Here is a 112754-nt window from a genome sequence, read left to right on the forward strand (position 1 = left end):
ATCGACGCGTTGAGTGAATCGGCCTCGGCATTGAAATGGACGCCCTTGCCGACGACGTTCGGGTGAGCACGCAGCGTTGCGGCGGTGTCGGCGGATCCGGTGAATGCCACTGAGTCCTGCCCGCCGAGGTGATCGAGGAGGCCGTGTGCACTACCGGAGAGCAGTTGGACGGAACCCTCCGGGAGCAAGCCTGATTCGATGATGCGCCGGAAGACGAGTTCGGTGAGATATGCCGTGGAACTGGCAGGTTTGACGATGGACGGCACACCCGCGATGAATGCCGGTGCCAGCTTCTCCAGGAACCCCCACACCGGGAAATTGAAGGCGTTGATCTGTACGGCGACGCCGCGGCGTGACGTATAGATGTGTTGCCCGAGGAAAGTTCCGCCCTTGCCCAGAGCTTCGACGTTTCCATCCAGAAAGACTGTGCTGTCGGGCAATTCGCGCCGAGCCTTGCTCGCGTAGCTCAGCAGGGTTCCGAATCCACCGTCGATGTCCACGCCGGAATCTCGCGTCGTCGCGCCGGTGGCAGTGGAGAGTGCGTAGAACTCGGCTTTTCCTGCCATCAACGTGAGGGCGAGAGCCTTGAGCGCGCCGGCACGTTCATGGAAGGTCATCGCAGACAGTGCAGGCCCGCCGACCTCGCGTGCGTACGTAACCATCTCGGCGAGGTCGACGCCGGTTGTGGAGATCCGGGCCACCTCCGATCCGTCCACTGCGCTCGGCAACGGGGTACCTGCGTCCGGTGCGGCGTACCAGCGACCGGCTACATAGCTTTCCAACAGTCTGCTCACGACAACTCCATCTCACCGTACGTTCGGTCGGTAATTACGATCGCCCGGTAACGCCGCGTTGTCAAGGATTCGGCAGAACTGCCTGGAATCAGGCCTTGCGAAGTCCGTCGAAAGTGACGGCGACGACCGCGTCGGCAATGTCGGAGACGGACTCGCCCGTTCGGGGTTTGTACCACTCGATCAGTGAGTTGACGGTGCCGAACATCAGCTTGCTGGCGAGGGCCGGTTCGATGTCCGGGCGCAGGTCTCCCTCCGCTGCGGCGGACGAGACGAGGCCTCCGACAAAGTTGTCGAATTCGCGTCGACGGGCGAGTGCGGCCCGCTCGACCGTCGTGTTGCCGCGGACGCGCAGGAGCAGGGTGACGTACGGAAGCTCTGCGACCAGCACCTCTACGCTGCGCCGGACCAGGTATTCGAGCCGGTCGATGTACGGACCGGTGGTGGCGCCTTCTTCGGTCGTGACCGCAAACAGGGCGTTGAGTGCACGCGAAAGTGCGAGTTCGAGAAGTTCCGACTTGCCGGACACGTGGTGGTAGATCGAGGACTTCGTGATGCCGAGCTTCTTGGCGAGCACCTCCATGCTGGCGCCGTCGTAGCCCTTGTCGTTGAACACCTTTACAGCCACGGCTAAGAGCGAATCGAGGTCGTAGCCGGGACGTCCGGGGAGGCCGGTGCGTCGAGTGGGGCGTGCCGTAGTCATGCCCCCATCTTCTCAGTTCGGGCAAAGCTGTGCACCAACCTCGTTTTCACCCTTGCCAAACGACCGAATGTTCGGTTATTAATGTAAGAGAGCGAGAAGGAGCGAATGTGAACACCCTGCACGTGGACGAGCGCGAGGATCGCGTCGTGGTCACCCTCGACAGGCCCGCGCAACGCAACGCGATCAACGCGGAAATGATCGACGAACTGCATCAGGTTTGTGGACGCCTCGAACGGGATCCGAAGCTGCTCCTGCTTGCCGGGCGCGGAGACCACTTCGCGGGCGGCGCTGACATCGCGGAGCTCCGAGAGCGCGGACGGGAGGAAGCGTTCGCGGGTATCAACCGCACGCTGTTCGACCGAATCGGAAAGCTCCCGCTTCCCACCGTGGCCGCCGTGAGCGGCTACGCGCTCGGCGGTGGGGCAGAGTTGACCTACGCCTGCGACATTCGCATCGCGACAACGACGGCGGTCTTCGGGAATCCGGAGCCCAATCTCGGCATAATGGCAGCCGCCGGCGCCAGCTATCGATTGCCGAAGCTCGTCGGCGTCTCGATCGCGAAGCAGGTGCTCCTCGGTGCCAGAAACCTCGACGCCGAGCAGGCGCTACGAGCGGGCCTGGTTGTCGAGGTAACCGAACCGAACTGCCACGTCGACGCAGCGCATCGGCTGCTCGACCGCATTTCCCGACTGTCCCCGCTGGCACTGCGATTGACCAAGATCATCGTCGATGCGCCGGGATCGCATCCGTTTGCCGACGACATCGCCCAAGCCGTCCTGTTCGAGAGTTCGGACAAGCGCGATCGCATGACGGCCTTCCTGGAGAAGAAATCATGACTGAAGCAGTTGCACCGAAGACCGTCGGAGTCATCGGCGGTGGACGCATGGGTGCGGGTATCGCCCAGGTGTTCGCCAGTCTCGGCGGGGCGGTCACCATCGCGGAGAGTGGCGACACCGCGGCCGCGTTGCAGCGTGTTTCCGCCGGCCTCGACAGAGCTCACGAGCGAGGGAAACTCGACGACCAGGATCCCGCGACGGTGCTGGCGCGCGTGAGCACCGTGGACGCAGTGACCTCGTTGCCACCGTCGCTCGACCTGATCGTCGAGGCGGTCCCGGAAATTGCGGCCCTCAAGGTCGAGGTGCTCGCCGCTGCGGAAACCGTTGCCGGAGAAAGCACCGTGATCGCCAGCAACACCAGTTCCATGTCGATCGCCGAACTCGGCGCAGCGCTGACGGATCCGGGCCGGTTCATCGGTATGCACTTCTTCAATCCAGTCCCGGCGTCGCTGTTGGTCGAGATCGTCCGGGCGCCTCAGACCCGCCCCGAGGTTGTCGACTCGGTACGAGCATGGGTGTCGATGCTCGGCAAAGCCGAGGTGCTCGTCAACGACTCACCTGGTTTTGCAACCAGCCGGCTTGGTGTCGGTCTCGGGCTCGAAGCCATCCGCATGCTCGAAGAGGGTGTGGCGGACGCGGAATCGATCGACCGAGCAATGGAATTGGGGTATCGGCATCCGATGGGCCCGCTGCGTTCGACAGATCTGGTCGGGTTGGATGTGCGCCTGGCGATCGCCGAACACCTCGCGAGCACGCTCGGTGATCGATTTGCACCTCCAGCACTGCTGCGAGAGAAGGTGGCTCGCGGCGAGTTGGGGCGCAAGACGGGACAGGGTTTTCACACATGGAGCTGAACCGAACTGCCTGCGGAAGGAACATCGATGACTGACGTGATTCGCTTGGAGATCGAGCGAGGTTTGGCGACAATCACTCTCGACCGACCCAAGGCCGCCAATGCCGTCAACGGCGAAATGAAGTCTCAGCTGCTCGAAGCGTTGCTGCAGGTCCACGCGGACGCAGAGGTTCGAGCGGTGTTGATTCTCGCCGAAGGCAAGAACTTCTGCGTCGGTCAGGATCTGGGCGAGCACGCCGCAGCGTTGGATGCTGATCCTGCGCACGCGATGGATACCGTCGAGGCGCACTACAACCCCATCGTCACGGCGCTGTCGACGCTCTCTGTCCCGGTGGTGGTGGGTATCGGCGGAGCCTGCGTCGGGGCCGGGTTGGGAATCGCGTTGGCCGGAGACATCCGTGTCGTGGGGGCTCGCGCGAGCTTTGCGACGGCATTCACCGGCATCGGTCTGGCCAGTGACTCCGGGCTCAGTCATGCGCTCGTGCACGCGCTCGGACCTAGCCGCGCCAGTGGCCTGATGTTGCTCGGCGACAAGTTCGACGCGCAGAGCGCGCTGGAGTGGGGCTTGGTTCATCGCGTGGTGGCCGACGAGGACGTCGCCGCTGAGGCTCGGGTACTCGCGCGTCGGCTTGCCGACGGACCCACCGCGGCCTTCGCCCACGTGAAATCGCTGATCCGTGCCGTTGCTCCTGGGCTTTCCCAGACGCTGGCGGCCGAGGCGAACGCACAGGTGGAGCTGGGTTCCACGGCAGATCATCGAGGCGCAGTCACGGCTTTCCTGTCGAAGCAGAAGCCGGTTTTCGAGGGCCGCTGATTTCTGGTGCGGCGAAAGATTCTCTTGTGTGCTGGGACACCTCGGTGCATACTAGTTACCAACCGATCATTCGGTAATAAAAGGTAGGTACGATGACCAACGTGGAAGCTCCACAAGATCTGCAGAACCTGTTCGACGAGACGATCGCGGCAGACCAGCGCATCGAGCCTCGCGACTGGATGCCGGACGGCTACCGCAAGACTCTGATCCGTCAGGTTGCCCAGCATGCGCACTCCGAAATCATCGGAATGCAGCCCGAGGGAAACTGGCTCACCCGTGCGCCTTCGTTGCGACGCAAGGCGATCTTGATGGCGAAGGTCCAGGACGAAGCCGGGCACGGTCTGTATCTCTACTCCGCGGCCGAGACGCTCGGTGCCGATCGTGGCGATCTGACCACCAAACTGATCGAGGGAAAGCAGAAGTACTCCTCGATCTTCAACTATCCGACGCTGACATACGCCGACGTGGGAGTGATCGGCTGGCTGGTCGACGGAGCTGCTATCTGCAATCAGGTTCCGCTGTGCCGCAGCTCCTTCGGGCCGTATGCGCGCGCGATGATCCGTGTGTGCAAGGAGGAATCGTTCCATCAGCGGCAAGGCTTCGAGCTGTTGGCGACAATGATGCGCGGCACGGAAGCTCAACGGGCAATGGTGCAGGAAGCCGTCGACCGATGGTGGTGGCCCGCTCTGATGATGTTCGGACCGCCGGACGACGAATCGCCGAACACCGAGCAGTCGATGAAGTGGCGCATCAAGCGGCACACGAACGACGAACTGCGGCAACGATTCGTGGACATGTCGATACCGCAGGCCGAGATACTCGGTGTGACCTTCCCTGATCCCGACCTGCGCTGGAACCCCGAGCGTGGCGCACACGATTTCGGCGAGCCGGACTGGAGCGAATTCATGGACGTGGTCCGCGGCAACGGAGCGGCGAGCGTCGAGCGGATCACCAATCGGAAAGCCGCACACGACAACGGGGCCTGGGTTCGCGAGGCCGCGTACGCCTTTGCACAGCGCGAGAGACTCGCGCACGATCGCACGACTGGGGAAACATCATGAGCGAGAACGATCAGGTACAGCGCGATCAGGTGCGGGGCGAATGGCCTTTGTACGAGGTATTTCTGAGGGGAAAGCGCGGACTGAACCACGTGCATGTCGGATCCCTGCGCGCGGCAGACGATCAGATGGCCCTACGCCACGCGCGCGACGTCTACACCAGACGTAACGAAGGCGTGAGCATCTGGGTCGTGCCGTCAGCGAACATCGTGGCTTCGAGTCCGGCAGAAAAGGATCCGTTCTTCGCGCCGAGCGGCGACAAGGTCTACCGGCACCCGACTTTCTACGACATCCCGGACTCCGTTCCGCACATGTGAGAATCACTTCGACTTCGAGGACCAACAGATGAACGATCACGACAGTGCCTACGACGGCCTGGTCGACGGCGACGGCCACGGTCAGTGGGCGTTCGGAACCAGCTTCGACGACCCCCTCGCCGGAGTCGACACCACGGTGCCGGATGACGTCGATCTCGGTGCGCTGGCGCGCTACTGCCTCATGCTCGGCGACGACGCGCTCGTCAGTTCGCAGCGCCTCGCCGAATGGTCGACGCGGGCACCGGAACTCGAAGAAGAGGTAGCTCTCGCGAATGTCGGTCTGGATCTGATCGGACAGGCCAGGCTGCTGCTGGCTCGCGCGGCAGCAGCCGATTCCACTGTCGTTCCGTTCATCTCGGACACGTCGCCGGTGCCGGCTGAAGATGCGCTTGCCTTCTTTCGTGATCAGTTCGGTTTCCGCAACGTGAGACTGGTGGAGCTCGCCAACGGCGACTTCGCGCACACGGTCGTTCGGCTACTCGTGTTCTCGACCTGGCGGCTGGCGCTGTTCGATCGGCTCCGCACATCGCGGGACCCGGTCCTCGCGGCCGTGGCGAACAAAGGCGTCAAAGAACTGACCTACCACCGCGACTACGCGGCAAGATGGGTCGTCACGTTGGGCGCCGGCACGGCAGAATCCAAGCGTCGGACTGCCGCGGCCCTGCTCGAGATCTTCCCGTTCGTGGACGAACTCTTTGTTCCCACCCAGGACGAACTCGTTTTGGCAGAAGTTGGCGTCGGAGTGGATCCGCGTACTGTTCGGCCGGAGTTCGACGCTGTTCTTGCCCAGGTCCTCCATGCAGCCGAAATGGAAGAGCCCCCTTCGCGTTTCTCCGGTTTCGTCGGCGGCCGCGGCGGGCGTGCCGGACTGCACACCGGGGCACTGGGGCTACTTCTCGCCGAAATGCAGAGCGTCGCTCGGGAGCATCCGGAAGGGGTGTGGTGACCGTGACTGCCGCTACCGTCTCTTCCGCTACTGTCTCTTCGGCGCAGGAGATCGTCGCCTCGGTGATGGATCCGGAGATGCCACTGTTGACCTTGGCCGATCTCGGCGTCATCCGATCGGTCGACGTCGAAGCGAACTTGGTCTATGTGACAATCACTCCCACCTATTCCGGGTGTCCGGCGATGGCGACGATGCGAGACGACATCGAGCACAAGCTGACCGACGCGGGGTACGGCAGCGTCCAGATCAAGACTCAACTGTCGCCGCCTTGGAGTTCGGATTGGATCAGCGAAGAGGGGCTCGCGAAACTTCGGACGGCCGGGTACTCGGTGCCGGGGGCCGCGCCGCGTCGCACCTCCGGCCCGATCGCCTTGACCTTGACGGCCAAGCCGCGCGACATCCTGTGCCCCCAGTGCGGTTCGGCAAACACCAGACTGAGTTCGGAATTCGGTGCGACCCTGTGCAAAGCGCTCTATCGCTGCCTCGACTGCCTCGAGCCGTTCGATCACGTGAAGGAGATCTGAACAGATGAGTACCGCAACGACGAACCGGAACAAACCATTTCACCCGTTGACGGTCGCCGGTGTCGAATCACTGTGCGACGACGCAGTTGCCGTCACCTTCGACGTGCCTGCCGATATTGCCGATCAATTCGACTTCGGCGCCGGGCAGTCACTGACACTGCGGCGGATGATCGACGGCGTCGAACACCGTCGCTCCTACTCGATCTGTGCACCGGTAGGGGCGTCTCCACGGGTGGGGGTTCGCGAGGTGGCAGACGGACTCTTCTCCTCCTGGTTGGTGCGAGACGTCAAGGCCGGGGATCGAATCGACGCCCAGGGCCCATCTGGCAATTTTGTCGCCGATCCGGCATTGGGTGGACGGCATGTTCTGATCGCGGCGGGCTCCGGAATCACGCCCATGTTGTCCATCGCTGCAACACTGCTGGTGAACCCCGAGGCCGATGTCACCCTGCTGTACGGGAACAGGCGCACCCGTTCGGTCATGTTCGCCGAAGAAATCGCCGACCTGAAGGACCGGTACGGTGCACGCCTGGACGTCATTCACGTTCTCTCTCGCGAGCCGAGAGAGGTCGAGTTGTTCTCGGGCCGTCTCGACGCCGACCGGTTGCGTGAGATCTTCACCTCTCTCGTGCCGTGCGACCAAGTCGACGGATTCTGGTTGTGTGGCCCCTTCGGGATGGTCAACGACGCCCAGGAAGTGCTGGCCGGCTTGGGAATTGCCAAGGATCGCATCCATCACGAGCTGTTCTACGTCGACGACGTCGCTCCTCCGGTCGCAGTGCATCGTGAGCGCGGAATTGTCGGACCGAGCAGCGAGGTGACTATTACTCTCGACGGTCGATCGACCACCGCGACGTTGCCACGCGACCAGTCGATTCTCGATGCGGCTGAACAGTACCGCTCGGATCTGCCCTTCGCGTGCAAGGGCGGAGTGTGCGGAACCTGCCGCGCCAAGGTCACCTGCGGTGATGTCGAGATGCGCAGGAACTATGCACTCGAAGACTACGAAGTCGACGCGGGTTTCGTGCTGACCTGCCAGACCTTTCCTGTCGGTGAACAGATAACAGTCGATTTCGACGCCTGACCGCCCGCACAGCGCCCTCACTGAGCCCACCGGAGACAATCATGACCGAACTCGCCACTGCTACTTCGCAAGAAATCGAATTTGCCAGCCGGGACCGCATTTCGACGCTCCAACTCGAGCGGATGCAATGGTCACTGATGCACGCGTACACCAATGTTCCGCACTACCGCAAAGCTTTCGACGACGCCGGCGTCCACCCGAGCGACTTGAAGGATCTGAGCGATCTCGCGAAGTTCCCCTTCACCACCAAAGCGGATCTGCGTGAGAACTATCCGTTCAAGATGTTTGCGGTGCCCCAGGACAAGGTCTCGCGAATTCATGCGTCTTCGGGGACCACCGGTCGCCCGACGGTGGTGGGGTACACGAGCAACGACCTGAACAACTGGGCCGATCTCATCGCGCGCAGTCTCTCGGCCGGAGGCGTGCGGTCTTCGGACAAGGTGCACGTGGCTTACGGGTACGGTCTGTTCACCGGCGGGTTGGGAGCACACTACGGTGCGGAGCGTTTGGGCTGCACGGTCATTCCCATGTCCGGTGGCATGACCGAGCGGCAGATCCAACTGATCGAGGACTTCGAACCCGACGCGATCATGGTGACGCCGTCGTACATGTTGACCATCGTGGATGCGATGATCAAGAAGGGTATTGATCCTTCGAAAACCTCGCTGCGGGTTGGAGTTTTCGGAGCGGAGCCGTGGACCGAACAGATGCGTACCGAGCTGGAACAACAACTCGACATGCACGCCGTCGACATCTACGGGCTCTCCGAGATCATGGGCCCGGGCGTGGCAATGGAATGTGTGGAAACCAAAGACGGACTCCATATCTGGGAAGACCACTTCTACCCGGAGATCATCGATCCGGTCACGGGTGAGGTGCTGCCGGACGGAGAGGAAGGTGAGCTCGTTTTCACCTCGCTCACCAAGGAAGCGCTGCCTATCATTCGCTACCGGACCAGGGACCTGACCCGTCTGTTGCCCGGGACGGCGCGCTCGATGCGACGGATGCAGAAGGTCACCGGCCGGACCGACGACATGATCATCCTGCGTGGAGTCAATCTGTTCCCCACACAGATCGAAGAACTGATCCTGACCGTCCCCGCCCTCGCGCCTCAATTCCAGTGTGTGCTGGAGCGTCCGGGTCGTATGGACACCCTGACAGTGCGCGTCGAGGCTCGCCCCGACGCGGCAATTTCGGACCATGCGGCAGCGTCGTCTGCATTGCAGAAGCTGGTGAAGAACAAGATCGGTGTCACGGTCGAGGTAAACGTTCTCGAACCCGGCGGACTCGAACGCTCGATCGGCAAAGCGCGTCGTCTGATCGACCAACGTCCGAAGGACTGAAACTACTCCAGGGCCATGCGGGTGGCGAAGATTCCGAGAATGCCACCAGCAAGCCACTTCTGCGCCCGCATCCATACCGGACGTGCCACGAGGAAGGTCGACACGGCCGCCGCACAGCACACGATCAACGCGTTGACAGTGACTGCGACCAGGATCTGCACGCCGCCGAGTACGAGTGCCTGTTGCCAGACCGGGCCCGCAGTGGGATCGACGAACTGGGGGATCAGGGCCGCGTACATCAGTGCAATCTTGGGATTGAGCAGATTGGTGGTCAACCCCATCCCGAACAGACGGCGGCTACCGTGGCGGTCGACTTCGCCCACCTCGAAGGCGGACTTCCCACCTGGTCGAAGGGTCGACCAGGCGAGATAGGCCAGATACAGGGCGCCGCCGATTTTCACCGCGGTGAACACCGTGGGTACGGCGAAGAGAACCGCTGTCAGTCCAGCGCACGTGGCGGCGAGGTAGACCAGGAAACCGGTTGCGACTCCGCCGAGCGAGATCAAGCCTGCCCGGCGGCCCTGGCTGATGCTGCGTGACACCAGGTAGATCATGTTGGGGCCCGGTGTCAGAACCATCGCCAGGGCTATCAGCGCGACTCCCGTCATCGACGCTGACGTGATCATGTCGGTCTCCCACTACTCGGTACGTATGTTTCGTCGAGTACACAAGGGATTACCGTGGCGCGCCAAGGTCCAGTTCGCAGGCAGTGGTCCGCTCAGGTGTTGGCCCAGCTGTCGGGCCCGAAGACCTCGTAGTGGATATTCTGCGCCGGGACGTCCCGTTCGAGCAACGATGCGCGCATCGCCAACATGAACGGCATCGGCCCGCAGAGGAAGGCTTGGGTATCGGGCTCCACTGCAATGTCTTGCAAATCCGCCCGTCCTTCGTGAACCGATCCGAACGCCACGTGCGTGCCGAGATCCTCGTACCAACGATGCAAAGTTGCGGCGGGAATCTTGTCGACGAGTGTGCTGAGTTCTGCTCGGTGCGCATGATCGGCGATGGATCGATCCGCATGAATGACAGAGACCGAACGCTCGGCGCCGGTGTCCACGAGATGATTGAGCATCCCGATCATCGGTGTGCAACCGATTCCGGCCGACGCGAGTAGAAGAGGTGAGTTGTCATCCGGCATGGTGAGATCACCGAAAGGCGTGGTGACGGAGAGTTCCTGACCTTCGAATACGTTGTTGTAGAGGAAGTTCGACACTTCGCCATCAGGAGTACCGGAGATTCGCTTGACGCTGATCCGCCAGTCTGCGCTGCTCGGTATCGAACACAGGCTGTATTGGCGGATCTGGCGAGCGCCGTCGGGCAGCGTAACCCCGACCGAAAGATACTGTCCGGGCGCGAAAGTGGGGAGTGCACTGCCGTCTAGCGAAGTGAGCGTCAGTGAGACAGTATCGGCGGACTGAAGAACTCGTTCGCTGATCCTGACCGTGCGCCAGACGTCACCGGCGTCGACGCCGGCGAGTTGGTAGAGGCCACGCTCCATCGTGATGAGGGTTTCCGCCATCAGCCAGTAGACCTCGTCCCAGGCTGCTGCGACGTCGGGAGTGACTGCATCGCCTAGTATTTCGACGATCGCGGCAAAGAGGTGTTCGTGCACGATTGCGTACTGGTCGGGCGTGATTCCCAGCGACGCATGCTTGTGCGCGATACGTGAGAGTATGAGATCGACCTTGGCGCTGTCCGGCTCGAGCTGAAGCGTCGCGAATGCCGCGATGGCGCCGGCGAGAGCCTTCTGCTGTTCGCCCTGTTTCTGATTGCCGCGATTGAACAAATCACGTTCGAGTTCAGGATGTGCGTCGAACATCTTGCGGTAGAACAGGGTTGTGATATCGCCGATGGCGGCGCCGACCACGGGAAGGGTGGCGCGAATGACCTCGGTTGACTGTGGGGAAAGCATGAGCTGCTCCGTTCGGTCGAAATTCGATTGATCAGCCTGCTTCGTCGCTCCGGGTGGTGAGGCGTAGCAGGACAGTTTTGGACGGCTGCCGGATGACGTCTTCGATCGTGACCGCGTCGAGTGAAACGAAAAACGCTTCCTGTGCTTCGCGCAAAGCGCTCCGAAGGAGGCAGCCGCCGCGAAGTGGGCACGGTTTGTCGCCTTCGCAGTCGACGACTTCACCCGGGCCTTCGAGGCGTCTGGCCAGCCAGCCGATGGTGGCGGTGCGGCCGAGTTCGGTGATGGAAAGCCCACCGCCGCGACCACGCCTGGTTGTGACGATGCCAAGCTCACCGAGCCGTGTAACCACCTTGGTGGCATGGGAGTACGACACGTTGAGCTGCTGCGCAACATCCCGGGTACTGGGGGAGGCATCCGCGTCGAGTACGGCCAACCGCATGACGACGCGCAATCCCAGGTCGGTGAACTGCGTCAGTTGCATGATCTGAACCTACATAATTCGCATCTGAGATGACTATTTATGTGAGGGGGATCTCGAGGGTCCCAACCAGGGCGAACGGTACGTTCGGCGCCTCCAGTGCGCTGAACGTGCCGTTCGCTCAGAGTCGGGCGGCCGAACCCCCGGCAACGACGCCGAGAAAATGGGGTGCTCGCCAACCTCGCGCCGCAAAGTCGCGGCTCACCGACGCGATGACCTCCGCATGACTTCCTTCCGGAACCAATGCGATGGCCGAACCTCCGAATCCGCCGCCGGTCATCCGCGCACCGATCGCGCCGCCGCGTCGTGCTGCGGCAACGGCGACGTCGAGTTCTTCACACGAGACCTCGAAGTCGTCGCGCAACGACGCGTGGGAGTTGTCGAAAAGCTCGCCGATGTCGCTGAATCTGTTGCGGCGCAGAAGCTCTGCGGTCTTCCGTGTCCGTTCGATCTCGGTCACGACGTGCCGTGCCCGCGCCCGGAGGATCGGGTCTCGCACTGTCTCGGCTTGGTCTGCAGTAGCCTCTCGCAAGCTGCCGACGCCGATAGCTGCTGCTGCATCGACGCATTGAGAGCGTCGCAACCCGTACTGTCCGTCTGCGAGCGAGTGTTTGACCCGAGTGTCGATGACGATCAGTTCGTACCCCGCACCGTGGAGTTCGAAAGGGATGGGTTCGGTGGATCCGTCCAGGCAGTCCAACAGGAGCGCAGTCGAGGGTCGGGCAAAGAGGGCAATGGTTTGATCCATCCCACCCGTCGGTGCGCCGACGCCGTCGTTCTCCGCCTGGATGCACACCTGTACCAGTTCATCGCGGGTGAATGGTGAATCGTGAAGTTCATTGACGGCCAACGCAACCGAACAGGTGAGGGCAGCGGAACTCGACAGCCCGGCCCCGACCGGTACCGACGAGTCGACTGCCAGATCGATTCCTCCGAGCGGGAGGCCTCGGCGCGCAAGCGACCACAGAACGGCTGTGGGGTAGGCGGCCCATCCTGCTGCGATGTCGCCGAGGGGCCCGGTGTATGTCTCGTCGGACTGCCGGCTGTGCACGCGGACGACCCCGTCGCTGCGCAGTGCGACGGCAACCAGCGTTCGCTGCTCGAGAGCGACCGGTAGGCACAATCCACCGTTGTAGTCCGTGTGTTCACCGATCAGGTTGACTCGACCGGGTGCCGCCCAGGCTCCGGTTGCCGGATAGTCATAGGCGTCGTGAAACTGTTGGAGCACAAATGGTTTCGAGACGGTATCCACTATTTCAACTCCCGTAGGCGGGCCGCGACTGCCTCAGGAATGGTGTCGTTCACCCAGGCGCCCATGGCGGACTCGGACCCGGCGAGGTATTTGAGCTTGCCTGGTGCGCGCAAGATCGAGAACAGCTGAAGATGCAGTCGACCCAGAGGTCGGTCGATGCGGACGGGAGCTTGGTGCCAGGCCGCGATGTACGGTACCCGATCGACGCCCGGATAGAAGCGATCGATACGGCGCAGGAGATCTTGGTAAACGACCGCAAGCTCTTCGCGCTCTTGGTCGTTCAACGAGGGAAGGTCCGGGACGTCTCGGTGCGGTGCCAGGTGAATTTCGATGGGCCATCGAGCGGCGGTCGGGACGTAGGCGCTCCAGTGATCGCCGTCGTAGATCAACCGGGCCCCGTCCTCGCGTTCGAACGCCAGAACATCGGCGAGCAGTGAGCGACCGGTGCGCTCGAAGTGTTTGTCCGCCTGCGTCAACATGGATCGGGTGCGTGACGTGACATACGGGTATGCGTAGATCTGTCCGTGCGGATGGGTGAGTGTCACCCCGATTTCTTCGCCGCGGTTCTCGAAGCAGAACACCTGTTCCACAACCGGATCCGCCGACAACTCTTCGGTCCGAGAAATCCATGCACCCACAATCGTGCGCATGCGTTCGAGTGGAAGCTCGCCGACGGACGCCGTGTGATCGCTCGAGAAACACATCACTTCGCAGTGGCCGACAGCTGGGCGATCGCCCACACCGTCTCCGGGACCGTCAATGGCTTCCTCGGGCGCCGCGGCAAAGCTCGGAAACCGATTCTCGAACACCGCGACGTCGTAGTCTCCGTCGGGTATCTCTGTGGGCGTGCGTGTTTCGTTGGTCGGGCACAACGGGCATTCGGCGGCGGAGGGGAGATGTGTCCGTGTCATGCGATGCGAAGCCATGGTGATCCACTCCCCGATGAGAACGTCGAACCTCATCCGAGACGAGTGGTCGAGAGCCGGCAATTCGCGGGAATCTCGCGCAGAGTGGGCGCGGGTACGGCCGGCATCGTCGAAGTAGAAGATCTGACGCCCGTCGGCGAGGGTGCGACGGGTCGGATCCTGCTTGGGTGTCATGCGTCGACTTCCCATTCCAGAACACCCTTGCTGACAACGGGTTTCCACACTCCGATCGTGGATCCTGTTTCCAAGGCTGCGGCATGGGCGCCCAACATGACCGAGATGGACGCCCAGATCGGACCGCCGTTGTCAGTGGCGTCCGACGCATACTCGGTCACGCAATGATGGAGTGCGCCGTTGCGTGTGTCCACGAAGTAGTGGTACTCGTCCAGCCCGGCAAAGGGAACGAACGAGGGGATGAACATGGTTGCGGCAGTGCCTGCGTCGCGTTGATCGTGTCGATCCATCTCGTCCTCGGCGTAGAGGTCAGGATTCTCGTAGATCGTCTCGTCCCACGTTTCGAGCAGAGTGAGACGAACTTCGGTTGCGACGTCGATGGGGTAGAAGAACTTGTCGGGAAGCACGCTGCCGAGAAAGAGCCCGGTCCGGTCGTCGTGGGTCAGGCTGCCGTTGTGCACCCGATACAGCTCGAGAAGTTCCTGGGGCCACGTGACGCCGGTCGACGCTTCGAATTCCTCGACAACGGCGTCACCGAGCCCTGGCTGAAACGCTGCAGCCGTCACCGGTGCGTGTGTACGGCACCACGCTTCGATTCGGCTCCATTCGTTTGCAACGCTCATGGGCTTTACGATACGTCCGAGTCAGGACCCGTGAATCAGGTACTGCAGTGTGTCCACGAGCTTTCGGTCCGAAGCTTCGGACTTTCGGCCGGTGATTCCCGATCGGAGAATTGCGGAACCCTCGAGCAGGCTCACGATGGTCTGCGCTGCCGCGCCCAGGTCCGCCGCATCCAGATCCGGTTGTGCACACGCAACAGCGCGCTCTACGTGTGCGATGTACTGCGCGTAGAAGTCTCGAACCACGACCGCCACTTCTTGGTCCGCCGCCGCAATGGCCCATACTTCGACGTACAGACGCACCGTGGCCTGGTCGTCCTGTTCTCCGAGCAGGACTCCGATGAAGTGTTCGGATTCCTCACGGGAAAGACTCTGATCCGTATCCGTGACGACGGCAAGGCGATCCAGTGAGCGGGTCAATGCCCGTGACATGACTGCGCGGATGAGATCTGCACGGGTGGGGTAGTAGTGCTGCAGGTGCCCCACCCGCACTCCGGCTGCGGCTGCGAAATCGCGCATCGCCGAGTTGGCATTGCCCTGCGTGGCGAGGACCTGTTCTGCTGCGTCGAGAAGTGCTTCCGCGCGGGCGGCGCCCTTGGAGGGGGTCATGCCCGCAATACTGCCACCCCGAAGCTCTCCAACTCGGAGACGGTGCGGCGCGGGTTCAGAAGCGACTCGGGGAAAGTGACTCCAGGCTGGGCATCGTCCGCCAAAGCTTGTCTGACGGCAAGCGCGCCGCCCACCGCGGTGAGGTGAGCTTGGCCCTGCGGGTCGACGATTGTTGCGCTTGTCGTGCCGCTCGGGCCGGTGACGTCGATGCGTACTTGCGCGCTCCCGCCCTTGCCAGGCGAGTACAGGAGTCCGCGTCGTAGCGGTGTGAAGCGGTCGCCGCGACCCCAACGGAACAGACCCACCTTCTTGGCGGCGAGCAGCGCAGTTGTGGATGCATGCGAACTGAAACCTATTCGAGTGCTGGCAGTTTCGGCGCCCAGGGTCATGGGGAACGTGAATTGTTCCGGAGTGTCGATTCTTCCGACCTTGGTGCGCGATCCGGGGAAGTCGACCCAGCGTGTATCCGTCAACGGGCTGACGGTGATCGGGTTTCCTTGCTGCATCACCTCGAAATCCTGGCCGAGACGATCAATGAAGTCGACGGAGTCGAGTCCGGCAATGTCGTTGACGTCGTAGCGAATCGAGACGTCGATCGTGCTCGCGCCACCCAGTTCCTCGGCCAGCGCTGCGGCGACGATATTGGTGACTCCGCCCATCCATCCAGACGACAGGTACACCGGTGCGCTCGGCGACTTCTGACCCGCCAGAGTGGCGGCGCGAGCGACGCGGGTTGTCCAGCGGGTGATGTCCACGTAGGGAACTCCGGCCTCGACGGCGGCGGACAGAACACGATCGTGGGGATCGTTGACCGTCGACACGACCGCGCGTACGGACGCGTCGAAGGGCGTCGGGTCGAGGAGGTCCCAGCGGCGGACGGAAGCGCCGTGACGACTGGCCAGTTCGTTGCCGCGCTCGGGGGTGCGTCCGGTGAGGAGTAGTGGGAAGTCGGGGGCGAGCAGGGCGGTCAGGGCGCTGCCCACGGTTCCGTATCCGCCTGCCACGAGGATGGGGCCGTCGGCTGAATACTGCAATGAATCGGTCATGCACCCAACTCTAGGTCAAATGACCTAAAACGTCGAATGGAGTCTTTCCAGTGCTCAGTCCCGGTGTCGCACGATGTTGACGACGTTGCCGTCGGGTGCCCGGACGAGGAATCGGCGAACACCCCACTCTTCGGTCGTAATGGGGTGCACGATTTCGTAGCCGAGTCTTCGGGCCTCTTCGTAGGCGCCGTCGACGTCGTCCGTGTGGACGGAGATGACCGAGTCCTCGGCTGCAGTGGCGTCGTGCGTGACGAGTTGTACGTTCGCGCCGGTGTCGGGAGAGGTGTAGCGAGCGACCCACCCCATGTTGAACTCTTCGGTGCTCAGGCCGAGATAGTCGGAGTAGAAACTCTTGGCGGCTCCGACATCGGCGACTTTGAGATTGGCGGTGATGCGTCGTGCACGCATGTGGTTCTCCTACCCTCGGCAACAGATGTGCTCGATGATCGTCCGAAAGCGGAGTCATGTCGACTGCGCCGTCCGAAGATGCGGGCTACCTGGCTGATTCGATTTGTCACTGCGGATCGAACGAGCTCACAGTTCCCAACCGGGAGAAGGGAAGGACGATCAATTGAACCTTGCCGATGACATTGTCGATCGGAACCGTTCCGCTCAGTTCGTCATCGAGATGGAATCGTGAGTCTTTGGAGTCGCCGCGATTGTCACCCATCACCCACAGGTTCCCGTCGGGAACCGTGACCGGCCCGAAATATATTCCCTGACAGGGGATACCGTTACCTGAGATGCGATTGTCGATGTACGGCTCGGTCAGCGGCTTGTCGTTCACTCGAAGCCCCTCTTCCTCGGACAGGCACTGCACGGTTTGCCCACCGACCGCGACTACCCGCTTCACGAGATCGTTCTCGTCCGGCGGGACCAAACCGACCATGGATCCGAGTCCTTGAAGTGCCCGGACCACCGAGTTGTCCGATCGAATGGATTGATACTCGTCGTTCCAGGATTCGGGTCCCTTGAACACGACCACATCCCCAGGCTGTGGATCCCCGAATCTATAGCTGATTCTGTCGACGAAAATCTTGTCTCCGGTGCAGCCAGTGCATCCGTGAAGCGTCGGTTCCATGGACTCCGACGGGATCAGAAATATGCGTCCGACGAAGTTCTGGATGACAACACTCAGGACAAGTGCGACGACAACGAGGATGAGAATCTCACGCCACAGTGGACGTTTTCTCGGGTGATCAGCCGTCGTCGGTTCAGTCGAGTCTTCGTGGGCGTCGGATTCCGTCACATTCCCGACAATAGATGGCGCAACCAGTCGGCGGCCCGATACCGACGTTCTCGATTCGAGGGTCTACTTTGTCGGCCGATTTGCTTCAGAATCGGATCACATCACCCACACGGATCTGGTCGGGATCGGCAATCCACGCATTCATGATCCAAACATTTTGCCAACGAATACCTTTCGCAACAGCAAGGTTGAACAACGTATCGCCCTCGGAGACTGTCACCGTGTCGCCCGCTGAACCTACCGACGATCGAGCCGAGGTTGTCGAATCAGGGGTGGTGCCGCCCCAACCTAGGTAAGCGCCACATACCGGCCACGCGCCGATGCCTTGAGCTGAGGGTTGCTTCCGCGGCCGCGACTTGATCGGCTGTCGACGCCAAGTCGGCGCGAGCCGGTGCACCTGCCGGTTTGTATGCATCCCACGTCGACTGCGTGAATTGAAGTCCGCCGTAGAAGCCGTTGCCGGTGTTGATGTTCCAGTCGCCGGAACTCTCGCACATGGCCACCTGCGACCAGTCGTGCGCACTGGCTACGCCGGTGTTGACGGTTGCACCGCCAATTGTCAGAACGCCTGCTCCTGCGGCTATCGTGACGAATCGTTTGGTGTGTGAACGTTTGTTTTTCCGGTGGTTTCCCATGATATTTTCCTTGATCGGTCTGACGGGACAGGGATCTCGGCTCGGCGTGCGGCTCGAGTGTTCTGCTGCATGTCGCGGTAGACGAAATCGTCAGTGCTGAAATGTGATTGAGGTGGACAGACTGTGAAGGCCTCGTCTCCAGATTGCAGTTCGGAGGCGTGACTAGATTCGCGGTCTCACACGCTTGCCGACAACGGCTCAATTACCCGGTTACATACCTGTTTTGTGGACCGACACAAAACGTCGGTGTACTCGGTGCTGAGCGGAAACAGGTAGTTGAACAGGCCATTCGACCCATGTGCAGACGAGCACCGATTGGCATGCTGAAACAACACCGAAACAGGATCTCTTCGAGATTCAAGCTTGCGGCACGCCGGCGCCTCCTGTTGATCGATTGGCGCACCCTTATGAGGGAGATGTGTCGCGCCCCGGGCCGCTGTCTGCGCCCCGGGATGAGCCCTCCTGCGGAATCCAGAGAATCGGATACCGCAGGAGGGCATTCTCTCGACCTTCGATTGACCGCACGAAAACCGGACGTTTGGGGGACAATGATCTGGGGCGATCACCTGGGGCGAGAAGTCGAGGAGATGTACATGTCCGAGGCCAAATCCGAAAGCACCGAGTCTCTCGCTGGAACGACACCGCCGGCCAAGACACCGCCGGCCAACACACCGCCGGCCAACACACCGCCGACGGAGCCGTCGAAACAATCGGTGCTCAGGCGGTACTACCCGGCTGCGGTGCCCGTCATCCTCGGCTTGATCATCTTTTTCATGCCGGTTCCGGACGGTGTGGACCCCAAGGGCATGCACATGCTCGGAATCTTCGTCGGAACCATCGTGGCGTTGATTTTGCAACCCCTGCCGACGGGTTCGGTGGCGCTGGTGGGCCTGTCGACCGCCATGATCACCCAGACCGAGACGCCGACAGAAGCGTTGTCCGGCTTCAGTAACACCACGATCTGGCTGATCGTCGCGTCGTTCTTCATCGCCGAGGGCTTTCTGGTCACTGGGCTCGGCAAACGGGTTGCACTCATGTTCGTGACCAAACTCGGCAAGTCGAGCCTCGGATTGTCGTACGGAATGGCGTTGACGGACTTGATACTTGCTCCGGCGACACCGTCGAACACCGCCCGCGCCGGTGGCGTCGTCTATCCGATCATCGTCTCACTGAGTAAGTTGGAGGACTCCAATCCCGAGCCCGAGGACTCTCGCAAGAAGCTCGGAGCATATCTGCTGCTCACGTCGCTGCAAGTCAACGTCGTGACCTCCGCGATGTTCATCACCGCCATGGCGGGTAACCCCGTCGCCGTCGATGCGGCTGCCAAGATCGGCATCGACATCTCGTGGGGCAAATGGGCGCTGGCAGCATCGGTTCCGGGAATTGCGAGTCTCATCGCGATCCCGTGGGTGATGTCGAAGATCTTCCCGCCCACGATGTTGAAGACTCCGAAAGCACCCGAGCAAGCCAGGGAGGAACTGCGCAAGGCAGGCCCGATCAGCCGCAACGAGAAGATCATGGCCGCCACCTTCGTTCTGCTGCTGGTGCTCTGGTGCCTGGGCTCGCAGCTCAACGTCAATGCCACTACAACAGCATTTGTCGGAATCGGCATCCTGTTGGTGACCAAGGTGCTGACGTGGAACAACCTGGTGTACGACACCGGGGCGTGGCAGACGCTCGTGTTCTTTGCCGTTCTGGTCGGCATGGCAAGCCATCTCGAAGAACTCGGCGTGATCTCGTGGATCGGAACCCAGGTCTCCTCGAGTGTCGACGGTTTGCCGTGGATCTGGGCTTTTGCGATCCTGACCTTGGTGTACTTCTACGCGCACTATCTGTTTGCGTCGAACACCGCGCAGATCGTCGCGATGTACGCGGTGTTTCTCGGCGCGGCGGTGGCAACCGGTGCACCGCCGCTGTTCTCAGCCCTGGTATTCGGCTTCATCGGCAGCCTGTTCGGCGGTATCTCGCACTACGCGTCCGGTCCGGCCGGAGTGATTTACGGTTCCGGATACATCAAGACCTCGGAATGGTTCCGAATCGGTTTCGTGATGAGCGTCGTGATCATCCTGATCTGGACGATCATCGGCGGCGCGTGGATGAAGCTGATCGGCGCCTGGTGACGATCAGTTGTCCTTGCGCCGCAATCCGAATCGCATCGATTCCTTGTTGACAGCGGCAATCGCGGTCAGCGGTATCTCCGCGGGACACACCTCTGCACATTCACCGTAGGTCGAGCACGGCCCGAAATCGGCCTCCATCTGGTGCGACATCGCTCGGGCCCGCTTGCCACGTTCGTTGCGGCCCTGCGTGACGAGGGACAGGTGGGTCAGTTTGGACCCGGTGAAGAGGTGCGCGGCACCGTTGGGGCAGGCTGCCACGCAAGCGCCGCAGCCGATGCACGCGGCGAAGTCCAGTGCAGCTTCGGCACTTTGATGCGAGAGTGGCTGACTGTCCGCGTCCGGTGCAGTTCCCGCATTGACCGATACATAGCCACCGGCTTCGAGGACCCGGTCGAGAGCCGAACGATCGACCACGAGGTCGCGGACCACCGGAAAAGCGGCGGAGCGGAACGGTTCCAGTTTGATTCGGTCGCCGTCGGAGAAGCTGCGCAGGTGCTGACGGCACGTGGGAGTGTTCGCGACAGGCCCATGGGGAACGTCGTCGACCGTGATGCCACAGGACCCACAGATCCCTTCTCGGCAGTCGGAATCGAAGGCGATGGGTTCGTTGCCGCTCTCCACGAGTTGGTCGTTGAGTCGGTCGAGAAGTTCCAGCAGTGACATCTCCACTGTCGCGTCGTTTACTTGGTAGGTGTCGAATGCACCGGACGAGTCCGGTCCGGATTGGCGCCACACGTCCACGGTGATTTTCATACGTAGTTCCTCGTCTGCAGTGGAACAGCGGTGAAGGACAACGGCTCGTCGTGTCGAATGTGTCTGCCGTCCTTGGCGGTTTCCCACGCGGAGACGAAGCACCAGTCCTTATCGTTTCGCTGTGCTTCGCCGTCGGGAGTTTGATGTTCGGCCCGAAAGTGCGCTCCACAGGACTCGTCACGATCGAGAGCATCGACGCACATCAGTTCGGCGAGTTCGAGGAAATCGGCTACCCTGCCGGCCCTTTCCAGCTCCTGGTTGAACTGGTTTCCGCTGCCGGCGACTCGTAGGTTCGACCAGAAATCGCCTCGTAATGCTCGGATTTCGGAGATGGCCTTGGTCAAGCCTTCGGCCGTTCGGGTGACACCGCAACCCGCATAGAGGATCTCGCCCAGTTGTCGATGAAACCTGTCGGGGCCATGTGTTCCGCCGACCGAGAGCAGCAGGTCCACCCGACCGCTCACGTCACTGAGCGTCGACGTCACTGCGGGATCGGAAAGCTCGAGAGGTGCTGATCCGAGTAGCGGCGCAAGATAATTCGGAATCGCGTACGGGAGGGTGAACCAGCCGTCAACGCATGCCGAGAGCAACGAATTGGCGCCGAGGCGGTTGGCCCCGTGATATCCCCACCCTGCCTCACCGCCGACGAACAAGCCGGGGATGGAAGTCATCTGGTCGTAGTCGTTCCACAGTCCTCCCATGGTGAAGTGGGCTCCGGGGGCGATGCGCATCGGCACCGTATAGGGGTCTTCGCTGGTGGCATCGCGATACATCGAGAACAGATTTCCGTACCGCTCCTCGATGGTCTTGCGGCCGAGCCGTGCCAATGCGTCGCGGAAATCCAGGTACACACTGTTTTTCAGAGGACCGACGCCGTGACCGGAGTCGATCTGCTCGCGGGCGGCCCGTGAAGAGACGTCGCGGGGAGAGAGGTTCCCGAACGCCGGATATTTGCGCTCGAGGTAGTAGTCGCGCTCATTTTCGGGAATGTCGCCTGGTTCGCGATCGTCCCCGGGCTTGGCCGGTACCCAGATCCGGCCGTCGTTGCGTAGTGATTCGCTCATCAGAATGGTTTTCGACTGCCACTCGGAGTTGACGGGAAGTGCCGTCGGATGGAATTGGATGAACGAGGGTGAGGCAATCAGCGCGCCGCGTCGGTGCGCTCGCCATGCGGCGGTGGCGTTGGAGTTCTTCGCAAGTGTGGACTTGTGGAACACGGTGCCGTACCCACCGGAGGCCAGTACGACGGCATGGCCTGTGGTGGCGCCGATCTCACCGGTCACGAGATCGCGTGTGACTATCCCTTGTGCTCGGCCGTCCGAAACGATGAGATCGAGCATCTCGGTTCGGGTGTGGAGGTTGACCGTTCCGGCTGCGATCTGACGTTGCAGTGCCTGCGACGACGCTATCTGCAACTGCTGGCCTGTCTGCCCGCGCGTGTAGTACGTGCGCGACACCTGTACGCCGCCGAAGGATCGGGTAGCGAGAGTGCCGCCGTACTCACGGGCGAACGGTGCTCCGATGGCATTCATGTGATCGATGACGCGTACGGATTCCTCTGCGAGTCGGAAGCAGTCGGCCTCGCGGCCGCGGAAATCGCCGCCCTTGACGGTGTCCTTCACGAAGCGGGCGAGACTGTCGTTGTCCACCTTTCGGGCACGAGCGGCGTTGATGCCGCCCTGCGCGGCGACGCTGTGTGCACGGCGCGGTGCATCGTGGAAGGTGAAGGATTCGACGTGGTAGCCCAGTTCACCAAGTGAGGCGGCGCAGGCCGCGCCGGCGAGTCCGGTACCGACGACGATGACCGTGAACTTGCGCCGGTTGAGCGGGCTGACGAGCTTGTAGTCGAGTTTGCGAGTGGGCCAGGCTGTCTCCGGATCGCCGGCTGGGACCTTACCGTCCACCGGCGTCCCGATGCTGCGCAGATCGTCGAGTTCGAAGCTGTTCACTTATGACGCTCCTGTCTTCGAGATGACGCCGGTCATCACCGCGATGGGGATCGACATGTTTCCGACCATCACGACGAGCGCAAAGATTCCGGAGAGTGCAACGGCAATCTGGCGCAGCCGTTGGCCGGTCACGCCGAGATCGTTGACCGCACTCCAGAGTCCGTGCGCGAGATGCATTGCCAGCAGAGCCATCGCGACGATGTAGAACGACGCCACCAGTGGACGCTCGAAGCTGGCGATCAGGTTGTCGTATGCGTAACTCTGCGTGCGCGTGGCTGCTTCGTACTCGGCGCTGCCGATGGGTCGGGTTCCGGTCGTGAGGTCGAGTATGTGGAAGATGACGAACAGCAGCAGCACTGCTCCGGTGACGGGCATTGTGCGCGCGGTAAAGGACTTGATTCCCAAGCTTTTACGTCGAAACTCCCCTCGAGCGCGGCGGCCACGGACGGTGAGCAACCAGGCGCACCAGACGTGTGCGACCAATGACGCGAGCAAGACGATGCGAAGAATCCACAGAAGTCCCTCGTATGGCAGGAACGGTTCGAAGACTGTGCGAAGCCAGTGTGCGTAGTCGTCGAAGTGATCGGCCCCGGTGTAGACCTTCAGGTTTCCGATCATGTGGACGAGCACGAAAGCGGCGAAGATCAGTCCCGTCACGGCCATCAGAATTTTGCACGTGATATTGGACGGCCGCGGTCGAGCGCGAGGTGAATCGCCGGTAGCTCGCGATACACGGGTCGGAGCACTCACAGACAAACCTCCCACGCCAGACTTGCCGGACAGGTGCCGTCAGCCTAAGCCCGATCGAGGTTTTCGGCCAACGGATCGGTGCCCGACTTGTCTGTTAATGCAGGTGAATGGGAGTGTAGGGGTGCTCATTACCCGAAAGTAAGGAACCTGTGAACGATGTTTGACTCGACGTGGCGACGGTGGTCATGGCGCGCCGGAACGGCATCGGCCCTGGCAGTGGCCTTGTTTGCGGTGGGGTCGCCGGCTGGTGCGCAGGAGACCGTCGACCTGGCCGACGTGTTCAACCCGTTGGTCGTGAAGGCACTTCAAGGCGCTGATATCTCTACCGAATTGACGCCACTCGGGCTCTCGTCCGACGATCCGTGGTTCGACGAGCCCGAAATCGAGCCCGGCACCGCCCCCGGAACTCTTCTCAAAGCGCGTCAGGTCAGTGTTCAGGTCTACCAGGTTCGGCCGGACGTGGTCTCGGCTCACCAACTCATGTACACAACCACTGATCACTTCGGTCGCCAGGTGATCAGTACCGGAATTCTGATGATCCCCGAGGACGGAACTGCGCCAGGCGATCGCAAGATCATCGGATATGCCGAAGCGAACGACAGCCTGGGGGCGAACTGCGCACCAAGTCACCAGTGGACCGGCGGCAATCAGAGCGACCCGGCGATGTTCTCGGCGCTCGGCCCGGTGGCCCAGATGTTCGGTCACGGCTGGGCAGTGATGATGAGCGACGTCGGCAACGACGGCGACACTGCTCCCCATCCGTTCTCGATCGGACAGTTCTCGGGCAAGGCAACGCTCGACGGCGTTCGGGCAGCACTCGCGCTTCCGGACGCCGGCCTCGAATCAGACACCCCTGTCGGCATCTACGGTGTCGCCGGCGGCGGTGTCGCAGCGGGCTTTGCCGCGGAACAGGCGCATGACTACGCGCCGGAACTGAACGTGCAGGCCAGCGCCATCCAGGCGATGATGATCGACCCGGCAACCTTCGAGGAGACGGCGGCCGGTGGGATCGGTTCCGGCTTCGTCTTCTCGAGCATTCTCGGATTCGACGCGGGCTACCCCGACGTTCGGCTCGACGATCATCTCACTCCGATCGGTCACAACGTCGCCGCAGCATTCCGCGCGTCCTGCCAGGCGCTCTACCTCGGACTCCCGTTCGTTCCCTTCGACGTCCTGCTCACCAACCCGGCGCCCCGAACGATCCCGGCACTGGCCGCGGCGTACGCGGACAACACGTTGGGAAAGCAGGCGCCGGCTTCGAAGCTTCTGATTTCTTCCTGTGAGGACGACTTCCTCGTTCCCTTCAGTGAGGCAGAGCAATTGGCGCAGACATATCGAGCAGACGGCGGCGACGTGGACCTGCTCCCGTCGCAGTGCGGGCCGCTCGATTACGTGACCAACCTGTACAAGACGGTGACCGATCAGCTGGGTATGCAGGACATCGCCTGGCTGGCGAAGACGTTCGACGAAGCCGAAGGGAAATGAGTATGCGGAAGTCTTTGACACGCAGGGATTTCGCGCGCACAGTTCTCGTCGCTTCGGCAGGCATCGGCGGTGTGGTCGTACTGGGTGGCCGGGCGTCTGCGGGTACCGGTGAACTCGACAGGTACCTCGACCTGGAAGCGGTGAACGCAAACGCCGAAGCCGCGGGGGGTCTGCATCCTTCACTGCCGTCGGATTCCGCGACGCTGCGGAGTTTGGTCGATACCGCCCGAGCATCGGGAGTGGCTCCGCACCGCTATCAGACACTGCTCAAGCAGTACTGGCTCGCAGTCGGGACGGAGTCGGCAGGTATCGATCTCGCTTCGTGGACTCCCTTCGACGGTGTGCACGCGAATCTCGGAAACCTCACCAACACCTTCCAGTTCTACGAGCGACTGCAGCTCGAGCATCAAGAACTGCAGTGGGCAGGCATGGGCGGAATGGTCGGGCCCGCTTTTGCCGGTGGACTCCTCGACTTGGACTACGGGCGGGTTGTGCTGGAAGTCCAAGCGATCAGCGAAGCGATGGCACTGGTGTGGCGAGAGATCGACCGCATCGGATCGCCGGTCGCAACGTCGATGGGAGCACCCGAGGACGTTGCGGCGCTTCTCCAGGTCGGCCACGACATCCGCCCCGAGGACGTGATGTGGTTCCAGGGGAAAGTGATTGCGATGAGCAAACACATCTTCTCGGATCTGATTCCCATGCACATGGCGTGGGTTCACGACGGTGTCGACGGCATCGCCGAACTCGATCGGGCAGGGCTGCTCGACGAGAACGCCCGTATCGCGTGGGACAACATTGCTTCGGGGACACCGGAGTCGGTCTTCGACGGCAATGTGCGTCTACTGCGCCGTGAGCAGTACCAGTCGGTGGGTGATCAGTGGGACGAGGCGAAGGCCTACCGCGGCAGCGTCGGACGCTCGTTGACCTACCTGACCACCTTCGCCGCATCACCGTCCATGCCTGGCGTCGTACCGCCGCGTGAGTCGAACCCGCTCTCGTTCGCGGTGGGCAATGCCGTTGTGCAAACACCGCTTCCGGACTTCAACTGGGCGGACCGGGACGGTCGTTGGACCTACATCAACGGTCAGCTGCTCCCGGTCTACAACAACCTGATGAACAATCAACCGGAACTGTGGCGAGCGACGCTGGCAGCGCCCGTCTCCGTTCGGATAACCGAGCAGAGAATGATCGCTCGCTTGCCGGACATGTTGCGGTCCATGCTGGCAACTCTGGCGATCACGGTCAACTGAACTCGGCGGTGGCGGGGCCTCGGGGCTCCGCCACCGCCGTGAACTCCTGGGTCAGGCCTGGCTCAGCTCCGCTTGCATACGTGCGGCGTCCTTGCCGACAGTGCGAGTGGCCAGGTAGATGAATACCGCAGTGAGCGCCAACATGATCGGCACGAGATACATGGCCGAGTTCAACCCGTCGCCGGCGTACTGAGCCAACTTCCCGGTACCGGCATCGGCAAGCGCGCGCTTGGCGAACCAGTCCGAAATCGCGCCCACGGCAACTGGTCCCGAGAATCCGCCGAGAAGATACATGGCAGCGAAGAACAACGCCGTCGCAGTGCCTCGGAGCCTGGGAACCACGACGTCGTGAATGGCAGGGTAGACGCTGATGTAGAAGCCGTAGGCCAACAACCACCCGGCCGAGAACAAGAGCGTGAACATCACGACGTTCCCGCCGTGCTGCAACAGTGCCAGTGCCGTCAAAGGTGCTGCCAATGCCGAGGTTCCGACACCGATCATCAACCGTGCGCGCGGTGAGCGTGCGCTTGCCTTGTCAGCGTAGCGAGCGCCGAGAAGCAATCCGATCAGGCCCGTGATTCCGACGATGATGCCGGTGACCGATGCCGCAGCAGTCAGTTTCAGGTGGTACTGGCGCATCAGAAGCGGGACGACAAACGAATTCACTGCGTAGGCGGCGAAGTTGAACGTCAGTCCGGCAAGGATGAGCCAACGAAGCGTGGGAATTGCGAGCAGACGACGGATCGGACGGGTGATCGGTGCCTGTGAAACAGCGGCTGCGCGGGCCTCCGGACTTTCGGAACCTCCACGAACCGGATCTGCCATGCGGTAGAGCACGACTGCCAGCAGGACACCGGGAATCGCCGCGAGGAAGAACGGTGCACGCCAGCTGTCGAATGCCTCGGCGATCTTGCCGACGGTGAAGTAGGCGAGCATGAGGCCAATCGGCAAACCGAGCATGAAGACACCAAGTGCGCGTGAGCGTCGTTCTGCCGGGTAGATATCACCGATCATCGAGTTGGCTGCAGGTGTGAAGGTCGCTTCGCCCACACCGACGCCTAGACGCGCGAGGATGAACAGCACATAGCTGCCGGCGGCACCGGTTGCTGCCGTCAGTCCGCTCCACACCAGGAGTCCGATCCCGATGATCTTGGGACGGTTCTTCGTGTCGGCCAACCGGCCCAGAGGCAGCCCTGCGACTGCGTAGACGAGGGTGAATGCAGAGGTGATCAATCCCAATTGCAAGTCGCTGAGCGAAAACTCGTTCTTGATCGGCTCGGCAACGACCGAGGGGATCGCCCGGTCGAAGAAGTTGAGCATGTTTGCGAGAAACAGTGCGACGAGTGTGCCGCCCAGAAGTTTGTCGCGTGTTCCGACAGGGGCGCCGTCGATGGACGGCAGCGGCGGAGCGTCTCGTTGAATTGACATGATTGTTCCACCCTTTTCGCGAGTGCTGAATGAATTGTGTTGGGGGAGAGGCTCAGGACAGAGCGTCGGCGACGGTTTTGCCGATCGCCTGCATCCCGGCCGCAGTGGGATGCAGTGGAACCGCCGGCTGGGCAGGGACGATTCCGGTGTAGTAAGCAGTGGCAGGGTCAGTGCAGATGTCATGCCCGGCAGTGGCTTCGGTGATGTCGATGTACTCGACGCCGTGACGGGCCGCCCTTGCTGCCATGACCGTGTTGCCGTAGTCGATCACACTCTGGAGATAGTCGGCGTCGCGCGGCCAGAACGGCTGGGTGCCGGGGCAACCGTCGGGGGCGATGTATGTTCCGTATCCGATCACGACGATGCGCGCCGAGGGCGCCCGGTCGCGAACCGATTCGAGCATGGAACTCCAACCTGCGGAGGCATTTTCGACCAACTGTCGCTGTTGGTCGACGCCGCCTGCGGTGAACTTGTCACGGCAGGACGTTCCGGTGGGTTCGGGGAGAGGATTTACGCAGCTCAGAACTGTCGGGAACAACGAGATGTCGTTGGCGCCGATTGTGATGGTGACGAGGTCGGTATCGGGCCCCAATGCTGTTTCCTGCGGCGGTACTTGACCGGAGAACGTCGATTGTGCGGTGTCCGTGACGTTGGCGGATCGCGCCGACGAGCAGGTCACATCCGTGAGGTGAGCGTCGAGTCTTTGCGCCACCACGGAAGGGTAGTTGTCGAGTGATCGTAGGCAGCCCGGCGCCGATGAATCTTGTTCGGCGACCAGCGGGCCGGCCGCCGCGGAATCGCCGAGAGCGACGTATTGGATGGGGCTGGCATGCGTTTCGGCATGTGACACACCGGTCCCGAGTGCCGCGATCGAACCGGCAGCCACGACGCCTGCCAGAATGGCTGCGCTGTGCGTTTTCCACGTCACTCGAGGCTCCTATTTGGTCGAAGGTGGGACTTCCAGGTACGCCGCTGATTGTGAATTCGAGAGTGGCGTGGGTTACATAGTGATAGGAAAAAGGCAGGTCGGCCTTGTGGTGGCAATTCAATTCTGTGGAGGGTTTTGTGTCAGGAAACAAAGATCTGCCGTTCGAACCGATAGTGGTTGGCGGCAGATCTCTAGCCGACCGATTGGCGCAACGCACCCATCCGCTGGTCAATGCGACGGTCGATCTGGTCCACCGCGACGTCACCTTCTACCGGTTGCTTCCGGACGAGGCGTTGCGTAACGACGTGACGACCATCGTGAGGCGAAATTTGGAACTGTTCATTTCGATGCTCCGGACGGGCGCAGATCTGGCGCCCGAGTTGCTCGCCGACATCAGCGAATCGGCTCGTCAACGGGCGCAGGAATTGGTTCCGCTCAGTGAGGTACTGCGCGCATATCACCTGGCAGCAGGGTTGTGGTGGGAGACGATCAGCGAATGGGCGGTCCCGGAAGACGGTGTTGCACTTGCCCGCACCGGACGACTCCTGAATGCATACACCGCGGCCTCCACGTCCGCGGTTCTTGCCGGCTACGGTTCCGACCACGCCACCCAGACGGACGAGGATTCGGCGCGAAGGTCCCTGTTCGTAGCACTTTCGACGGGTGTCGACGTGGATCGCGTCTCCGACGAGGTGGGAATCAGGTTGGCGCGCCTGTACTGGGTGGTGGCTCTGCACGTCGAGCGGAATGACGACGAGTCCTCGACCGAGGTGGACACTGCCGTCGCCGAGCGGAGGAAGGTGCGCCACCTGCAACGAGAGCTCGATCAGGTGGGACGTGACAAAGCCCTCGGGGTGCTCGGGAGCAGCGGCGGAGCCGTACTGATTCCCATTGTGGAATCGGAACCCGCAGAGGGAAACTGGGCGTCGAGTCCGCAGTATTTGTCATTGTGTCGACGTTTGGGTGATCTCGAGAAGGTCATCGGTGCATCGACGGTTGCCGCTGTACACGTCGCGGCGCCCACGGCAATTCCAGCGGCCGTCACGCAGGCGCGCGAGGTGCTGAACGTTGCCCGAAAGTACGGACGCACCAGTGGGGTCGTCCGTCTCGAGGATCTTGCAGTGGAGTATCAACTGACCCGCTTCAGTGCTGCGCTGCCGATACTCGCAGATGTGTTGTTGCCGTTGGAGTCCGATAGCGCGGTACTCGAGACGCTCGAATCTTTCATCGACTCCGGATTCGATCGAGCCGCCACCGCCCGGCAGCTACACGTACATCCGAACACAGTGGTGTACCGCCTGCGAAAGGCGAGTTCCCTGACGGGACTTGACCTGTCGTCTCCGAAGGATCTTGTGCAAGTCACCATGGCGCTGGGAGCGCGTCGCGCAATCGGTATGGAGGCGGACTCTTCCCAAACGTGATGCGTCTGTGGTTCTCGGTGAACGAGCCGGAGGGCTGGCGATCCGGTGGGGAGACATGGCCAGGCGCCGTATGTCGGGCCACCCACACACGGTTCGGGTGGTCCGCCCGTCGACGACCCGGCAGAGCTTGTCGGTTTCGCGAACCCTGAATTGATCTTCGACAACTCGGCCGGGACGGGGCGGGCGGGAACACCTGGATGCAACATCGTGATCTGTGACAACGAATTGTTGCCGTTCCGCGTTGTCAACGTTCTCGGTGACTCTGCTGCTCAGATAGGTAATGCGGCGGGCGCGTCGATACGAGATGCTGGTAGATGACGGTTTCGAACCCGAATTGTTGCCCAATATTTATGTTTAGTCTGTGTGACGGTCAGTGAACAGTAAATTTGAGTCAAATGATGCAACCGTGGCGAAATGTTCGCTACCGTGTGCTGGACAACCGACAATCTGGGGGTTCGGCTACATGGCAAATGTTCGCAGGTCTGTGACGAAGGGATTGATCGCTGCTTCGGTGATCGCCGCAGCTGGCGTGGGCCTTTCGCCGGCGACAGCGAGCGCCGACATCACACCGACCACGGTCGTCAACGGTATCTTGTCGACTGTCGGCGGCTGCCAGACGCCGGTGCGGTCTCTCATCCTTGCGTGCACGAGTGCTGAGACGCTGACGCGCCAGTCGCCCGTGCTGCTCGACCTCAACCCGGTGGGTACCAACATCGTCGTCTTGGGCGCCGGCCTCTTCGACGACGGCACGATGCGTCCGATGCTGGTCGACCGACTTCAGGCGGCGCTGCAGCTGGCTCGTCAGTACCCGCAGTCTCCGATCATCACGAGCGGTGGGGCCCCGAAGGCCGGAGTGACGGAAGCCAGGGCGATGCGCGAGTGGCTCGTCGCCAACGGCGTCGACCCGGGCCGGATCACCGAAGAAGGAACGTCGTGGTCCACGGTGGAGAACGCGCTCAACTCTGCGCGGATTCTCGCCGATCGAGGAGCAACGGGCGTGGTTGTGGTTTCGAGCGCCAATCACGTGGAACGCGCGATGGTGGACTTCCGGGTTGCAGTTCTCGGCCGGATCCCGGTCGCAGGCGTGATCGCTGCGACCTGACTCACCCAGCTGCCCATACAGTTCCGCGTACCGCCGGAATCACCCGGACGGTACGCGGAACTGTTTGTGGGTGCTACTTGCGTCGTTGAAACTCGTCGTCACCTTCGGTCAGAAGCGCAAGTTCGGCATCGATGGTGTCGGAATCGATCTCACCGGGAACGGCGATCTTCGCCAGGAGTTGCTCGTCACCACTTTCCGTCCGAAGCGCCTTCTCCCTGATGAAGGCGATCGCGATCAGACTCAACAGAGCCAGGATTCCGGCGATGAGGAAGACCCGTGCGGTGGCATCGCCGTACGCAGCGCGGACCACATCCTGGATCGCTTCGGGTAGTTCGTTGAGGTTCGACAGCCCTGCGCCGGACCCTCCGGAGGCACTCAGATCGACCCCGATTGCGCTGAGGCCCTTGGTCGTCAGATCTGCAACGTGAGTGGAGAGCACTGCGCCGAGGACGGACACGCCTGCCGCGCCGCCGAGTGAGCGGAAGAACGAGACCGTCGAACTTGCGGTGCCGAGATCGCTAGGCGCGACGGTGTTCTGAACTGCGAGAACAAGATTCTGCATCACCATGCCCATCCCGGCGCCGAGCACGAAGAGGAACAGTCCGACCCAGAACATCGGCGTCGCGTGATCGATGGTCGATAGGAGGAAGAAGCCTGCCGACATTGCGACGGCACCGGCGATCAGGAAGCCCTTCCAGCGCCCGAACTTCGTGATCATTGCCCCGGACAGGCCGGCGGAGAGCATGGAACCGATCACCATGGGCAGTGTCAGAAGACCTGCGGCAGTGGGAGAGTAGCCGCGGGCAATCTGGAAGTACTGACCCAAGAACACTGCTCCGCCGAACATTGCGACGCCGACGGCGATGCTTGCCAGCGTCGCCAGCGTGGTAGTCCGATCTCGGAAGAGGCGGAGCGGAATGATGGGTTCCTTGACCTTGCTTTCCACCCACAGCGCTGCGGCGAGCAGCACCACGCCGAGTCCGACGAGGAAGAACGACATCGCAGAAGCCCACTCGAAGTTCTTACCTGCCAAAGTGACCCAGATCAAAAGGGTGCTGACACCGGCGGCAATGAGGGTTGCACCGACGTAGTCGATGCTGACGTCCTTCTTGACGATCGGGAGGTTCAACGTACGCTGCACGACGATCAATGCGATGACTGCCAGCGGCACGCCGACGAAGAACGTCCAGCGCCAGCCGAGCCAACTAGTGTCCACGATCAGGCCGCCGATCAGCGGGCCGGCGACTGTCGCGACGGACATGACGGCTGCGATCGGTCCCTGGTATCGACCACGCTCACGCGGGCTGAACATCGCCGCGATCACGATGATCACGAGGGCTTGCAATCCGCCGAGGCCCAGTCCCTGAACAGCGCGGAAACCGATCAGCATGCCGACCGATTGCGACATGCCCGCAAGGATCGAGCCGATCGTGAACAGCGTGATGGACAGCTGGACCAACAGCTTCTTACTCACCAGATCCGAGAACTTGCCCCAAATGGGAGTTGTTGCGGTGGAAGCCAACAGCGTTGCCGTCACGACCCAGGTGTACTGATCCTGGGTGCCGTGTAGTTCGGTGATGATGGTGGGGAGTGCATTCGAGACGATCGTCGACGACAGGAATGCGACGAACATGCCGAGTAGGAGCCCGACAAGTGCCTCGATCTTCTGCTTGTGGGTCATCGGCGCATCGGTCGATGACTGAGATGGTGGAACGTCGGTAGACGTGAAAGAACTCATGAATGTCCTTGCATCGGAGAATGATTCGATCTGATCGTGCAGCGTCGGTCAGTGCGCCGCGTGGGACTCTGGGCAGGTCGAGCGTCGTAGTCGATCGAGTGCACATGCGACGTCGACGGCGTCCTCTTCGGCCCATCCGTCGAGATGGTCGATGAGTCGCTGCGCCTGGGCGCGACGATGGAAGATCAGGGTCTGGACGCCGAGTGGAGTCAAGGACAGGAGCGATGCCCGTCCGTCGTCCGGGTCCGGTCGCCGCTGAATGTATCCACAAGATTCGGCGTGTGTGATCTGTCTGCTCAGCGTCGAGACTGTCACTCTCAACTTTTCCGCCAGATCCGTCGATCTCGTGGAATCTGCGGCCGACAACTGCGAGAGGAGGGCGCCCAGTGGGTCCGGCAACATGCCGGGGGACAGTTGGCGTGAGCCGGTCGACGAAACCTCGCGGTGGCGCCGGACTAGGGCGCGAAGGTTGTCGAGGATTGCCTCGGCACTGTCGTGAGTGATCACGGCCACCCCCTCGAATAGTTGATATTTGCAACTATAGATCAAGTTGGTTGCACTGCACAACTACTTTGTTGTCAGTCCTCGGAACTGCCCAGTCGGTGCAGCAAGGCCGTCAGCGTGGTGATGTCGTCAGTTTCCCATTTTGCGAGTCGGGCGCGCCAACGATCGATCTGATGATTACGGATCGTCGTGAGCTTCGTCCGAGCCTCAGGGGTCAGGGTCACCAGCTTCGCGCGAGCGTCGTCGGGGTCGGGGATCCGTTCCACCAGGCCGAGCCGAGCTGCGGCATCAATTTGCCTGGTCAGGGTGGACTTCTCGATATCGAGCGTGGAGATCAGGTCGGACATCCGCACGGCATCGGAACGGTTCAGGATGACAAGAACCGGGTAGAGCGCCGGATCGAGTTTGGGATGAATTGCACGCGCATAGGTGCGCGCCTGGGCGCGTCCTCGTTGCCACATGTCGGCAAGTTCCATCTCCAGGCCCGTGATCGGATCTGAAACCACTGTCGTTCCCCTTTGGTGCGATTCGTTCGGTGTTCATCAAACCAGAAGGGGGGCCGGAGTGATTTGGGTGAAGTCACGCTGAGCGAAAGGTACGTTCGGCGTACTGAAGGCGCTGAACGTACCTTTCGCTCGGAAAGTGGGTGGGTCAAGCCACCGCATACGCCCGCACGCAGGTGTTCAGGTCGCGGGTGAGATCGGCCGCTGTACTGGTCGGAGAACCGAATTTCACGACGGACCCGTCGCTCCCGTGGAACAACAGCGTCGGAAACGAAGTGGCGCCGAGCCTGCGTGCCCGGACGAAATCGGCGCGGGCGGCGTCCTTCGAATCTGTGGTGAACAGGGAAGACACTGCGGCGGATGGGTCGAGCCCGAGCGATTTCGCTATGGCTCGGTAGGTCTCGGGATCGGAGAGGCTGCGACCGTCTCGGTAGAACGCGGTCTGCATGGCCCCCGCGATGTCGAGTGCGCGAGTCGGATCTTGTGTGCGAAGCGCGGCGAGTCCGATCGCAGCATCCGTCGAATCCATGACGAACCGCCCGTCAGACACCAGTTGTGAATATCCGTCACCGAAAACGGCGCCGGTCTGGGCTGCGATGGTGGCGTTGGCCGATTTCAGGTACGGAGCCGAAGACATGGGTGCGACGCGTTCACCGGTGAACAGCCCGCCGCTGACCACGGACAAGTTGATGGAATCGGCATTTTGACGGACGAACTCCGTCAAAGCAGGGCCGAAGCCGAAACACCACCCGCAATAGGCGTCGAAGACGTAGGTGAGTTGCGTCGTGCCTGCTGTTTTCGAGCCTGTCGATTGCACTGTTGATTCCTATCCGAGCGCGAACTGATTGATACTCTGACGGTATGTCGCATTCGGGTATTCGGTCACGGTGAAGATGAGTCCCGAACTAGTGAAAAACAGACAAGTACCCGTCCGGGACGTCGGGTACGCGTCTTCGGTGGCTGACGCGACCGAGATCGAAGTACTCAGCCTGGACACCATTCGCATCAACGGGGGTAGTGCAGAGTTCGTCGGCCCCCAACGCCCGCAGTTTCACTTACTCGCACTGGTGACCGAGGGTTCGGCACTACACACCATCGACTTCGTCAACTACGCGGTGAGCCCGGGGACCGTGTTCTGGGTCAGACCGGGGCAGGTGCAACAGTGGGGGCGAATCCAGGATTTCGAGGCGATGGTTGTTCTGTTCACACCCTCGTCGCTCGATGCCGTCAGCCAGCAGTTGTTGGACGGGAAGGCTCACAGTCGGCAGGCAGCGTGGCAGTTGTCCGGCGAGAACCTCGAGACCATCAGCGCAGGTATGAAACACCTGAACTTGAATTACGGTTGTCCGGATACTTCTGCGCCGGTCGTTCGCGCGGCCATTCTGCGGCACACGTTGACGGCAATTCTGTTGAAACTGACCCACCTCGGTGGACAGGAGCAGAGTTCCGTGCTGGCACACAATGACGTGTTCGAAAGGTTTCATGCCGTTGTCGAACGTGACTTCGCCACGGTCCGTTCGGTTTCGGAGTACGCCAACAAGATCGGGTACTCCGAGAAGACTGTATTGCGGGCTACCCGAGCTGCTGCCGGAATGACGGCAAAGCAGTACATCGATCAGCGTGTGGTGCTCGAAGCGAAACGTCTGCTGTCTTTCGGCACGGACACGGTCACCCAGGTGGCGTCGAAGCTGGGGTTCGACGATTCTGCGAACTTCACAAAATTCTTCGCGACCCGGGTGGGTGTTTCTCCGCTGACCTTCCGTCAGGACGTCATAGCGCGCTGAACGCCGCCCATCGCGCGTCGGCGCTGTCGAGGGTTCCGATGCTGTTCTGCCCCTTGCCATGTGCGATGCCGTCCAGATCCTGGATGATCCAGTAGATGGCAAAAGGATGGCTGCCGAACCAGAGATCGCCGCTGACGTCCAATGCGTGCGCCGGGTCGGGTGTCAGGTTGTCGAACAGTGGAGTGTTTCGCACGACGGATGCGTCGTACTGCTGCCCGGAAAGTACGGCGACGGTCTGCGCCGCATGCTCGGGTAGAAGTTCAGGTGAGACGGGCGAAATCGTGCCGGTGTCTTGATTGTTGGTCGCGTTGACTTCCGATGCAGGCCTGGTGAATCCGGCCTCGGTGACCAGTGTGGAGATGGGAGTGGTCGGTGGCACGGTGAACAGGTTTCCGCTGTAGCCGAGAAGGATCGCAAGGCTCTGGCCGGCAGCCGCGGACTTGACGTCTTCGAGGCCGGATTCCAGCTTTCCGATCATGGCGGTTGCTTCGCTGCCTCGATCGAGCTGTGCCCCAGCTTGTTCGAGCACATCACGCCACGGCGCCGAGTACGGGAGGACCAAGGTTGGCGCCACGGAATTGATCTGCGCGAACAGGCTCGGTAGTGGACCGGCATTGCTCATCAGGATCTCATCGGGTTCGACGGACGCGATCTCTTCGACTGCGGGGTTGGCGAAGAAAGTCGGCTTGTCGAGAACTTCGACGCCCTGCTCCCGCAGAATCGACTTGGCGACGTCCGATCGCAGGGTGCTGTAGACGACGGTGGGCTTCACGCCGAGTGCGAGTGCACTCAGCCCCGCGTACTCGTCGAGCGCGAGAATGCGCTGCGGTGAGGCCGGAACTTCGACGGTGCCGAGTTCGTGTGTGACGGAGCGAGTTGCAGAAGCGGTTTCGGACTCGGCGGAGCTGCTGCACGCGCTTGCGCCGGCAACGGTGAGGAGAAGCGCCGAGACGATGCCGAATGCGGTTCGGGTGGTGAACATCTGAGGTCAACGATCCATTCGTGGGAAGAAGAAGGACAGGAGGGTGCCGGCCAGCAGTAGGCCGGAGCAGACGAAGAGGGCTTGGGAGTATCCGGAAACCAGTGCTTCGGTCGGTGCGCTGTCCGAGTGCGCCGTCGAGGAAGCGGCGACGCTCACGAGAACGGCTAGTCCGAGTGAACCGCCGATCTGACGCGATGTGCTCAGTAGTCCTGATGCCATGCCGACTTCTTCGGGGGGAGCGTCGGCGGTGGCGACGTTACTGAGCGGCATGAACGACAGACCGATGCCGATGCTTGCCAGAAGCGAAGGCACCAGGATGACGGCCCAGAAGGGACTGTCGAGGTTCATGGTCGAAAACATGAAAGTCCCGATTGCGGCGACTGCTGTTCCGACTACGAGCAGCGGTCGAACTCCGTAGCGCGGAAGGAGTTTGGTGGACGCGAGGATGCCGATCACCAGGCCGAAGCAGAAAGGCAGGAAAGCCAGACCGGTGGTGGTCGGTGAATAGCACAGCCCGCGTTGCAGGAAGAGTGAGACGAAGAAGAACGCGCTGAACTGGGCCGCACACACCAGGCACATGATGGCGTTGGCCAGTCCGATTCGGGGTCGAAGCAGGGTGGACAGTCGTACCAGTGGTGTGGCGCAGCGGCTTTCGACTACGACAAAGGCAGTCAGCAGGACGACCGTGAGTGCGAATCCACCCACCACGTAACCCGAAGTCCAGGAATGTGATTCCGTGGCGATCACTGTGCCGACTAGGGCGGTGATTCCGGCCGTCGCCAAGATGGCTCCGGGGAGATCGAGGGAGCCACCTCTGGCGGCTTGGCCGGCCGGCAGGCCACGGGCACCTGCGACCGCGGCGATCAGGGCCACCGGTGCGCCGGCGAACATCACCCATCGCCAACTGAGCCCTTCGGTCAAAATGCCGCTCAGGACGACACCGAGTGCGCCGCCCAGTGCTGACGACATTGCGCCGATGCCGAATGCCTTGGCTCTGGCGCGTCCGGTGGGAAAGGCCTGACTGAGGGCGGCGAGCCCGGCTGGCGCGATCAGTGCAGCGCCGACGCCTTGAAGCGCCCGAGCTCCGACAAGCATTTCGGCGGACACGGAGAAGGTGCCGACGATGCTGACGAGGGCGAACAGCAGAAGCCCGGAAACCAGAACTCGACGAGTGCCCATCACGTCGCACAGACGACCGCCGAGAAGCAGCAGTCCACCGAAGGCGAGGGCGTACGCGTTGACGACCCAGGACAACCCGGCGTCGGAAAAGTTCAGCGATTCCTGGATGTCTGGCAGCGCGACGTTGATGACCGACATGTCGAAGGCCACCAGGAACTGCGCTGCCGCGGCGGCTGTGAGGACCAAAGCCGGTGCGGCTACCGCTCGAGTTGTTGTTGTCATTGCAGGTACCTAATTTGTATACGCGTTCTCATAAGTAGTTAGGTTTACCTTGCTGACGACTGAGATGCAAGGGGTTCCCCGGGCGAGGGCGTCGTAGCAGGGGCGCGCACAATCGACGGATGGCCGAAAAGATGGAACCGAGATCACCGCGGCTCGGACGTCCCCCGACGATCACGTCGGAGCAGATAGTCGACGAGGCGAAACGGCAACTTCAGTCCGGCGGCGCCGACGCGTTGAGCATGCGAGCGTTGGCGAAGTCGCTCGGCACCACGCCGATGGCGCTGTACCGGCACGTGGGCGACAAGGAACAGCTGATCAGCGCGGTTCTCGATGTGTACTCACAAGATCTCGGCGCGCTGGTCCTGCCGCAGGATCAGGTCGAACGGCTTCGCATGATCTTCACCGCGATCTTCGAAACGCTGGCATCGGAGCGCTGGATCATCGAGTTGCTTCAGCGAGGTGGGCGCGGCGGGAGCGGCGCTGTGGTCTTGGTCGATCGGGCGATGGCCGCGTGTGTCGAACTCGGGATGTCGCCGCGCCGCGCACTGTTGGTCTATCGAGCGCTGTGGAACTACACACTCGGTGCACTGCTCAACATCTACGACACCACCACACGACCGGAAGGCAGTGTGTCACCTCTCGCGGTCAAGATCCGAGAAATCGGTCCCGAGAAACTGCCGGTACTCAGTGAGGTGCTCGAGGACTGGCCGGGAGGGACGACGACTGAGAGTTACCTGGAAGGTCTCGAGGTCTTGATCAGTGGATACACAAATTCCGACTGAGAGTGTTTACAACAGCCCGTGCCTCGGTGGGATTGTCCCCGACAGCGTCCAGCGGCCGATGTGTTGGACCTTCCACCTCGTCGGATCGTGCAGAGTATGCGTGCGTGCGTCACGCCAGAATCGCGAGAGGTTCGCTGATTCGCCCGCGCTTCTCGTGCCACCGATCTCGAACAGCGTGCTCGTGGCCGCCAATGACGCCCTGGCACCGACCACTTTGGCAGTTGCAGCGTCGATGGATGCTCGGGCCGTGGAGTCCTCGGTGGGATTACGACGCGCCACGTCGATCGATCGCGCCGCTTCCGCCAAGAGGGATCTGGCAGCGCGAACCTCGATTGCCGCTTCGCCGGCGAGTTGAACGAGCAGTGGATCCTCCACCGCTGTATCGACTTTCGCCTCGAAAAAGGGCCGCGCCTTTGCTGCGAGTTTCACGGATTCACGCAATGCGGCCGACGCTATGCCCGTGTCGATCGCGGCGTGCAGAATCTGGGCCTGTGCCCCGTAGGTGGTCGGGTGAGTGAACAACGATGTGAAGGGTACGACGTTGAACCGCGGCACCGACACGGATTCGAGTGTCACGGTTCCGCTCGCAGTTGTCTTCTGCCCCATGCCGTCCCAGTCGTCGACGATCGACAGTCCGGGAGTACTCCGGGGTAGGTAGACCGCGGATTTCACCTGTGCGCCGGTCTCGGTGAACTGATCCGCATTGGCGGCACGTACCACGATCCAATCTGCGAAAAGTGCTCCTGTGCAATAGAATTTTCGACCTTCGAGCACAAAGTCTTCCCCGTCGGGGGTGAGAGTGGTGCCGTCGATGTCGATGGTCTTGTTGCCGCGCTCGCTCTGGGCGTTGGCGAACTGCTTACCCGACAATGCTTCGGCGTAGAAGAACTGCTTCTGCTCGTTAGACCCCTGGTACCGGAGCGCTTCCAGGAAAGTGAAGTGGCTGTGCGGAATCTGCGCGATACTGGGATCGCCCTCGGCGAGTAGGCGGAAGACCTCGGCCAACGTCTCGGTGCTCGCGTCGATGCCACCGAACTCTTTCGACACCGACAGCCCCAGCAGACCGGACTGCGCCAGGGTGCGAACCTCGTCGCGGGGAAGGAGGCGCTGCGCATCGCGGACGCCGGCACCTGCCGCGAACTCGTCGGACAGCTGTGACGCTACCGAGAGCGCCTCGTCTTCACTGGTGATGCGGTGCGCGATCTCCTGAATGTCCACAGCAGTCATGCTGCCACCGTTTCACAGTCGCAGCACCCACCCAACACTTACAACCTGTGTGATCGCTACCCTGGAAACCCCCGGGAACTGCATGTTTGCTGGATTTCATGTCTACTGAACGTATCGCCGACGAGATCAAGTTCGCCTACTGGGTGCCCAATGTCAGTGGTGGTCTGGTCACCTCCGACATCGAGCAGCGGACCAGCTGGGACTACGAGTACAACAAGAAGTTGGCGCAGACCGCCGAGAACAACGGCTTCGAGTACGCCCTGAGTCAGGTTCGTTACGAGGCGAGCTACGGGGCCGAGTTCCAGCACGAATCCACGAGTTTCAGCCTTGCGCTGCTCCTGGCCACCGAGAAGCTCAAGGTCATCGCCGCCGTGCATCCCGGACTCTGGCAGCCGGCAGTGTTGGCGAAACTGGGCGCTACCGCTGACCACCTGTCGAACGGTCGATTCGCCGTCAACGTCGTCAGTGGTTGGTTCAAGGACGAGTTCACTCATCTGGGCGAGCCGTGGCTCGAGCACGACGAGCGCTATCGGCGTAGCGCCGAGTTCCTTCAGGTTCTTCGGAAGATCTGGACCGAGGACGACGTCGATTTCCGCGGCGACTTCTACCGCATTCACGACTTCACGTTGAAGCCTAAGCCTCTGAACACTCCGGAGCGACCCAATCCCGAACTGTTCCAAGGTGGTAACTCGGCGGCAGCCCGTGTGAACGCCGGTCGCTATTCGGATTGGTACTTCAGTAACGGCAAGGACTACGACGGCGTCACCGAACAGTTGGTCGACGTCCGCCGTGTTGCTCGCGAGAACGATCGTGAGGTCAAGTTCGGGCTCAACGGGTTCATCATCGCCCGCGACACCGAGGCCGAAGCAAAAGACACGCTGCGAGAAATTATCGCCAAGGCGAACCGTCCCGCAGTCGAGGGTTTCAAGAATGCAGTCCAACAGGCCGGCGCGTCGACCTCGTCCAAGGACGGGATGTGGGCAGATTCGACGTTCGAGGACTTGGTTCAGTACAACGACGGCTTCCGCTCACAACTGATCGGCACACCGGAACAGATCGCCCATCGGATCGTCGAATATCGCCGTCGCGGTGTCGATCTGATTCTCGGCGGATTCCTGCACTTCCAGGAAGAGATCGAGTACTTCGGGGCCAAGGTGCTCCCGCTGGTTCGTGAACTCGAAGCAGCCGACAGTGACGAGCAGGTGCTCGTCACCGCCGGCTGATCGCCTGGCCTCTCAGGACTTTGCGTGGCGCTTCGCCAGCATCCAACGAGAGATCTTCATGTCCCGAGCTTTTCGCTCGATGGTCAGCAGGTCCAACGGAGCGCTGAATTTCTGAACGGCCAGTGATTTCACACTGCTGAACTCACGCAGCCCATCGGCTCCGTGGATACGCCCGAACCCGGAATCGCCGACCCCGCCGAACGGCAGGGCGGCGATTCCGGCGAATCCGAGAACCGAATTGACCGTGACGACACCGCATTCGAGCTTCTCGGCAATCGCTCGACCCTTCGACGAACTCTTGGTGAACACCGAGGCGCCCAAGCCGTACTTCGACGCATTGGCACGCTCGATCCCCTCGTTCATGTCGGCGACCTTGTTCACCACGACGCTCGGGCCGAACGTTTCCTCGGTGATCGCCGTGGAATCCTCCGGAACATCCGTCAGGATGATCGGATCGATGAACGGGCCGTTGAACGAATCAAGTCCGCCGAGTACAGCTTTCGCGCCGCGACCGAGAGCGTCTTCGATCTGGCCTCGGACTATCGCAGTCTGCTTTCCCAGCGTCATCGGCCCGTAGGTCGAGCTGTCGGTGGCGCCGGCGTGGGCGTCCTGAAGCGCGGCGGTGAGCTTGGACAAGAAGGCGTCGTACACGGGCGCTGCGACGTAGATTCGTTCGACGCCGGCACAGGTTTGTCCGCCGTTGCCCACTGCCCCGAATGCAGCGAAGCTCACGGCCGCATCGAGGTTGGCGTCGGAGTCCACCAGCATGGCGTCCTTGCCGCCGCATTCGGCGACCAGGGGAGTGAGGGTGTCCGCGCAGGCGGCCATCACGCGCTTTGCGGTAGCCGTCGAGCCGGTGAATGCGATCTTGTCGACACCGGACGAACACAGAAGTGCACCGGTTTGTCCGTCACCGGTAATGGTCTGCAGGACAGGGTGTCCGGGCGCGGCGATGTTCCACAGCCGGGCCAATTCGACGCCGACGCCTGGTGAGAGTTCGCTCGGTTTGAAGACGACAGCGTTGCCGGCGGCCAGTGCGTAGCCGATCGAACCCATCGGTGTGTACAGCGGATAGTTCCAGGGGCCGATCACACCGACGACGCCCATCGGCCGGTAGCCGACGGATGCAGACTGATTGGCGCTGATCAGTCCTGCACCGACGCGTCTGCGGCGCAACACTTTCTGTGCGTTGCGTGCCGCCCAGTCGAGATGTTCGACGGCCAGCATGACTTCGAGAAGGGCGTCGTCGCTGGGTTTTCCGGTCTCGGCGGAAATGATCGCCGCCATCGATTCGGCGTGAGTGGCGATCGCGGCGCGGAAATTGCCGAGCACCTTCCGGCGGCCTTGGAATCCGAGTTGATCCCACCACTTCGACGCCGTGCGTGCTGCGGCGACCGCTTTCTCGATCTCTTGCTGATCTGCAATGAGGTGCTGCGCGACCACGGAATCGTTGCGAGGGTCGAGGCTCGCGAAGGTGTGATCGTTTGATTTCGGATCTGTCGACGTGGACGTGCTCTGGCGGCCGAGCTGTTCTGTCATGTTCTTCAGATCCTCCACATGTCGGTGCATCACATATATGTGATGTGATTTACTGTGCTGGTAGTCACAGTATGCGTCGGACCGAGCTCCGACAAGCCTCCAGCCTCATCTCACTCGGGAGTTTTCGATGTACATGGATTTCACGCAGGAGCAGTCTGATTTCGCCAAGTCGGTAGCGTCGTTCTGCAAGAAGGAAAGTGGTACCCGTGAGCAGCGAGACCTGCTGACCGATCATGGCGCCCATAATCACAACCAGGCGTTCTACGAGAAGATGGCGGAATTGGGATGGCTCGGGCTGACCGTCCCGGAGGAATACGGCGGATCTGCCGGAAGCACGGTCGACCTGTGCATCTTCCTTGAGGAAGCCGCCAAGGGCATGGCGCCGATCGGTGGACTGGGCCCGACCGTCATCACCGGGGCTGCATACGAGAAGTTCGGCAGTCCGGCCCAGAAGGAGGCAGTGCTCGGCGGGATCGTCCGTGGCGCGTCTCAGTCGATCTCGATGTCCGAACCCGAAGCGGGCTCCGACGTGGGAAATTTGAGTTGCCGCGCCGAGAAGGTCGACGGTGGGTGGCTGATCAACGGCCAGAAGACGTGGTGTTCCAACGCGCACTTCGCCGAGAACATCCTTCTGGTGGCTCGCACATCCCGAGGTGAAGGCAAGCATGAGGGTCTGACGATGTTCCATGTCCCGGCCGACATCTCCGGATTGAAGATCAGTGGAATCGACACCATGGGCGGCAAGGAGGTCAACGATCTCTACTTCACCGACACATTCCTGCCCGAGGACGCGGTGGTTGGGGAAGTCGGCAACGGCTGGCGTCAACTCATGGCCGGACTCAACATCGAACGCCTCATCCTCGCGGCGATGATGCTCGGGACCGCGCAGCGCGCTTTCGACGACACCCTCGAATTCGTCACCACGCGTAAGCAGTTCGGCCGTCCGGTCGGATCGTTTCAGGCGCTTCGCCACCGGATCGCGGATCTCGCCACGGAGATCGAATGCGGCCGTCTGCTGGTCTACAGCGTTGCCCGAATGGTCGACGCCAACCCGACCAAGATGTTCCCGCGGGAAGCGTCGATGGCCAAGCTGAAGCTGACCGAGACCGCCAAGAAGGTCGCGCTCGAGGGGATGCAGATGATGGGTGGGTACGGTTACGCGACTGAGTTCGACATGGAGCACCATGTGCGAAAGACTCTTGTGTCCTCCATTTATGGTGGTACCAACGAGATTCAGCGAGACATCATCGGCAAAACGTACGGACTGTGAGGATCGGTTGTGGCAACGTCTGCACGCACTCGGAGGGCGACGTCTGAGCTGAGGAGACGGCCACAGTTGTCGGAGGACGTGGCCAACCACGTTCGTAACCTGATCATGTCCGGCGCTGTGCGTCCGGGCGAGTTCGTCAGATTGGACGAAACCGCAGCCGACCTCGGTGTCAGCGTCACGCCGGTGCGAGAAGCCCTCGTCGCATTGCGCGGCGAGGGAATGGTCGAGTTGGTTCCGCATCGCGGCTATCTCGTCTCGCCCCTCAGTCGCCAAGACATCGAAGACATCTTCTGGTTGCAGGGGCAGATCGCAGTCAAGCTGGCTTTGCGGGCGATGGACACCATCACAGCTGATCAACTGGTGGAACTCACGGAACTCAACGCCGATTTGCGAGCGGCGGTGGACGCCTCGGATGCAGCTGCGATCGAGCAGTGCGAATTCGAATTCCACCGCTTGATCAATCGCGCTGCGGGTGGTGCGAAGCTGGCATGGTTCCTGTTCGGCGCGATTCGGTACACCCCTGCTCGTCTCTACGCGACGGATCCAGGCTGGGGTGAGCTTGCGGTATCGAGCCACGACGCTTTGATCGAGGCGTTCGAGAAGCACGATCGAGAACAGGTGGACGCGCAGATGAGTCTGCAGTTCTCCGACGGCGCTGCTCGACTTCTCGCTCACCTCGACAACATCGGGATCTGGGACTGAATCAGGAGCTCAAGACGGAGGTAGGGCGGGAGCGAGCAGGATCGCTGCACATTCGGCGACCAGTTCTTCTTCCGTCACGTCGATGTATCCGTCCAGCCATGCACTGAGGGTCTGCGCCAGGCCGCCGACCAGGAAGGTTGCCGTCAGCGTCAAGTGGCCGCTGTCGTTCAATCGGTAGAAGGTCTTGGCGTTGGCGGCCAGGAGACCGATGAATATCGTCGTCGACGCTCGTCGTTTCTCGGCCAGGACAGGGCTCGTCAGGGCGCTGGAGAACAGTAGACGTCCGCGACGGGGATCCTGCGCGATCGTGCGGACGATGTTCGCGATTCCGGCGAGCGCCTTGCCTCGTTCGGTCTCGGCGGCGTCCACCGCGGCCTGGGTTGAAACGGCGATGTCCGTGATGACGGTGTCGTAGACGGCCGACATCAGAGCATCACGATCGGTGAAGCTCTCGTAGAAGTACCGCGCCGCGACACCGGCCTTCTTGCACACTCCGCGGACCGTGAGTTCGGGCTCGGCGGAGCCCATGAGTTCCAGACCGGCCTCGATCAGCGTCTCTCGTCGTTGGGCTACGCGGAGCGCGCCGTCGACGCCACCGTACGAACGCGGTTGGTCATTCATGAAGACCATCTTTGCATCCCGAGATTGCTTGACATCTCGGCATTTCGGCGTTTCACTCATCTGAGAACATGCGTTCGCAGATATCGACTCGAAGGGGTTCTGCCATGACGGTGAGTAGGGATTCGATGGACGGGCGCAAGGAAGCGGTGACGGGCGGCATCGGAGCGGTCGGCGTCCAGGCGGTCGACATCGACGGCGAGGTCGAAAAAGCGATGTCCGGGCTCGGACTGTTGGCCGCCGGCGCCAACGTCATCATGCAGTTGGCGCGCCCGGCGGTGGGGTACGGCGTGTACGAGAGCAAGGTCGAGACGGGTCGGTTGGATCGGCATCCGGTGAAGCGAACCCGGACGACGCTGACGTATCTCGCCGTCGCGAGCCTGGCGACGGACGAAGAAAAGAAGCTGTACCGACGCGCAGTCAACGGCTCTCACAAGCACGTTCGCTCCGATGAGAACAGCGCGGTCGAATACAACGCGTTCGATCCCGAGCTGCAGTTGTGGGTAGCCGCCTGCCTGTACCGAGGCTTCGAGGACGTCTACAAAATCTTGTACGGGGATCTCGATCCGGTCACCCAGGATGCGTTCTATCAGCGAAGCGCCACGTTCGGTACAACCCTTCAGATGCGACGCGACATGTGGCCGGCGGACCGGGATGCGTTCGAGGTCTACTGGAACGAGAACCTCGGCAAGGTGGCGATCGACGAGACGATTCGTGAGCATCTCTACGGGATCGCGTCGGCGACCTTCACGCCGAAGCTGTTGCATCCCGTGGTCGGTCCGCTCAACCGATTTGTCACCACCGGGTTCCTGCCCCAGGCCTTTCGTGACGAAATGCGGCTCCCGTGGTCGGTGCGTCAGCAGCGTAACTTCGACCGATCCATGCGCGTCGCCGCGCTGGTCAATCGGTTCAGCCCGAAGATTCTGCGGATGTTCCCCTATAACTTCTATCTCTGGGATCTGCGTCGGCGCATCGCCAAGGGAATCCCGTTGGTCTGAGCCGACTCTGACACTTGAAGTGATTGACACCACAGGCGAATCGGACACATACTCGACATAGTTGAAGTTGACGTCAAGTTTTAACTTTCCTGTGGAGGCTGTCAGTGGCGAACATCGAAGGCGTATGTGACCAGCGATTCTCTGGCTTGAAGGAGGCGCTGGCACACAATCTCGATTCCGGCGAGGACGTCGGGGCAGCGATCGCACTGACGATCGACGGCGAATCCGTCGTCGACATGTGGGGCGGTTGGGTCGACGTCGAGCACACTGCTCCTTGGGCCCGCGACACCGTCACCAACGTCTGGTCCTGCAGTAAGACCGTGACCGCACTGGCCGCGCTCATGCTCGTCGACCGCGGGTTGCTGGATCTCGATGCCCCGGTCGCGCAGTACTGGCCCGAGTTCGCAGCAGCGGGTAAGGACCGTATTCAGGTCCGGCAACTGTTGTCGCACACTTCGGGTGTTTCGGGGTGGGATCAACCGTTCACCTTGGAGAACATTTGCGACGACGCGTACGCCACAGCCCGGTTGGCGACGCAGGCTCCGTGGTGGGAGCCGGGTACCGCATCCGGATATCACGCCCTCAACTACGGCCACCTGATCGGCGAGGTCGTCAGGCGCATCGACGGTCGAACCCTCGGCCGCTTCATCGACGAGGAAATAGCCGGTCCGCTCGATGCTGATTTCCGCCTGGGCTTGCCGAAGTCGGAATACGGGCGAGTCTCGAATGTGATTGCGCCACCGCCTTTGCCGATCGACATCGCGGCACTCGGGATGGACAACATCATGGTGAAGACCTTCACCGCACCGCCGGCCGACGCGACAGGTTCGTGGACCGACGGGTGGCGAGCCGCGGAGATCGGTGCGGCCAACGGTCATTCGAATGCGAGGGCACTCGCAAGGATCCAATCGGTGATCGCCTGCGGTGGCAAGGTCGGTGACGTTCGCCTGCTGTCGGAGGAAACGATCGACAAGATCTTCGAGGAGCAGTCGTACGGGGTCGACCTCGTCCTCGGTGTGCCGGTCCGCTTCGGCGTCGGATTCGGATTGCCGACGCCGGAGTCCGTCCCGTTCATTCCGGAGGGGCGAATCTGCTTCTGGGGAGGTTGGGGTGGCTCGCAGATCATCATCGACACCGAGAAGCGCATGACCTTCTCGTACGTGATGAACAAGATGGGGCCGGGCCTGCTCGGTTCCGAGAGATCGGCGCAGTACGTATCGGCTGCCTACGACGCACTGAGCTGATCGATGTGACTGCGTTTGATCGATATGACAGGGAGGGCGAAGCGCTACTCAAATCCTTGCTGAGTAGTAGCCGAGGGGGCTGGGTGTAGGCCCGATCGCTAATCCGGCGGAACGGTTGGTTTGTCTGCTGCAGCTGACTATGCTGCCGGATATGCCAGTGTGCTCCGGGGGGAAATCAGCTTGTCCGCTACGTCGAAGTGTGCCCGAAAGTTGCAGACCTGCATCGGCTGACCGGCGATGAAGGGTTTCGTCGAAGTTGTCATGCGCTGGTGGCAGTTGCCGGACCAGTTCCATAGTTTCAGCAGGTACCTCGAAGACCGCGGGTTCTTGACTTCCTGCCGGGCGCTGGTCGGCGGAACGGCACTCTGGATGGGGTTGGTGTTGCTGTCGGCGCGATTCAGTGACGTCGGTCCGCAAGGTACGTTCTGGCGAGCGGTCAATCTCATGGTCATAGTCCTGTGCGTCGGCGCGGCCCTGATCTGGTGGTTGTTTCCGCCGACGCCGCTGTGGTCGTACACCTTTGTCGTGGGTTCCGACGTTGCGATTGCGGCGGCCGCCGCAACCGACTCGGAACCGATGGGACGGCTCATCGCGTGCGTCGTGTTTGCGTCGATCGGCGGCTATATTGCGTTCTTCCACAATCCGAAACTCCAAGTCGGTCACTTGGTCTTCGCCTCGATTGTCACGGTGCTTTCGGGGTGGACTTTGTTGTTCGGACCAGCAGCGGACGTCGGCTTGGGGTTGGCGAAAATCGCGGTCGTGATGGCCACCATCATTGTGATTCCCGTGGTGTCCCAAATGGTTCTGGCAGTTCTGGGATCCGACGCCACTACTTCCGACATCGACCCGTTGACCGGTCTGCTCAACCGTCGCGGACTTTCGCGTCGTGTGAAGGATCTGATGGGGCCTCCGGTGACCGAGGCCGACGCGGTTCTCGTGGTGGTGATCGATCTCGACCGATTCAAGACGATCAACGACGTTTACGGCCACGACGTTGGGGACAGCACGATCCTGCGAACGGCGCTGCGTATTCGCCTGTGGACAACCAAAGCTGCACTGACCGCCCGTGTGGGCGGTGACGAGTTCGTCGTGGTCGAGCGGGTGCCGGTCAGCGTGATAGCGAGGCTGGAAGGACAGATCCGCTCGGCAATGGACGGGGCGACCGATGATCCACCGACGAGCGCGAGCATCGGAATGGCGGTCCGCACCGCGCCCCGGCATCCGGGTGAGTCCGTCGACGAAGCCTTTGCCGAACTCTTCCGCGTCGCGGACACGGTGATGTACGAAGCGAAGCGCGAAGGTGGCAACCAGGTTCGGGCGAGCCTGGTCTGATGTGAGAGCTCAGTCGGCGAAGCTCAGGCCGCGCTCGGCGAGTGCTTCACGCAGAATCCTCAGAGCCTTCGGTCCCATCCCGTGCAGAGCGCCGAGTTCCTTCTCGGACACGGACGTCAATTGCGCGAGATGGGTGTAGCCCGCTCCGATCAGCGCGCGCTGTGCGGGAGCTCCCGTTTTCGGGAAGTCGGTTTCCACTGTGCCCGGATCCGGTTCTGTCACTGGCCAACTCCTCCGTGTGGGTTTTCCACAGTTTAGCGAGCGTCGTGAACGATTTCGGGGCTGTCGATATTGTCGGGCGTTCGCGGAAGCGCGCGAGCTGCCACGGCAATGCCGATGAGCGCGATAGCGGCGAAGGTGAAGAGAAGCAATTGCGCAGAACGAAGCGTCGACGGTTCGCCGATGTTCACCAGCACTCCGGCCAGGGCTGCGCCGAAGGCATTTGCGATCAGCTGAACGGTGTTGATGGCAGCGGAGGCACGCGCACCTTCTCCGGGATCGGTGACCGAGGTCATCGCACCGACTGCAAGATGGGGCCAGGCGATGCCGATTCCGACACCGGCGACCAGCAGTCCGATCACCCACGCGACCATCGCACCGGCGCCGGCGTGTTCGGTGAGAAATGCTGCCATGATGCCCAACCCGATCGCGACGAGGATCGGACCGCTGACAACGATTCGTCGCACGATACGAGGGGTAGTCGCCGAGGCGCTCGGGATTTCGCCGAGAGTCCAGCCGAGAGCGAGTGCGGCCCCGAGGAATCCGGCCGCGAGCGGTGCCAGTCCGGCAAGTCGTTGGCCGAAGAGTGGAATGAACGTCTCGACGGTCGACGCAACAGCGAGGACGACGATGGTCAGGTACACCCACTTGAGCGACGACGCGTTGAACGTCGATGGCGGTAGCACGCCGTGGCGCGAGCGACGGTCAGCGGCGACAAAGGCGATCAGTAGCAGCACAGCGACGAGAACCATTGCTGCGGTCACTGCGAGGTTGGACAGAATTCCGGCAACGCTGACCAGCAAAGCTGCCGCAGTCAGCAATGCCAGTGAGAGGACCGGCACCGGGCTACTGGTCGTGCTGCCCGGTTCATGTGCCGGTAGCGCGCTGGGGACGAGGGCTGCGACTGCGATCGTCGCGACAACCAGAACGCCGAAAGCCCATCGCCAGGCTCCGAATTGAGCAAAGACGCCGCCGATTGCGGGGCCGGCGAAGGTGCCGACTCCCCACATTGCCGAAACCAGCGCGGCCCCGCGGGTCCACAGATGTCTGGGGAGCGCGGCATTGATGACGGCGTAACCGAGACCAGCCAGGAGGCCACCTCCCGAACCCTGGATCGTGCGGCCGACCAACAGCAATTCCATGGTCGGGCTGACCGCACAGACGACGGTGCCGAGCGCGAAGATCGCGAGGCCGATCAGGTAGGCCCCGCGCGGTCCCCTGGCGGCGAGGACGTTGGTGACCAACATCGAGGAGATGACGGAAGCGATGAGGAAGACCGTCGCGGTCCAGGCGTAGTACTGCTGACCGCCGATGTCGTCGATGGCAGTCGGAAGCAGGCTGGTCGTCAGGTAGACGTTGGTCGCGTACAGCGCGACGCCGCCTGCGAGGACGGTAGCGGTGCCGAGGTATCGACCGCTCAGGAGCTGCCGCCAGGTTCCGGCGGGAGCATCGGTGGGGGAGTGCATGTTGTCGAAGGTAGAATCTCAAGTGCGCTTCAGGTCAATGTCGCGCAGCCATTGGGAGGCAGAATGATCCGTAAGAGTGACGAACTTCTCTCGATCGGTGAGGTATCGGCGCGCACCGGCGTCGCCGTGTCGGCGGTGCGCTACTACGAAACACTCGGTCTGGTTCCTGCGGAGCGGACGGCAGGAAATATGAGGAAGTTCCCGCGCCACTCGATCCGGCGGGTGTCGCTCATCCAGTTGGCAGTCAGGTTCGGGATACCTCTGGCCGAAGTCGCCGAAGTATTCGGGTCGTTGCCGCAGGGGCGAACGCCGACGAAGAAGGACTGGCGCAAGATTTCGACGGAGTGGAATCAGCGCCTCGAGGATCGCAAGCAGGCCATCAGCCGGATGCAGGACGAACTGACGGGCTGTATCGGCTGTGGGTGTCTGTCACTCAAGACATGCAACCTGCTCAACCCTGGAGACGAACTGGGCCGGGAGGGGCCCGGCGCCAGACGTCTCTGAAACTACTGTCGGTCACACTCTTTCGCGTGGCCGCGACTGAGCATTCCACCGACCACCACGACGCTCGATCTCGATGGGATGCGAGAAGCACTCGCTGATGTTCTGGGTGGTGATCACATTCTCGGCGAGGCCGCTGGCGGTCACGACGCCGTCCTTGATCAGGAGAGCATGTGTGGTGGTGCTCGGAATCTCTTCGATGTGATGCGTCACGAGAATGCTGGCAAGTGAAGGGTTCTGATTGCGGAGATCGTCCAGAGCCGTCAAGAGCTGTTCGCGCGCAGCAAGATCGAGCCCGGTCGCCGGTTCGTCGAGCAGGAGCAGGCGTGGTTCCACCATGAGTGCACGGGCGATCAGGGCTCGCCCCCGTTCGCCCTGGGACAAGTTGGGCCACAGTGCGTCCGAACGCGGACTCATCCCGAGTAGATCGATCAGTGCGTCGGCATGAGCCTCTTGCTCCGGCGTCGGTGACCACCGCGGCATTACCTCGGTGGTGTTGGTGAGGCCGGTGATCACGACGTTGCGGACGGTGATCGGAATTCCGATCGTGTGACGCGGGTTCACGTGCCCGATGTCCATCCGCAGTTCCCTCATGTCGACTCGGCCCAGCTTGTGCCCGAGGACGTAGACGGAACCGCGAGTCGGGTGGGCGGTTGCTCCGAGAAGGCTCAGTAGGGTGCTCTTGCCTGCACCGTTCGCGCCGAGGAGCACCCAGTGTTGCCCGGGTTCGATCGAAATGTTGATGTCTTTCAACAAGTATCGGCCGTCGCGGACGAGATCCACGTGTTCGGTCGACAGAACTGTGCCGTTGGGGTGTTGCACGAGAACTAACCTCTCTTAGGCGTCGAGCACACGCAACCGCCGTAAGACGGTGTCGATATTTGCTCGGGTTGCCGCTACCGCGGCTTCTGGGTCGGCGTCTTGAAGGGCCTCGACCAACTGATCATGGGCATGTGAGGTGTCGGGGACGCCGGCCTCGTGGGCCATCATCTCGACGAGGGATTCACGAAGGAGTGGACGCACCGACGTGAACAGCGAGAGTAGAACCGCGTTTCCGGACAACCGAACGACTTCGGTGTGGAAGTCGAGGTCGACGTCGACGAACTTTTCAACGTCACCCTCGAAATGACTGTGTCGCATGGTCAGTCGCCGCCGCAGGCCGTCGAGGTCCTCGGGTTGTACCCGCTCCGCGGCCAGTCTGGCGGCCTCGATCTCGAGTGCGCGACGGACTTCGAAGACCTCGAGGATCCTCGAGCGTCGAAGTAGCTTGGTGAATTCGTCGACGTGCTCGAGTTCGGACGCGGCAGCCACGAAGGTGCCGACGCCGTGTCGGACTTCGAGTAGTCCGTCGCGAGCGAGGAGGCGGATTGCCTCGCGAATCGAGGAACGCCCGACGCCGAGTTCGACGGCAAGGGCCGCCTCGCTCGGTATGCGCTCGGACGGCGCCCACGTTCCTTGCCTGATTCGCCCGCGAAGCAACTGTTCGAGTTGCGGCACCAGCGGACCACTGCGAAGTGTGAATCCTGTGTGGTCGTCGGACACGGCTCGCCTCTCGTGGGGGGTACCGACAGCGTAACAACTCATCAGACGTCTGAGGACTCGGGTGGGCCGTGTGTCGGAGCAGTGCTCACGCAGTCGATACCGTCAGTTACGGGTGACGCCGAGGAGCAGTGCGATCAGGTCGAGGGCCGTCTCGATCTCCGCCTTTTCCCGCCCGAGTAGAGGGGCGTAGAGGTGTACGTCGCAGATGCGAACGAGAGCTTCGCCCAGCACTTGCGGCGAAAGCGTGATCGTCAGTTGGCCGGCGTCGACCTGGGACTGCAAGATTTCGGCGGTGATGGAGGCGGAGATCGATTCGATGGAGCCGGGCATCATCGCGAGTTTGATGAACACCATCGGTTCGCGTTTGGTCAGCGCTCGCAGTTCGGTCGACGATTCCACCGACCGCATGACGCGTCCGAAGACGTCGAGGATGTACTCCGGACCTTGCCCCGACGCCTGTGACATCGCCTTCCGGTATGTCCGTTCGGTGGCCTCGGCCAGCACTGTTCCGAGCAGTTCGTCGCGATTGCCGACCCAGCGGTAGAGCGTCGCGCGGCCTACTCCGAGACGTTCGGCGAGCAGTGACATGTCGAGTGGTTCCTCCGCGAGGTACATGCTCGCGGCGGTGTCGATCGCGCGTCGGCGTTCGAGGTCGGTAGGCATCGGGACATTCTCTCCGGTTGTCCGGTACTGCACAATTTCGGCGGTCGAACAGAGGTGGGCTTCGGGTGGCTCGAGCCTATTGACGAACCAAGCGACGTGAGACACACTAGCTCATTGTCTCATGTTAGTGATGGCGATCACAGTCAGGGGTTCGATCGATGAGTTCAGTACAAACCGTTCGTGGGCCGGTGGACACAGCCGATCTGGGAAAGGTGTTGATGCACGAGCATGTCTTCGTTCTGGGGGAGGAGATGCGTCAGAACTATCCCGACTACCCGGAGCCTTGGGACGAGGAGGCTCGAGTAGCCGATGCGGTGACCAAGCTGTCCGAACTGAAGTCGCGAGGGATCAGCACGATCGTCGATCCCACGGTCATCGGACTCGGTCGCTACATCCCGCGTATTGCGCGGATCAACGAGCAGGTCGATCTCAACATCATCGTCGCCACCGGCGTCTACACGTACAACGACATTCCGTTCCAATTCCATTACACCGGTCCAGGTTTGCTGTTCGACGTGCGCGAGCCGATGGTTGATCTATTTGTGAAGGACATCAAGGACGGCATTGCCGGCACAGACATCCGCGCGTCATTCCTCAAGTGCGCCATCGAAGAACCTGGTCTGACTCCCGGTGTCGAGCGTGTGATGCGAGCGGTCGGTCAGGCGCAGGTCGAAACCGGGGTACCGATCACGGTTCACACGAACCCGCACACGGAATCGGGCCTCGTTGCGCAGAAGGTTCTGGCCGAGGAAGGTGCAGATCTGAGCAAGGTCGTCATCGGGCACTCGGGTGATTCGACCGACCTGGACTACCTGTGTGCACTTGCCGATGCGGGTTCGCTACTCGGGATGGACCGTTTCGGTCTCGATGTTCTGCTCCCGTTCGAAGAGCGGGTGAACACCGTCGTGGAATTGGCCCGCCGAGGCTATGCCGAGAAAATGGTTCTGGCACATGATGCCTCGTGCTTCATCGACTGGTTCTCGAGTGAGGCCAAGGCAGCCGCAGTGCCGAACTGGAATTTCACCCACATCAGCGATCAGGTCATTCCCACGCTACTCGAACGTGGCGTCACCGAAGATCAGATCAACACCATGCTGGTGGATAATCCGCGTCGGTACTTCGAGAGCTGAGTTATGACCAACGTGTACGAGAGCAAGCCATGGCTCGCCAATTACGACGCCGACACTCCACCGAACGTGGACATCGAGCATGCCAACGCCCTCGCGATGTTCCGTGCGTCGCTGGAGCGCGATCGCACCGCCCCGATCATCAGGTACTTCGACAGGACTGTCAGCTTTGCCGAGCTCGACGAGATGTCGGACGCGCTTGCCGTAGCCCTCGCCGTGGACGGAATCGGGTTCGGCGACAGAGTTTCCTTTGTCCTGCAGAATGTTCCGCAGTTCGTCATCGCGACGGTCGCAGTCTGGAAACTCGGCGCTGTCGTCGTTCCGGTCAATCCGATGTACCGGGACCGTGAGCTGTCCACCGTACTCGCGGACAGCGGCGCGGTAGCAGTCATCTGTCTCGAGTCCTCGGCCGAGACCGTGGCGGCTGCGTCCGAGGGCACCGAAGTGCGATGGGTCATCACCACGTCGGAACAGGATTTTCAGTCGCGCGACGATGAACGGATCTTCGGTTCGGCGTCCAGGATTCGTCATGATGGATTTCCGGACCTATTGGAACTGATCGAGGCTCATCGAGGACAGAAGCCCGAGAAGGTCGATCTGTCCCCGGAAGACCTTGCCTACCTTCCTTATACGTCGGGGACGACCGGCCCGCCGAAGGGGTCGATGAACACGCACGCAAATGTCGTGTTCGCAGCGCAGATCTATCGGGACTGGTTGGGGCTGCGCCCCGGCGGCGCGATGTTCGCGGTGGCGCCACTGTTCCATATCACCGGGTTGATCGGGCACGTCGCGGCTCCACTCCTGGCCGGCGCGCCCACGATTCTGACCTGCCGATTCCATCCCATCGTTGCAGCGGAGTCGATTTCGGAGCATCGGGCTACCGCGATCATCGGAGCGATCACCGTATTCATCGCGTGGACGGACAGCGCCGCAGTCTCGAAGGAATCGTTGAGCTCTCTCGAGTCGGTGTATTCAGGTGGCGCGCCGATCCCGCACGCGGCGTTGGAAGCGTTCCGGGCGAAGTTCGGTCACTACATTCACAACGGCTACGGGCTGACCGAGACGAACAGCCCGGCGATCGTGGTGCCGAATTCGCGTGAAGCGCCGGTAGATCCGGCGTCGGGGGCCGTTGCTGTCGGCGTTCCGGTATCGAATACGTACGCCGAGGTGGTGGACGAGAACGACAGGCCGGTACAGATCGGGGAGTACGGCGAGATCGTGGTCTCCGGTCCCCAGGTTGCACTCGGATACTGGAACAAGCCGGGCGAGACCGCACATGCGATGCCGGACGGGCGTTTTCACACCGGCGACATCGGATTCATGGACGGCGACGGTTGGTTTTACATCGTCGACCGGATGAAGGATCAGATAAATGCCTCGGGCTTCAAAGTGTGGCCACGCGAAGTGGAAGATGTTCTCTACGAACACCCTGCCGTACGAGAGGCTGCCGTCGTCGGTGTCATGGATCCGTATCGCGGCGAAACCGTGAAGGCCTTCGTGTCTTTCAAGGACGGTGCCGAGGCGACCACCGAGGATCTGGTCGAGTTCTGCAAGGAAAGGCTTGCAGCATACAAGTATCCACGCATCGTCGAGGTCATGAATGACCTGCCGAAAACAGTGAGCGGCAAGATTCTTCGTCGTGAACTGCGGGTACCGAACTAGATCTGCCTGACAAACGAATTGCCGGCCGCCGACAAGGTGAGCCGGCCATTCGTCGTGGTGATCGGCGAGCATCGATAGGGGATTTAGTCCCTTATGCGGCAATGCATTTCAGTGATTGACATCACTCTTTTTGTATCGCAGACTGATCGCAACGCCACAGAGTTGAAGTTGGTGTCAGTTTCTACTTCTGGCCCGGTTTCACTTCTCAACTCCCGGCGCGACGAGCGTCCGACCCATCGAGGAGTAACCCATGACGAGATCGGCAGTGGATTCGAGCACGCAGGCAGGGGGCCTGTCCGATCAGGAACGGAAGAAGAAGAAAGCGCACCGCAAACTTCTCGGCGCGGGACTGCTCGGCAGTTCCATCGAGTGGTACGACTTCTTCTTGTACGGAACGGCTGCGGCACTGGTCTTTCCGCATGTTTTCTTCCCCGATTCATCCGCACTGATGGGCACTTTGCTCTCGTTCAGTACGTTCTGGGCCGGCTTCGTTGCCCGCCCCATCGGCGGTTTGGTCGCCGGACACTTCGGCGACAAGTACGGACGCAAGCCCGCCGTCGTCACCTGCCTGTTGCTGATGGCCGTCGCGACGTTCCTGATCGGCGCGATCCCTAGTGCGTCGGCAATCGGCGTCGTCGCTCCGATTCTTCTGGTGACACTGCGATTCATCCAAGGTCTCGCCTGCGGTGGCCAGTGGGGCGGAATCGTCCTTCTCCTCACTGAATCCGCGAGTCCCAAGAAGCGCGGATTCTCAGGCACTTTCGGTCAGATGGGTGTCTCGTTCGGTGTAGTGCTGGGCAACCTGGTCTTCCTCGTCGCGACCGCGACCATTTCCAACGAAGCATTCCTGAGCTGGGGTTGGCGGGTTCCGTTCTTCGCCAGCGCGCTGCTCTTCCCTGTGGTTCTGTACATCCAGACGAAGGTCGAGGACACGCCGGAATTCCTCGAGTTGCAGGAAGACGCCAAGAAGAACCAAAAGGACGTCGTCGTTCAGGCTCCACTGGCGCAGGCGCTCAAGGATCACTGGCGCAAGATCCTGCTTGGCTGCGGACTTCTGGCCGCCACCAATGCACTGTTCTACATCAGCATTGCCGGCGTACTCAGCTACGGCACAACCGAACTGGGGTTGAAGCGGAACTCACTGCTCATCATCTCGCTCCTGAGCGCGTTGCTGACAGTCGGCGTGGTGCTGTGGTCCGGGAAGATGTCCGACAAGATCGGTCGTCGTCCGATGATCCTGATCGGCGCCGCGGCGATCGTGGTCTGGGCATTCCCGTACTTCTGGTTGATCAACACCAAGTCCCTGCCGCTGTTCTTCATCGCAGTCACGGTCGGCAGCGTGTTCCAGTCGATGACCTACGGGCCTATCGCGGCATACATGGGTGAACTGTTCGCACCCAACGTGCGCTACTCGGCAGCATCGTTGGCCTACCAGTTGGCTGCGATCACGGTCAGCGGCGGCACCCCGTTCATCATGACAGCACTTATCGCGAAGACCGGAACCACGACATGGGTTGCCGTGTTCGTGGCACTCATGGGCTTGGTGACCTTCTTCAGCGCTTGGGTGCTGAAAGAGACCAACCCGAAGGAAGTTCGGGACGATCCGAACGCAATTCCGGGCGCGCACCTCTACGCCAGGTAATACCTTCGGTCTCGAACAGACGCCCGCTATCGGTCACCGGTAGCGGGCGTCTGACGTATAACTGGAGCATGGCTGCAGCACGCACAGGCTCCGAAGATGCTTCGTCGACAGTGTCACGGGAACTCCCCTCCACTCAGCGTGGTTTGCGTACGCGTCGAGCGTTGATCGATGCGGCTCGCACCGTCTTCGAACGGACCGGTTATCTGGACTCGCGTTTGATCGACATCACGGTGGAGGCGCAGTGCTCGGCCGGTACCTTCTACACCTACTTCGCAAGCAAGGAGGAGATCTTCGCGGCTGTGATGGAGCTGGCGCGCGAAGACATGATGCATCCGGGAATGCCGCACACTCCGAAAGGCGCGGATCCCGCTGAGGTCATCGCGGCGAGCAACCGCGCGTACCTCGAGGCGTACCGACGGAACGCGAAGCTGATGGGATTGCTCGAGCAGGTCGCAAGTATCGATCCGGAGTTCCGGGTTCTCCGCCTCGAGCGTGCTGACGCGTTTGTTCGACGCAACGCGCGCAGTATCGAGAAGCTGCAGAAAGCCGGTCTGGCGGACGCGAACCTGGATCCGCTACTGACGTCTCGGGCACTCTCCGGGATGATCAGTCGACTTGCGTTCGGGTACTTCGTATCCCGCGGCGGCGAGGACGGCGCCGCCGGAGTGACCTTCGATGGTCTGCTCGATACGGTCAACCGGTTGTGGATCAACACTTTACAATTCTCGCTGCGCCAAAACTGATGTTGACGCCGGGTTCATGTTTGGTGTCTGATGGAGCAATGACACCTACGCGTACGGCAGTGCTCGTCGATTTCGGTGGAGTTCTCACCTCCAGTGTTCTTCAGGCCTTCGAAGATTTCGGGGCCTCGCTTGGGGGCGACCCACGACTTCCGTTGACCCTGCTCTCCCGCGACGACGTCTCGAAGAGGCTGCTCTCCGATCACGAATCCGGAAAGATCGACCAGGAGGCCTTCGAGGCCGGATTCGGAGAACGTCTACGAGCGCACGGCGCAGTCGTCGACAGCGTTGGATTGGTCGACCGTATGCAAGCCGGGCTGATTCGAGACGAGGAGATGGTGCGTCTGCTCGCAGACGTGCGGGCGGTGGGACACCCTGTTGCGCTCGTCTCCAATGCTTTCGGGCGTGATTGTTATGCGGGATTTGTCCTCGAGGACCTGGCCGACGAAGTGGTGATCTCCTCGGAAGTCGGGATTCGTAAGCCCTCTCGTCAGATCTATACCATCGCGTGTGAGCGCCTGGGCGTCGCGCCCGAAGATGCCGTGATGATCGACGATCTGCAACAGAATCTCGACGGTGCGGCACGATTGGGGATCGCCGGCATTCTCCACACCGACGCAGAAAGCACTCGCAGACAATTGGCATCGACGTTCGGACTACTGCCCACGCAGTGAAACTGTAGGTTTCTCGGTAACACTCGAATACTGCTGGAACACTTTTGGAGGAACGAATGATTGCTGTCATCGCGGATATCACCGTCAAGGACGGAAGCGGCGAGCAGTTCGAAGCCGTAATCGCCGAACTTGCGGAGAAGGTGCGCACGGAGGAGCCCGGAACGGTTCTGTATCAACTGATCCGATCGAAAACGGATGCGAATTCCTACAAGTTCATGGAGCTGTATCAGGACGGTGCTGCCATCAAGGCTCACGGAACGTCCGAGCATTTCCAGGCTGCAGGAAAGGCGATGGCACCCTTCCTCGCCGGCGCCCCGCAGATCGAGTACTTCGACGCTCTCTGAGCGCATGGACGGGGCTCTCTGAGCGAGTGAACAGGTGAGCCCCGGCGAAATCTGGCCGGGGCTCACCTGTGTTTTCAGTTCTGCTTCTGGGCGAGGAGTTCGGTTCGGTCGATCGATCGCTTGAGGATCTTTCCCGTCGAACCCTTCGGGAGTGCGTCGATGAACTGGACGACTCGGGGAATCTTGTAGGCGGAGAGACGTTCCCGAGCCCACGAAGTGACGGCGTCTGCTTCGAGGTCGGAGCCTGGACGCACGGCCACCACTGCGGCAACTTCCTCCCCGTAGTAGTCGTCGGGTATGCCGATCACTGCGGCTTCGATGATGTCGGGGTGCTGGTAGAGCACCTCTTCGACCTCGCCCGGATAGACGTTGTATCCACCACGGATGATGAGGTCCTTCACTCGGTCGACGATGCGAAGGTCCCCGTCGGGATCGGTCTCACCGAGGTCTCCGGTGCGGAACCATCCGTCGTCGGAAAGAACGGCGGCGGTGTCTTCAGGGCGCTTCCAGTAACCCTTCATGACCGTCGGTCCTTTGATGAACACCTCGCCCACTGTGCCTGCCTCGCAGACATTTCCGTCGTGATCACGCACCTCGACCTCGGTGCGCGGTACGGCGCGGCCGGTGTATCCGATCTTTGCGACGCGGTCGATGCTGTTGAAAGTCCCGAACGCGCTCGTCTCGGTCAGGCCGTAGCCCTCGAGGATCGTGCAGTTGAACCGTGCTTCGAAGGCGCGAGCGACTTCACCGGGAAGTGATGCGCCACCGGAGATTGCGATCCTGAGTTGTTCGAAGTCGGAGCTGTCCACGTCGGCGGCGGCGTGCAGCATGGCATTCCACATGGTGGGGACACCGGCCATGATGGTGAGCTTGTCCCGGCGGACCAGGTCGAGCATGGCAGCGGGGTCGAACCGGGCGAGCAGGGACAGTGATCCGCCGCCGGTGAAGGTTGCCATCATGACCGAACCCTGGCCGAAGATATGGAAGAGCGGCAGTCCGGTTCCGGTGCGGTCCGAAGGGTTTCCGCGGCTGCTCTCGGCGCCGATCTCACCGGCGGACAACAAATTCCCGACGGTCAGCTGAGCGCCCTTCGGGCGTCCGGTGGTGCCGGAGGTGTAGAGAATCGCCGTTGTGTCTGCTGCGTCACGGTCGACCACAGTTGCGGGTGCATGATCGGCCTGCGCCGATTCTTCGGTGAGTGTCCACACCGGGACACCGCGCGCACTCCCTGCATCCTGGACTGCGGGACCGAGTTGATGCCACGCGATGGCCAGGGAAATCTCCGCGTCGTCCAGAACGTACTCGACTTCGGGTTGCGCCGACATCGTGTTGATCGGTACCACGACACAACCTGCGGCCTGAATTCCCATGTACGCCACGACGAATTCCGCTACCGACGGTGCCGCTAGGAGAACCCGATCGCCTACGCTCAACCCGGCATCGCGAATGCGGCCGGCGAACGCCAGGGACGCGTCGTGGAGCTGCCGGTAAGTCCAGTGTTCATCCGTGCCGCGGATCGCAGTGCTGTTTCGAATTGCGATGTTGTCCGGAGTGACTTCCGCGTGACGGGTCACCGGGTCGAGAACGCTAACCATGGTTCTGCCTTTCGGGAGGAATCGACCGATTGTGTGTCCTGGGTCTCACCAGAGCGTACACTTGAATCCGGCGTCAACATCGAGTCTGCTGGGATTGTCCCGAAATGATGTTGGCTCGGAAGGATGGGGAGCGCACCGTGCTCGATGACGAATCGCGAATTGCCGCCCTGCCGGTGGCTCCGCCTGCGCTGCTCCGAGATCGGCCCACCACCGAGCGGGGAACCCGCACGCGCGCAGCGCTGATTGCCGCTGCCCGGACGGTATTCGAGCGTAGTGGCTATCTCGATGCCCGTCTGATCGACATCGCCAAAGAAGCCGGCTGCGCGACGGGATCGTTCTACACCTACTTCGCGAACAAGGAAGAGGTCTTCGCCGCCGTCCTCGAGGTCGCGCGAGACGACATGATGCACCCGGGCATGGGACGCGTGGCGGGCGCAGACGATCCGTACGCCGTGCTCGAGGCAAGTAATCGAGCGTATCTGGCGGCGTATCAACGCAATGCGAAATTGATGGGGCTCATGGAGCAGGTTGCTCACATCGACCCGGAGTTCCGAAAGTTCCGCAGCGAGCGTGCCAATGCGTTCATGCGCCGTAATGCCCGCGGGATTGCAGATCTGCAGAGTCGTGGTATCGCGGACACGACGCTGGATCCAATGACAGCGTCAATTGCTCTGTCCGGCATGGTGAGTCGGCTCGCCTACAGTCTGTTCACCCTCCATGAGGGTGAGGTGGACGGGCGTTCGCCGGAGTTCGATCAGATTGTCGCCACGGTGACAGACCTGTGGGCTAACGCGCTGAAGTTCCCTGACCGATCCTGAAGCGGCAGGTCGCCCCGGCCGTATCGACGTTCGAGCGGCCGGGACGTGCCGAGTCTTGTTTCAGCTTTTCTCTGTTCAGCTTTTCTCTGTTCAGCTTTTCTCGACGACGCGAGCGACGGATTCGGCCACGACGACTGGCTTGTCGGAACCTTCGCGCTCAACCACCTGGCTCATCTTCACCTGGATTCCGCCGGGCAACTGCTCCGCGGACACAACGGTTGCACGCATGCGGACCCGGGATCCCACGGGAACGGGAGCGGGGAAGCGAACCTTGTCGTAGCCGTAATTGAGGCTGTGGGCGAAGCCGTCGAAGTGGATGAGTTGGTAGGAGAACTGTGGGCCCAGCGAGAGGCTGAAGAGTCCGTGCGCGATCGTGCTGCCGAGCGGGCTCGATGCGGCTCGTTCCGGGTCGACGTGAATCCACTGATGATCGTTTGTGGCTTCGGCGAACGCGTTGATGCGCTCCTGGGTGATGTCGTACCACTCCGTCGGGCCAAGTTCCTGGCCGATGAGCTTCTCGAGCTCGGCGAAGGTGGACGGGCGGACGGGCAATTGGTTTTCAGTCATCGTTGATCCCTTTACTCGCAGTTCAGGAGGACGGAACGGGCCGTTCGGGTGACCGTCGCGATTCGACGGTTGAAACTGACGCCGGATTCAACTATACATGAGGGGAGACGTGGATCACTGTCAGCGCGTAGGTATGACGCAAGCGAGAGGAATCGCTCATGAAGGTTGCCCAGAAGGTAGCAATTGTCACCGGTGGCGGCGGGGGGATCGGCGGTGCGTTGGCGCAGCGACTGGCCGCAGAGGGCGCTCGCGTCGTAGTAGCCGACCTCGACGGGGCGGCAGCTTCGGCAGTGGCAGAGGCGATCAACATGGAGCATCCCGGCGCAGCAGTGTCTGCGGGTGGCGACGTCTCCGACGAGACGGTCATTGCGGGCCTCATCGCGCAGGCGGAAAAGGAATTCGGCCCGGTCGACCTCTACTTCGCCAATGCCGGCGTCACCGGAGGCATGGGCCTCGACATCAGTGAGGACGTCTGGGACACGACGATCGACGTCAACGTTCGCGCCCACATTCGTGCCGCCAGGCTCCTCGTCCCTGGTTGGACCGAGCGCGGGGAAGGCTACTTCATCAGCACTGCCTCTGCTGCCGGCTTGCTCAGTCAGGTCGGGTCCGCCGCGTACTCGGTGACCAAACATGCCGCGGTCGCGTTTGCCGAGTGGCTCTCGATCACCTACGGAGATCAGGGCGTTCGCGTCAGTTGCCTGTGTCCGATGGGTGTCAACACCAAGCTTCTCTACGAAGGTGAGAACTCCGGCGATCCGGTCGGCAAGGCCGCAACCGGGGCTGTGCTTGCGGCAGGCAATGTTCTCGAGCCTGCTGAATGTGCCGAAATCGTTCTTGCCGCAGTAGATGCCGAGGAATTCCTCATCCTTCCGCACAAGAACGTTCTGGACATGTACCGGCAGAAGGGCGCCGACTACGACCGTTGGCTGCGCGGGATGCGCCGGTACCAGGCGTCGCTGCTCGCGGGAACGCGATGACCGAGGAACTCGTCCTCTCCGAGCAGAGAGGAGCGGTGCTGGTCCTGACATTCAATCGGCCCCGCGTTCTCAACGCGTGGACCAACGAGCTCGAAGATCAGTACTACGACCTTTTGGCCGCAGCAGACGATGATCCCAGTGTCCGAGCAATTGTTGTCACCGGCTCCGGTCGAGGATTCTGCTCGGGGGCTGACCTCGGCAATTTGAAGAACGTCGGCGACGTCTCCGAAAGTGATCTTGTCCGGCCGCGAGACCGTCATTTCCCGACCACCGTCCGCAAGCCGCTGATCGCCGCCGTCAACGGCGTCGCCGCAGGGCTCGGAATGGTCGAGGCTTTGTACTGCGACGTTCGTTTCGGTTCGAGCGCAACACGATTCACTACCGCGTTCGCGCGTCGAGGCCTGATTGCGGAGTACGGCATCTCCTGGATGTTGCCCCGCTTGGTCGGGCACAGTCGAGCAGTCGATCTTCTGCTTTCCAGCCGGATGGTGGATGCCGACGAGGCGTACCGCATCGGTTTGATCGACCACCTGGTCACCGGCGGTGACGTTCTGGACGCGGCGATTGCTTACGCCGAGGACATCGCGGCGAACTGCTCGCCGACGTCCCTCTCCGTCATCAAATCTCAGATGAGTGCCGACGCGCACTCGACCTTCACCGATTCCGCCAGGCGTGCGGAATCGCTGATGCTGAACGCATTTCACGGCCCGGACGTCGTCGAGGGTGTCAACAGCCATCTCGAACATCGAGCCCCCAATTTCCCTTCCCTCTCTGTCAGGAGTTCACATGTCAGTGTTTGAGTTCTCGGATCGCACCAAGAAGTACCAGGCCGAACTGCTCGATTTCATGGACAAGCACGTTTACCCGGCCGAAGCGGTCTACGAAGAGCAGATGCGTGAGTCCGGTAACCCGCACTTTCAGCCGCCGATCATCGACGACTTGAAGAAGGAAGCCAAGGCCCGCGGGCTGTGGAACCTCTTCCATCCCCATCCCGAATGGGGCCCCGGCCTGACCAACCTGGAATACGCACCGCTCGCGGAGATCATGGGCCGCAGCCACCTGGCCTCCGAGGCCACCAACTGCGCCGCTCCGGACACGGGAAACATGGAGGTGCTCACGCTCTTCGGCACCGACGAGCACAAGGAGAAGTACCTCAAGCCGCTTCTCGAAGGCGAAATTCGTTCCGCTTTCGCGATGACCGAGCCCGAGGTTGCCAGCTCCGACGCCACCAACATCCAGCTCCGTATGGACCGTGACGGCGACGAGTACGTGCTGAACGGCCGTAAGTGGTTCGCTTCCAACGCCTTGCACCAGAACTGCAAGGTTCTGATCGTCATGGGTAAGACCGACTTCAATGCCGCCACCCACCGTCAGCAGTCGATGATGGTCGTGCCGATCGATGCTCCCGGCGTCACGATCCTGCGCAACCTGCCGGTTTTCGGCTACCAGGACCGCGAAGGACACGGCGAGATCACTTTCGAGGACGTGCGCGTCCCGGCCAAGGACATTCTCGCCGGTGAGGGTGAAGGATTCGCGATCAGCCAGGCCCGCCTCGGCCCCGGCCGCATCCACCACTGCATGCGTGCAATCGGAATGGCCGAGCGCGCACTGGAACTGATGTGCAAGCGCGCATCCACCCGCATCACCTTCGGGAAGCCCGTCAGTGACAACGCGAATATCCAGGACTGGATCGCCGAGGCTCGTATCGACATCGAGATGGTTCGACTCCTCACACTCAAGGCCGCACACATGATGGACACGGTGGGCAACAAGGAAGCGCGCACCGAGATCGCAGCCATCAAGGTTGCGGCACCGAACATCGCGCTCAAGATCATCGACCGCGCCATCCAGGTTCACGGCGGTGGCGGCGTCACCGACGACTTCCCGCTCGCGATGGCTTACGCCCACATGCGCACCCTTCGCCTGGCCGACGGCCCGGACGAGGTGCACAAGCGCGCCATCGCCAAGCAGGAACTGCGCAAGTACCGCGAAGTCAAGGCGAACTGACATGGCAGGACTGGATCTCACCGGTAAGACGGCAATTGTCACGGGCGCATCGCGGGGCATCGGCCTCGCGACCGCGCAGGCGATTGCGGCGGCGGGCGGAAACGTCGTACTGACTTCGCGCTCACAGGAATCCGCAGATGCGGCTGCCGCGCAGGTGAACGGCAACGCGATCGGCGTCGGCGCTCACGCGACGGACGAGGATGCTGCACGCAAGTGCGTCGAGCAGACGATCGAGCGTTTCGGCAGTCTCGACATCTTGGTGAACAACGCGGGCACCAACCCGTCGTTCGGGCCGATCATCAACCAGGATCATTCGCGCTTCGCCAAGACTTTCGACGTCAACGTGTGGGCTCCAGTCCTGTGGACCGGCCTCGCAGCGCGGGCCTGGATGGGCGAGCACGGTGGTTCCGTGGTCAACACCGCTTCGATCGGCGGCATGGCGTTCGAGGCGGGAATCGGTACGTACAACGCGTCGAAGGCTGCTCTGATCCACATCACCAAGCAGTTGGCGCTCGAGTTGTCACCGAAGATTCGTGTCAACGCCGTTGCGCCGGGAGTGGTGAGAACCAAACTCGCCGAAGCTCTGTGGAAAGAACACGAAGAAGCGGTGTCCGCGTCGACTGCTCTCGGACGCATCGGTGAACCCGAGGACGTGGCCGCTGCCATTGCCTTCCTGGTTTCGGATGCAGCCCAGTGGATCACCGGCGAGATCATGACCATCGACGGTGGCCAGTTGTTGGGTGACGCACTCCCGTTCCGGCAGGGAGCGTCCGTCGGTGGCTAGCGTCGGAGTAGTGGGACTCGATACCGAAGCGGTCACCGGGTGGATCGCAGGCCTGGGGATCGACTTTTCCGGGCCGTTGTCCTTCGATCGAATCGGCTTGGGGCAGTCGAATCTCACGTACCTGGTTCGCGATCAGGACGGCAATCGCTGGGTGCTACGACGCCCACCGCTGGGGCATCTGCTGGCCTCGGCTCACGACGTGGCGCGTGAGGCTCGAATCCTGAGCGCTCTCGAATCCACCGACGTGCCTTCGCCGCGAGTATTCGGGTTGACCGAGGATCCTGCCGTCACCGAAGTTCCGCTGCTCCTCATGGAATTCGTGGACGGCGAAGTGGTGGACCGAATGCCTCTTGCTGAGGCGTTGTCGGAAGATCGTCGCCGGGCAATCGGAATCTCGCTCGCTCAGACGCTGGCGAAAATACACGCCGTCGACCTCGGGAAGGCCGGTCTCGACGACCTGGCAAGCCACAAGCCCTACGCTGCACGGCAGCTGAAGCGCTGGGGCGGACAGTGGGAACAGTCGAAGACGCGGGAATGTCCTGACCTGGACGATCTCACCCGACGTCTCATTGCAGCTCAGCCGGCTCACACCGAAACCACGTTGGTGCACGGCGACTTTCACCTACGCAACGTGATCACCTCCGCTGAGAACGGCGAAGTTGTCGCGGCCCTCGACTGGGAACTCTGCACACTCGGTGATCCGTTGGCCGATGTCGGAAGCTTGTTGGCGTACTGGCCGGCGGCCGGGGAGGACACTGGTGGCGATTTCCCGGCGTCAGCGCTCCCGGGATTCCCTTCGCGAGAGGAGATCTCCCGGATCTATCTCGAGGCCACCGGACGGGATCCGGCTGCGCTGAAGTTCTGGCACACCTTGGGGCTGTGGAAGATCGCCGTGATCGCCGAGGGCGTGATGCGTCGCGCCCGCGACGAACCGCAGAATGCCGCGGAGAGCGGAACTCCCACCGTGGAACGTATTGACGCCTTGGTAGCCAAAGCCAGGGAAATTGCAGATCAGGCCGGGATCTGACGAGATCGTCCGGTGTCCGTCGAATCACGAAAATTATGGAGGGCCAGTGAGCCAGGAACGTAGAACCGCAATTGTCACGGGTGCAGCACGCGGAATCGGTGCGGCAGTGGCCAAGCGACTGTCGGAAGACGGCTTTGCCGTTGCCGTGCTGGACCTCGACGAAGCAGCGTGTGCCGGAACCGTCGACGCGATCAAGGCCGCAGGCGGCCAGGCATTGGCCGTCGGCGCTGACGTCTCCGACGAGGCTTCGGTTGCTGCAGCGGTGGATCGTGTGGCCGCAGAACTCGGTGCACCTACCGTGCTGATCAACAATGCCGGCATCACTCGCGACAACCTTCTGTTCAAGATGAGCGTCGCCGAGTGGGATTCGGTGATGAACGTCCATCTGCGCGGAGCGTTCCTCATGTCGCGTGCGGTGCAGAAGTACATGGTGGAAGCGAAGTTCGGCCGCATCGTGAACCTCTCGAGCACGTCGGCTCTCGGCAACCGCGGACAGGTCAACTACTCCGCAGCCAAGGCCGGCATGCAGGGATTCACCAAGACATTGGCCTTCGAATTGGGCAAGTTCGGCGTCACCGCCAACGCCATTGCCCCCGGATTCATCGAAACCGAGATGACCGCCGCAACGGCAGAGCGCATGGGAGTCGGCTTCGAGGACTTCAAGACCGCTGCCGCTTCGCAGATTCCGGTCAACCGCGTCGGTCAGCCCGAGGACATCGCGCACACCGCGTCGTTCTTCGTCAGTGAAGGCGCGGGCTTCGTTTCCGGTCAGGTCGTCTACGTCGCCGGTGGACCGAAGGACTGACCGTCCGCTCACCGCTCGAACCGAAGGAATGGGCATGGCTTTCGACGAAGAGGCAGTATCGCGTGATCTCACCGAAAAGGTGAACACGCTTCTCGCGGAGAACGATCCGAACCGTTTGTCGGTGTCGGATTTCCTCGGCGCACGATTCGACGCCGGACTGGCGTGGGTTCATTTCCCCGAAGGTCATGGGGGACTCGGTGTACCGCAGAGCTTTCAGCGTCAGGTGAACGCTCAGCTGGAGGCCGCCGGCGCACCCGGCCCGGCCACCGGCAAGAACGGCATCGGACTCGGCATGGCGGCACCGACCATCGCCGCCTTCGGCACCGAGGAGCAGAAGCAGAAGTTCCTGCGCCCGTTGTGGACTGCGGAGACGGTCTACTGCCAGCTGTTCAGTGAACCGGGCGCAGGGTCGGACCTCGCGGCCGTCGCTACCCGCGCCGTCCGCGACGGCGACGACTGGATAGTCAACGGGCAGAAGGTATGGACGTCGGGCGCGCAGAATGCGCAGCTGGCGATTCTCGTGGCCAGGACCGATCCGTCACGTTCCAAGCATGCGGGTCTGAGCTACTTCATCTGCGACATGACCGATCCGGGCGTCGATGTCCGGCCGCTGCGTCAGATCACCGGCGAGGCCGAATTCAACGAGGTATTCCTCACGGACGTCAGGATTCCGGACGCCAATCGCCTCGGAGCCGAAGGCCAGGGTTGGAAGGTTGCGACCACCACCCTGAACAACGAGCGTGTTGCCATCGGTTCGGGCGCACCGCGTGAGGGAGGCATGATCGGAAAGGTCGCTCAGGCCTGGCGTGACGAGCCCGAGCTGCGTAATCCGGCGATGCACGACGAGTTGATGCGGCTCTGGACCGAATCCGAAGTTGCGCGTCTGACCGGTGAGCGACTGCGCCAGCAGCTCGCCGCCGGCCAGCCCGGCCCCGAAGGCTCGGGAATGAAGCTCGCGTTTGCCGGTTTGGCTCAGCAGATTTCGGGTTTCGACCTCGAGCTGCACGGCGAGGACGGTCTGCGCTACGACGACTGGACGCTGCGTCGACCGGATTCCGTCGACTTCACCGGGCGTGAACCCGGATACCGGTACCTGCGAGCCAAGGGCAATTCGATCGAGGGCGGAACGTCGGAGATCCTGCGCAACGTCATCGCAGAACGTGTACTCGGGTTGCCGCCCGAGCATCGCGTCGACAAGGACATCGCCTGGAAGGACTTACCCCGATGAGCGCCGATCTGCTGTACTCCGAGACCGAACAAGATCTGCGAGCCAGCGTCAGACGACTGCTGAGCGAGCGGGCCGGCGCCGACACCGTGGTCACGGCGTACGACGACGTGTCCGCCGACTTCACCGGGCTGTGGAAGTCGCTGGCGTCGGAACTCGGTTTGGCGGGACTGCTGGTACCCGAGGAACTGGGCGGGGCAGGTGCGTCGACGCGTGAGGCGGCGGTCGTGATGGAGGAGATCGGACGTGCGGTCGCTCCCGTTCCGTTCTTCACCAGCGCGGTGCTGGCGACGACGGCGTTGCTGAAGGCCGGCGAGACCGAGGTGCTCGGTCAATTGGCAGCGGGGGATTCGACGGCTGCTCTGGTCGTTCCGTTGTCCACTGCACCAGGAACTTTCACACCTACTGTCAAGGTAACGGCGAGTGGACTCGTCGGCAGCGTCACGACGGTTGCCGGCGTCGCCGAGTCCGATGTTCTTGTTGTTCCGGTTGCCGGTGAGAGCGGCCTGGAGCTGCACACCGTTCGGATCGCCGACGCTACCGTCACGCCGGTTCTGTCCCTGGACATGACGCGCCGATTGGCGGACGTCGAGTTCTCGGGTTCGTCGTCGGTCCGTGTCGACAGCGGCAATGCGGCGCAAGCGGTTGAGGAAGCGTTGCTCTGCGGAAGCGCACTTCTGGCGTCCGAACAGTTCGCTGTAGCTCAGTGGTGCCTCGAAACGACTCTCGCGTATGTGAAGGAGCGCAAGCAGTTCGGCCGGGCGATCGGTTCGTACCAGGCGATCAAGCACCGCCTCGCCGATCTCTGGCTCGAAGTCAGCTCTTCGGGAGCGGCAGCACGATATGCGGCGGACACCTATGCGCGCGGCGACGCCGATGCGGCGATCGCAGCGACGGTGGCCCAGGCATTCTGCAGCGGCGTCGCGGTTCATGCTGCGGAGGAATGCGTCCAACTTCATGGTGGTATCGGAATGACGTGGGAGTATCCGGCGCACCTGTACCTCAAACGGGCGAAGAGCGATCAGCTGTCGCTGGGAACCGCGTATCAGCATCGGGCGCGCCTCGCCGAGTTGGTCGACCTCCCGATCTCGTCCTGAAACTCACCCACTATCTGTCTGGAGAATTGCTGTGAAGGCTTGGCGCGTCAACGAACTCGGTCAACCCCGCGATGTGCTCGCGTTGGAGGAGACCGCGGATCCCACCCCGAATGCGACGGAGATGTTGGTCAAGGTGCTGGCGGCTCCGGCCAACTTCCCCGACGTCCTCATGTGCCGGGGTGAGTACCAGATCAAGCCGCCGCTGCCCTTCACACCCGGTGTCGAACTGTGTGGTGAAGTGGTCTCGGTCGGTGAATCGGTGACCAAGTTCGCAGTGGGGGACCGGGTGATCGGTAATCCGAGTCTGCCGTCCGGCGGATTCGCCGAGTACTCGGTACTGGATCAGAACAACACGTTCCCGGCGCCGTCGGCTCTCGACGACGCGGAAGCATCCGCTCTGAGCATCGGCTATCAGACAGCGTGGTTCGCTCTGCATCGCCGCACCCAACTGCTCGAGGGTGAGACGTTGTTGGTCCACGCTGCTGCGGGTGGTGTCGGTAGTGCGGCAGTGCAACTCGGCAAGGCGGCAGGCGCCAAGGTCATCGGTGTGGTCGGCGGCCCGGACAAGGCCGAGTACGCGCGCAAGCTCGGCGCAGACCTCGTCGTAGACCGTCACAGTGAAGACTTCGTGGCAGCGGTCAAGGAGTTCACCGGCGGCAAGGGCGCCGACGTGGTCTTCGATCCGGTCGGCGGCGACGCCTACGCGAAGTCCACCAAGTGCATCGCCTTCGAGGGACGGATCGTCATCATCGGCTTCGCCGGTGGCACGATCCCGCAGCCGGCACTCAATCACGCTCTCATCAAGAACTATTCGATCATCGGACTGCACTGGGGGCTGTACAAGGCCTACAACCAGCAGGCCATCGACGACTGCCACGTCGAGCTCACCAGGCTCGCCGATGCCGGCTTGGTCAAACCACTGATCAGTGAGCGGTTGTCGTTGACGGACGTTGCCGACGGTATCGGTCGCCTCGGCGACGGCACCACTGTCGGTCGCGTCGTTTTCCAGCCCTGATTCTTGCTGTGCGCCTTTATTAACCCCCGGCGGTTAATAAAGGCGCACAGCACTTCGTGTTCGACGAAAGGTTTCCCCGATGAGGCAAGCTGTCATCGTTTCCACCGCCCGTACCCCGATCGGTAAGGCGTACCGCGGCGCGTTCAACAACACTCAGGCTCAAGAGCTTGCTGCACATGCCATTTCGAATGCAGTTCAGCGCGCGGGCCTCGAGGGCGGCGAGGTCGAGGACGTCATCCTCGGCGCCGCGCTGCAGCAGGGATCTTCCGGCGGCAACGTCGCACGGCAAGCGGTGCTGCGGGCCGGGCTTCCGGACTCGGTTTCCGGAATGACGATCGATCGTCAGTGCTCGTCCGGGCTCATGGCCATCGCGACCGCAGCAAAGCAGATCGTGGACGACGGAATGCAGATCGCGGTCGGCGGCGGAGTCGAATCGATCTCGTTGGTCCAGAACGATCATATGAACAACTTCCGCGCGGCTGATCCGTGGCTGAAGGAAAACAAGCCGTCGATCTACATGCCGATGCTGCACACGGCCGAGATCGTCGCCGAGCGCTACGGAGTGACCCGCGAGCAGCAGGACGAGTTCGCGCTCGTCTCGCAGCAGCGAACCGCAGCAGCTCAGAACGCAGGTCGGTTCGATCTCGAGATCGTCCCGCTGCCCTCGATCAAGCAGGTGCAGGACAAGGAGACGGGTGAGATCCGCAGCGAGTCCGTGACGCTGACCCTGGACGAAGGCAACCGCGCTTCCACCACATTGGAAGGGCTGTCGAGTTTGCGACCGGTTCTGGCCGACGGGACTGTCAGTGCGCATTCCTCCATCACTGCGGGCAACTCGTCTCAGCTCTCGGACGGTGCCTCCGCTTCGGTGCTGATGGAGGCAGGCGAGGCGGAACGCCGCGGGTTGGCTCCTCTCGGTATCTACCGTGGGATGGCTGTCGCGGGTTGTGCTCCCGACGAGATGGGCATCGGACCGGTGTTCGCGATTCCGCGTCTGCTGGATCTTCACGGACTGAAGGTCGACGACATCGATCTCTGGGAACTCAACGAGGCCTTCGCCTCTCAGGCCCTGTACTGCCGCGACAAGCTCGGGATCGATCCCGAGAAGTACAACGTCGACGGCGGCGGTATCTCCGTCGGCCATCCGTACGGAATGACGGGTGCTCGTCTGGTCGGCCATGCTCTTCTTGAAGGAAAACGGCGCGGAGCCAAGCTCGTGGTGGTGACCATGTGCATCGGCGGCGGCATGGGTGCTGCCGGGCTTTTCGAGGTCGCATGAGCTTGATCGAGGGACTGTTCGACGTCAGTGGCAAGACCGTTGTGGTCACCGGTGGATCACGCGGCATCGGATACATGATCGCTCGTGGATTTGTCGAAGGCGGAGCGACGGTCGTCATTTCGGCCCGAAAAGCCGAAGCCTGTGACGAAGCCGCGCGAGAGCTTTCGGAGTTCGGCACCTGCATCTCGCATCCGGCCGATCTGTCCACGGACGAGGGGATCGAGAGCCTCGCTGCGAAGGTCGCCGAGATTTCGCCGACGCTCGACGTACTGGTCAACAACGCCGGTGCCACGTGGGGAGCTCCCGTCGACGATTTTCCGGCTGCCGGCTTCGACAAGATTTTCGACATCAATGTCAAGGCAATCTTCCTCTTGACGCAGAAGCTGTTGCCGCAGCTGCGTTCTGCGGCCACTGCGGAAGATCCCGCGCGCGTGATCAATATCGGATCGATCGACGGACTCGTGGTGTCGGGGTCGGAGAACTTCTCGTACGGAGCCAGTAAGGCTGCGGTGCACATGTTGACGCGCAAGCTCGCGGCAACGCTTGCGGGGGAACAGATCACGGTCAATGCCATTGCGCCGGGCCCGTTCCCGTCGAAGATGATGGCATTCCTCCTCGAGGACGAGCAAAGTGCAAAGGCCGTGGCGGACTCGGTCCCGTTGGGCAGGGTCGGAACTCCCCAGGATGCTGCAGGTCTTGCCATTTTCCTGGCTTCACGTGCCGGGGCTTATCTGACCGGCGCGGTGATTCCACTCGACGGCGGTGCGAGCGGAGCGCGCTGACCTACTGACTGATCTTCTCTGTCCGAAAAGGCCTGAAAGTCTGAACTACTATGACTTTCAGGCCTTTTCGCGTCTTTGTCTGATTGGGTTATCTGTGACTGCAGTTGCTAGATTGTCCGAGGTTCGGGGGGAACGACGACGACAACACCAACAATCCCGGCCATGGGGGAGTCATGTTTCGCGCGGGGAGATCGTTGGGGGTGTTCGGGGTAGTTGCTGCTCTGGCAGCTGCTGCCGTCACGGCGGTGGCTTCGCCGGCGATGGCTGCGCCGGGATGCGTCGGAGTCAGTGGCGTCGGTAGTAGTGGAGGTCCGGCCAATGCGGCGCCGTGGCTCAACGGCAACACCGGAGGGTTGCCAGGTCTGTCCGGTCGTACTACCGCGATCGAAAAGATCACCGGCACATACAGTCCCAACAAGACGGTTGATCGCTTCAATGTCCTGGGAACCGACCTGGGCATCATGTGGGACAACGGTGCGGGGCAGATTCTGACCGCTTTCGGCGATACCACCGGGCTCAGTCGTAACCCCACCTGCGACGGTTTGGTGGGCGAGTGGCGAAGTAATGTGCTCTTCCGCAGCTCGGATCGGGTACTCGCCGACGGGATGCGCATCGACAGCGCGCCGAAGGACGGTACCGGTCAGGCGCGTGAGATCATCTCCGGTCTGAAGATTCCGGGCGTCGAGGCTTCCAGTATCCCCACGAGCGGCATAGCAGTGAACGGTGTGCAGTATCTGAGCTACATGTCGGTGCGCAACTGGGGCGAGGCCGGGCAGTGGAGTACAAACTACTCACAGATTGCCACCTCCTCGGACAACGGCGAGACGTGGACCATGCGTCCGGAGACGCTGCGCCCCAATATCGGTGGGGTTCTTCCCGCGGGTGTCGCCCCCGTCGCCGGTAGCGAGAACTTTCAGATGAGCTCGATGGTGAAGGACGGCGGGTTCGTCTACAACTACGGAACCCCCGCGGGACGATCCGGCGAGGTTCGACTTTCTCGCGTGCCCGAGGGGGCGATCCTCGATCTTTCCGCCTACGAGTACTGGAACGGAAACGGCTGGATCCGAGCTGATCCCGCTGCGGCCGTACCCGTCATGGGCGGCCGCATCGGGGAGATCTCCGTTCAGTACAACGAGTTCCTCGGCAAGTTCGTGGCGATGTACGCCGACGCGTTCAGTTCGATCGTGATGCGAACCGCTCCCAGTCCGGTCGGTCCGTGGACGGCACCGGAAACATTGGTCAATCTGGTCGAGGTTCCCGGTATCTACGCTGCATACATCCACCCGTGGTCCAGTGGTTCGGATCTGTACTTCCTTGCCACCACGTGGGCCGACTACAACGTCATGTTGATGCGTACGACGCTCGTTCGCTGATCCGACTCACGTTTGCGCTGACTCAGGTTTGCGCCGAGTTACATTTGCGTTGGTTGGAGGTACACGATCTCCTCGGTGATCGGCGCGTCGTCATCGGCGTCGGTCGGCGGTTCTTGTCGGCGGCGCCACCAGATGGTGAACAGGACGGCTCCGATCACCAAGGCAGCCAGAGCGATTACCGCCACCCAGAATTTCGGGCCGTAGTATCCGACAAGGACCATGCGCATGGCGTTGCGCGCCCACGTGAGTGGCATCAGGGCGTGCAGCCACTGCAGAACCGTCGGCATCTGTTCGATGGGGTACACCGCGCCGAAGGCGAAGATCTGAATCATCAAGGCGCCCAAAGCGATGAAGGTTCCGTTGACGGCTCCGAACACAACGGTGAAGAGCCTGCCCGAGCTGACCGCGGCGGCACCCACCAGGATCATCACTGCGATCATCGCCAGAACACTAGGTGGTTCGACGTTTGCCACGGTCAGTGACACCACCGACAACACGAGCGCCGCGACCAAGGTGACCAGGGCGGGAATGCGGTAGCGGCGCAGCCCCTCACGCACCACGCTGGTGTGCGAGTTCAGTGAACGTCCGCGTCGTGGACGGACGACGAACCACGTGAGAATTCCGCACAGGAACAGTGCCACCGAGATTACGGCAGGGACGGCTCCCGGTCCGAAACCGGCTGCGGGATAGTTGTTCCGCGCGTCGACGGCAACCGGGGACGAGAGCAGATTGGCTGTGGTGGCGCGTTCCTCGTCCGAGAACTGCGGCACCTGGGCGGCGCCGTCGGACAAACCGGTGGCGAGTTCTGCGCTGCCCGCGTCGAGCTCGCCGACGCCGGCCGATAGCTGCCCGAGACCGTCACGGAGCGCAATACTTCCGGTGTCCAACTGCCCGAGGCCGGTGGAGAGTTCCTGTGCGCCGGTAGCGAGTTGGCCTGCGCCGTCGGACAGTTGGCCTAGTCCCGTGTTGAGTTCACCTGCACCGGCCGCCGCGGCAAGAAGCCCGCCACGGTAGTCGCTGCTCGGATCGGTGAGTTGGCGCGAGATCTCCCGCGCACCGTCGCGAAGCTGGCCGAGCTGACCGATCACGTCGTCGTCCGACGGTTGTGCAGTCAGGGAAGCCCGCAGTCCACCCAGGGCTTCGACGAGTCCGGCGGAGACCGGATCGGCCGAGTTTCGAAGCATCGACGTGAGGGCGTCGATCTGACCGACGACGGCGTCCGAGGACCCCGCGAGGTCGAGTACCGGGGTGGTGACCATGTCGACCACTTCGCTGATCTGACGGGCGCCTGCGCCGAGTTCGTCGGTTCCCCCGACCAACTGGTTGAGTCCGCTGCTCAGCTCGCCCGAGCCTGCAGCAGCTTCGTTCGCTCCAGCAGCCAGCTCGCCGGCTCCGGCGGCCAGCTCCTTGCCGCCTTGATTCGCTTCACCCATGCCGGTGGCGAGTTCCTTGCTTCCGGCGTAGAGCTCGTTGGTTCCGGCGAGTGCCTCGGAGGATCCGTCGGAGAGTTGTTGCGCGCCAGCGGCTGCTTCACCGAATCCTGTTCCGAGTTCACCCAACCCGACCAGCACCTGGTCGATGGACTGCTCGCCGATCGACTCGGAGACCGCCGAGCGCACCTGAGCGATGATGCTTTCACCGACCGGGCCGGCGACCAGACTGTTGTAATCGTTGTACAAGACGTCGAGTTCGGCCTTGCGGCCCGAACCCGATGCGGCACTGGCCACGTCTGCGCTGAAAGTCTTGGGAATGACGACCGAGAAGTAGTAGGTGCCGTCGTTGACGCCGTCGGCGGCTTCCTGTTCCGAGACGACCTTCCATGCAACGTCTCCGCTCTCGACGAGCGCGGCAACAACTTCATCGCCGGCTTGCAGACGTGTTCCGTCGAGTTCTGTGCCGGCATCGGCGTTGACGATGGCGACGGGCAAGCGGTTGACCGTGTCGCCCGGATCCCACAGTGCCCACATGTAGAACGCCGCAATCGACAGCGGTGCGATGACGAGGACAGCGAGAACTGTCCGGATGATGTGCGTGCGTCGCGTCGTGGCCGCGTTGTCGACTACGGGTTGTGGCGCCATGTGGAGCTCTCTTCTCGTGGACCGAAGCAGTTGTGGCACGAAAGGAAGCCACCAAAACTGCTGGACATACGTCCAGCTCGGTCACGATACAAAGCAAACGGCCATCCTGTGACCGTTTTCGAAGAATTGGGCGTTATCGGCCGCCGTGCTCTGCCTCGATCTTTGCCCACTCCCACCCGCGGAAGTTGGCCAGACGAAGCTCCTCTGCTTCGTCGAAGGTGTACCACTCGGTGCTCGGCGCATCAGGGAGAGTGCCGCGCAAGTATTCGCCCAGGTAGTGAAGTGGGCCTTCCCAGCCGGTTCCGACGCCGTAGCAGCCGGTGTCCGGGTCGTTGCGGAAGACATCGGCGACGGAGGCGTGCTCCAACTCGAGCCAGGTGGCGTCGGGGCCGTCTGCAGTCAGCCTGATCTCGACCTGATCGCTGTATCCGCGATCGCCGGGCGGTGTCCACTGCAGTCGCAGCAGGCGTGGGGCGTCGCAGGCCAGGATCTCGCCACTTGCCTGGCCTTCGAAGGCGTACGAGCCGCCCACCTGGAAGTCTCCGCTCACCGGAAGGAAGAAACGGTTGATGCGGTCAGGGGTCGTGATGGCGTCCCAGACGTCGTCGACCGACGCGTTGTAGCGGCGCTTGAGTACGGCAGTTCGAGCCGCACCTTCCGCGATGTCGCGGTTGCCCATGCTCCGCTCTACCGCGGTGAGGCTGGTGTCCTGGTTCGCGATCTCGGTCATTGTGAGTCTCCTTCGTCGGAAGAATTCGATTGTGAAGATCTGCTCCGCTTCGAGCCGCGTCGTTTCCCGCGTGCGAGTTCTGTGGCCAATGCGTCGAGAGGACCGCTCCAGAACTGCCGGAATCCGTCGAGCCATTGGTCCACTTCTTGCAATGGCGCGGGCTCGACGGCATAGAGACGCCTGGTGCCTTCGCTGCGGACTGTGGCGAATCCGTTTTCTCGGAGCACTCGCAGGTGCCCGGACGCGGTCGGTTGCGAGATTCCGAACTCCGCTGCCACGACTTCGGCGATCTGACCCGCCGAGCGCTCGCCGCTGGACAGGATTTCCATGATTCTTCGCCGAACTGGGTCTCCGAGAACGTCGAACGCATGCACCAGTCATTTATATCGGTAATGGCCAATATAGGCAAGCGCCGAAACTTGTATTCGGGCGTCGGTCAGTCCGAGAGCGCGAACTCGTCGGCGTCGAAGAGTTCACCGATCAGCCCACCGAGATGGCGTCGATGTTCGGCCGACAGTGTCGCTGCCGCCTCGGCATCGTGGTTTGCGCACAGCTCGATCAGCTTGTTGTGATGGTCGACGGAGTCCTGGCTGCCGAGAAGGCTCGAGAACTTGCGGTAGTAGATGCGGTGAATTTGTGGGTGAACCTGGTGAATCAGCTTCTTCAACAGCGGATTTGCCGCAGCGTCGATGATGACGCTGTGTAGGCGATCGTCCGCGGTCAGCGCTCGGCCTATGTCGTTTCGCTTGACGGCAGCGGCGAAGTCTTTGTTGGCGGAGCGCATCGCCCCGATCATCTCGTCGGTGAGGTTCGGTACAGCGGTGACGACGGCCAGTTGGTCGAGAGCTTCGATGACTGCGAGTGTTGCCTCGACGTCGCCGCGGTCGAGGGTGGTGATGCGCGTGTACGCACCGGGCTTCGCTTCCACGAGTCCGGTGTCGACCAGCCTTGCGAGCGCTTCGCGGACCGGAGTTCTGCTCAATCCCAGATACTCGGCGAGTTCGCTGTCCTTGATCTTCGAGCCCGGCGCCAGTTCACCGGTGACGATCGCTTCGCGAATGCGTTCGAGAGCGATGTCGCTCATTCGTGCTCGCTCAACCGGTTTACCGCCACGCAACATACTGGATATCGTACTCTGCACGTTGCTTGTCGCAGGTCAGCCCAGGTCGGCCAACGACGCGTGTTTCCGGGCATCCGCAACGCGTAGGAGCAGCGCGCGGGCGAGAATTGTTGCCGGATCGATGATCTGACAGGTTGTGGCGTCGGCGGGCAGTCCGAGCGGAATCTCGGTGCATCCGGCCACGACGACCTGCGCGCCCGATTCGACGAGAAGATCAGCGGCCCTGACGAGTTTGTCGGTGGTCTCGTCTCCGACGTTGCCACTCTTGATTGCTCGGATCGCCGGCATCACCAGTTCGTCCTGGATCGCAGGTCCTGGCACCAGGACGTCAATCGAGTATTCCGACAGCCATTGTTGATACAACCCGGTGCGGACCGTCCCCGTGGTGGCCAACAGTCCGACGGATGTGACGGCGGGTGAGAGCGTCCGGATGTGCCGAGCAACTTCGTCGATCATGTGGACGACGGGAAGTCCCAGTTGGGATGAGATGGCGGGCAGGAAGGCGTGGGCGGTATTGCATGGGATGGCGAGCGTCGTTGCGCCCGACTCTCGGAGGACGCGCGCACCTCGGAGCAGCCAGGGGGTGGGGTCCGGGCCGTCCTCGGTGAGTGCCAATGTCCGGTCGGGAACCGTGGGATCGGCCCAGATGACAACTTTGGGGTGCTCCTGATCCGTCGAACCTGGCGTCAGGGCAACGAGTTTGGAGTAGAAGTCCGCAGTAGCGGCCGGCCCCATGCCTCCGAGTATTCCGATGACGGGTTCGCTCATGCCCGCCGGAGAGTTGGCGCGCTGCCGTATTCGTTGCACCTTCATGTTGCAATCCAACCTTTCGCATCCAATATATTGGATACTCGTAATGTTGACTACAGTGAAGGAGGTTGAAGGTAGTTGTCAAGTAGGGCGCGGCGTTCCCGGAATTGCGAAGTTCGAGATCTCGCTCGATCAGCAGGGGGTGGGTTCGCCGATCTTGACGGCTGAGAGCACGGCTTCGATTTCACCGAAAGGGCTTCCGGCAGAAGGTGTCTGATCGACAACAATCCAGTTGGAATCGACCAGTTGGCGTCGACCCGCGCCAGTTGCGTCAGCACTTCTGGAGAAGAAGACTCCGGCCGACTGAATGGTGTCCTGCGCGTCTTGAAGATTCATGCACACGACGTTGGGCATGATCGCAGGAGTTGCAGGGGGCGTCACTTCTGCGGTGACTGGGGTGGTGGCCAGTGGAGTATTCGTCGGACCGGCCACCGAGGTGGTCAATGGAGCCTGAGTCGTCGTGGGTTGAGTTGTCGAGGTTGCAGTGGTGGTCGCGGTGGATGTTGATTCGGCCTCGCTGTCGGTGCTTGTTCCTGAGCATGCGGCAAGTGACGCCAAGGCGAATGCGCTGAGTCCGATGCGAACGGCAGTTGAGGACGGGCGAATCGATGTCGAAAAGAGTTGTGGTGCGCGCACAGACGTTCCTTGTCGGTAAAGGGGCGATGAAAAGGGGAGATTCGAGTCAGAGCACATCCGACGCCGTCGATGTGCCTTATGTCGAATAGAACCATAGGCTTTCGGCACCGGATTCGAGAGGAATTGCCTAATGCATTTTCTGGAACTACGACACGCGCAGTGTGAACCCCCAGCGGCGTATTCGCCTGTCCTGGAGAGCTACGGAGATGTGCAGACCGTTCTTCTGGGAACCGACCCGCTTCCCGACCATCGACGGTTCGACGCCGTGATCGTGATGGGCGGGCCGATGGGCGTCGGCGATCAGGGCGAGGTCGAGTGGTTGGCATCCGAGATCGAATACATTCGCGATCTGGTCGAGAACGATGTCCCGGTGTGGGGAGTGTGTCTGGGTTCGCAGTTGCTCGCCGCGGCGCTGGGTGCTCGCGTCTACACGGGCGCTGTGCCCGAAGTCGGAGTTGAGGAGATCACCTTGACTGTCGAGGGCCGGCAAGATCCCGTGTGGGGAGATCTGCCCTCCACATTTCCTGCAATGCAATGGCATTCGGATACCTTCGACATTCCGAACGGCGCGGTGCGGCTCGCTGGTTCTGCCAAGTATCCGAATCAACTCTTCCGATACAAGCAGAGTTACGCCGTTCAGTTTCACCTCGAAGCGTCCTCCGAGGTGGCGCGCGAATGGATGGAACTGGCCGAGTACCGCGACTCGCTGCATGCTTCACTGGGAGCGGACGGTCCGCGCATCTTCATGCATCAGTTGAGTGCTGCCGAGTCTCAGGGGCTCGAGATTGCCGCAGCGGTGATGGAGAAGTGGTTGAAATCGATCTCTGTTGAATAAGGCCGTTTTGTCCTGATTGACTGATTTACCTGTTACCTTGTGTTGTCGTGGGTGGATGAACCGATCCGGTCGAGCAAGACACCTCGTAGAGTCCGGATCTCCCCCGCGAAAGGGGAGCGATGCGCCGGATACGGAAGATATCGACAGCTGCAGTGACGTGTGTACTCGCGTCGACCGCGGTCTTGGGGGCGACCCAGGCTCATGCATCCCCGTGGGATTGCAACGTCACCGGCAGCTTGGATCAATCAGGTGGGCCGACCAATCCGATTCCCTGGCTCAACGGAACGGACGGGAAACTTCCGGAATTGCAGGGCCGCACCTCGGCGGTCGAGTACATCACCGGCGCGCTCAGCCCCAACCAAACCGTCGAGCGTTTCAACGTTCTCGGCACGGATCTCGGCATCATGTGGGACAACGGCGCAGGTCAGGTCCTGACAGCCTTCGGCGACACCGTCGGCATCGGATCTGACCCCCTGTGTTCCGGGGTGGTCGGTGACTGGCGCAGCAACGTCCTGTTCCGTAGCTCGGACGGAAATCTGTCCGACGGCATGAACATCGACTCCTCACCGACCGACCGGCCGAATCACTCACGCGAGATCATCGGAAGTCTGAAAGTCACCGGCGTCGAAACCAGCAGCATTCCGACGACGGGTATCTCGGTTGGCGGCGTTCAGTACGTCAACTACATGTCGATTCGTTCGTGGGGAGGGTCGGGCGAGTGGGTCACCAACTTCTCGCAGATCGCGTCCTCGCACGACAACGGTGAGACCTGGCAGGTCGAACCGGCCTCGTCCCGGCCCAATCTGCCGTTGACGGGTAACGACAACTTCCAGATGGGTTCCTTCGTCAAAGACGGTGGTTACGTCTACAACTTCGGTACCCCCGCGGGACGTTTCGGCGAGGGGCGCCTCTCGCGGGTCAAGGAAGCCTCCATCGCGGACGTCGCGGCGTACGAATACTGGGACGGAAAAGCATGGGTCCCCAACAATCCCGCTGCCGCTGCAGTAGTTCTCGACGGGGATGTCAGCGAACTGTCGGTGCAGTACAACGACTATCTCGGCAAGTTCGTCGCGATGTACTCCAACGAGTGGGGAGCGCTGGTGCTGCGGACGGCGTCGGACCTGACCGGCCCGTGGAGTGCGCCCGACGTAGTGATCGGCACCGACGAGGTTCCGGGACTCTACGGCGCGTACATGCACCCCTGGTCACAGGGGCAGGACCTCTACTTTCTCGCCACCACCTGGTCCGACTACAACGTGATGCTCATGAAGACCACGCTGCACCAGTGAACCGGATGGTTATCGTTGAACGGTGAGCACCACCGACAATGCGCTACTGATCACCGCCCTTCGAGACGTGTTGGTGGGACCACTACCCGAAATCGGCCGACGATTTTCGACGTTGATCGCGGACATGGCGCCGCACACTTCCCTGGTGATCTTCACCCGTGAATGCACCGGTAGGCCGCGCAAGGTCGCCGGGGATCCAGCCGTCGTCGATCGTGTGACCATCGCCGAACTCGACCGTATCCGTACGGATCTCACTGTCGGACAGATCTTTCGGGGAAAATGCGCTGTCGCCGGCCGGGACCGTGAAGTGCTTGCGATGCTTGATCGAACCGATACGCTTCTCGTTTTGACACCGCACCCCGTACCGGTGAAGACAGCATCCCTCGAATTGATCCAGGCACTGTTCGCAGTGACTGCAACCGGAATTCAGCTCCAGGTCCGGAACGCGAGCCCGGCATATCTCGCCGAGTCACGGGCAGCGTCGTCGGAGCGTGCACGCACCGTGGCGGAGATGACGGAGGTGCATGCGGCCACCCTCGAGACGATGCTGGCGACGCTGCGCTCGGCGGATCTCGACGACACACGTGCGCGAACCTCGGCCAGGGAGACTGCGGCCTCGGCTCTGATCGGCCTGCGTTCAGCCGTCGACGTGCACCGCGAGTTGGCCGAAGAGTCGACCACCACGGCTTTTGCACGGATGCGTGGGGAATTGCGTTCGCTGCTCAAGCATCGGGAAATCGCGTTGGAGTTGGTGGAGCCACCCGTCGACGGGCGTGGGTTACCCGGTGAAGTGGCGCACGGCGCCCGCGCGGTCGTCCGCGGCGCGGTCTTGGCGTTGTCGGATCAGCAGATGCTCTCGCGTATCCGGGTGGCCTGGACGCTCGACGCGGCTTCACTCTCGATCGACATTCGCGACGACGGCGGTGGTGAAGCCGACGTGGTTGACGTGGAACGTCAATTACGTTCGAGGGTAGAGACTTTGGGTGGAACCGTCGAATCCGAGTCGACGCCCGGGTGGGGGAACCGGATCAGCGCAACCATCCCGCTCGACGCCCCCGTCGCCCTACCGAACCGCGACGTCCTCACCGAACTGGCTCCGCGGGAGTTCGAGGTACTCGAGCATCTGGTGGCCGGACGGCGCAACAAGGCGATCTCGGAGCGCCTCGGCGTCAGTGAGAGCACAGTCAAGTTTCATGTTGCCGGGGTCCTGCGGAAATTGGGCGTCGAGAGTCGGGGTGCGGCGGCCGCCGCGGGCGCCGAGGCCGGCGTGAAGCCCGCGCCCTAGTCCTTTCGGCCAGGTCGGTCAGTCAGTTCGACCAGGGTTGCGGGCACCTGCTTCGGGCTAACCTTTGAACGAGTGCACATATCGCAATGTGAAAACACGGCGCCATGTGACGACACGTCCTCAAATCGCACGAAGCCAGGAGCAAAGCCATGCCACAGCAGGTACGCGGCGTCATCGCCCGATCCAAGGGTGCCCCCGTCGAAATCGTCCCCATCACGATTCCCGATCCCGGTGCCAACGAGGTAGTGGTCGCCATTGCAGCGTGCGGTGTGTGCCACACCGACCTGACCTACCGCGACGGCGGAATCAACGACGAGTACCCGTTCCTGCTCGGGCACGAGGCGTCGGGCATCGTCGAGAGCGTCGGACCCGGTGTCACTCACGTCGAGGTGGGCGACTTCGTCGTCCTCAACTGGCGTGCCGTGTGCGGGCAGTGTCGTGCGTGTAAGCGTGGCCGCCCGCAGTACTGCTTCGACACGTTCAACGCCGAGCAGAAGATGACGCTCGAAGACGGCACCGAACTGACGCCGGCACTCGGCATCGGCGCATTCGCAGACAAGACGCTGGTTCACGAAGGCCAGTGCACCAAGGTCGACGCCTCGGCCGATCCGGCTGTCGTCGGACTGCTCGGTTGCGGTGTCATGGCCGGCATGGGTGCCGCGATGAACACCGGCAACGTCGGACGCGGTGATTCAGTGGCCGTGATCGGGTGTGGTGGTGTCGGCGACGCAGCGATCATGGGTTCACGCCTGGCCGGCGCCAATACCATCATCGCCATCGACCGGGATCCGCGAAAGCTGGAGTGGGCCACGGAACTTGGTGCCACACACACGATCAATGCCACCGAGGTCGACGACGTCGTCGAGGCAGTCCAGGAGCTGACCGGAGGTTTCGGTGCCGACGTGGTTGTCGACGCAGTCGGTCGCCCGGAGACCTGGAAGCAGGCGTTCTACGCCCGCGACCTCGCGGGAACTGTAGTGCTGGTGGGTGTTCCGACGCCGGACATGAAGCTGGAAATGCCGCTGGTGGACTTCTTCTCGCGCGGCGGAGCCCTCAAGTCGTCGTGGTACGGCGATTGCCTGCCCGAGCGTGACTTCCCCGTTCTGGTCGACCTGTACCAGCAGGGGCGTCTGCCGCTCGAGAAGTTCGTCAGTGAGCGCATCAAGCTCGACGAGGTGGAGAAGGCCTTCGAGACGATGCACCGCGGCGAGGTCCTCCGTTCGGTGGTGGTCCTGTGACATTGCGTGTCGATCGCGTCGTCACCTCGGGCACGTTCAGCCTCGACGGCGGAACATGGGACGTCGACAACAACATCTGGCTGATCGGTGACGACAACGAAGTGGTAATCGTCGACGCAGCTCACACCGCGCAGCCGATCATCGACGCTGTCGGCGGACGCAAGGTGATCGGAATCGTCTGCACCCACGGTCACAACGATCACGTCACGGTTGCGCCGGAGCTGGCCGAGAAGCTCGACGCTCCGATCTACCTGAACCCGGCCGACGATGTGCTCTGGGAGATGACTCACCCCGGGGTGAAGCATCTGAGCTTGGAAGATGATCAGCGTATTGCTGTGGCGGGCACGGATATTCTGGCCATCCACACACCCGGCCATTCCCCGGGGTCGACGTGCCTCTACCTGCCGGAGGCCGGCGAACTGTTCAGCGGCGACACCTTGTTCTCCGGTGGACCCGGCGCAACGGGGCGCTCGTACTCCGATTTCCCGACCATCATCGGATCGATCCGCGACAAGCTGTTTGCCTTACCTGCCGAGACCAAGGTTCACACCGGTCACGGTGACGGCACGACGATCGGCACCGAGGCGCCGCATCTCGAAGAATGGATCCGCGCCGGATCCTGATGTGATCAGAAGTGAAGTGGGGACGCCGGTACCGGCGTCCCCACTTTTTGTCACAACGCTGATGCCCAACCGGCGGTGTCGTTCTCACCCGGGATTGCCATCAGGCCGTGCCACAGTTCGAGGATCTCGAACCATTCTGTCTCGGATCGGCTGAGGGGACGTACCGATTCGTAGCCGGCGCGCAGGCTCTGCCGTACCGCGATCGGGGTCGGTCGCCAATCGGTGAACAGGGTGCCCAGATAGACGCTTGCCTTGGCCAGGTCGCTCACCCGGTGGTCGATCACCACCTCGTCGAAGTCGAGTACTCCGGTGGTCTGAGAGTTTCGAGTCAGGATGTTGGCTGCACGGAAGTCGTTGTGTACCAGTTGAATTTGGTCATCGAGCTCGGACGCACGCGCCAGGAGGCCCACGAGCCTACGCGTTGCCTCAGGCGCGAACCCGCGGTCGAAATTCTCGAGCCAACCACCGATGCGCTCCATCAACCCGGTGCTGCGCGACGAGAAAACCGATCCGTCGACACGGGTGGCGCCGAGCGTTCGGTGTATTTCTGCCAGACATGCTCCTGCCGAACGGACCGCCGCGTGGTCCTGCACGTCCAACCAATCTCCCGCCATCTCCGGCAGTACGGTGAATGACACTGCGCACGAAGGCCCTTCCAGTGTTTCCCGGTCCAATCCGTTCAGGGAAGTGATTGGCGACGGAACGGGCACGCCCTGCGCGGCGAGTGCGCTCAGCAGGCGCGTCGACGCCTCCAGGTTCGTGAAGCGCTCTGTGGCGCGCGACCACTTCACCACCAGCCCACCTCGGTCGCTCGCAACCCACACAATCGCGTTCTGGTCACTGATCGCCATTCGCGAGCACTCGAGGGCCGTCAACCCCCAAGTCTGCTCGAGTACCGCCGAGACCCAATGGGTGGCTGCGCCAAAGCTGTTGAATCCGAATCGCTCCTCCAGAGCGGCTTCCGGCTCCACCGACTCCCAGAGCATGGACAACCCGAGTGGCAACATGCTGTTCGACTCTAGTGGGATGAACACAGTCATCTCATGCGTCAGGAGCAGGTTTGCCCGATTGTGTAGCTGCGTTTTCGAGCATCTCGATTCGGTTGTTGAGCCGCTCGATCGTCATACGCACACTCCAGATGAGTTCGACGAGGCTTTCCTGCATGACGGGGATGCCCATGATGTCCGACAACTGGCGCCACAGCGCCATAGTCGACTTTCGATGGGAATCGTATGTGACTTGTAGCGCCGCCAACTGCACCTCTGCGGGTACTTGATCCTTGACATGCGAACCGAAGGGTGGGGGTTCCTGGTCAACCCACGGCGACCATCGCGATTGGACTTCTGCCTCCGTCATCTTGGACAGTCTTTCCAGTATCTCGCGGCATGCGGCGGGTGAGGAGAACACCGTTTCGAGGCATCGGTGGTAGTCCGGGGGTTGCATTTGCTTGTGTTCCGACATTGATCAGCGCTCCGCGTACTCCGTCCGGAGACGAAGGTTACGAGAGTACACCGAATCGGCCTTGGCGACAGCTGCAGTTCAGCCGCCTTGACTCAGTTCGCTGAAGATCAGGTTGGTCTGGGTATTGGCGATAGCCGGATCGTTGAGGTGTGCGCTGACGAAATCGCGAAGCCGGGTGGGGGATTCACACGACACGTGCACCAGGAGATCACGGTCCCCACTCATCAGGAACACTCGCTGAACTGAATCCAATCCGCTCAGGTGCTCGGCAATTTCCGTCATCCGGCTCCTGGCGTGGGAGTGAATCAGAATCGATACCATCGCCGAGATCTCGAGGCCGAGTAGCTCGAGGTCTATGTCTGCATGAAACCCCTTGATGACGCCCGATTCGCGTAGAGCGCGCATCCGCGCCAGAGCGGTCGACGGCGCTATCCCGACCTTCTCGGCGAGTGCATTGTTGGGGATGCGTGCATCCCGGACGAGTTCGCGGAGAATCGCCGTATCGACGTCGTCGAGCCGAACATGATTCGGCCGAGCCGCGGCTGCCGCCCGTTCGATCGCATTAATCATCCGATTTCTCCCTGCCGTTGCGAAAATATTCAGCAACTATTGACCGCGCCCGTCGATGATTCTAGCTTTTGCCAAACACATCGAATTATCAAACGGTCGAGATCGACACAGTCGACTGTTGCGACGAAGGGGTCCGGATGGTTCCGAGGATCGGCCGACACACGGGCGATTCGGGGGCGCGGTTGATCGACATCAGCCCGCCGATCTCCGAATCGACGCCCGTGTGGCCAGGTGATACCGCCTTCAACCGGGCTGTTACGTCAGATCTGGGCGGCAGTGACGCCGTCACCATCAACAGAATCACCACCACACCACATATCGGTGCTCACGCCGACGCACCGGCGCACACCCGCATCGACGGTGCGCCCATCGGTTCCGTTCCCCTCGGGCCCTATCTCGGTGAGGCCCTGGTGGTCGACATGACGGGGGTCGACGGTGCCGCCTGCATCAAGCCCGTCGAAGAGACCGTGGAGCGACTCGGCGGCCATCTGCCGCAGCGGCTGATTCTGAGGACGTACCCGAAGTACCCGAGCGAGTGGGAGAACGACTTCGCCGGTGTTTCTCCGGACCTGACCCACTGGTTCGCCGACCGCGGTGGAGTTCTGATCGGAATCGACGGCGCGTCGTTCGATCCGATGGACAGCAAGACCATGGACGGGCACCACGCGGCAAGCGATCGTGGCGTCGCGATCCTCGAAGGACTTTGCCTCGACGACGTCGACGAAGGCTACTACGAGTTGATCGCACTGCCGCTGAAGTTCCTCGACCTCGATGCCAGCCCGGTACGCGCCGTGCTCCGGACTCTGCCTTCATCACTTTCAACGCCGACACATGCAGGAGAAGAATCGTCATGACATCGACAACCACCCTTTCGCTGGAAGACTGCGTCAAGGCCGACGCAGTGGATCCCCTGAGGGAGTTCCGCCGCGAGTTCGCGATTCCGGAGGGCGTTCTCTACTTCGACGGAAACTCTCTCGGCGCGCGTCCCATTGCCGCACAGGAATGCGCCGCGAGAGTGATCGGCGACGAGTGGGGCAACGGCTTGGTTCGCAGTTGGAACGAGGCTGGATGGTTCGACCTCCCGGTCCGCCTCGGTGACAAACTTGCCCCGTTGCTGGGAGCAGGTGAAGGCGAAGTGGTAGTGACGGATTCGACGTCGATCAACCTGTTCAAGGCATTGGCCTCCGCACTGTCCATCGCGGCTGCTCAGGATCCCAGCCGGAAGGTGATCGTCTCCGAGCGCGACAATTTCCCCACTGACCTCTACATTGCGGAGGGCATCATCTCGCTGCTCGATCAGGGATACGAACTACGCCTGATCGACCAACCGGGCGACCTCACCGAAGCAGTAGGACCAGACACCGCCGTAGTGATGTTGTCGCACGTCAACTACCGCACCGGAAACCTGTATGCGATGACGGAAGTCACTGCAGCAGTGCAGGAACGTGGCGCCCTCATGATCTGGGATCTCGCGCACTCGGCCGGCGCCGTCACTGTCGATCTGAGCGGCGCCGACGCCGACTTCGCGGTCGGGTGTACGTACAAGTACCTCAATGGTGGTCCGGGTTCACCTGCATTCATCTGGGTCAACCGTCGCCATCAGAACACCGGAATCCAGCCGCTGTCCGGGTGGTGGGGGCACGCGCGACCGTTCGCGATGGAGTCGGCCTACGAACCGGGCGCGGGAATACGACGGTTTCTGAGTGGTACTCAGCCCATCACGTCGTTGTCGCTCGTCGAGTGTGGTCTCGACGTCGCGCTCAAAGCTGACATGGCCGACATCCGGAGCAAGTCGCTCGCGCTGGCCGATCTCTTCATCGATCTCGTCGAGGAGCGTTGCGCGGCCTACGGTTTGGAGTTGATCACGCCTCGCAAGCACGAGCGTCGTGGCTCGCACGTGAGTTTTGTTCATCCCGAGGGCTATTCGATCATGAAGGCTCTCATCGCGCGGGGCGTGATCGGCGACTACCGCGAACCAGGAGTGCTGAGGTTCGGTATCACTCCGCTCTATCTCGGATATGCCGACGTGTGGAACGCCGTCGACGTGTTGCGAGACATCCTCGAGAACAAGTCCTGGGATCGCCCCGAATTCCGCGAGCGCGACGCAGTCACCTGATTCTTCCAAGTTTCCGCGGACCGGGAGGTACCGCCTTTCGCAAGGAGCTTTCATGAGTGATTTCAAAAACATTCAGCAGCGAGAATCAGGTCTCAAACGCGAACTCGGCCCCAAGCAGATGAGCATGATCGCGCTCGGCGGTGCAATCGGCACCGGACTCTTCCTCGGCAGTAAGTTCGCCATCGGATTTGCCGGCCCGAGCGTCATCATCAGTTACGCGATCGGCGGGTTGATCGCCCTCCTGCTGATGGGTGCCCTCGCCGAAATGACCGTCGCACATGCGACATCAGGTTCGTTCGGTGCGTACGCAGAGTTCTACGTCGGACCGTTGATCGGCTTCCTCGTTCGCTATCTCTACTGGTCATGCATCGTCCTCGCGGTCGGGACCGAGGTCACCGCGATCGGTGAATACATGCAGTTCTGGTTCGCCGACGTACCGTCGTGGCTGTGGATCGTGTTGTTCTCCGGAGTGCTGATCGGCGTGAACATGTTCAACGTCAAGGCCTTCGGAACGATGGAGTACTGGTTCTCGACGATCAAGGTCTTCGCGATCGTGGCGTTCATCGTGATGGCAGCGTACGTCGTGTTCGGTAGCGGGAACCCGGACTACGGATTTCACAATTACACGGCCGGTGGCGGATTCTTTCCGAATGGTTTGTCCGGCATGTGGTTTGCCGTGATCGTATCGATCTTCAGCTACTTGAGCATCGAGATGATCGCCATTGCGGCCGGTGAGGCGGAGAACCCGGCGGTGGCGGTGAAGAAGGCGTTCCGTGTGACGATCGTCCGGCTGTTCGTCTTCTACATCGCAACCCTTGCTTTGATTCTGGCAATTGCTCCGATGGACAAGATCTTGAGCGGCGGAAGCCCTTTCGTCACGGTGATGCAGGTCGTGAAGATTCCGGGCGCAGACAGTGTGCTGAACTTCGTGGTGATTATTGCCGCGCTGTCCGCGATGAACAGTCAGTTGTACGTGTCTTCGCGAATGATGTTCTCGCTCTCGCGTGCTGGTGACGCGCCGGCCATTCTCGGCAGGGTCAGGGCCAACGGCTCGCCGGTCAACGCCCTGTTACTGTCGACGTCGGGTATCGCCGTCGCCACAATCGTCTACGTGCTTTTTCCCGAGCAGGCATTCACGTTGATGATCTCGTTGTCGATGTTCGGAGCGATGGCGACGTGGCTGCTGATCTTCGTGACGCACTGGTTCTTTCGCAAGCGGACGAAGGAGGACGGAACCAAACTTTCCTTTACGATTCCGTTCTTTCCGGTGGGAACAATCCTCGGCGGAGTCCTCATGGTCGCGATTCTGATCACCACGTTGTGGGTCGACGATTTCAAGATGACGCTGGTGTTCGGAGTTCCGTTTGTTCTTGCCGTGATCGGCATCTACTACTTCACCCGATCACGTCGGGCGCAGAGTCGAGCGGTAACGGCTGAACAGGTTCAGGACGAGATCACCGGCACGGTGGTCAAGCGGGTTCCCTGACTCGCATTGGCAATCACAGGGTTTCGGCAAAGAACTCCATAGTGCGGGTCCAGGCGAGGGCAGCAGAATCCGGGGCGTAGTGGCTGGTCGAAGTGTCGTTGTTGAACGCGTGGCCGGCGTCGGCATAGCGGTACACCCGGGCGAGATCGGACGCGGTTGCGCGCAATTGCTCGACGCTCTCCGGCGGGATACTCGGATCGAGGTCGCCGTAGTGACCGAGCCACGGGACCTGCAGTTGCGCTGCAAGTTCGGTGCCTGCCGCGATTCCGTCCCATCGGGCCTCGGCGACACCGCCGCCGTAGTACGTGACAGCGGAATCGACGAGGGGTACCGCGGCACACCACAGTGACGCGGTGCCGCCCATGCAGAATCCGAGGGAGCCGACTCTGTCTGCTCCCTCGGATCGGCTGTAGTCGACGGCGGCACGTACGTCGTGGCCGATGCTTGTGCTGTCGAGTGCCATGAGCGCATCCTTCGCGGACGGGAAGTCGGTGAAGGAGGTCTGTGCGCCGCGGTGGTAGAGATGCGGGGCGACGGCAAGGTAGCCGCCATCGGCGAGACGCTCGAGGATGCTCTCGATGTGCTTGTTCACGCCCCACGCTTCTTGGAGAACCACAACCGCATGCTTCGGTTCTCCTGGCGAATCCGGTCGGCTGACGGTCAGCGGTACGTCACGTGTGGTCGTCGTGAAAGTTCCCATGTCCCGACTGTATGCGAGTACGGACTGTATTCGAGTACGGACTGTGGGTGCCCGGTCGAACTAGACTCGTCGAATGTTCAGTTCCGACGTTCCGCCGATCAGCCTGGGCAGTTGGCCGACGCCCGTCGAACCTTTGGCGCGTTGCGCGAAGGCACTCGGATTGGGGCCGGAAGACCTGTGGATCAAACGTGACGATGTCACCGGACTAGGCGGCGGCGGCAACAAGATCCGAAAGCTGCAGTACACCTGCGCTCAGGCTTTGGCCGTCGGCGCGACGACTTTGATCACTACCGGTGCACCGCAAAGCAATCACGCTCGGTTGACTGCATCCTCAGCAGCCCGTTTGGGATTGCGTTGTGTGCTGGTGCTCGGTGGTGCCGAGCCGGAATCCGCGCAGGGAAATCTCGTTCTGGATGCACTCGCGGGCGCTGAGATCGTCTGGGCCGGTGGGGACACGGCATCCGCGGTCGACGCCGCGGTGCAGGCCGTCGCTGACTCGGGCGGAGTTCCTTTTGTCATTCCCTTCGGTGGTACCAGCGCGGTGGCCGCGCAGGGTTACGTCGACTGCGCACGCGAGATCGAGCAGCAACTCCCCGGAGTGGAACGCGTCGTGGTTGCACTCGGATCGGGCGGAACGATGGCTGGACTTGTCGCGCATCTGGGCGTCGACAGAGTTGTCGGCGTCGATGTCGGGGCTGTTGCCGATCCAGTGTCGACTGTCGCTGGGTTATTGGACGAGATGCCTGGTCCGACCGTGCGAGCCGCGGATCTTCAGATCCTGCGAAACCAAGTTGGACAAGGATATTCGACGCTCACGGAAGCATCAGCCGGCGCGATCCGATGTTTGGCTCGTACGGAGGGCATCTTCCTCGACCCGACGTACACCGGCCGAGCCTTTGCGGGTTTGATCCAACTCGTGAAGGACAAAGCCATCACGGCGGGATCAGAAACGGTCTTCCTGCACACCGGTGGGTTACCTGGCCTGTTCGGACATCCCGAACTGTCGACGCTGCGGTGAGCGAGCAGATCGACTACCCGCTCAGCAGCCCGCTCGACGAGCTGTCCGAGTGGCAACGCGTCGTGCGACCGCTGCGCGTCAGTGCCGACGGGTATCTGCGTTTGGCGACCAATCGGCTGTCAGTCGACTCCGACTATACGTGGGAGATGCACCGCCACAGCGATCACGAATTGCTGTGGGCGATCGACGGTGTTCTCGAGGTCCGTACTCCGGAGACTGTGTACACGGTGCCGAGCGGGGTCAGTCTGTGGATCCCGTCCTATGTTCCCCACGAGGTGACGGCGCGTAGCGGCACAGAATTGTCGTGCACGTGGTTGGTGGCATCCGATGTGACCGGGTTGGATCGTGTGGTGGCCTTGTCCACCCCTCCGCTGCTCGAACAAGTACTCGATCACCTCACCCGAGACGACTTGACCGACGCGGCTCGTCGACGAGCCGAGGCGTTTGCCATCGACCTCGTCGAACCCGTTCCGCGACTGATTTTCGATGTGCCGCTGCCGACGACGCCGTGGCTTCGGCAGATCGCAGATCAGTTGGTTGCCAGCCCGGCCGACACCCGATCGGTCGAGGAGTGGGCCACCGACGCGAAGGTCAGTACGAGGACTCTCACACGAAGGTTTCCGGCCGAAACCGGATTGACCTTCTCGGAATGGCGTATGCGACTGCGGGCTCATCATGCGATGCAACTTCTGGCACTCGGTCGAAGCATCTCGTTTGTATCGAGGAGGACGGGTTTCCGTTCCGAAAGCGCGTTCGGTGCGGCTTTTCGTCGCACGATGGGTGTGACCCCGGGGGAGTTCGCAAGCCTGATCGATCATCCGCGCGCGCCAATGACCGATTGGCTACAGGACTAGTCCGAACAGCGACTCAAAGCACCTCGATCGGACTTGTGTCGTGCCACAGAATGAACTTAGGGTTGGCTAAACAATCACCTCTGTAGGAGTTCTGCGTGCGCGCAATTCGATCATTTTCTTTCTGTTCCAGAGTCATCGCAGCGGCGGCAGTTGCCGTTGTCGGTGCGATGGTGGTGACTGGCTGTTCCTCGTCATCGGCCGACTCCGAGCCGACGGACGTCCGGACCGTTGCATCGGCATACGGGGACATCGAGGTTCCCGCCTCGCCGGAGCGCGTCGTCGCCGCGTCGTACGACACTCCTTGGCAGCTCATGTCCCTCGGAGTGAAACCGGCTGCTGTGCAGGACTACGGCAAGTGGATCAGTGAATTCACGCCGGAGCAGCAGGCCTTCGTCGACGGGCTCCCGACCATCGGGCCCTACGGGGAAATGAACTTCGAAGCGATCGCTGCGGCAGATCCCGACATCATCGTCGGCGACGCCGACGAGGTGGACCAAGCGGCGTTCGACCGTCTGTCTGGCATTGCGCCCACCGTCATCGTCAAGGGCGAGAGTCGAGGCGACTGGAAGACGATCACCACGGAGATCGCCGGGGCGATCGGCAAGACGGACGTGCTCGAGTCGACGCGCACTGCTTACGAAGAGAATCTCGAACGTGTTCGTGGCGAGTACGCGGACGTGATCGCGAACAACAAGTGGATTCACATTTCGCTCGGAGACGCACCCCGCGCTTTCTCGGTTCAGCAGCCCACTGGTGCGATCGGCAATTTGGTCGTCAGCGAACTCGGATTGGCGTACGGGCCCGGTGTTCCGACCAATTACACCGCTGCCGGATACGAGTCCTACCCGATGGAGCAGTTGGCCGACATCGTGAACGGTGTAACGGTCGTGCTGTATCCGCTGAACGCGGACGGGTCGACCAGTGCGGCGGTTCAGGCGGTCCTTGACGACAACCTCTTCACGAGGCTGCCGGCGGCGCAGGCTGGCCACGTCTTCGGATTGCAGTCGAGTGTCACAGATTTCGTGACCGCGAACGGTTGGCTGAACGAAGTGAAAACGAAGGTGTTTGCAACGCTCTGACGCTTGCTCACCTTTTGACTGCGCGCCCGCAACTGACCAGTTGAGGGCGCGCAGTCTTTTTGGTTGCCGCTCCGGGTGAGAATCCTGTCCTCTGCTTATGATTTCTGTCACTGCCGGTTACCGTTACTTCGACGAGGGCGACGCGGTTCGACCTTGCCTTGGCAGGGATCATCGATCCTCGGCGACGTGCGGAGGTGGTCGCCATCCCCGCAGATCCGTGGGGTATTTTGTCCGTATCTACTGTCGGGGTGAGCAGTGATGTGCGGGGGAGTTTTTGGTGAGTACAAGCGCTCGTGCCGTCTTTCGAGCAGGGCGCTCTGGATTTCGGGACCATACCCGTCCGGACATTAGTTCTGGTTTGCTGAGCGTGAACGGTGCGTGGGGCGAATCGTTCGAGGGGACGAAAGGCGAGATCGGCGAATGACAGCGACTTCCGACGCACGGCATACCGAATCGAAGGCTGTCCAGAACACTGACTCGCCGTCTGGCGAAAACCCGCGCTGGCGCGACCGCAAAAGGTACCTGTGGCCGCTCGGATTGCTGATTCCACTCAGCCCGTTCATCTCCTGGTTTCTCGTCGACAACCTTCGTCTCGGATTGTTCTGGGCGACCGGCGCGTGGCTGCTGGTCATCGTCATCCCGATCATCGACATGTTGGCTGGTGAAGACGGCGAAAGTCCGCCGGACGATGCGATCCCACGACTGCAGAAGGACCGCTACTACCGCTGGTGCACTTACGCGTTCCTCCCCTTGCAATACGCCGGTCTGGTCTTCGCCTGCTGGTGCTGGATCAACGCTCCGATGGGAATCGCGGAGAAGATCGCGATGTCGTTCACGGTGGGTGTCGTCGCCGGCGTCGGTATCAACGCGGCCCACGAGCTCGGCCACAAGAGCGAGAAGAGCGAACAGTGGCTCGCGAAAGTGGCGCTTGCGCAATCTCTCTACGGGCACTTCTACGTGGAACACAATTTCGGCCACCATGTGCGTGTAGCTACTCCGCAGGACCCGGCCAGCTCACGGTTCGGTGAGAGCTTCTGGAGGTTCTTGCCACGAAGTGTGTTCGGCGGGCTGCGTTCGGCATGGCGCATCGAGAGCGCGCGACTCCAGAGGAAAGGCAAACGAACCTGGAGCTTCGAGAACAATATTCTCAACGCTTGGGCGATGAGTGTTGTCCTCTTCGCGACGCTGATCGGTATCTTCGGTTGGGAGGTCGCGCCCTGGCTCCTGCTGCAGGCAGTTGCCGGATTCACCTTCCTCGAAGCGGCGAACTACCTCGAGCATTACGGTCTGCTGCGTGGCAAGCGTGCTGACGGCTCGTACGTTCGCTGCAGCCCCGCTGACAGTTGGAACAGCGATCACGTCGTGAGCAATCTGTTTCTCTACCAACTGCAGCGGCACAGCGATCACCACGCCAACCCGAAGCTGCGGTACCAAAGTCTGCGTAGCGCGGCCGAAGCGCCGCAACTTCCGGCCGGCTACGCAGTGATGATCGTGATCGCGTGGATTCCACCACTGTGGCGCCGGGTGATGGATCAGAGATTGTTGGACTACTACGACGGCGACACAGAACGAATCAACGTCGGCTGATCACGTAGCCGTCCGCTGAACTGTTCGGAGTTGTCGTCTCAGCGACCGTCATCCCACACGGTGTTACCGCTTGCGGTCGTCGAAGGGTAGTCCTGGACCGCGTCCCAGTGTTCGACGATTTTGCCGTTCTCGTCGAATCGGAAGATGTCCATCGAGCCGCTGCCGGCCGTTCCCTCACCGGACGAAGCGAAGGTCTGAACAAAGACGAAGTCGCCCTCGGCTACCGTCCGTGGAAACTTGGTGGCCTTGTCTCCGGTAACGGGTTCGATCCCGGCCAGTGCGGTGACAAATGCGTCCTTGCCGTCAGCGAACGAGGGGTTGTGCTGGGTGTAGGTCGGGCCGACCAGCTGGTCGGCAGCCTCGGCGGCTTTGCCCTCGTTGAAGGCGAGCTGCAGGAACGTCAACGCGTTGGCCGTGTTGCGCTCCAAGACTTCTGACGACTTGGACGGCGACGAGGTGGGTCCGTCGAACATCGTGTTCGGATTTGCGGACGTTTCCGGCACGTCTTGAATGGCATCCCAGTGTTCGACGATCTTGCCGTTGTCGACGCGGAAGATGTCGAACACGGCCTGGCCGCGGTCGCCGGGTGCAGACGTGGTGTGAGACTGGAGGGCAACCAGATCGCCCTCGGCGAAAACACGAGTGATCTCGGCGTGCAATCCGGGTGTGGCCTCGACGTAACCGCCTATGCCGCTGACAAATCCGGCTGCCCCGTCGGCGGCAGTGGGGTTGTGTTGGATGTAGACGTCGCCAAGGTACCGGTCGGCGGCTTGCTGTACCTGACGGCCGTTGAACGCCAGCTCGTAGAAGTCCGTGACGACGGTCTTGTTGGATTCGAGTTGATCGCCCTGTTCGGCAACAACGCTCGTGGACGTCGTAGAACTGCTGGGCGTTGCGGATTCCGCGTCGTTGGAGCACGCAGTGAGCAGGAGAGCGGCGGCAGCGGGAACAGTGATCCAGGCTGCGCGCCTACGAAGGTTGCTCATGTTCAGTGTGCGACGGTGAAACGCTGGCGACGGTGGGCCGGAGTCTCGATCTCGTCGACAAAAGCGTGGGCGTAGTCTTCGCCCGCGATGGCGGAGTTGCCCTCGGCGTCCGTCAGGAGAATGTCGCCACCCAACTGGAACGATCCCTTCGGGGCGACGCCGGCATGGGCACCGAACGCTGCGGCCGGGCTCACGTAGAACCAGTCGACATTGCTGTCGGTCGCGCGGAGCGCATCGAGGACGTCGGCGTGAGCGAGCGCCTCACCCTTGTATGCGTCCGGGAAATCGGGGGTGTCGACGACGCGCGGCCCACCCTCGGCGACCAACAGGCTGCCGGCGCCACCGACTACGGCAATGCGAGCACCGTTGCGTGCGGCGGCATCTGCGAGGGGAGTGACGGCGTCGAGCAGGCGCTTGCCGTCGATCTCGCGAGCGGGGATGGCAACGACAACGACGTCGTTGTCTGCCGTGATCTGCTCCACGATCGTGTTGTCGTGAACCGAACCCTGCACGACATTCGTGTCGGTTCCGGACTGCGCGCTGCGAGCGACGACGGTTACCTCGTGGCCGCGTGAAGCGGCTTCCTTCGCGATTGCGCTTCCTGCAAAACCGTTTCCACCGAATACTGCGATCTTCGACATGGCGTGTGCCTTTCCGTGCTGTCGTCGTTGTGCTTGTAGTAGTAAATTTATTCACCTGGAAGGTCGATGTCTCGGTCAGATGCGGGCAGTAATTGGTGAAAAACAGACATCTTGATGACGATGGGCCGACTGCTTCGGGTCGAAGTTGCGAACCGTAGGGTTGGTACATGACTCTCACCGCCGACAACAACGCAGGTCCGCTGGCAATCGAGCGCTCGGATGTCGAAGCCGCACGGACTCGTATCGCAGGACTGGCGCGGCGTACTCCCACCTTTCGAACTGCGGTGCCGACACCACACGGTGAGGTGCCGGTTCTGTTCAAGCTCGAGTACCTCCAACACGGCGGCTCCTTCAAGGTGCGCGGCAGTCTCAATGCAGTGGAACGAGCGGTCGCCGACGGCACCATGCCTGACGCAGGCGTGGTGATCGCGTCCGGCGGCAACGCTGCGATCGGCGGTGCGTGGGCCGCGCGGCGCCGAGGACTCACCTGCACAGTGGTGGTGCCGGAGACAGCGCCCGAAGCAAAGGTGAAGGCACTTGGGGAGCTGGGTGCAACCGTTCACAAGGTCGGCGACCGGTATGCACTCGCCGCTGCCGCTGCGGCGGACATCGCACGCTCGAGCGGTGCGCTCGAACTGCACGCCTACGACCTGCCCGACATCGTCAGCGGAGCCGGGACCATTGCTCTCGAGATCGAGGACGACGCATCCGGACCGATCACGTATTGCGTTGCAGTCGGCGGCGGCGGGTTGGTCTCTGGAATCGTCGCAGCGGCTCGTCCCGAAGATCAAGTGGTAGCCGTCGAGCCGACCGGGGCTGCCACCTTGCGCACCTCGCTCGATGCGGGGCGTCCGATCGATATCGAAGTGAACAGTATCGCCGGGGACTCATTGGGGGCCACACGGATTGGCGCCATCGCCTGGGAGACACTGCATGAGAGTTCGGTTAACAGCGTTGTGGTCGACGATGATTCGATCCGGCAGGCGCGGGCGTTCCTGTGGCGGGAGTTCCGGATCCTGGTGGAGTTGGGAACCGCGGCAGCAATGGTTCCGGTTCTGAACGGAACGGTGACGCCGCCGTCCGACGGTGAATTGTGCGTCGTTTTGTGCGGCGCCAACACGCATCCGACCGACCTGTAATTTTCGCGTATTTCTTTGCCTGCGTGTGAGAAAGTCCCAGGTGGGTACCTCTCGCAGTATGAGTACCAGCAGCATTATCTGGATAATTGTTGCCGTGGTCGTGGTGATAGCGATCGTGGCCGCACTCCTGTGGGTGGCGCGAAACAGGCGCGACGAGCGTCGTCACATCGAGGCAGAACAGATCCGCGAAGACGTCGCAGACAAGTCGCTGCAAGTAGGCGAGCGCGAGGCGCGGGCAGAAGAGACAGCAGCCAAAGCGCGCATGGTGCAGGCAGAGGCCGACGCCAAAGCGGCGGAAGCATCTGCGCTGCAACATCATGCAGCGCAACATCGGAAAGAGGCGACGAGTTCTCGCGAGGAACTGAACCAGCAACGAGATCATGCAGACACGATCGACCCCAAGGTTCCCAACCCCGAAGAACCGCGGTCGACGCCGGATCAGAACCCTCGAAACCCTTGATCTCGAAACACTTGATGCAGGCGTTCGAGGGAAGCGTCTGCCCGTATATGGTTCGACGATCATGATGAACAAAGAATCGTCACCGCAGGACCAGAAAAGTGTCACGTCCACGGCGGCTGACGTCGCACAGAACAATGTCTTCGAGCGCTTTGCCCGCGCAGGATTTGTCGTCAGCGGTGTGGTTCATCTGCTGATCGGATATATCGCGATCCGCCTTGCTCTCGGTGGATCCGGGTCTGCGGACCAATCGGGTGCGATGGCCGAGTTGGCAGGAAAACCAGGGGGTGTCTTCGCTCTGTGGGTCGGCGTCGTGGCCTTCCTTGCCATGGCGTTGTGGAGATTGGCCGAAGCTGCGTTGGGGAGCTCGTCGTCGCCGTCCTCGGACGACAAGAAGAAGGAGTTCTTCAACCGCGCAAAGGCTCTGGGCATTTCGCTCGTCTATTTCGGTTTTGCTTTCACTGCATTCGGATTCGCCCGCGGAAGCGGGAAGTCCAGCAGCGGTCAGAGTGCGGGAATCACGGCGCGTTTGATGGAGAACACGCTGGGGACTATCGCATTGGTGATCGGTGGGATCGCGATCATCGCTGTTGGTGTTTACCACGTGTACAAGGGCGCGAGCCAGAACTTCCTGGATGATTTGAAAGGCACACCCAGCAACTTCGTGCGCCGACTCGGAACCGTCGGGTACGTCGCCAAGGGCTTGGCCATCGCGGCTGTCGGCGTTCTGGTTCTTCTCGCGGTCAACAGTTCCGAACCCGGCAAGTCCTCCGGACTCGACGGAGCGTTCAAGACGCTGGGTGCGCAGCCGTACGGAGTGGCCCTGCTGATCCTTGCCGGATTGGGCATCATCACATACGGGCTCTACTGCTTCGTGATGGCACGCTCGACGAAGATGTAGCGCCCCTGGGTAAGTGGGTCTATCCGAATGACCCGGTCTGGAAACCGACGTCGCTGCCCGACGAACTTCCCGTCGAGCTACCGAATATCGGTCGTCTCGGAACCAGATCATGCATCAGGTTCACTGCTGCAGGGTCGATCATCGCCGCATTTCCACCGTTCGCAAGAATCGTGATCGACCAACCGCTGTCGGGAACCAACAGGGTGATGCAGTTGGATCCCGAGCTGTCTCCGTTCTTCTTGGCGAACGATTGTGGGAAGTTCGGCGTCGGGGGTTGGAGCTGCCACGCCATTCCCATTCCGAATGCAGGATTCTCCGGAGCTTGCGTGTCGATCTGCTCGAGCATCGAGGTCAGGACCGGTTTGAGCGGATTGTTGCCATAGCCGAGAGTTGTTGCGGCCCAGATCGACATGTCCTCGGCGGTGCTGACGAGGCCACCCCCGCCTGCGATCGCACCCGTGTTGTTCCACAGAGGGGCTCTTGTGCCGTCGAGGTAGTACGGAACGGCCAGGTCGGTTGCTTTGGTCTCGATCACGGTACCCATCATCCCGAGCGGGTCGGTGATTTCGCGGGCAACTGCTGCCGCGAAAGGCGGCTTCTCCTGTCCCGGAATGATCTTGTCTGCCATGAGTGTGCCGAGCAGTCCGAACCCGAAGTCCGAGTACAGCCAGTGGCTACCGGGGGCGAACTCCAAGGCCCCGGGAGCCCGGAGTCCTTCCCAGAGCATGTCTCTCGTGTACTTCGCTTTCTCGTCCACGCACGATTGTGTGGGATCGGCACACCCTGCCGAAAGATTGGGCGGGTCGTCGCTCAGACCGGAACGGTGGGTGACCAGTTGGCGAAGCGTGATCTCCTCGCCACCGCTGCCTTTTGGCAGCGGGTTGCCGTCCGAATACTTGCTCGCCAGGTCGTCCAATCCGACTTCTCCCCGAGCGATCAGTTTCGCCAGTAGTGCAGCGGTGAAGGTCTTGGTCTCCGAGGCGATCTCGAATTGCGTTCGTGAAGTGACTCTCACGCCGTTTTCGACGTCGGCCTGGCCGTAGTGGTACGTAGTGGTGACACTCGCTTTGCGGTTCTTCTCATCCGGTTTGACGATGGCGAAGGCAAGACCGGGGACTCCGCTGTTCAGCAGTGTCTCTGCGACGCGCTGTACCGCTTGGGCTTCTGCAGGATCGCCGACCCGCGAACCTGGATTGGGTGCCGTGGGGCCGGCGGCGCTGGCGGTCGAGGAGGTCGCGAGGGTTATGACGGCGGTTGCCGCCAGCCCTGCAACGCTGATGAACTGTCGTCGTGACGTCCGGGCGGACCCTCGATCCTGGTTTTCCATTGTTTGCACATTACAACCAAAGTCGACTGGTTTGACTGTTTTGTCGGAATTGCCAAGGTGTGGTCCTTAGACGATGGATTTGCTAAATCACGCCGCCGTTGACGTAGATGACCTGGCCGTTGACCCAACGAGCTGGGCCGGCGAGAAACGCGACAGCCTCCGCGATGTCCACCGGTGTGCCGAGGCGTTCCAGGGGAGCCAGCTTGGACAGGTTCTCCACTGTAGCTTCGTCTTTCCCGTCCAGGAACAGATCGGTGGCCGTGGGGCCCGGGGCTACGGCGTTGACCGTGATATCGCGTCCCCGTAGCTCTTTCGCGAGAACCAGAGTGATCGCGTCGACAGCACCTTTGGTGGCGGCGTACGCGGCATAAGTCGGAAACGCCAGCTTCTTCACGGAGGTGGAGAAATTGATGATCGCACCACCGCGCCGGACACGTCTGGCTGCCTGCTGGTCGACCACGAAGGTCCCTCGGACGTTGGTCCGATGCATCCGATCGAAATCGTCGAAGTTCAGTTCTGCGACGGTGGAGAGAATCATGATTCCGGCTGCATGGACGACGACGTCGATGCCCCCGAACTCCTCCTCGACCGTATCGAACAGGGTCGCGACTTCACCTTCGTCGGCGACGTCGGCATGCACCGCGATGGCGCGACCGCCCGCTGCGACGATGGTGTCAACTGTTTCCTGGGCGCGTTGCAGGTTTCCTGAATAGTGCACGGCGACAGCCATTCCGTCGGCGGCGAGCTTCTCGGCAGTCGCTCGCCCGATGCCGCCGGAAGCTCCGGTGACGATGGCGACGCGGGTGGTGGTGTCAGTCATGATGTAACTCCTGAACTGGTTTGGGTGCATCGGACAGCTTGCGGAGCCACTCCCGTAGTAGGCCGACTTCGTTGGTGGAGAGGGAAGTTGAATCTGCGGCGGCGAGTTTGGCGTCGAGAGTGGATGCAACTCTGTTGAGGGAGGCGTCCGGGTGGGCGTCGGATTCGTCGATGATGGACGCGAAGATTCCGTCGCGAACTCGCTGTGACAGTGTCGGATCGGGGTACTGTTCCGGCCTTACGACGAGCATCAGAGCGACACCCGCATTGGCGGACATCACCATCTGCGTAGCCACGTCGACCGACACGGTCAGAACGCCTGCCGCAGCGCATCGTTCGAGAACGGATCGAAGTAGCGCCTGGGCTTGCAAGGCGGTGTCGGCACTCTGGGCGGAAGGTGAGTGCATCAGCCGGTAATGAGCGGGATGCGCGAGCGCGAAGGCTGTATGCGCATCCCAGCCGGCCCGTAGATCGGCAACTGGGTCATCGGAAGGTGTCGCAGCGCGTTTGCCTTCGAGGTATTCGGAGAATCCTGCCTCGACGACGGCTGCGAGCAGTCCGTCCTTGTCGCCGAACTGACGGTAGAGCGCGGGGGCGCCGACGCCGGCCATCTCGCACACGGCACGGGTGGAGATGTCACCGTTGGGGGAGGTGTTGAGCAACTCGGTTGCTGCGGCCAGAATCTTTGCTCTCGAACTCATGAAAACAACGCTAACACAAATGTGTAATCGTTGCTATCACCGGTTTGGTCGTGCGAACGAACTACAGACACAGGCACCAGAACTTGATCAGATGAGTGAGCCGGTCCGGCCACGGTTCTGTGTGGAGTGACGGCTAGAGCCGTTCTGTTGTCACACTCTGAACGAAGGAATCCTGGTGATCGACTCGGAAACTACTGTTGCGCACAATAATTCGCATTCCGGTTATCTGGGGTGGATTCTGCGGGTCATCAGTGTCGTGGCGTGTGTTGCGGTTGCAACGGTCGTTGCCTCGCTGACGCTCGGGCCGCCATTCGCACGGGCCTGGGCACAGTGGGTTGCTCGTCATCTAGGTGGGGACTTCGAGACGGGAGTCGTTGTCGGATTTGTGACTGGGCTTTTAGGCATTGCTGTGACTTTGTTCGCAGCGCTGATGAGTTCGTTGGCGTGGCGGCGCCGAGGTGGCCCGGCATTGTCGCTTGGTATCGGTGCTATTGCCTTGCTTGCCGTTCTTCCTGGCGCAGTGAATTTGAGTATCGCGGTTGGTGCAGCAGGATCCGGGGTAAGGGCGGCGGGGAGGATCCTCGACGTCGACGGGCCGGCGTTTCGTGGAGCCTGGGTAGCCGGATCAGTGGCGGGACTGTCGCTGTATATGGTCGGGGCGCTGCTGTTAGGGAGGAGCCTTCGTTCGGCATTCGGGCCTGTCAGGCAGGTGGTGTCGCCGCCGCCAGGGGTGGTCGGCGGTACGAATGCCTTGGCCATCGTCGCACTGGTACTTGGAATCTTCGGTGGGGTTCTTGCTATTCCCGTGGGCCATGTGTCGCTGAACCAGATTCGCCGTTCCGGCGAAAGTGGGCGCGGATTGGCAGTGGCCGGCCTCGTTCTCGGCTATCTGTCGCTGGTCGTCATCGTAGGTGTCGTACTAGTGGCTGTGCCCGCGGCCTTTCGATAATTTGGGTCGCGCGTCAGAGTTGGGTGGGCTGGAGTGGCTCGATGTCGTAGGCGCGGGGTCCGAACAGGCTCGCCGTCCGGGTGCGAATGGACGGAAGTGCTTCGTAGAGGCTCCCGCCGAGGCGGTGGAGGGAGTTGAACGATCGCGATTCCCAAACCGGAAACTCTCCGTCGGTGTCGCGTGATGCTGTGTCCCACAGGAGGGCGTCACCGTTTTCGCTCCATCCGAAAACCTGCAGCGAGTCGGGGAGTGACCAATCGCCGTCGGGTTCGATCATCCAATCGAACTCGTCATCCTGTCCTTCTGTGTAGACCGAATGAAGATGAGCGGTGAGGTTGCGGGCGCGCCCTTGCCAGCCGTCGGCAAATCCGGGAAGGACGGGCGGATAGATGAGCCAGAGTCCGAAGGTCCGCGCCCACCCTGCGCGCCGGATGAATGCGCGATATGAATCGGGGAAGCCCTGCCGGTCGGGAAATCGAAAAGAATCCAAAAAGGTGAAATCTATGTGTTGAAGCGTCGGTTGGCCTTTTACCGTCAGCGCGTTGGGTCCCGTGGCAAACACGTCATCAACACTAGCAATGCGAGTCCGCGGGGGATCTCGGGCGGGAGGTCTTGGCTGGTTGTTCCCCGAGTTCGTCGGATCAAATACCTTCAATGACCCGCAAGATTCACCACCAATCGAATCACCAACTCGCCGTCCACCTCTCGGGTCCGTTTCTCGCAGATCACGTTCATCAATGCGGTGCCCTCATCGATGCCGAGTTGGTGTGTGAGTAGCGTGTCGATCGTGTCGTCGGCGCTCGTCAATGCAGCTGCAGCGGAGGCGAGTTGGTGGTTCGTGACTCCTCTGTTGCCCGTCAAGGCAACGCGCAGAGAGCCCCTGGTGAACGTCGTGATCGCGGGTGGTGTCGGTCCACCCGTGTTGGCTTGTCGCACCCCGGCGATGTCCACCCCGGGTAACAAATCGGACGTGGCCTTGGCCGGCACTCCACCAATCGGATGCACGGAGACAACTCGATCGCCGAGGCGTTCCAGAGCGGTGTCGATCGACGCTACTGTGCCGGCGCGGTGAGTCGCGACCAGCACGGCGACCGAGCCTGTGGTTTCGCGTACCCAGTTCTCGGTAGCGAGCGAGTTGACCACGGATGGAAAGTGATTTGTCGTCCACTCCATGCCGAGTTCGGTGCGGTGGACCATTACTACTCGGACGGTTGGGAAGAGAACGGAGGGTGCGAGGGCCGCAGCCAGATTTCCGATGAGACCGTCGCCGAAAATGAGCAGCGTCCCCGGTGACTCACGGGAGAGGCAGGAGAGCGCATACCTGACGACGGCGTACGGTTCGACGAGAGTAGCGCGTGCGCTGGAAAGTTCCAGTGGCAACGGCGTGACCAACCCTCCACTCACCGCGGGCACGCCGATGATGACGCGTTGTTGAAACAACCCCTCGACGTTGTGGCCGAGAAGAAACGATGAATCATGCGGATGCGTCGGGTTGACCACGACTCGATCACCTACCTCGAAGCCGGTGACGCCGTCGCCCACTTCGACGACGCGGGTAGCGCCTTCGTGGCCGACGATGGGCGAGGGGTCGTCCCTGTCTCCGCGCACAATCTGAATGTCAGTCCCGCACAGGCTGACTTTCTCGGGGGCGACGAGAAGTTCGCCGGGTCCGGGAGTTGGAGTCGGCCGCTTTTCGACGCTCGACCGACTGCCCCTTCTCACGATTGCGCGATGGGTGAGTTGCGTTGTCATGAATCCTCTTTCACAGCTTGCTTACGCGGAGGCGACCGGCGGCAATATCGTCGGCACCGGACAGGGTGTCGATGTCGTGAGGACGGCACAGGTATATCGTCTTACGGATTCTCTCGGGAGTCAGTGACGTGTCCGCGTACGATCGCACCGAGGCGAGTTGGGAACAAAGTTCCCTCTCGTACATCTCGGACAGACCTTCGGCGAGCCCGCCACCGATCCCGATGCGATCCAGTCGTGGATCGAGGGCGATCATCGTTCTGACCAGCTCGGCGATCGGCTCGACGACCACGCTCAACAGAAGTGATGCACCAGGGGCGCCTGACTCGAGTGCTGGACCGAACGAATCTCTGTCATAGGGCAATTCGAGAGCCGAGGCGACAGCAGCCAACGCCGAGCCGGACGAGATCGCCGCGACATGTCCGATGCCTCCACATGCGCAGGGCAACTGTCGCACTGTATCCGGCCCCGACGTCACTGCACGAAGGTGGCCGACCTCACCTTGCAACCCCAATGCGTCCACTGGAATCACTCCCTCTCTTGCATCAGCTATCCGCAGTGCGATCCCGCTGCTGATGGTGAGGTAGGCGATGCGCCGATCGGTGGGACGTGTAAACCCACGAGCGAATGACGCCAACCCTGCCGTCACGTCGTTCACGAGTGTCCATCGAACGTCCGGGCGGTGGGATTCGAGGAGGCGCAGCAACGGAATCTCACCGGCAGGAGTGCCGCCCCACAATGGGCCGGATCCATGGGCGACGCCCTTCTGTTCGTCGAGCGCGGCCCCGCACGCCATGTTCACTGCGGCACCCGGCGGTAGATATCGATCCAGTGTCTCGATCAGCTCGCGCAGGAGTTGATCGGGAGTGGCAGACGGTTGTCGGAGCACGCTGGGCGATGGCAGCCGTTCGGTTCGCTCACCGCTGCGGATGCGTAGCCACGTACCTCCCAGATCGACCGATACGGTATCCGTCATAGTTCCGGTACCACGTCGATTACGAGCTCCGATCTCTCTCGGGAGAGTCGTAGTGAAGTAAAATTATTCACTCTCAAAAGGTTTCGTCCGGGCTCGGCTCCGATTGCAACGCATGATGCGCCGGAATCGGCCGCAGCAGCCATGCCGGCCGAGGAGTCTTCGAATACGGTGCAGGAGTCGGCGGAAACCTTCAAGCGCGCCGCCGCTGCAAGAAAGCCCTCGGGATCTGGCTTGCCGGCGCGCACGTCCTCAGCGCATACCGACGCGTGTGGAAGCGGGAGGCCCGCTTCAGTGAGCCTTCGCACCATCATCGATCGAGGGGCCGACGTGACAATCGCCCATTGCTCCCGGGGCACAGACGCCAGAAAGTCCTTGGCGCCGGCGATGGCGCGAACTGGATGCGAGTTCTGCTCTTCGCTTTGCCTGATCCAGTTCAGTTCGGATTCGACGTTTGCTCGATTACCGAGAACCCGAACGATGATGTCGGAAGCGATGCGGCCTGGAAGTGCCTGCGCTACCACCGCCCGATCAACGCCGTGCCGGTCCGCGAATTCGAACCAGACAGCCTCGATCGACGCCTGCGAATCGACGAGGGTTCCGTCCATGTCGAACAGCAGTGCCGAGGTCGAAATGGATTGTCGAATCAAGCTGGGCCGCAGAGTCATAAGACGGCCACCCGACTCATTCCCAAACTTTCGCCGGCAATGCGAATCAGATCGAGATCGTGGTCGGTTGAGCGGCGCAGTCGCTGGTCGCCAGGATCGGTATCGAGCACAATCGTCTGTGCACCGATCTCAGACAGAAAATCGATGTCGGCACGTATCTGGTTGATGGTTCCGTACCCGAGTGGACGGTCTGGTGATTCGACAGATCTTTCGGTGGGGAGAAAGTAGATGCGGGGGACGAACTCACGCCCGGGGGCGAGTGAAGCGACTCCAGCGATGCATAGGCCCCGGGTAGGGTGCAATGGGTGCCATGCAGTGCCTAATCTGTTGGTTCGGTCGATCGCAGCGGGTCCGTTGCCGCCGATCCACAACGGAGGGTGTGGTTGCTGCAGCGGTAGAGGTCCGTTGTGCACGCGATGTGTTCCGGCCGAGCCCGGTGCGTCGTATGTCTCCGACGTCCACGCTGCGATCAGGGTTTCGAGAGTGGTATCCGTCAGTCGGCCTCGACGTGTGAACGGAACGCCGAGGACGTCGAAAGCCTGTGCAGTCCAGCCGACCCCGATGCCCACGATCAACCGTCCGCCGCTGAGTCGATCAATCGTCGCGGTCGCGTGGGCGAGGTGGGCCGGGTGTCGGTGACTGCCGATCAGCACGCCGCTGCCCAGGCGAATCGACTCGGTACCCGCTGCGAGCCAGGACAGCGTGGCCAGGCACTCGTAAAACGGAGCGGGAGAGCGGCGATTCGCGTCGTCGGTCAACACCACGTGATCCGAGAGTAGGACATTGTCGAATCCGGCAGCTTCCGCTGTCCGGGCCCACGCGAGAATCCCCTCGGGGTCGATCTGCGGCCCGAAGTTGGGGAGATTGATTCCGTACTTCACAGCGAACTCGGAATCAGTCGCGCGGCGCCCCCGTGGCGGAACGTCAGGAAGTTTCCCCCGTTGGCGGTCAAAGGGCGAGGGGCCTCCTGCCGGCCGATGTGGTGCTCGAACAACTCGATGTTCAAGTCGCCGACGGATACCATCGCCATCCGGGACGTTCCTTCGACGTCGAGATCGAACTGTGCCGTCATGAACCCGCGATCCGCTGCGATGTCGGTGCGGAGCACCTCGGTTCCCGAATGGGCGGTCACCAGACGCGCTATCGCGGCGTCGAGGTCCGGGACGCTGTAGCCCGTGTGATCCAAACCGCGGCAGGTCGGGAGAAGGGCTGACGCGATGTCCTCTCGTCTGTGGTGGAGTCGGGCCTGGGTCTCGTGGAAGTATCCCGGCTCCTCGGGCCACTGCTGAAGTTCGAAGAGATCGCCCCACGGCGACCGGAAGTACACCCACTTGTTGCCCGCAATCGGACCCTCGGGTACCTCGATCACGTCGCCGAGGACTGTCACGTCGCTTCGCGAATCAAGGTAGCTCACAGCGAGTTCGATATCGCCGACAGTGAAGCAGAGATGGTTGGTACCGATGTCGACCAACCGCGGTGGGGGTTGATGGGGCCAATCCGCTGATACGAAATCCACGACCCCCGACAATCCGATCGGTACGGAGACACGTCCGGGGTATCTTACGACGCGGTTCGCACCCAGGAGTGAAGCGAAGAAGTTGGCGGCGGCGTCCGCATCGGGAACGGTGACACCGACTGTGGACAAGGCATCTTCGACATTCGCGGTCACGGTCATGGGATCAGCAGTACCTTTCCTCGGGTTCCGCCCGCGGCCAGCAGAGCGTGGGCTTGGGGTGCTTCGTCGAACCGGAATGTTCGGGCGACAGGGACGGTGACCGAACCGGTCGATACCAGTTCGGCGAATGATTCGAGGCCCGAGCCGTCCTCGTCGACATAGCTTTTCGCCGGTGTGATTCCACGTTGCGGTGCGGGTTGCTCGTTGTCGTCGATGGAGATGAAGGCGCCGTCGTCTCGCACACTGTCGACGGATTCGGCAATACCCGCCGTGTCGACGATGGCGTCGTACTCCTTCTGCGGCAGGTCGACGGGACTCGCTATGACCCGGCTGAGGCTGAGGGCCAAGAGTTCGTCAGTGTCGCTCTCGCGAGCGAGGGCTTCGACGCGGTGTCCCCGCGAGATCAGCAGCGCCGACGCTATTCGGCCCACCGCGCCGGCAGCACCGGTCACCAACACCGTGGATTCTGGTGCAAGGTCGAGTTTCTCGAGGCATTGCACAGCGGTGAGCGCTGCGAGTGGGATCGCAGCAGCGTGCTCGAGGGTGACGTTCGACGGAGCGGGTGCGAACAAGGACTGGTCGGCGGTGACGCGTTCGGCATAGGTTCCGTAGCGGTGTGCCGGTTGCGCGATCATTCCGATGACGCGGTCTCCTGGCGTGAAGCGTGTTACCGCGGATCCGACTGCGATAACAGTTCCGGAGACGTCCCATCCCAATACGGCTGGGAAGTGCAACTCGATGGGCAAGAACCCCGAACGGGTCTTCAGATCGACAGGGTTGACGGCAGCGGCTGCAACGGAAACAGTGACGTCTCCGGGGCCGGATGTCGGCTCGTCAACCTCGGTGAGAGTGAGAACGCTTGGGTCGCCGGTGGCTTCGATTGCGATGGCTTTCATGCGATTCCTTTCATGAGACCTTGCGTTGGAGAATGATCGACGGCGTAGCGGGCATTCGCTTCGGCTGCAGTCAGAACCAGTCCGCCGTCGACGGTAACGGTGGTCCCCGTGAGATAGCTCGAACCGGACCCGGCGAGGAACGCCGCGGCTGCTGCGACCTCGTGCACACCGGCCGGACGCCCCAACGGGATAGCGGGGCGATCGATGTCCGCATACGAGGATTCGTCATCGATGCCGTTCATCGCGGTGGCGGTTTCTCCCGGTGCGACGGAATTGACGCGCACTCCGTGGGGCGCGAATTCGAGGGCGAGGACACGACTCGACGCCGCCAATGCGGCCTTGCTGGCGCAGTAGATTGCACCGCCGGTGATGGGGACCGTGTCATGGATCGATGTGATGTTGACGATCGATCCTGCGATACCTCGCGCGATCATCCGGCGCCCCACCGACGAGGCCAACGCAAGTGGGGTGATCGAATTGACGGCCATGACCTCGCGCATTCGATCGATGGCGAGTGCATCTGCGGGTGATCGATCGTTGATTCCGGCATTGTTTACCAGGCAGTGGATCTCACCCAGTTCATCTGTGCATCTCAGAACGGCGTCGACTGTCGATTCGGCATTGCGCAGGTCCAGTTGCAGGGGAACGACGTCGATGCGGAACTGCGCATTTAGTTCGCTCACCAACCGTGCGATGCGATCGAGACCATTGCCGTATCCGAGGACGAGGTTGTGACCCTCTTTCGCAAGCGCGAGCGCGATTGCCCGGCCGATACCACTACTCGCTCCGGTTATCACTGTGTATTCGAGCTCACTCAACAGAGATCACCACCTTCGGCCGTGTCCTGTGGCCTTCGAGACGATCGAATGCGGACTGTGCTTCGGTCAGAGGAACCACACTGTCGATCAATGCGGTCAATGCCGGGCGAATCAGCGGGAACAGTTCCGCGGCTCGGCGGTAGTGATCTACCCCGTGACGTACTCCGATGATCGAAATGCCGGCCAGCGCAACCGCTCCGGGATCGATCGATTCCGTGTGCGCCGCGACGCCTACGAGGATGCACTTGCCTCCCGGACGGAGAACGCCTACGGCGGTACCCAGCGCACCGGCGCCGCCAGACGCCTCCACGACCACGTCGTACTGCCCGGTCAGGTGTGTGGCATCGGTGAAACTGTGTGTGACGGTGCCGGAGTCGAGGTGTTCGATCGACCGGGGTTCGAGAACGTCGACGGTGATCGGGTATCGACTCAGCATGGCGATGGACAAGCTGCCGATCGTGCCCGCGCCGACGACGAGAACCCGATCACCCGGCGACACCGAAGCAGCGTCGAGCGCCTCGAGCACCGTCACGAGCGGCTCGATGAGAACGTGCTCCGGTTCGACTGTGACGCGACCGAGTGAAACGACCGTGCGCCGCGGCATGCGGAGGAATTCGGCTGCGGCACCAGGATGTTCGTATAGCCCGACCTCACGCAGATCGGAGCATTGGTTGCGTCGTCCGGCCCCGCAGGCCGAACACGCCTGGCAGAAAATCATCGTGCTCCCGGTGACTACGTCACCCGCCGACAGATCGTGAATATTCGGGCCGGTCTGCTCTACGGTGCCCACCCATTCGTGCCCGAAGTGATGCGGAAACGACGTAAGGCCATCAGTGAGGTATGACGACGTGCCGTGCAACAACTCCAGATCCGTACCGCACAGACCGACATAGGCAACCTTGACGACGACATCGTCAGGCCCGCAGTTGGGACGGTCGATCGTCACGATCGACACGGAACGGGGAGCGTCGATCATCGCAGCTCTCATGGCTTTCACGTCACGCTCCGAGCAGTGCGCCGACTGACGAACAGCAGCAGTACTGCGCCCGCCGCGAGGACTGCCCCGATAGCAGGCAGGACTGCAACGCTGTTGCCGCCGGACAGAGCGATCGAGCCGATCCACGCGCCGGCAGCATTCGCAAGTTGGAATCCTGCAATGTTGACCGTGGCAGCAAGGTGCGGGGCTTCGCTTGCAGCACCGATGAGTTTCGAGGCGAGCGGCGGAATAATGGAAAAACCGGTAGCACCGAGTACGAACATCCAGGCGAAGGCAAACCAAGACGTTCCGCCGAAGACGAAGAGAGCGAGAAGTGCCAACGCGAGCGCGGTCAACGCGATGTACAGCGTTTTGTCCAGGTCCTTGTCTGCGTAGTAACCACCGAGTTGATTGCCGACAACAG

At 61.8% G+C, this 112754-nt stretch carries 118 protein-coding genes (2 of these 118 running past the window's edge); 59 read left to right on the forward strand and 59 right to left on the reverse strand.

The features are described 5' to 3' along the window. Both paaZ and H351_RS05485 read right to left on the reverse strand, forming a co-directional pair. Positions 1–794, reverse strand: the beginning of a protein-coding gene (gene paaZ / locus H351_RS05480) for a phenylacetic acid degradation bifunctional protein PaaZ (RefSeq protein ID WP_029256505.1). 1249 nt of this gene lie to the left of the window's left edge; 794 of the gene's 2043 nt are visible here — the first part of the coding sequence; the start codon lies at positions 792–794; its stop codon lies beyond the left edge, outside the window. 88 nt (positions 795–882) lie between these two features. Next, entirely contained in the window at positions 883–1494 is a 612-nt protein-coding gene (locus tag H351_RS05485; RefSeq protein ID WP_029256504.1) for a TetR/AcrR family transcriptional regulator, read from the reverse strand. 107 nt (positions 1495–1601) lie between these two features. Here H351_RS05485 and H351_RS05490 point away from each other — a divergent pair, with 107 nt between their 5' ends. The 9 genes from H351_RS05490 to paaK all read left to right on the forward strand — a co-directional run bounded on the left by H351_RS05490 (position 1602) and on the right by paaK (position 9269). Next, entirely contained in the window at positions 1602–2330 is a 729-nt protein-coding gene (locus tag H351_RS05490) for an enoyl-CoA hydratase/isomerase family protein (protein ID WP_007730615.1), read from the forward strand. Further along, the gene (locus H351_RS05495) at positions 2327–3184 is read left to right on the forward strand and encodes a 3-hydroxyacyl-CoA dehydrogenase family protein (RefSeq protein ID WP_007730617.1); all 858 of its coding nucleotides are present in this window, start codon (positions 2327–2329) and stop codon (positions 3182–3184) included. The genes H351_RS05490 and H351_RS05495 overlap by 4 nt, the downstream gene beginning before the upstream one ends. Before the next feature lie 27 nt (positions 3185–3211). After that, entirely contained in the window at positions 3212–3997 is a 786-nt protein-coding gene (locus H351_RS05500; protein WP_029256503.1) for an enoyl-CoA hydratase-related protein, read from the forward strand. Positions 3998–4089: 92 nt separating this feature from the next. Further along, complete coding sequence (gene paaA, locus H351_RS05505) at positions 4090–5058, forward strand: 1,2-phenylacetyl-CoA epoxidase subunit PaaA (RefSeq protein ID WP_029256502.1); 969 nt, start codon at positions 4090–4092, stop codon at positions 5056–5058. Continuing rightward, positions 5055–5372: a 1,2-phenylacetyl-CoA epoxidase subunit PaaB gene (gene paaB, locus H351_RS05510; RefSeq protein ID WP_007730622.1), complete on the forward strand. Its 318-nt coding sequence runs from the start codon at positions 5055–5057 to the stop codon at positions 5370–5372. Before paaA ends, paaB begins: the two co-directional genes overlap by 4 nt. A 28-nt stretch (positions 5373–5400) precedes the next feature. Beyond that, on the forward strand, positions 5401–6318 hold the full coding sequence (gene paaC / locus H351_RS05515) for a 1,2-phenylacetyl-CoA epoxidase subunit PaaC (protein WP_029256501.1): 918 nt from the start codon (positions 5401–5403) through the stop codon (positions 6316–6318). A 65-nt stretch (positions 6319–6383) separates the two neighbouring features. After that, positions 6384–6842, forward strand: coding sequence for a 1,2-phenylacetyl-CoA epoxidase subunit PaaD (paaD, locus tag H351_RS05520; protein ID WP_051636608.1), 459 nt, complete (start codon positions 6384–6386; stop codon positions 6840–6842). A gap of 4 nt (positions 6843–6846) precedes the next feature. Continuing rightward, a complete protein-coding gene (gene paaE, locus H351_RS05525; protein WP_029256499.1) occupies positions 6847–7926 on the forward strand; it encodes a 1,2-phenylacetyl-CoA epoxidase subunit PaaE in 1080 nt (359 codons plus the stop codon). Positions 7927–7967: 41 nt separating this feature from the next. Further along, on the forward strand, positions 7968–9269 hold the full coding sequence (paaK, locus tag H351_RS05530; protein ID WP_019745754.1) for a phenylacetate--CoA ligase PaaK: 1302 nt from the start codon (positions 7968–7970) through the stop codon (positions 9267–9269). 2 nt (positions 9270–9271) lie between these two features. Here the strand turns inward: paaK and H351_RS05535 are convergent, their stop codons facing one another. From H351_RS05535 to H351_RS32760, 11 genes are all read right to left on the reverse strand, one after another. Continuing rightward, positions 9272–9895: a LysE family translocator gene (locus tag H351_RS05535; RefSeq protein ID WP_029256498.1), complete on the reverse strand. Its 624-nt coding sequence runs from the start codon at positions 9893–9895 to the stop codon at positions 9272–9274. A gap of 92 nt (positions 9896–9987) precedes the next feature. Continuing rightward, positions 9988–11181 (reverse strand): globin domain-containing protein, encoded by a 1194-nt coding sequence (locus tag H351_RS05540; RefSeq protein WP_020971120.1) that lies wholly within the window; start codon positions 11179–11181, stop codon positions 9988–9990. Between the two features lie 31 nt (positions 11182–11212). Beyond that, positions 11213–11662 carry an RrF2 family transcriptional regulator gene (locus H351_RS05545; RefSeq protein ID WP_003943059.1) on the reverse strand — a complete coding sequence of 150 codons (450 nt, stop codon included), beginning with the start codon at positions 11660–11662 and terminating at the stop codon, positions 11213–11215. A 118-nt stretch (positions 11663–11780) separates the two neighbouring features. Continuing rightward, complete coding sequence (gene galK / locus H351_RS05550) at positions 11781–12911, reverse strand: galactokinase (RefSeq protein ID WP_029256497.1); 1131 nt, start codon at positions 12909–12911, stop codon at positions 11781–11783. Next, on the reverse strand, positions 12911–14011 hold the full coding sequence (gene galT / locus H351_RS05555; protein ID WP_029256496.1) for a galactose-1-phosphate uridylyltransferase: 1101 nt from the start codon (positions 14009–14011) through the stop codon (positions 12911–12913). The genes galK and galT overlap by 1 nt, the downstream gene beginning before the upstream one ends. Continuing rightward, complete coding sequence (locus tag H351_RS05560) at positions 14008–14634, reverse strand: SMI1/KNR4 family protein (RefSeq protein WP_029256495.1); 627 nt, start codon at positions 14632–14634, stop codon at positions 14008–14010. The genes galT and H351_RS05560 overlap by 4 nt, the downstream gene beginning before the upstream one ends. A gap of 21 nt (positions 14635–14655) precedes the next feature. Further along, on the reverse strand, positions 14656–15240 hold the full coding sequence (locus tag H351_RS05565) for a TetR family transcriptional regulator (protein ID WP_019745748.1): 585 nt from the start codon (positions 15238–15240) through the stop codon (positions 14656–14658). After that, a complete protein-coding gene (locus H351_RS05570) occupies positions 15237–16286 on the reverse strand; it encodes a saccharopine dehydrogenase family protein (protein WP_029256494.1) in 1050 nt (349 codons plus the stop codon). Before H351_RS05570 ends, H351_RS05565 begins: the two co-directional genes overlap by 4 nt. A 54-nt stretch (positions 16287–16340) precedes the next feature. Further along, complete coding sequence (locus H351_RS05575; RefSeq protein WP_020971115.1) at positions 16341–16694, reverse strand: VOC family protein; 354 nt, start codon at positions 16692–16694, stop codon at positions 16341–16343. Between the two features lie 106 nt (positions 16695–16800). Further along, positions 16801–17535: a signal peptidase I gene (lepB, locus tag H351_RS05580; protein ID WP_029256493.1), complete on the reverse strand. Its 735-nt coding sequence runs from the start codon at positions 17533–17535 to the stop codon at positions 16801–16803. Between the two features lie 266 nt (positions 17536–17801). After that, a complete protein-coding gene (locus H351_RS32760) occupies positions 17802–18170 on the reverse strand; it encodes a transglycosylase family protein (protein ID WP_276328034.1) in 369 nt (122 codons plus the stop codon). Between the two features lie 593 nt (positions 18171–18763). Between H351_RS32760 and H351_RS05590 the strand changes: the two genes are divergently transcribed. Then, a complete protein-coding gene (locus H351_RS05590) occupies positions 18764–20290 on the forward strand; it encodes an anion permease (RefSeq protein WP_029256492.1) in 1527 nt (508 codons plus the stop codon). Between the two features lie 3 nt (positions 20291–20293). On the opposite strand, the gene H351_RS05595 is transcribed toward H351_RS05590, so the two are convergent. The 3 genes from H351_RS05595 to H351_RS05605 are packed head-to-tail and all read right to left on the reverse strand — an operon-like array spanning position 20294 to position 23742. After that, entirely contained in the window at positions 20294–21043 is a 750-nt protein-coding gene (locus H351_RS05595) for a succinate dehydrogenase/fumarate reductase iron-sulfur subunit (protein WP_020909463.1), read from the reverse strand. After that, positions 21040–22992: a fumarate reductase/succinate dehydrogenase flavoprotein subunit gene (locus H351_RS05600; RefSeq protein WP_020909462.1), complete on the reverse strand. Its 1953-nt coding sequence runs from the start codon at positions 22990–22992 to the stop codon at positions 21040–21042. The genes H351_RS05595 and H351_RS05600 overlap by 4 nt, the downstream gene beginning before the upstream one ends. Further along, a complete protein-coding gene (locus H351_RS05605) occupies positions 22993–23742 on the reverse strand; it encodes a succinate dehydrogenase cytochrome b subunit (RefSeq protein ID WP_029256491.1) in 750 nt (249 codons plus the stop codon). It abuts the gene before it with no gap. Between the two features lie 156 nt (positions 23743–23898). On the opposite strand from H351_RS05605, the gene H351_RS05610 reads away from it, so the two are divergent. After that, entirely contained in the window at positions 23899–25227 is a 1329-nt protein-coding gene (locus H351_RS05610) for a lipase family protein (RefSeq protein ID WP_029256490.1), read from the forward strand. 2 nt (positions 25228–25229) lie between these two features. Continuing rightward, entirely contained in the window at positions 25230–26480 is a 1251-nt protein-coding gene (locus H351_RS05615) for a Tat pathway signal protein (RefSeq protein WP_244891445.1), read from the forward strand. 51 nt (positions 26481–26531) lie between these two features. On the opposite strand, the gene H351_RS05620 is transcribed toward H351_RS05615, so the two are convergent. Continuing rightward, positions 26532–27908, reverse strand: a complete 1377-nt coding sequence (locus tag H351_RS05620) for a spinster family MFS transporter (RefSeq protein WP_020971108.1) — start codon at positions 27906–27908, stop codon at positions 26532–26534. Between the two features lie 52 nt (positions 27909–27960). Beyond that, the gene (locus H351_RS05625; RefSeq protein ID WP_029256488.1) at positions 27961–28836 is read right to left on the reverse strand and encodes an SGNH/GDSL hydrolase family protein; all 876 of its coding nucleotides are present in this window, start codon (positions 28834–28836) and stop codon (positions 27961–27963) included. 137 nt (positions 28837–28973) lie between these two features. Between H351_RS05625 and H351_RS05630 the strand changes: the two genes are divergently transcribed. The 3 genes from H351_RS05630 to H351_RS05635 are packed head-to-tail and all read left to right on the forward strand — an operon-like array spanning position 28974 to position 31359. Then, complete coding sequence (locus H351_RS05630; protein ID WP_029256487.1) at positions 28974–30257, forward strand: PucR family transcriptional regulator; 1284 nt, start codon at positions 28974–28976, stop codon at positions 30255–30257. Positions 30258–30302: 45 nt separating this feature from the next. Further along, entirely contained in the window at positions 30303–30575 is a 273-nt protein-coding gene (locus tag H351_RS31870) for a hypothetical protein (protein WP_144440100.1), read from the forward strand. Positions 30576–30630: 55 nt separating this feature from the next. Further along, positions 30631–31359, forward strand: coding sequence for a YdcF family protein (locus tag H351_RS05635; RefSeq protein WP_029256486.1), 729 nt, complete (start codon positions 30631–30633; stop codon positions 31357–31359). Positions 31360–31432: 73 nt separating this feature from the next. On the opposite strand, the gene H351_RS05640 is transcribed toward H351_RS05635, so the two are convergent. The 4 genes from H351_RS05640 to H351_RS05655 all read right to left on the reverse strand — a co-directional run bounded on the left by H351_RS05640 (position 31433) and on the right by H351_RS05655 (position 34921). Next, the gene (locus H351_RS05640; RefSeq protein WP_144440126.1) at positions 31433–33040 is read right to left on the reverse strand and encodes a DHA2 family efflux MFS transporter permease subunit; all 1608 of its coding nucleotides are present in this window, start codon (positions 33038–33040) and stop codon (positions 31433–31435) included. 105 nt (positions 33041–33145) lie between these two features. Further along, positions 33146–33604, reverse strand: a complete 459-nt coding sequence (locus H351_RS05645; protein WP_144440101.1) for a MarR family winged helix-turn-helix transcriptional regulator — start codon at positions 33602–33604, stop codon at positions 33146–33148. Between the two features lie 71 nt (positions 33605–33675). After that, complete coding sequence (locus H351_RS05650) at positions 33676–34107, reverse strand: MarR family winged helix-turn-helix transcriptional regulator (RefSeq protein ID WP_019745731.1); 432 nt, start codon at positions 34105–34107, stop codon at positions 33676–33678. Positions 34108–34252: 145 nt separating this feature from the next. Beyond that, positions 34253–34921, reverse strand: coding sequence for a DsbA family protein (locus H351_RS05655; RefSeq protein ID WP_029256483.1), 669 nt, complete (start codon positions 34919–34921; stop codon positions 34253–34255). 139 nt (positions 34922–35060) lie between these two features. Between H351_RS05655 and H351_RS05660 the strand changes: the two genes are divergently transcribed. After that, a complete protein-coding gene (locus H351_RS05660) occupies positions 35061–35888 on the forward strand; it encodes a helix-turn-helix domain-containing protein (RefSeq protein ID WP_029256482.1) in 828 nt (275 codons plus the stop codon). Here the strand turns inward: H351_RS05660 and H351_RS05665 are convergent. After that, positions 35875–36870: an ABC transporter substrate-binding protein gene (locus H351_RS05665; RefSeq protein WP_029256481.1), complete on the reverse strand. Its 996-nt coding sequence runs from the start codon at positions 36868–36870 to the stop codon at positions 35875–35877. The two genes, H351_RS05660 and H351_RS05665, sit on opposite strands and share 14 nt — an antisense overlap. A gap of 6 nt (positions 36871–36876) precedes the next feature. Then, the gene (locus H351_RS05670; RefSeq protein WP_029256480.1) at positions 36877–38271 is read right to left on the reverse strand and encodes an MFS transporter; all 1395 of its coding nucleotides are present in this window, start codon (positions 38269–38271) and stop codon (positions 36877–36879) included. Between the two features lie 119 nt (positions 38272–38390). On the opposite strand from H351_RS05670, the gene H351_RS05675 reads away from it, so the two are divergent. Continuing rightward, positions 38391–39053 (forward strand): TetR/AcrR family transcriptional regulator, encoded by a 663-nt coding sequence (locus tag H351_RS05675; protein WP_021331743.1) that lies wholly within the window; start codon positions 38391–38393, stop codon positions 39051–39053. Positions 39054–39059: 6 nt separating this feature from the next. Here H351_RS05675 and H351_RS05680 read toward each other — a convergent pair whose 3' ends face one another. Continuing rightward, positions 39060–40280, reverse strand: a complete 1221-nt coding sequence (locus tag H351_RS05680; protein WP_029256479.1) for an SfnB family sulfur acquisition oxidoreductase — start codon at positions 40278–40280, stop codon at positions 39060–39062. A gap of 98 nt (positions 40281–40378) precedes the next feature. Between H351_RS05680 and sfnG the strand changes: the two genes are divergently transcribed. Beyond that, positions 40379–41503, forward strand: a complete 1125-nt coding sequence (gene sfnG / locus H351_RS05685; protein WP_020909446.1) for a dimethylsulfone monooxygenase SfnG — start codon at positions 40379–40381, stop codon at positions 41501–41503. Positions 41504–41515: 12 nt separating this feature from the next. Here the strand turns inward: sfnG and H351_RS05690 are convergent, their stop codons facing one another. Beyond that, the gene (locus H351_RS05690; RefSeq protein ID WP_029256478.1) at positions 41516–43042 is read right to left on the reverse strand and encodes an aldehyde dehydrogenase family protein; all 1527 of its coding nucleotides are present in this window, start codon (positions 43040–43042) and stop codon (positions 41516–41518) included. A 127-nt stretch (positions 43043–43169) separates the two neighbouring features. Between H351_RS05690 and H351_RS05695 the strand changes: the two genes are divergently transcribed. Both H351_RS05695 and H351_RS05700 read left to right on the forward strand, forming a co-directional pair. Beyond that, positions 43170–44312: an acyl-CoA dehydrogenase family protein gene (locus tag H351_RS05695; protein WP_007730792.1), complete on the forward strand. Its 1143-nt coding sequence runs from the start codon at positions 43170–43172 to the stop codon at positions 44310–44312. Positions 44313–44321: 9 nt separating this feature from the next. Continuing rightward, positions 44322–45014, forward strand: a complete 693-nt coding sequence (locus tag H351_RS05700; RefSeq protein WP_019745722.1) for a GntR family transcriptional regulator — start codon at positions 44322–44324, stop codon at positions 45012–45014. A 9-nt stretch (positions 45015–45023) separates the two neighbouring features. Here H351_RS05700 and H351_RS05705 read toward each other — a convergent pair whose 3' ends face one another. Then, positions 45024–45644: a TetR/AcrR family transcriptional regulator gene (locus tag H351_RS05705; protein ID WP_019745721.1), complete on the reverse strand. Its 621-nt coding sequence runs from the start codon at positions 45642–45644 to the stop codon at positions 45024–45026. A gap of 116 nt (positions 45645–45760) precedes the next feature. Here H351_RS05705 and H351_RS05710 point away from each other — a divergent pair, with 116 nt between their 5' ends. The 3 genes from H351_RS05710 to H351_RS05720 all read left to right on the forward strand — a co-directional run bounded on the left by H351_RS05710 (position 45761) and on the right by H351_RS05720 (position 49206). Beyond that, positions 45761–46630: an oxygenase MpaB family protein gene (locus H351_RS05710; RefSeq protein WP_051636514.1), complete on the forward strand. Its 870-nt coding sequence runs from the start codon at positions 45761–45763 to the stop codon at positions 46628–46630. Positions 46631–46734: 104 nt separating this feature from the next. Then, positions 46735–47874: an EstA family serine hydrolase gene (locus tag H351_RS05715; protein ID WP_019745719.1), complete on the forward strand. Its 1140-nt coding sequence runs from the start codon at positions 46735–46737 to the stop codon at positions 47872–47874. 237 nt (positions 47875–48111) lie between these two features. After that, positions 48112–49206, forward strand: coding sequence for a GGDEF domain-containing protein (locus H351_RS05720; protein ID WP_021331750.1), 1095 nt, complete (start codon positions 48112–48114; stop codon positions 49204–49206). 9 nt (positions 49207–49215) lie between these two features. Here H351_RS05720 and H351_RS05725 read toward each other — a convergent pair whose 3' ends face one another. Both H351_RS05725 and H351_RS05730 read right to left on the reverse strand, forming a co-directional pair. Continuing rightward, on the reverse strand, positions 49216–49428 hold the full coding sequence (locus H351_RS05725) for a helix-hairpin-helix domain-containing protein (RefSeq protein ID WP_020971089.1): 213 nt from the start codon (positions 49426–49428) through the stop codon (positions 49216–49218). 32 nt (positions 49429–49460) lie between these two features. Beyond that, on the reverse strand, positions 49461–50891 hold the full coding sequence (locus H351_RS05730) for an MFS transporter (protein WP_020971088.1): 1431 nt from the start codon (positions 50889–50891) through the stop codon (positions 49461–49463). Positions 50892–50954: 63 nt separating this feature from the next. Here H351_RS05730 and soxR point away from each other — a divergent pair, with 63 nt between their 5' ends. Continuing rightward, positions 50955–51395 (forward strand): redox-sensitive transcriptional activator SoxR, encoded by a 441-nt coding sequence (gene soxR / locus H351_RS05735; RefSeq protein ID WP_020909439.1) that lies wholly within the window; start codon positions 50955–50957, stop codon positions 51393–51395. 12 nt (positions 51396–51407) lie between these two features. Here soxR and H351_RS05740 read toward each other — a convergent pair whose 3' ends face one another. The 3 genes from H351_RS05740 to H351_RS05750 all read right to left on the reverse strand — a co-directional run bounded on the left by H351_RS05740 (position 51408) and on the right by H351_RS05750 (position 53597). After that, positions 51408–52214 (reverse strand): ABC transporter ATP-binding protein, encoded by an 807-nt coding sequence (locus H351_RS05740; RefSeq protein WP_020909438.1) that lies wholly within the window; start codon positions 52212–52214, stop codon positions 51408–51410. Between the two features lie 15 nt (positions 52215–52229). Next, positions 52230–52934 carry a FadR/GntR family transcriptional regulator gene (locus H351_RS05745; protein WP_019745713.1) on the reverse strand — a complete coding sequence of 235 codons (705 nt, stop codon included), beginning with the start codon at positions 52932–52934 and terminating at the stop codon, positions 52230–52232. A 102-nt stretch (positions 52935–53036) separates the two neighbouring features. Next, positions 53037–53597, reverse strand: a complete 561-nt coding sequence (locus H351_RS05750) for a TetR/AcrR family transcriptional regulator (RefSeq protein WP_003943195.1) — start codon at positions 53595–53597, stop codon at positions 53037–53039. Between the two features lie 158 nt (positions 53598–53755). On the opposite strand from H351_RS05750, the gene H351_RS05755 reads away from it, so the two are divergent. From H351_RS05755 to H351_RS05780, 6 genes are all read left to right on the forward strand, one after another. Continuing rightward, positions 53756–54727 carry a phosphotriesterase family protein gene (locus H351_RS05755; RefSeq protein WP_019745711.1) on the forward strand — a complete coding sequence of 324 codons (972 nt, stop codon included), beginning with the start codon at positions 53756–53758 and terminating at the stop codon, positions 54725–54727. 3 nt (positions 54728–54730) lie between these two features. Next, positions 54731–56386: an AMP-binding protein gene (locus H351_RS05760; RefSeq protein ID WP_029256476.1), complete on the forward strand. Its 1656-nt coding sequence runs from the start codon at positions 54731–54733 to the stop codon at positions 56384–56386. A 250-nt stretch (positions 56387–56636) separates the two neighbouring features. After that, a complete protein-coding gene (locus H351_RS05765; protein ID WP_020971085.1) occupies positions 56637–58028 on the forward strand; it encodes an MFS transporter in 1392 nt (463 codons plus the stop codon). A gap of 68 nt (positions 58029–58096) precedes the next feature. Beyond that, positions 58097–58771, forward strand: coding sequence for a TetR/AcrR family transcriptional regulator (locus tag H351_RS05770; RefSeq protein ID WP_019745708.1), 675 nt, complete (start codon positions 58097–58099; stop codon positions 58769–58771). 38 nt (positions 58772–58809) lie between these two features. Next, positions 58810–59442, forward strand: coding sequence for an HAD family hydrolase (locus H351_RS05775; protein WP_029256475.1), 633 nt, complete (start codon positions 58810–58812; stop codon positions 59440–59442). 56 nt (positions 59443–59498) lie between these two features. Beyond that, the gene (locus tag H351_RS05780; protein ID WP_019745706.1) at positions 59499–59786 is read left to right on the forward strand and encodes a putative quinol monooxygenase; all 288 of its coding nucleotides are present in this window, start codon (positions 59499–59501) and stop codon (positions 59784–59786) included. Between the two features lie 74 nt (positions 59787–59860). On the opposite strand, the gene H351_RS05785 is transcribed toward H351_RS05780, so the two are convergent. Beyond that, a complete protein-coding gene (locus tag H351_RS05785) occupies positions 59861–61381 on the reverse strand; it encodes an AMP-binding protein (protein ID WP_029256474.1) in 1521 nt (506 codons plus the stop codon). A 104-nt stretch (positions 61382–61485) separates the two neighbouring features. Here H351_RS05785 and H351_RS05790 point away from each other — a divergent pair, with 104 nt between their 5' ends. Then, the gene (locus H351_RS05790; RefSeq protein WP_029256473.1) at positions 61486–62199 is read left to right on the forward strand and encodes a TetR/AcrR family transcriptional regulator; all 714 of its coding nucleotides are present in this window, start codon (positions 61486–61488) and stop codon (positions 62197–62199) included. A gap of 90 nt (positions 62200–62289) precedes the next feature. Here the strand turns inward: H351_RS05790 and H351_RS05795 are convergent, their stop codons facing one another. Beyond that, on the reverse strand, positions 62290–62766 hold the full coding sequence (locus H351_RS05795; protein ID WP_003942878.1) for a MaoC family dehydratase: 477 nt from the start codon (positions 62764–62766) through the stop codon (positions 62290–62292). Positions 62767–62924: 158 nt separating this feature from the next. Here H351_RS05795 and H351_RS05800 point away from each other — a divergent pair, with 158 nt between their 5' ends. From H351_RS05800 to H351_RS05855, 12 genes are all read left to right on the forward strand, one after another. After that, complete coding sequence (locus H351_RS05800; RefSeq protein ID WP_020909431.1) at positions 62925–63746, forward strand: SDR family oxidoreductase; 822 nt, start codon at positions 62925–62927, stop codon at positions 63744–63746. Next, complete coding sequence (locus H351_RS05805) at positions 63743–64546, forward strand: enoyl-CoA hydratase-related protein (protein WP_029256472.1); 804 nt, start codon at positions 63743–63745, stop codon at positions 64544–64546. Before H351_RS05800 ends, H351_RS05805 begins: the two co-directional genes overlap by 4 nt. Beyond that, positions 64533–65753, forward strand: coding sequence for an acyl-CoA dehydrogenase family protein (locus tag H351_RS05810; RefSeq protein WP_019745701.1), 1221 nt, complete (start codon positions 64533–64535; stop codon positions 65751–65753). Before H351_RS05805 ends, H351_RS05810 begins: the two co-directional genes overlap by 14 nt. Before the next feature lies 1 nt (position 65754). Next, positions 65755–66537 carry an SDR family oxidoreductase gene (locus H351_RS05815; protein ID WP_007730827.1) on the forward strand — a complete coding sequence of 261 codons (783 nt, stop codon included), beginning with the start codon at positions 65755–65757 and terminating at the stop codon, positions 66535–66537. Then, positions 66530–67564: a phosphotransferase family protein gene (locus tag H351_RS05820; RefSeq protein WP_029256471.1), complete on the forward strand. Its 1035-nt coding sequence runs from the start codon at positions 66530–66532 to the stop codon at positions 67562–67564. Before H351_RS05815 ends, H351_RS05820 begins: the two co-directional genes overlap by 8 nt. 46 nt (positions 67565–67610) lie before the next feature. Beyond that, positions 67611–68369 carry a 3-oxoacyl-ACP reductase FabG gene (gene fabG / locus H351_RS05825; protein WP_020909429.1) on the forward strand — a complete coding sequence of 253 codons (759 nt, stop codon included), beginning with the start codon at positions 67611–67613 and terminating at the stop codon, positions 68367–68369. A 34-nt stretch (positions 68370–68403) separates the two neighbouring features. Continuing rightward, a complete protein-coding gene (locus H351_RS05830) occupies positions 68404–69597 on the forward strand; it encodes an acyl-CoA dehydrogenase family protein (RefSeq protein ID WP_029256470.1) in 1194 nt (397 codons plus the stop codon). Next, a complete protein-coding gene (locus H351_RS05835; protein ID WP_021345810.1) occupies positions 69594–70691 on the forward strand; it encodes an acyl-CoA dehydrogenase family protein in 1098 nt (365 codons plus the stop codon). The genes H351_RS05830 and H351_RS05835 overlap by 4 nt, the downstream gene beginning before the upstream one ends. Positions 70692–70722: 31 nt before the next feature. Beyond that, the gene (locus H351_RS05840) at positions 70723–71706 is read left to right on the forward strand and encodes an NADPH:quinone oxidoreductase family protein (protein ID WP_003943088.1); all 984 of its coding nucleotides are present in this window, start codon (positions 70723–70725) and stop codon (positions 71704–71706) included. Between the two features lie 79 nt (positions 71707–71785). Next, positions 71786–72985, forward strand: coding sequence for an acetyl-CoA C-acyltransferase (locus tag H351_RS05845; RefSeq protein WP_029256469.1), 1200 nt, complete (start codon positions 71786–71788; stop codon positions 72983–72985). After that, positions 72982–73767, forward strand: coding sequence for a RhlG family 3-oxoacyl-ACP reductase (locus H351_RS05850; RefSeq protein WP_020909426.1), 786 nt, complete (start codon positions 72982–72984; stop codon positions 73765–73767). The genes H351_RS05845 and H351_RS05850 overlap by 4 nt, the downstream gene beginning before the upstream one ends. Positions 73768–73940: 173 nt before the next feature. Further along, positions 73941–75140: a DUF4185 domain-containing protein gene (locus tag H351_RS05855; RefSeq protein WP_019745693.1), complete on the forward strand. Its 1200-nt coding sequence runs from the start codon at positions 73941–73943 to the stop codon at positions 75138–75140. A 38-nt stretch (positions 75141–75178) separates the two neighbouring features. Here the strand turns inward: H351_RS05855 and H351_RS05860 are convergent, their stop codons facing one another. The 6 genes from H351_RS05860 to H351_RS05885 all read right to left on the reverse strand — a co-directional run bounded on the left by H351_RS05860 (position 75179) and on the right by H351_RS05885 (position 80514). Then, the gene (locus tag H351_RS05860; RefSeq protein WP_037119893.1) at positions 75179–77218 is read right to left on the reverse strand and encodes a YhgE/Pip domain-containing protein; all 2040 of its coding nucleotides are present in this window, start codon (positions 77216–77218) and stop codon (positions 75179–75181) included. 133 nt (positions 77219–77351) lie between these two features. Next, positions 77352–77948 carry an SRPBCC domain-containing protein gene (locus tag H351_RS05865; protein WP_021345803.1) on the reverse strand — a complete coding sequence of 199 codons (597 nt, stop codon included), beginning with the start codon at positions 77946–77948 and terminating at the stop codon, positions 77352–77354. Continuing rightward, positions 77945–78322, reverse strand: coding sequence for an ArsR/SmtB family transcription factor (locus H351_RS05870; RefSeq protein ID WP_029256467.1), 378 nt, complete (start codon positions 78320–78322; stop codon positions 77945–77947). Before H351_RS05870 ends, H351_RS05865 begins: the two co-directional genes overlap by 4 nt. A 62-nt stretch (positions 78323–78384) precedes the next feature. Continuing rightward, on the reverse strand, positions 78385–79068 hold the full coding sequence (locus H351_RS05875) for a GntR family transcriptional regulator (RefSeq protein WP_029256466.1): 684 nt from the start codon (positions 79066–79068) through the stop codon (positions 78385–78387). A 36-nt stretch (positions 79069–79104) separates the two neighbouring features. Further along, a complete protein-coding gene (gene cuyB / locus H351_RS05880; protein ID WP_232253260.1) occupies positions 79105–79881 on the reverse strand; it encodes a cysteate racemase in 777 nt (258 codons plus the stop codon). Between the two features lie 129 nt (positions 79882–80010). Beyond that, complete coding sequence (locus H351_RS05885; RefSeq protein ID WP_021345800.1) at positions 80011–80514, reverse strand: PASTA domain-containing protein; 504 nt, start codon at positions 80512–80514, stop codon at positions 80011–80013. A gap of 130 nt (positions 80515–80644) precedes the next feature. Here H351_RS05885 and H351_RS05890 point away from each other — a divergent pair, with 130 nt between their 5' ends. The 5 genes from H351_RS05890 (at position 80645) to H351_RS05910 (ending at position 85784) form a co-directional block, all read left to right on the forward strand. Beyond that, the gene (locus H351_RS05890) at positions 80645–81349 is read left to right on the forward strand and encodes a type 1 glutamine amidotransferase (RefSeq protein ID WP_029256465.1); all 705 of its coding nucleotides are present in this window, start codon (positions 80645–80647) and stop codon (positions 81347–81349) included. Positions 81350–81468: 119 nt separating this feature from the next. Then, positions 81469–82638, forward strand: a complete 1170-nt coding sequence (locus H351_RS05895) for a DUF4185 domain-containing protein (RefSeq protein WP_019745686.1) — start codon at positions 81469–81471, stop codon at positions 82636–82638. Between the two features lie 22 nt (positions 82639–82660). After that, positions 82661–83923 (forward strand): helix-turn-helix transcriptional regulator, encoded by a 1263-nt coding sequence (locus tag H351_RS05900; protein ID WP_019745685.1) that lies wholly within the window; start codon positions 82661–82663, stop codon positions 83921–83923. 149 nt (positions 83924–84072) lie between these two features. Next, the gene (locus tag H351_RS05905) at positions 84073–85161 is read left to right on the forward strand and encodes an S-(hydroxymethyl)mycothiol dehydrogenase (RefSeq protein WP_007730860.1); all 1089 of its coding nucleotides are present in this window, start codon (positions 84073–84075) and stop codon (positions 85159–85161) included. Further along, on the forward strand, positions 85158–85784 hold the full coding sequence (locus H351_RS05910) for an MBL fold metallo-hydrolase (protein WP_007730862.1): 627 nt from the start codon (positions 85158–85160) through the stop codon (positions 85782–85784). Before H351_RS05905 ends, H351_RS05910 begins: the two co-directional genes overlap by 4 nt. Positions 85785–85834: 50 nt before the next feature. Here H351_RS05910 and H351_RS05915 read toward each other — a convergent pair whose 3' ends face one another. The 3 genes from H351_RS05915 to H351_RS05925 all read right to left on the reverse strand — a co-directional run bounded on the left by H351_RS05915 (position 85835) and on the right by H351_RS05925 (position 87815). Then, positions 85835–86791: a phosphotransferase enzyme family protein gene (locus tag H351_RS05915; RefSeq protein WP_029256464.1), complete on the reverse strand. Its 957-nt coding sequence runs from the start codon at positions 86789–86791 to the stop codon at positions 85835–85837. A 34-nt stretch (positions 86792–86825) separates the two neighbouring features. Further along, on the reverse strand, positions 86826–87140 hold the full coding sequence (locus H351_RS05920) for a hypothetical protein (RefSeq protein ID WP_139120551.1): 315 nt from the start codon (positions 87138–87140) through the stop codon (positions 86826–86828). A gap of 183 nt (positions 87141–87323) precedes the next feature. Next, positions 87324–87815, reverse strand: a complete 492-nt coding sequence (locus tag H351_RS05925) for an Lrp/AsnC family transcriptional regulator (RefSeq protein ID WP_007730865.1) — start codon at positions 87813–87815, stop codon at positions 87324–87326. 137 nt (positions 87816–87952) lie between these two features. Here H351_RS05925 and kynB point away from each other — a divergent pair, with 137 nt between their 5' ends. The 3 genes from kynB to H351_RS05940 are packed head-to-tail and all read left to right on the forward strand — an operon-like array spanning position 87953 to position 91417. Beyond that, complete coding sequence (gene kynB, locus H351_RS05930) at positions 87953–88669, forward strand: arylformamidase (RefSeq protein WP_029256463.1); 717 nt, start codon at positions 87953–87955, stop codon at positions 88667–88669. Beyond that, positions 88666–89931, forward strand: a complete 1266-nt coding sequence (kynU, locus tag H351_RS05935; protein WP_029256462.1) for a kynureninase — start codon at positions 88666–88668, stop codon at positions 89929–89931. Before kynB ends, kynU begins: the two co-directional genes overlap by 4 nt. Before the next feature lie 52 nt (positions 89932–89983). Continuing rightward, positions 89984–91417: an amino acid permease gene (locus H351_RS05940; RefSeq protein WP_029256461.1), complete on the forward strand. Its 1434-nt coding sequence runs from the start codon at positions 89984–89986 to the stop codon at positions 91415–91417. Positions 91418–91430: 13 nt separating this feature from the next. On the opposite strand, the gene H351_RS05945 is transcribed toward H351_RS05940, so the two are convergent. Continuing rightward, a complete protein-coding gene (locus H351_RS05945; protein WP_029256460.1) occupies positions 91431–92117 on the reverse strand; it encodes a dienelactone hydrolase family protein in 687 nt (228 codons plus the stop codon). A gap of 73 nt (positions 92118–92190) precedes the next feature. Between H351_RS05945 and H351_RS05950 the strand changes: the two genes are divergently transcribed. The 4 genes from H351_RS05950 (at position 92191) to H351_RS05965 (ending at position 96655) form a co-directional block, all read left to right on the forward strand. Next, complete coding sequence (locus H351_RS05950; RefSeq protein WP_029256459.1) at positions 92191–93135, forward strand: D-cysteine desulfhydrase family protein; 945 nt, start codon at positions 92191–92193, stop codon at positions 93133–93135. Then, the gene (locus H351_RS05955) at positions 93132–93989 is read left to right on the forward strand and encodes a helix-turn-helix transcriptional regulator (protein ID WP_021331765.1); all 858 of its coding nucleotides are present in this window, start codon (positions 93132–93134) and stop codon (positions 93987–93989) included. The genes H351_RS05950 and H351_RS05955 overlap by 4 nt, the downstream gene beginning before the upstream one ends. Before the next feature lie 95 nt (positions 93990–94084). Continuing rightward, positions 94085–95068, forward strand: a complete 984-nt coding sequence (locus H351_RS05960) for an ABC transporter substrate-binding protein (protein WP_029256458.1) — start codon at positions 94085–94087, stop codon at positions 95066–95068. A gap of 420 nt (positions 95069–95488) precedes the next feature. Further along, positions 95489–96655, forward strand: coding sequence for an alkane 1-monooxygenase (locus H351_RS05965; RefSeq protein WP_029256457.1), 1167 nt, complete (start codon positions 95489–95491; stop codon positions 96653–96655). A gap of 38 nt (positions 96656–96693) precedes the next feature. Here H351_RS05965 and H351_RS05970 read toward each other — a convergent pair whose 3' ends face one another. Further along, positions 96694–97641, reverse strand: a complete 948-nt coding sequence (locus H351_RS05970) for a nuclear transport factor 2 family protein (protein WP_003943020.1) — start codon at positions 97639–97641, stop codon at positions 96694–96696. Positions 97642–97643: 2 nt separating this feature from the next. Next, entirely contained in the window at positions 97644–98282 is a 639-nt protein-coding gene (locus tag H351_RS05975; protein WP_020909412.1) for an NAD(P)-dependent oxidoreductase, read from the reverse strand. Positions 98283–98449: 167 nt separating this feature from the next. Here H351_RS05975 and H351_RS05980 point away from each other — a divergent pair, with 167 nt between their 5' ends. From H351_RS05980 to H351_RS05990, 3 genes are all read left to right on the forward strand, one after another. After that, positions 98450–99421: a serine/threonine dehydratase gene (locus H351_RS05980; protein WP_037119884.1), complete on the forward strand. Its 972-nt coding sequence runs from the start codon at positions 98450–98452 to the stop codon at positions 99419–99421. Positions 99422–99479: 58 nt separating this feature from the next. After that, positions 99480–99881 carry a hypothetical protein gene (locus tag H351_RS05985; protein WP_020971062.1) on the forward strand — a complete coding sequence of 134 codons (402 nt, stop codon included), beginning with the start codon at positions 99480–99482 and terminating at the stop codon, positions 99879–99881. Between the two features lie 61 nt (positions 99882–99942). Continuing rightward, a complete protein-coding gene (locus H351_RS05990) occupies positions 99943–100779 on the forward strand; it encodes a DUF1206 domain-containing protein (RefSeq protein ID WP_019745667.1) in 837 nt (278 codons plus the stop codon). Between the two features lie 19 nt (positions 100780–100798). Here the strand turns inward: H351_RS05990 and H351_RS05995 are convergent, their stop codons facing one another. The 3 genes from H351_RS05995 to H351_RS06005 all read right to left on the reverse strand — a co-directional run bounded on the left by H351_RS05995 (position 100799) and on the right by H351_RS06005 (position 103626). Then, entirely contained in the window at positions 100799–102106 is a 1308-nt protein-coding gene (locus tag H351_RS05995) for a serine hydrolase domain-containing protein (RefSeq protein WP_029256455.1), read from the reverse strand. 82 nt (positions 102107–102188) lie between these two features. Beyond that, positions 102189–102926 (reverse strand): SDR family oxidoreductase, encoded by a 738-nt coding sequence (locus H351_RS06000; RefSeq protein ID WP_029256454.1) that lies wholly within the window; start codon positions 102924–102926, stop codon positions 102189–102191. Beyond that, a complete protein-coding gene (locus tag H351_RS06005; protein ID WP_051636513.1) occupies positions 102919–103626 on the reverse strand; it encodes a TetR/AcrR family transcriptional regulator in 708 nt (235 codons plus the stop codon). Before H351_RS06005 ends, H351_RS06000 begins: the two co-directional genes overlap by 8 nt. A 175-nt stretch (positions 103627–103801) precedes the next feature. Here H351_RS06005 and H351_RS06010 point away from each other — a divergent pair, with 175 nt between their 5' ends. Beyond that, positions 103802–104575: a DUF4190 domain-containing protein gene (locus H351_RS06010; RefSeq protein ID WP_029256453.1), complete on the forward strand. Its 774-nt coding sequence runs from the start codon at positions 103802–103804 to the stop codon at positions 104573–104575. 13 nt (positions 104576–104588) lie between these two features. Here H351_RS06010 and H351_RS06015 read toward each other — a convergent pair whose 3' ends face one another. The 10 genes from H351_RS06015 to H351_RS06060 all read right to left on the reverse strand — a co-directional run. Beyond that, positions 104589–105065 carry a hypothetical protein gene (locus H351_RS06015; protein ID WP_037119881.1) on the reverse strand — a complete coding sequence of 159 codons (477 nt, stop codon included), beginning with the start codon at positions 105063–105065 and terminating at the stop codon, positions 104589–104591. Between the two features lie 161 nt (positions 105066–105226). Beyond that, the gene (locus tag H351_RS06020) at positions 105227–106327 is read right to left on the reverse strand and encodes an alcohol dehydrogenase catalytic domain-containing protein (protein WP_019745661.1); all 1101 of its coding nucleotides are present in this window, start codon (positions 106325–106327) and stop codon (positions 105227–105229) included. 10 nt (positions 106328–106337) lie between these two features. Continuing rightward, complete coding sequence (locus H351_RS06025; protein WP_019745660.1) at positions 106338–107300, reverse strand: ROK family protein; 963 nt, start codon at positions 107298–107300, stop codon at positions 106338–106340. Next, positions 107297–107965, reverse strand: coding sequence for an HAD-IA family hydrolase (locus H351_RS06030; RefSeq protein WP_019745659.1), 669 nt, complete (start codon positions 107963–107965; stop codon positions 107297–107299). Before H351_RS06030 ends, H351_RS06025 begins: the two co-directional genes overlap by 4 nt. Further along, positions 107962–108846 (reverse strand): TIGR03619 family F420-dependent LLM class oxidoreductase, encoded by an 885-nt coding sequence (locus H351_RS06035; RefSeq protein WP_020971055.1) that lies wholly within the window; start codon positions 108844–108846, stop codon positions 107962–107964. Before H351_RS06035 ends, H351_RS06030 begins: the two co-directional genes overlap by 4 nt. Then, entirely contained in the window at positions 108843–109640 is a 798-nt protein-coding gene (locus tag H351_RS06040) for a VOC family protein (protein ID WP_019745657.1), read from the reverse strand. Before H351_RS06040 ends, H351_RS06035 begins: the two co-directional genes overlap by 4 nt. Beyond that, complete coding sequence (locus H351_RS06045) at positions 109637–110536, reverse strand: NADP-dependent oxidoreductase (RefSeq protein ID WP_020909402.1); 900 nt, start codon at positions 110534–110536, stop codon at positions 109637–109639. The genes H351_RS06040 and H351_RS06045 overlap by 4 nt, the downstream gene beginning before the upstream one ends. Further along, positions 110533–111354, reverse strand: a complete 822-nt coding sequence (locus tag H351_RS06050) for an SDR family oxidoreductase (RefSeq protein WP_019745655.1) — start codon at positions 111352–111354, stop codon at positions 110533–110535. Before H351_RS06050 ends, H351_RS06045 begins: the two co-directional genes overlap by 4 nt. Beyond that, entirely contained in the window at positions 111347–112342 is a 996-nt protein-coding gene (locus H351_RS06055) for a zinc-dependent alcohol dehydrogenase (RefSeq protein ID WP_020909399.1), read from the reverse strand. Before H351_RS06055 ends, H351_RS06050 begins: the two co-directional genes overlap by 8 nt. A 5-nt stretch (positions 112343–112347) precedes the next feature. Continuing rightward, a protein-coding gene (locus H351_RS06060; RefSeq protein WP_020971053.1) for an MFS transporter crosses the window boundary here: on the reverse strand, positions 112348–112754 show its 3' portion. Its footprint extends 796 nt past the window's final position; only the last 407 of its 1203 coding nucleotides appear in the window; its start codon lies beyond the right edge, outside the window; it ends in the stop codon at positions 112348–112350.

Source organism: Rhodococcus erythropolis R138 (assembly GCF_000696675.2).
Classification (GTDB): Bacteria; Actinomycetota; Actinomycetes; order Mycobacteriales; family Mycobacteriaceae; genus Rhodococcus_F; species Rhodococcus_F erythropolis.

Bases quoted from the DNA above. Each gene is read 5' to 3' on its own strand.
- H351_RS05895 (WP_019745686.1), top strand. From the start codon at position 81,469: ATGCGCCGGATACGGAAGATATCGACAGCTGCAGTGACGTGTGTACTC.
- H351_RS05665 (WP_029256481.1), bottom strand. From the start codon at position 36,870: ATGTTCACCACCCGAACCGCATTCGGCATCGTCTCGGCGCTTCTCCTC.
- H351_RS05975 (WP_020909412.1), bottom strand. From the start codon at position 98,282: ATGTCGAAGATCGCAGTATTCGGTGGAAACGGTTTTGCAGGAAGCGCA.
- H351_RS06030 (WP_019745659.1), bottom strand. From the start codon at position 107,965: ATGACTCTGCGGCCCAGCTTGATTCGACAATCCATTTCGACCTCGGCA.
- H351_RS05690 (WP_029256478.1), bottom strand. From the start codon at position 43,042: ATGACAGAACAGCTCGGCCGCCAGAGCACGTCCACGTCGACAGATCCG.
- H351_RS06005 (WP_051636513.1), bottom strand. From the start codon at position 103,626: ATGAGTTCGAGAGCAAAGATTCTGGCCGCAGCAACCGAGTTGCTCAAC.
- H351_RS05620 (WP_020971108.1), bottom strand. From the start codon at position 27,908: ATGTCAATTCAACGAGACGCTCCGCCGCTGCCGTCCATCGACGGCGCC.
- H351_RS05705 (WP_019745721.1), bottom strand. From the start codon at position 45,644: ATGGTCTTCATGAATGACCAACCGCGTTCGTACGGTGGCGTCGACGGC.
- H351_RS05540 (WP_020971120.1), bottom strand. From the start codon at position 11,181: ATGCTTTCCCCACAGTCAACCGAGGTCATTCGCGCCACCCTTCCCGTG.
- H351_RS05860 (WP_037119893.1), bottom strand. From the start codon at position 77,218: ATGGCGCCACAACCCGTAGTCGACAACGCGGCCACGACGCGACGCACG.
- H351_RS05495 (WP_007730617.1), top strand. From the start codon at position 2,327: ATGACTGAAGCAGTTGCACCGAAGACCGTCGGAGTCATCGGCGGTGGA.
- H351_RS05970 (WP_003943020.1), bottom strand. From the start codon at position 97,641: ATGAGCAACCTTCGTAGGCGCGCAGCCTGGATCACTGTTCCCGCTGCC.
- soxR (WP_020909439.1), top strand. From the start codon at position 50,955: ATGATCCGTAAGAGTGACGAACTTCTCTCGATCGGTGAGGTATCGGCG.
- H351_RS05950 (WP_029256459.1), top strand. From the start codon at position 92,191: ATGTTCAGTTCCGACGTTCCGCCGATCAGCCTGGGCAGTTGGCCGACG.
- paaK (WP_019745754.1), top strand. From the start codon at position 7,968: ATGACCGAACTCGCCACTGCTACTTCGCAAGAAATCGAATTTGCCAGC.
- H351_RS05990 (WP_019745667.1), top strand. From the start codon at position 99,943: ATGATGAACAAAGAATCGTCACCGCAGGACCAGAAAAGTGTCACGTCC.
- H351_RS05945 (WP_029256460.1), bottom strand. From the start codon at position 92,117: ATGGGAACTTTCACGACGACCACACGTGACGTACCGCTGACCGTCAGC.
- H351_RS05835 (WP_021345810.1), top strand. From the start codon at position 69,594: ATGAGCGCCGATCTGCTGTACTCCGAGACCGAACAAGATCTGCGAGCC.
- H351_RS05995 (WP_029256455.1), bottom strand. From the start codon at position 102,106: ATGGAAAACCAGGATCGAGGGTCCGCCCGGACGTCACGACGACAGTTC.
- H351_RS05780 (WP_019745706.1), top strand. From the start codon at position 59,499: ATGATTGCTGTCATCGCGGATATCACCGTCAAGGACGGAAGCGGCGAG.
- H351_RS06020 (WP_019745661.1), bottom strand. From the start codon at position 106,327: ATGACAACGCAACTCACCCATCGCGCAATCGTGAGAAGGGGCAGTCGG.
- H351_RS05800 (WP_020909431.1), top strand. From the start codon at position 62,925: ATGAAGGTTGCCCAGAAGGTAGCAATTGTCACCGGTGGCGGCGGGGGG.
- H351_RS05565 (WP_019745748.1), bottom strand. From the start codon at position 15,240: ATGACCCCCTCCAAGGGCGCCGCCCGCGCGGAAGCACTTCTCGACGCA.
- H351_RS05890 (WP_029256465.1), top strand. From the start codon at position 80,645: ATGCATTTTCTGGAACTACGACACGCGCAGTGTGAACCCCCAGCGGCG.
- paaE (WP_029256499.1), top strand. From the start codon at position 6,847: ATGAGTACCGCAACGACGAACCGGAACAAACCATTTCACCCGTTGACG.
- H351_RS05730 (WP_020971088.1), bottom strand. From the start codon at position 50,891: ATGCACTCCCCCACCGATGCTCCCGCCGGAACCTGGCGGCAGCTCCTG.
- paaD (WP_051636608.1), top strand. From the start codon at position 6,384: ATGGATCCGGAGATGCCACTGTTGACCTTGGCCGATCTCGGCGTCATC.
- H351_RS05615 (WP_244891445.1), top strand. From the start codon at position 25,230: ATGCGGAAGTCTTTGACACGCAGGGATTTCGCGCGCACAGTTCTCGTC.
- H351_RS05785 (WP_029256474.1), bottom strand. From the start codon at position 61,381: ATGGTTAGCGTTCTCGACCCGGTGACCCGTCACGCGGAAGTCACTCCG.
- H351_RS05485 (WP_029256504.1), bottom strand. From the start codon at position 1,494: ATGACTACGGCACGCCCCACTCGACGCACCGGCCTCCCCGGACGTCCC.
- H351_RS05640 (WP_144440126.1), bottom strand. From the start codon at position 33,040: ATGACCCACAAGCAGAAGATCGAGGCACTTGTCGGGCTCCTACTCGGC.
- H351_RS05815 (WP_007730827.1), top strand. From the start codon at position 65,755: ATGGCAGGACTGGATCTCACCGGTAAGACGGCAATTGTCACGGGCGCA.
- H351_RS05830 (WP_029256470.1), top strand. From the start codon at position 68,404: ATGGCTTTCGACGAAGAGGCAGTATCGCGTGATCTCACCGAAAAGGTG.
- H351_RS05755 (WP_019745711.1), top strand. From the start codon at position 53,756: ATGAGTTCAGTACAAACCGTTCGTGGGCCGGTGGACACAGCCGATCTG.
- H351_RS32760 (WP_276328034.1), bottom strand. From the start codon at position 18,170: ATGGGAAACCACCGGAAAAACAAACGTTCACACACCAAACGATTCGTC.
- H351_RS06025 (WP_019745660.1), bottom strand. From the start codon at position 107,300: ATGACGGATACCGTATCGGTCGATCTGGGAGGTACGTGGCTACGCATC.
- H351_RS05775 (WP_029256475.1), top strand. From the start codon at position 58,810: ATGACACCTACGCGTACGGCAGTGCTCGTCGATTTCGGTGGAGTTCTC.
- H351_RS05850 (WP_020909426.1), top strand. From the start codon at position 72,982: ATGAGCTTGATCGAGGGACTGTTCGACGTCAGTGGCAAGACCGTTGTG.
- kynB (WP_029256463.1), top strand. From the start codon at position 87,953: ATGGTTCCGAGGATCGGCCGACACACGGGCGATTCGGGGGCGCGGTTG.
- H351_RS05590 (WP_029256492.1), top strand. From the start codon at position 18,764: ATGTCCGAGGCCAAATCCGAAAGCACCGAGTCTCTCGCTGGAACGACA.
- H351_RS05760 (WP_029256476.1), top strand. From the start codon at position 54,731: ATGACCAACGTGTACGAGAGCAAGCCATGGCTCGCCAATTACGACGCC.
- H351_RS06000 (WP_029256454.1), bottom strand. From the start codon at position 102,926: ATGACTGACACCACCACCCGCGTCGCCATCGTCACCGGAGCTTCCGGC.
- H351_RS05535 (WP_029256498.1), bottom strand. From the start codon at position 9,895: ATGATCACGTCAGCGTCGATGACGGGAGTCGCGCTGATAGCCCTGGCG.
- H351_RS05940 (WP_029256461.1), top strand. From the start codon at position 89,984: ATGAGTGATTTCAAAAACATTCAGCAGCGAGAATCAGGTCTCAAACGC.
- sfnG (WP_020909446.1), top strand. From the start codon at position 40,379: ATGTCTACTGAACGTATCGCCGACGAGATCAAGTTCGCCTACTGGGTG.
- H351_RS05750 (WP_003943195.1), bottom strand. From the start codon at position 53,597: ATGCCTACCGACCTCGAACGCCGACGCGCGATCGACACCGCCGCGAGC.
- H351_RS06045 (WP_020909402.1), bottom strand. From the start codon at position 110,536: ATGAAAGCCATCGCAATCGAAGCCACCGGCGACCCAAGCGTTCTCACT.
- H351_RS05980 (WP_037119884.1), top strand. From the start codon at position 98,450: ATGACTCTCACCGCCGACAACAACGCAGGTCCGCTGGCAATCGAGCGC.
- H351_RS05770 (WP_019745708.1), top strand. From the start codon at position 58,097: ATGGCTGCAGCACGCACAGGCTCCGAAGATGCTTCGTCGACAGTGTCA.
- H351_RS06040 (WP_019745657.1), bottom strand. From the start codon at position 109,640: ATGACCGTGACCGCGAATGTCGAAGATGCCTTGTCCACAGTCGGTGTC.
- H351_RS05560 (WP_029256495.1), bottom strand. From the start codon at position 14,634: ATGAGCGTTGCAAACGAATGGAGCCGAATCGAAGCGTGGTGCCGTACA.
- kynU (WP_029256462.1), top strand. From the start codon at position 88,666: ATGACATCGACAACCACCCTTTCGCTGGAAGACTGCGTCAAGGCCGAC.
- H351_RS05905 (WP_007730860.1), top strand. From the start codon at position 84,073: ATGCCACAGCAGGTACGCGGCGTCATCGCCCGATCCAAGGGTGCCCCC.
- cuyB (WP_232253260.1), bottom strand. From the start codon at position 79,881: ATGAAGGTGCAACGAATACGGCAGCGCGCCAACTCTCCGGCGGGCATG.
- H351_RS05695 (WP_007730792.1), top strand. From the start codon at position 43,170: ATGTACATGGATTTCACGCAGGAGCAGTCTGATTTCGCCAAGTCGGTA.
- H351_RS05795 (WP_003942878.1), bottom strand. From the start codon at position 62,766: ATGACTGAAAACCAATTGCCCGTCCGCCCGTCCACCTTCGCCGAGCTC.
- H351_RS05570 (WP_029256494.1), bottom strand. From the start codon at position 16,286: ATGACCGATTCATTGCAGTATTCAGCCGACGGCCCCATCCTCGTGGCA.
- galT (WP_029256496.1), bottom strand. From the start codon at position 14,011: ATGACACCCAAGCAGGATCCGACCCGTCGCACCCTCGCCGACGGGCGT.
- H351_RS05845 (WP_029256469.1), top strand. From the start codon at position 71,786: ATGAGGCAAGCTGTCATCGTTTCCACCGCCCGTACCCCGATCGGTAAG.
- H351_RS05545 (WP_003943059.1), bottom strand. From the start codon at position 11,662: ATGCAACTGACGCAGTTCACCGACCTGGGATTGCGCGTCGTCATGCGG.
- H351_RS05865 (WP_021345803.1), bottom strand. From the start codon at position 77,948: ATGACCGAGATCGCGAACCAGGACACCAGCCTCACCGCGGTAGAGCGG.
- H351_RS05925 (WP_007730865.1), bottom strand. From the start codon at position 87,815: ATGATTAATGCGATCGAACGGGCGGCAGCCGCGGCTCGGCCGAATCAT.
- H351_RS05595 (WP_020909463.1), bottom strand. From the start codon at position 21,043: ATGAAAATCACCGTGGACGTGTGGCGCCAATCCGGACCGGACTCGTCC.
- H351_RS05575 (WP_020971115.1), bottom strand. From the start codon at position 16,694: ATGCGTGCACGACGCATCACCGCCAATCTCAAAGTCGCCGATGTCGGA.
- H351_RS05680 (WP_029256479.1), bottom strand. From the start codon at position 40,280: ATGACTGCTGTGGACATTCAGGAGATCGCGCACCGCATCACCAGTGAA.
- H351_RS05915 (WP_029256464.1), bottom strand. From the start codon at position 86,791: ATGTTGCCACTCGGGTTGTCCATGCTCTGGGAGTCGGTGGAGCCGGAA.
- H351_RS05765 (WP_020971085.1), top strand. From the start codon at position 56,637: ATGACGAGATCGGCAGTGGATTCGAGCACGCAGGCAGGGGGCCTGTCC.
- H351_RS05720 (WP_021331750.1), top strand. From the start codon at position 48,112: ATGAAGGGTTTCGTCGAAGTTGTCATGCGCTGGTGGCAGTTGCCGGAC.
- H351_RS05670 (WP_029256480.1), bottom strand. From the start codon at position 38,271: ATGACAACAACAACTCGAGCGGTAGCCGCACCGGCTTTGGTCCTCACA.
- H351_RS05805 (WP_029256472.1), top strand. From the start codon at position 63,743: ATGACCGAGGAACTCGTCCTCTCCGAGCAGAGAGGAGCGGTGCTGGTC.
- H351_RS05710 (WP_051636514.1), top strand. From the start codon at position 45,761: ATGGACGGGCGCAAGGAAGCGGTGACGGGCGGCATCGGAGCGGTCGGC.
- H351_RS05790 (WP_029256473.1), top strand. From the start codon at position 61,486: ATGATGTTGGCTCGGAAGGATGGGGAGCGCACCGTGCTCGATGACGAA.
- H351_RS06055 (WP_020909399.1), bottom strand. From the start codon at position 112,342: ATGAGAGCTGCGATGATCGACGCTCCCCGTTCCGTGTCGATCGTGACG.
- paaB (WP_007730622.1), top strand. From the start codon at position 5,055: ATGAGCGAGAACGATCAGGTACAGCGCGATCAGGTGCGGGGCGAATGG.
- H351_RS05965 (WP_029256457.1), top strand. From the start codon at position 95,489: ATGACAGCGACTTCCGACGCACGGCATACCGAATCGAAGGCTGTCCAG.
- H351_RS05610 (WP_029256490.1), top strand. From the start codon at position 23,899: ATGTTTGACTCGACGTGGCGACGGTGGTCATGGCGCGCCGGAACGGCA.
- H351_RS05855 (WP_019745693.1), top strand. From the start codon at position 73,941: ATGTTTCGCGCGGGGAGATCGTTGGGGGTGTTCGGGGTAGTTGCTGCT.
- H351_RS05920 (WP_139120551.1), bottom strand. From the start codon at position 87,140: ATGACGGAGGCAGAAGTCCAATCGCGATGGTCGCCGTGGGTTGACCAG.
- H351_RS05875 (WP_029256466.1), bottom strand. From the start codon at position 79,068: ATGTTGCGTGGCGGTAAACCGGTTGAGCGAGCACGAATGAGCGACATC.
- H351_RS05675 (WP_021331743.1), top strand. From the start codon at position 38,391: ATGGCCGAAAAGATGGAACCGAGATCACCGCGGCTCGGACGTCCCCCG.
- H351_RS05985 (WP_020971062.1), top strand. From the start codon at position 99,480: ATGAGTACCAGCAGCATTATCTGGATAATTGTTGCCGTGGTCGTGGTG.
- H351_RS05500 (WP_029256503.1), top strand. From the start codon at position 3,212: ATGACTGACGTGATTCGCTTGGAGATCGAGCGAGGTTTGGCGACAATC.
- paaA (WP_029256502.1), top strand. From the start codon at position 4,090: ATGACCAACGTGGAAGCTCCACAAGATCTGCAGAACCTGTTCGACGAG.
- H351_RS05810 (WP_019745701.1), top strand. From the start codon at position 64,533: ATGTCAGTGTTTGAGTTCTCGGATCGCACCAAGAAGTACCAGGCCGAA.
- paaC (WP_029256501.1), top strand. From the start codon at position 5,401: ATGAACGATCACGACAGTGCCTACGACGGCCTGGTCGACGGCGACGGC.